Here is a 110,703-nt window from a genome sequence, read left to right as displayed (position 1 = left end):
CCTCCACGCCGTGCCGCTCGGCCACGAGCTGGTGCTTGACGAGCGAGCACTCGATGACCTGAAAACCCGGCGCCTCGCCATCGGGCGACAGGCGCACGTCCTCTGGGCGGATCGCGACATGCGCGGTGCCGACGGGCGCGCGCCCGTCGAACCACTCTGCGGGCAGAACGTTGATGGCCGGCGAACCCAGGCGCTGTGCCACCGGCAGCGTGTGCGGATCACCGTAGACCTCCAGGGGCGTCCCCACCTGCTGCAGCACGCCGCCCTCGAGGATGCCGATGCGATCAGCCATGGTGGTGGCTTCCACGTGGTCGTGCGTCACGTAGATCACGGTCGCGCCGGTGCTGCGCTGCAGGCGGCGCAATTCCACGCGCAGTTCCTCTCGCAGCTGCGCGTCGAGGGAAGACAGCGGCTCGTCCATCAGGAAGACCCGGGGACGCCGCACCAGCGCGCGGCCGATCGCCACGCGCTGCATCTCGCCGCCGGAGAGTTCCGTGGCGCGCCGCGCGAGCTTGCCCTCGATGTGCAACATCGCGGCCACTTCCTCCACGCGGCGCTTCACCTCGGCCGGCTCGCTGCGCCGCAGCGGCGAGCGCAAGGGGAAGGCCAGGTTGTCGAACACCGAAAGGTGCGGATAGAGCGAGTACTGCTGAAACACGAAGGCGCAGTCACGGCTCGCCGGCAGGCTGTCGGTGATGTCACGCCCGTCCATGCGGATGCGGCCCGCATCCGGCCGCTCCAGCCCGGCGATGAGCCGCAGCGTGGTGGTCTTGCCCGCACCACTCGGCCCGAGCAGCACCACGAACTCCCCGTCAGCGACGCTGACGCTCAGGTCCACGACCGCCTTGACGTCGCCGAACGACCGGCTGATGCCGGCAAGTTCAATGCTGGCCATGGCGTTTCGCCTCCAGGTGCAGGCGCGTCGTCGCGCTGGGGAGCAGTTGTTCGCTGGCGGCGTCGAAGAGCACCAGCCGGTCGGTATGGAAGCCGATGACAACGCGGTCGCCGGGAACGGGGCGCTGTGCCTTGTCGATCACCGCCTTCAGCACGCCGGCCGCGGTCGCAAGGTCGGCGACCCAGTGCGATCCGAAGTACTCCACGTGCCGCACCTCGGCCGGCATCCCGCCGCCCTCCACTCCGACGCTGACGTGCTCCGGCCGCACGCCGAGCACGGCGGTGGCCGAGTCGGCCTCGATGCGCGGCACGTCCACCATGGCGCCTGCCAGCGACACCGACGCATCGCCCGCGCGCACCGCGCCCGCAATGGGCACGAAGTTCATCGGCGGCCGGCCGATGAAGCGCGCCACGAACATGCAGCTCGGAAAGTTGTAGATGGCGCCGGGCTCGTCGGCCTGCAGGATGTCGCCCTGGTTCATCACGACGATGTGATCGGCCAGCGCCATCGCCTCGTTCTGGTCGTGCGTGACGAAGACGGTGGTGGTCTTCAGGCGCTCGTGCAGCTTGCGCAATTCCACGCACATCAGCTCGCGGAATTCGGCATCGAGCGTGCCAAGCGGCTCGTCCATCAGGAAGGCCTGCGGCTGTCGCACGATAGCGCGGCCGAGCGCAACGCGCTGCCGGTCGCCGCCCGAGAGCCCGCCGACGCGCGAGCCGAGTAAATGCTCGATGCGCAGGATCGACGCAGCGTCCGCCACGCGCCGGTCGATCTCGGCGCGCTTCAATCCCTCGTTGCGCAACGGAAACTCCAGGTTGCCGCGCACGCCGAGGTGCGGGTAGAGAGCGAAAAGCTGGAACACCATCGCGATGTCGCGCTCGCGAGGGCGCAGGTAGGTCACGTCCTGGCCCGCAAGCGTGATCGAGCCCGAGGTCGGGAATTCGAGGCCCGCCAGCATGCGCAGCGTGGTCGTCTTGCCGCAGCCCGAGGGGCCGAGCAGCACGACGAACTTGCCGTCTTCCAGCGTCAGCGTCGAATCGCGTACAGCGACGAAATCGCTGAAGCGCTTGTGCAGTTTCTCGATGCGGATCTCGGCCATGCTGTTCTCTCAGGGCAGCTTGCCCGCGACGGTATAGCCCGCCACGCCCGCGAGCAGCACCGCGAATGAGTAGCTGTAGATATCCAATGACCAAGGTTGCATCAGCATGACCAGGCCGAGTCCGATGAGCACCATGCTGGCCGGCTCCCAGCGGGAGCGGCGCAGCCAGCTTCTTGTCGACGCTTTCATTTGCGAATCGCTCCGAAGGTGATGCCGCGCAGCAGGTGCTTGCGCAGCAGGATGGTGAATACCAGCACCGGCAGCAGGAACAGCGTGGTGCCCGCCGCCATCGCCGGCCAGTCGAGCCCACCCTCGCCGATGATGGTCGGGATGAAAGGCGGAGAGGTTTGGGCCGTGCCGCTGGTGAGCAGCAGCGCGAAGGCGTATTCGTTCCACGCGAAGATCAGGCAGAAGATGGCGGTCGTCGCGATGCCCGTGGCCGCCTGCGGCAGCACCACCTTGATGAAGGCCTGGAAGCGCGTGTAGCCGTCGACCATCGCGGCCTCTTCGTACTCGCGCGGAATTTCGTCCATGAAGCCCTTGAGCAGCCACACCGCGAGCGAGAGATTCACCACCGTGTAGAGCAGGATCAGGCCGAGGTGCGTGTCGGAGAACCCGACCGCGCGGTACATCAGGTAGATCGGTATCGCCACCGCGATGGGCGGCATCATCCGCGTCGAGAGGATGAAGAACAGCAGGTCGTCCTTGCCCGGCACCCTGAAGCGCGAGAAGGCATAGGCTGCCAGCGTGCCCAGCACGACCGAGAGCAGGGTCGAGCCGAAGCCGATCAGCACCGAGTTGAGGTAGCGGTCCGAGAAGCGCGACGGACCGGCGAGGATCATCTGCTGCTCGCGCACCAGCCCTTCGTACCACGTGGCGGGCGGCGGCAGAGCCGCAAGCTCCTGCGAACTGACGCGCGAGCGCGTGGTGAAGAGGTTGACGTATCCGATCAGGGAAGGCTGCGTGATGACCCGGGGCGGATAGGCGATCGAATCCTGCGGCGTGCGGAAGCTGGTCATGAGGATCCACACCAGCGGGATCAGGGAGATCAGCGCATAGGCGACTACGACAAAGCCCGCAAAGGTCTTCGCGCGCGACGTCGGATCGAGCGGCGAGTGAACGGTACTTTTCATCTCTGCTTCACCCGGTCGAGGAATCGCACCGTCACGAGCGAGAGCCCGTAAATCGACACGAAGAGGATGATCGCCAGCGCCGAGCTGTAGCCCGTGCGCCACTTCTCGAAGGCCTCGCGCTTGAGCTTGATCGACGCCAGTTCGGTGACCGAGCCCGGCCCGCCGTTGGTGAGCTGGTCCACGAGGTCGAACATCTTGAAGTTCTCGATCACGCGGAACAGCACCGCCAGGACGATGAAGGGCATCACCATCGGCAGCGTGATGCGCCAGAACTTGGTCCATTCGCTCGCGCGGTCGATCTCGGCCGCCTCGTAGAGATAAGGCGGGATCGAGCGCAGGCCGGCCAGCAGCAACAGCATCACGTAGGGCGTCCACATCCAGGTGTCGACCAGCACGATGGCCCAGGGCGAGAGCGTCGTGTCGCCCAGCATCGTGAAGCTCCCCGCCAGCCCCAGGGGCGCGCGGAAGAAGTTGACGATGTAGTTGAAGATGCCGTACTGCGGCTCGAAGAAGTATTTCCAGAAGGTGCCGACCACGGCCGGCGCCAGCATCATCGGCAGCAGGATCGCGGTGCTCCAGAAGCTGTGCGTGCGAAAGCGCCTGTTGAGCATCAGCGCCAGGCCGAAGCCCAGCAGCAGCTGCAGCGTGATCGAGCAGGTGAGGAAGTGCGCAGTGGCGCGCATGTTCTCCCAGATCGATTCGTCGTTGAGCACCCGCGAGTAGTTGCTGATGCCGACCCATAGCACGTCCGCGCCCGGCCGGTTGGCGCGGAAGTTGGTGAACGACAGCCAGATCGTCCAGATCAGCGGAAAGATGTTGAACGCCAGCAGCAGCAGGATCGTCGGGCCGACGAAGAGCCATGCCAGCGCGCGGTCGGAGAGGCCCTGGCCGGGGAGCCGGCGGCTCTTGCTCTCCGCACCGCGTATCACGGTATTGTCAATGTGGACGAAGGCCATGAGACGGCGCCGAGTGTCAAGGCTTGATCTTTCCGTCTTCCTTGAACACCTCGGTCCAGTCCTTGAGCAGGCCGTCGAGTGCTTCCTGCGGCGTGCCCTTGCCTGCGACCACATAGTCATGCGTCCGCTTCTGCATCGCGAGCAGCAGTTGCGCGTAGGTCGGCTCCTGCCAGAAGTCCTTGACGATCTTCATCGAGTCGAGGAACACCGGCGCGTACGAAGTGCTCTTGTCGAATCCAGGCTTGGAGAGCACCGCGTTGTGGCACGAGAAGCCGCCCGCATCCCACCACTTCTGCTGAACCGCAGGCTGCGCGAACCACTTGATGTAGTCGAGCGCCAGGTCCTTCTTGTCCGAGTACTTCACGACCGAGATGCCCTGCCCGCCCAACTGCGCCGCGGCGATCTTGGCCTTGGGCATGGTGAAGAAGCCGGTCTTGTCGCCGCCCACGTTCGGGTCCTTCGCGATGCCGGGGAAGAAGGCGATGAAGTTCATCTGCATCGCGACCTGGCCCGACTTGTAGGAATCGAGGTCCTCGGTCATGTAGGCGTTGGAATGCCCGGGTGGCGTGCAGCAGTCGAAGAGTTCCTTGTAGAACTTGAGTCCGGCCACGGCCTCCGGTCCATTGATGTAGCCCTTCATGTCATACGGCTTCTTGGGGTTGTCGTACTGCATGCCGTAGGCGTACATGGTGTTCGTCACGCCCATGGTGATGCCTTCGGACCCGCGCTCGGTGTAAATGGCGGCGCCGTAGACCTTCTTGCCGTCGATGGTGCGGTTCTGGAAGAACTGGCCGATCTGCTTCAGTTCGTCCCAGGTGGTCGGCGGCGCAAGCTCGCGGTTGTACTTGGCCTTGAACTCGGCCTGCAGCTCCGGCTTGGCAAACCAGTCCTTGCGGTACGTGAAGGCCACCGCATCGCCCATCGCGGGCAGCGCCCAGTAGTTCTTCGTGCCCTTGGGCCAAGTCGAATAGCCCTCGACGGTGGCCGGCATGAAGTCGCTCATCTTGATCCCGTTCTTGTCGAAGAACTCGTTGAGCTGGATGTAGTGGCCCTCGGTCGCGGCCGAACCGATCCACTGGCTGTCGCCGATCAGCAGGTCGCAGAGCTTGCCCTTGGAGTTGAGCTCGTTGAGCATGCGCTGCGCGAAGTTGGGCCAGGGAACGAACTCGTATTTCATCTGCACGCCGGTCTGGGCGGTGAAGTCCTTCGAGAGCTCGACCAACGCGTTGGCCGGATCCCAGGCCGCCCAGCACAGCGTGAGTTGCTTGGCCTGGGCCTGCGCCGCACCCGAAGCCAGGGCCAGCGCCGCGACGAGCGCAGTGCCGACAGTCGATCGCTTGTTCAACCACTTCATTGCTCATCTCCTGTGTGAGGACAGGCGGCTCGCGCCGCGAAGAGGGATGCGCCATTCGTCGGTCAGGCGCCCTACCGGCCTACGCCCGCTCCGCCCCTCGGCGACAGCGGTTCGGCTTGATGGAAGAATAAAAAGAGCATTAAATAAATCAATCAATGCAAACCCTAGGACATCAACCGTGGGTGATGCGATTCTTCGCCGGTCCGGGATAGCCCGGGGAGGCGATGCGGCAGACTTCGACGACACTGCTGATTGATTTATTGAGGCTATTTTCAGGTTTGGCTACTTCCGTCACCATCACCCAGATCGCCGAGACAGCCGGCGTCAGCACCGCCACCGTCGACCGCGTGCTGAACAACCGCCCCGGCGTCAATCCCGCCACCGTGCAGCGCGTGCGCGAGGCGATGAAAGGCCTGGGCGCCGCCGCGCCGATGCGCGGCAGGCCGCGCTCTACCGACAGCTACCGCTTCGCTTTCGTGCTGCCCTCCGCACGGCGCGGCTTCTTCGACCTCGTGGACCGCGTCATCGCGCAAGCAGCGGGCGACTTCCGCCACCAGCACATCACCGAGGTCACACGCCGCCTGTCCGCCACCGAGCCCACCGCGTTCGCCGACGAGTTGGCGCGCCTGTCGGACATGGACGGCGTCGCACTCCTCGCCCCGGACACACCCGCGGTGAAGCTCGCCGTCAATGAACTCGTGCGCTCCGGCGTGCACGTCGTCACGCTGTTCTCCGATGTCGCGGGCTCCATGCGCGAGACCTTCATCGGCGCCGACAACCGCGCCGCCGGCCGCACCGCCGGCCTGCTGCTGGGACGCGAGGCGCCCGCCGGCCAGGGCCATTGCGCGCTGCTTTCGCCTGCCACGCGCTATGCGGCCGAGATCGACCGCGGCATCGGCTTCGCACAGGTGCTGGAGGAGCGCTTCGCGGGCGCGAAGCTGCTGCGCGTGGACGACATGCCTGAATCGGAAGACGAGGCCTACCGGCGCGCGCGCGAGGCGCTCGATCCGCAAGCGACGGGTGGCCGCCTCACGGCGGTCTATAACGTCGGCCCCGGCAGCCACGGCGTGCACCGCGCGCTGGCCGAACACGGCTACGACGCCTCGCTCGGCATGGTGGCCCATGACCTTCTGGATGTGCACCGCTCGATGCTGATCTCCGGCGCGCTGAGCTTCGTGCTGCACCAGGACGTGCACTACGCGGTCACCACCGCCGCGCGCGTGCTGCGCGCCCTGTGCGAAGGCGTGCGCGGGGCACTGGCGGTCAGCAACCCGCGGGTCGACATCCTGACTGCGGAAAACCTCGCATGACAGCCGCGTCCCACGGCCTCACGATGCCCTTCCCTGACCGAGCTTCCTTCGAGGACACACCACGATGAAGAAATTCATCAACTACGTCGACGATGCCATCGTCGAAAGCCTGTCGGGCCTGGCTTCGGCGCATGCGGATCTGCTGCGCGTCGAGTTCGACCCGACCTTCGTCGCGCGGCGCGTGCCCAAGCGCGACGCGGTCGCCGTCGTGTCCGGCGGTGGCTCGGGCCATGAGCCGCTGCACACGGGCTACGTGGGTCTCGGCATGCTCGACGCGGCCTGCCCGGGGCAAGTGTTCACATCGCCCACGCCCGACCAGTGGCTGGCCGCGGCGCACAGCGTGAACGCCGGACGCGGCGTGCTCTTCATCGTCAAGAACTACGCCGGCGACCGCCTCAACTTCCAGATGGCGAGCGACATGCTGGTCGACCTCGATCACCTGATGGTGGTGGTCGACGACGACGTCGCCATCGAGCATTCGATGCACGCGAGCGGCCGCCGCGGCGTGGCGGGCACGATGATCGTCGAGAAGATGGTGGGCGCCGCGGCCGAGGCCGGCGCAGACCTGTTCGACTGCAAGGCGCTGGGCGACCGCATCAACGGCGGCACGGCATCGATGGGCGTGGCGTTCAACAGCTGCATCGTGCCGGCATCGGGCGTGGCGACCTTCGAGATCGGCGAGCAGGAAATGGAGCTGGGCGTGGGCATCCACGGCGAGCCGGGCCGGCAGCGCATGCCTTTCGCGCCGGCGGCGGGCATCGTCGACCTGCTGCTCGACCCGATCCTCAAAGACCTGTCGCTCGCGCGAGGCCGCGAGGTGCTGCTGCTGGTCAACGGACTCGGCGGCACGCCCCTGATGGAGCTTTATCTTCTGCACCACCACGCGCGCCAGCGGCTCGCGGAAGAAGGGCTGGAGGTGGTGCGCACGCTGGTCGGCAACTACACGACCTCGCTGGAAATGGCCGGTGCTTCGCTCACGGTGACCGCGCTGGACGACGAAGCCAAGCGCCTGTGGGATGCGCCGGTGCACACCACCGCCTTGCGCTGGTAGGCCCCTGCCAAGGGTTCTCACCTAGAGGACATTCCCCGATGCCTTCTGGTTTGCCCACTGGTAAAACCACGGCATGACAACAAGGCCTCCACAACCCTTGATCACGCGCACGCCCGAATCCGAAGGAACCGGGTTCGCCAAGGTGTTCGCTTTCCTGCGGGACCGGCTTCTCGAAGGAAGCATCCGCTCGGGCGACCGCCTGATTCCCGAGCGCGAACTGGCCCTGCAACTGGGCGTGAGCCGCCCCATCGTGCGCGAGGCGCTGCGGGCGCTGGCGATGCTCGGCGTGGTCGAGATCCGCGAGCGCGTCGGCACGGTGGTGCGCAAGCCCGACGTATCGGTGCTCGGCGACTTCTTCGCCTTCTCGATGGCGCAGCAGGCGGACATCGTCGACGACGTCATGCAGGCGCGCATCGCGATCGAAGTGCAGGCCATCCGCCTGGCGTGCCGGCATGCAACGACGTCCGATCTCGAGCGCATTGCCGCAGCGGTCGACCACATCGAGGCCACCGTCAACGACTCCGACGAGGGCAGCCGCGCCGACTACGAATTCCACACGGCGCTGGTGCGCGCCAGCCGGTCCGAGACGCTGATGCAGCTCTACGCCGCGATGGCGACTTTGCTGATGCGCTCGCATCACGAGCGCCGCGACGTCGTGGGCGGCGATCCCGCCGTGAAGCAGTATCTGGTCGAGGACCACGCCCGCATCTTCCAGGCGCTGGTCTCGCGTGACGAGGACCGCGCCGACCAGGTGCTGCGCAAGCACTTCAGCATCGGCGACGAATACCGCCGCAATGCAGCAGCCGAGCCCGCAACCCGCGGCCGCCCGCCTGCACGCAAGGAACCGGCGTGAGCAACCTGGACTTCGGGGTCGTCCTCGAGCGCTGGCCGCTGTTCGTCGAAGGCGCCTGGCTCACCATTCAACTGGCGCTGGTCGCAACGCTCGCCGGCTTCGCCATCGGCACGCTGTGCGCCGTCGGCCGCAGGGGCCGCAACGCCACGGTGGCGCGCATCTGCGGCGCCTACGTGGAACTGATCCGCAACACGCCGCTGCTGGTGCAGATCTTCCTCGTCTACTTCGGTCTGTCGAGCCTGGGCATGTCGCTGTCCGCGTTCACGGTGGCGGTCATTGCGCTGGCGGTCAATGCCGGCGCCTACGCCACTGAGATCATGCGTGCCGGCTTCGACTCGGTGAACCGCAGCCAGATCGAAGCCGCCGAGTGCCTCGCCCTGTCGCGCATCCAGGTTTATTGGCATGTCGTGCTGCTGCCGGCCATGGAGCGCGTCTACCCGGCACTGACCAGCCAGTTCGTGCTGCTGATGCTCGCCTCCTCCATCTGCTCGCAGATCTCGGTCGAGGAACTCACAGCAGTCGCCAACCACGTGCAGTCCGACACCTACCGGCCGCTGGAGACCTTCGTCATCATCGGCGCGGGCTACATCCTGTTGTCCCTGCTCATGCGGCTCGGCTTCTGGGGCGTGGGCGCGATGCTGTTTCCGCGCCGTCGCAGGCTGGGCACCGCGCTGTGATGACCGCCACCGCCTTCAACGCCAATCACTTCGGGTTCCTGCTGCAGGGCGCGATGTGGACGCTGGTCCTCTCCCTGATCGCCTTCGTCGGCGGCGGCATCTGCGCCTTCATCGTCGCGCTGGCGCGGGTCTCGCCGCACCGGTCGGTGCGCGTCACGATGGGCCTGTGGGTGCAGCTCGTGCAGGGCTCGCCCCTGCTGGTGATCATGTTCCTCGCCTACTTCGGCCTGCCGACCCTGGGCATCAAGGTGTCGGCACTGGCCGCGGCCGGCGCATCGCTGACGATCTACGTGTCGGCCTACCTCGGCGAGATCTGGCGTGCCGCGATCCAGGCGGTGCCGCGTCCGCAGTGGGAAGCCGCCGAGTGCCTCGCCCTGAGCCGGACTCAGCGCATGGTCAAGGTCGTGCTGCCGCAGGCCGTGCGGCTGGCGACGCCGCCCACGGTCGGCTTCATGGTGCAGATCATCAAGAACACCTCGCTCGCCTCGGTGGTGGGCTTCGTCGAGCTCGCCCGCTCGGGGCAGATCATCAACAACTCGATCTTCGAGCCCTTCATCGTGTACCTCGTGATCGCGGCGCTCTACTTCGCGCTGTGCTATCCGCTGTCGGTCTGGAGCCGCCGGCTCGAGCGTCGCGCGGGCTCCGCTTCGGCCGCGCCGACTTCACTGTCTTCCCATGAACCCATCCTCACGCAACCCTGATGGCGCTTCGGCGCCGGTCGTTCGCCTGCACGACGTCCACAAGAGCTTCGGCGCACTCAAGGTGCTCGAAGGCGTCGGCTTCGAGGTCGACCGCGGACAGGTCACGGCCATCATCGGCCGCAGCGGATCGGGCAAGAGCACGGCGCTGCGCTGCATCGACCGGCTCGAACGCATCGACAGCGGCGAGATCGTCGTCTGCGGCCATCGCGTCGACGCTCCGGACATCGACCTCAAGGCGCTGCGGCTCGACGTGGGCATCGTTTTCCAGAGCTACAACCTCTTTCCGCACCTGACGATCGAACAGAACATCACGCTCGCGCCGCGCTCGGCCAAGGGCGTCTCCAAGAGCGAGGCGCGCGCCATCGCGCACGAGGTGCTCGCCAAGGTCGGCCTCGCGGACAAGGCAGCCAGCTATCCCGAGCAGTTGTCTGGCGGCCAGCAGCAGCGCGTCGCGATCGCCCGCTCGCTGGCGATGCAGCCCAAGGTCATGCTGTTCGACGAAGTGACCTCGGCGCTCGACCCCGAACTCACCGGCGAAGTCCTGCGCGTCATCGAGGACCTGGCCGCCGGCGGCATGACCATGGTGATGGTCACGCACGAGATGGCGTTCGCGCGCAAGGTCGCGGACCAGATCCTCTTCATGAACCGAGGCAGGGTCTGGGAGCGCGGCGGCCCGGAGATCCTGTCGTCACCCCAAACCGCCGAACTTCGGCAGTTCGTAGCCAGCGAGCTCTGAAGGCTCGCATTCACCCAAGACCCTGGAGACAAACCGATGAAGACCCACCATTCCCTGATCACGCTGCTCGCCGCCGCGTGCCTGACTTTCGCCAGCGCCGCCCATGCGGACCTGCTCGACGATGTCATGAAGGCCAAGAAGATTCGCATTGCGACCGACTTCTCGATCCCGCCGTCGGGCATGCTCGACAAGGACCTCAAGCCGACCGGCTCGGACGTCGAGACCGCGCAACTGCTGGCCAAGGATTGGGGCCTGGAGTTGGAGTTCGTGCAGACCACCGGCGCCACCCGCATCCCGAACCTGCAGACCGGAAAGGCCGACATCGTCGTCTCGACGCTCTCCGTGACGCCCGAGCGCCAGAAGGTCATCGACTTCTCGAAGCCCTACGCCGCGCTGGTGTCGATGATCGGCGCCCGCAAGGATCTCCCGATCAAGGATTGGGCGGACCTGAAAGGCAAGTCCGTCACCGTGACGCGCGGCACCACGCAGGACACCGAGCTCACCGCCATGGCGAAGGACAAGGACTTCAAGGTCGTGCGCTATGACGACGACGCCACGATGGTCACCGCGGGCGTCAGCGGCCAGGCCGACATCGTCTCCACTTCGGTGACGATCATGAATCAGATCACCGCGAAGAACCCGCAACGCCCGTTCGAGCAGAAGATCGTCCTGCGCAACCTCGACCTCGCCGTCGGCGTGAAGAAAGGCGAGGAGCGCATGGTCGCCAAGCTCAACGAATGGGTGACGGCCAATCTCAAGAACGGCAAGCTCAACGCCATCTACAAGAAGTTCCACGGCAGCGACCTGCCGGCGGCCATGATTCCCTGAACCACCCACTACTGAAGAAAGAATTCCATGCGTCTCGTCATCGGATCGGACCACGCAGGCTGGGCGCTCAAAGGCGCCATCGTCGACCACATCCAGAAGCTCGGCCATGAGGTCGTCGACGTCGGCAGCCATGACGACCAGCCGGTCGACTTCCCGGATGTGGCGCGCGCGGTAGCCGCGAAGATCGTCGCCGGCGAAGTCGAGCGCGGCATCATGGTGTGCGGCACCGGCGTCGGCGCGTCGATCGCGGCCAACAAGATGAAGGGCATCCGCGCCGCCGTCTGCCATGACGTGCACTCGGCCCACCAATCGGTGGAGCACGACGACGTCAATGTCATGTGCATCGGCGCGCAGATCGTCGGCCCCTGGCTGGCGGCGGACCTGATCACCGCCTACCTGCAGGCGCGCTTCGCCATCGAGGACGAAGATTTCCGGCGCCGCGTGGAAAAGCTCCACGCCATGGACGCCGAGGCTTGACCTCGGAAGTGCCCATGCCAGAGATCGTCGTATTCGGCAGCCTCAACATGGACCTCGTGGTCCGTGTGCCGCGCGTGCCGGGCGCGGGCGAGACCCTGCAGGCCCATTCGTTCATGAACAACCCGGGCGGCAAGGGCGCGAACCAGGCCGTGGCCTGCGCGCGCCAGGGAGCCCGGGTGGCGATGGTCGGGCGTGTCGGCGACGACGCGTTCGGGCTTTCGCTGAAGGCATCGCTGGCAGGCGATGGCGTCGAGGTCGAGCACGTCGCGCTGGCGGCAGCTTCGACCGGCGTGGCGCTGATCATGGTCGACGACAGCGCGCAGAACCGCATCGCGTTGATCCCGGGCGCCAATGCCTTCGTAGGTGCTGAAGACATGCAGCGCCTGCAGAGCGATCTGGCAACGGCGCGTCTGCTGCTGTTGCAGCTCGAAGTGCCCATGCAGGCCGTCGTGGATGCGGCCGAGCTTGCGCATTCGCGCGGCTGCACCGTGGTGATGAACCCCGCCCCGGCCGAAGCACTCCCCGATACGCTGTGGAAGCTCGTGGACATCCTCGTGCTGAACGAAACAGAAGCCTCGATGCTGAGCGGCATCGCGGTGCACGACAAGAACGGTGCCGCCCGCGCTGCCGACGCATTGCGCCGCCGAGGCCCGGCGTGCGTGATCCTGACGATGGGCAGCGATGGCGTGATGGCCTGCGACGCAGGTGGCTGTCGTCACTTCGATGCATTGGAGGTGAAGGCCATCGACACCACCGCGGCCGGCGACACCTTCATCGGGGCGCTGTGCGCGGCGCTCGCCAGGGGCGAAGCGATCGATGACGGCATCGCGCTGGGCATCCAGGCCGCAGCCGTGTGCGTCACGCGCGCAGGCGCGCAGGCGTCGATCCCGCGTCGCGAAGACTTGTCGGCGCTGCCGGCAGTGGGGTGTCCCACCGTTGTGACGTTCGACTGAAGCGCATCGGAGGTCTAGACTCTTCCGCCCCGGCTTGCCAAGCCGCAACGAGGGCTACACCATGTCCACCTTCATTTCGCTCGTCAACTTCACCGACCAGGGCATCCGCAACGTGAAGGAGTCGCCCAATCGCGCCGAGGCATTCAAGGGGCTCGCGACCAAGCTGGGCCTGAGCATCAAGAGCATGTACTGGACATCGGGCACCTACGACCTTGTGATCGTGACCGAAGGCTCCGATGAAGCTGCAATGGCCGGGCTGCTCAGCGTCGGCTCGCTCGGCAACGTCCGCTCGCAGACGTTGCGCGCCTACTCCGCCGACGAGATCAAGAAGATCATCGCCCTGATGCCCTGAACTCAGGCCGGCTTGACGGCCGTGTACTCGGAGAAGATGCCGAGCTCGACGTGCCGCTTCACGTCTTCGAAACCGGCCGCGCGCAACGCGCTCATCACCGATTCGGGCGGAATGCAGGCCTCGATCGTGTCCCAGTAGTAGCGCCACAGTTCGGAGGTGTCGTGGCGCCGTGCCACGGCCTTGGCGATCAGCGGCACGACGCTGCGCATGTAGGCCTTGAGCACGACGGTGCCCACGCGTCCGGCCGGCTTGGTGATCTCGAGCACCACGAGGCGCCCGCCCGGGCGCAGCACCCGGTGGAACTCCGCGAAGGCCGCGTGCACATCCGCGATATGCCGCAGCGCATAACCCATGCTCACGAAGTCGCTGCTGGCGTCGGGCCGCGGCAGCGCCTCGGCCCGCCCGCGGACGAGTTCGACGTCGGGCAATGCGACCTCGCCCATCATCCCGGGACTCGGGTCGACGCCAACCAGATGGCCACCAGGCCCGATCAGCGTCAGCGCCTCGCGCGCGACCAATCCGGTGCCGATGCCCACGTCGAGCACTTGCGCGCCTGCCGTGAGCCCCGCACGCTGCAGCGCGGATCGTCGATACCACGGGCCAGACCCCAGCGCGAGCACTCGCTCGATGCGGTTGTAGTCGGGGGCCGTCTCGTCGAAGATCCGGCGCAGGAAGCTCTCATGCTCCGCTTCGTTGCCGTAGTAGTCGGATAGCGGCGTGTGAGGGGCCAGTACCTCGGGTGTGATGGGCGAGCGGGTGTCCTGCATCGCAGCGATTATGACGGGCCTCCCCCGCAATTCAACCAGCAAGCGCCGGCTCCAGCACGAAGTCGAACTTCAGCGTGTGGAAAGGCTTCGCCTGCGCGCTGCCGTCCGGCGCGATGCCATCGCGGTGCGAGACGAAGTCGCCGATCAGCGAATTGCGCACGCCGAACACCGCATCGCTGTCGAGGTACTCGTCGCCATCGCGGAACACGTGCGTGATGAGCGTCTCGTAGCCCGGCGCCTTGATCATGAAGTGGACGTGGGCCGGCCGCCAAGGATGGCGCTTGGTAGCGCGCAGCATCACGCCCACCGGCCCATCGGTCGGGATCGGGTAAGCGACCGGCATCACGCCTCGAAACCACAGCCGGCCCTCGGCATCGGTGCGGAAGACGGCACGGCCCTGCGGGCGATCGAGCCCGGCCCGCTGCACGTCGTAGAAGCCTTCCGCATCGGCCTCCCACACATCCACCTCCGCATCCGCCACGGGCTCGCCGTCACGACCCCGCACTGTCGCGTCGACGAACAGCGGCTCGCCCTTGGCGCCGCCCGAGATGTCGCCGCCGAGCGGGAGCTTCGGCGCGCCCTGCACGTGGAAAGGACCGAACACGGTCGCCTCGGTGGCCTGCGCGCTCTTCGCGTGATTGAGCGCCACCGTCAGCATCGACAGGCCCAGCGTGTCCGACAGCAGGATGAACTCTTGCCGCTTGTCGCTGCACTTCTGCCCCGTCGCGGTCAGGAACTCGATGCCCGCTGCCCATTCGGCCTCGGTCAACTTCACTTCTCGCGCGAAGTCGTGCATGTGGCGAACGAGCGCCGACATGATTTCCTTCAGCCGCGGGTCTTGGCACTGCGCCATGCGCTCGAGGACGGCGGCGGTGATGGTGTGTTCATTGATGTTTCGCATGGGGATGGAACTCCAGGTCGGAAGGATGGGTCGAGGGCGTGGCTCGCTTGAGGCTGGCCGGGGTGCCCGTCACGAGACGCCGTTGCGTCGGGAACAGCGACCAGCCCCAGCGCTGCTGCGCAAACCCCCACAAGCCCTGCTTGAAGAAGATGGTGACCACGATTGCCAGCAAGCCCAGCCCGAGCAAATACCAGGTGCCGTAGTCGCTCAGGAACTTGTTGAGCGCCCAGAAGATGAGCGCCCCCACCAACGGCCCCTCGATCCGGCCGATGCCGCCGATGACCACCATGAAGATCGCGAACGCAGTCCAGTTGACGCTGAACGCCGCATCCGGGCTGATGCGCAGGTTGCCGACGAAGTAGAGCGCACCCGCGAGCCCCGCGCCGAAAGCCGCGACGACGTACACCGCCAGCTTCATGCGGGCGACGGGAATGCCCTGCGATTCGGCCGCCACCTCGTTGTCGCGGATCGCGAGCAGCGCCAGGCCGCGCTTGCTGCGCAGGAACAGGTAGACCAGCGCGATCGCCGCCACCACGCACGCCAGCGCCATCCAGTAGGTGACGCTCTCGCGCGTCGCCTTCTCGATGCCGCGCAATGCCGTCAGCGTGGTGCCCGAGCCGCCGCCCACCGCCGACACGTTGGCGAAGCTGAGTCGGAACACCTCGGCAATCACCCAGGTGCCGATCGCGAAATAGCCGCCCGACAGCCGGAAGGCCACGAAGGACACCGGCACCGCGATCGCACCCGCCGCCAGCGCGCCCAGCGGAATCGCGATGAAGGGATTGATCCCCGCGAAGTTGCCGAGCATCAGCATCACGTAGCCACCGAAGCCGAAGAAGGCCTGCTGCCCGATGCTCACCATGCCGCCATAACCCGCCAGCAGGTTCCACATCATCGCGAAGATGAAGTAGCAGGCGATCTCGACGAACTCGCGCATCCAGCTCGATTCGCCCCAGAAGGGCAGGCTCGCGGCAACGAGCGTGAGGACGACGCCGGCGATGCCCGCTGCACGGCTCGCGGCGGTGGCCCGCTCGATCGCGAAGGGTTGTGACGGCGTCATGGCGGTCAGTCGAGTTGCAGGTTGATGCGCTCGGCCACCTTGGCCCAGCGCTGGCTCTCGGTGCGCAGGCGCTGCGCGGCCTCCTGCGGCGTGTTCGCAAGCAGCTCCAGGTCCAGCGTCGCGAGGCGTTCGCGCACATCGGGCGAGGCCATTGCCTTCGCCACCTCGGACTGCAGCCGTTCGACCACCGCAGGCGGCGTGGAGCGCGGCATCGCCATCATCTCCGCGAAGCCTGCTTCATAGCCCCTGGCACCGGCTTCGGCGGCCGTCGGCACCGAAGGCTGGCTCGCCAGGCGACGCGATCCGGACACCACGATGGGGACCAGCTTGCCGTCCTTGATCAACGGACCCACCACGGGCGACGCGAGGAATCCGCAGGGCACGGCGCCACCGAGCACATCCTGCATCGCCGGGCTCGGGCCGCGATAGGCGACGTGCTGCATGGTGGCGCCAGTCGTAGCGAGCAGCAGCTCCATCGCCATGTGGCCTGGCACGCCCGGACCGCCCGAGGCGTAGCTCATCGGCGTCTTCTTCGCGGCCGCCAGCAGCTCTGGCAAGGTCTTGACGCCGACTGAGGGGTGGCACACCAACTCCTGGCTGAAGCCGGCGAGTTGCGTGACGGGCACGAAGTCCTCCATCGGCTTGAAGCCCATCTTCTTGTACAGGAACGGATTGATGGTGAGCATGGTGTCAGGGCCGACCAGCACCGTGTGCGAATCGTTTGCGCGCAGCACTTCCTGCATGCCGATGTTGCCGCCCGCGCCCGGCTTGTTGTCGACCACTACCGGCTGGCCGAGCGCCTTCTGCAGGCCCGGCTGGATGAGGCGCGAGATGATGTCACCCGGCGCGCCGGCTGGAAACGCAACGACCAGCCGCACGGGCTTGGTGGGCCACGCCGCGTCGGCCGCGGCGGCGCCGAGCGGCAGCATCGCGGCCGCGCAGGCCAGCGTCAAGGTTCGGGAAATCAAGCTCATGGAGTCTCCTGGAATGCGTTGTCGTGGCGGCGCTCACCAGGCGCCGATCAGGATGCCGGCTTCGCGCTCGCGCCTGTTCCAGGCCTCGATCGCGGCCGGCGCGATGGTGGGAAAACGGCGGCGCGCGCGCAGCCACTCGAACAGGCGCGCGAGCATCTGCTCGCGGACCGCCGCCTGCGCCGGGTCGCGTCCGAGGTCAACCAGCTCCTGCGGATCGGCGTCGAGGTCGAACAGCAGCGGCGGCAGGTCCTCGAAGTACACGAACTTCCAGCGGCGGTCGCGCAGCATCGTCATGTGGCAGCGCTCGACCGGCTGTCCGATCGGCAGACGCACGGCATCGCGGAAGGCGTAGCTGTTCTCGCAAACGACGAAGGGCTTGCCCCCGGCGCCGTCGCGCGCATGAAGCAGCGGCAACAGCGATTCGCCTTCGAGCCATTGCGACGGCCGTTCGATGTCCAGCGCTTCGAGAACCGTCGGGACGATGTCGATGCATTCGACCAGTGCATCGCTGGCAGTGCCGCGCGTCGCGTCGGCCTCGGCCCGCGGATCGGCCACGATCAGCGGCACGCGCACGATCGGCTCGTGGAACAGCTCCTTCTCCCCCAGCCAGTGGTCGCCAAGGTAGTCGCCATGATCACTCGTGAAGACCACCAGCGTCTCGCGATCCAGGCCGCTTTCGCGCATGAACGCGAACAGCCGACCGAGCTGGTCGTCGATCTGCTTGACCAGCCCCATGTAGGTGGGGATCACCGTCGCGCGCACCTCGTCGCGGCTGAAGCTCAGGCTCGCGGTGTCGTGGCGAAAGCCTTCGAGCACCGGATGCGCCTGGTCTCGCTCGGCCTCGCTGCGTACCGCGGGCAACACGTCGCCGGGCCCGTACATCGCGTGATAAGGCGCCGGGACCACGTAGGGCCAATGCGGCTTGATGTAGGAAAGATGGAGGACCCAGGGCGCGTCGCCCGCTTCTCGCATGAAGTCGATGGCGCGGTCCGTCGTGTAGGGCGTCTCGCTGTGCGGCTCGGCAATGGCGGCGGGCTCGGCGGCCCAGCGCATCTGCCAGCCGCTCAGGATCTCGCCGTCCGGGTCGCGGCCGGAATTGGCGAAGTCGTGCCACGGGTTATCCGACACGTAGCCGCGCTCGCGCAGCCAATCGCAATAGGCATTGCCGCTGACCTTGAAGCCCGGCGGCCAGATGCCGTCGTCGCGTGCGTAGGGCTCGAAGCCGCCCTCCATCGCGAGCCGGCCTTCGCCTTGGGTGGTGTCGATGCCGAGGCGGCGCGCACCTTCGAGATCGGGCTCCACGTGCGTCTTGCCCACCAGCGCACATCGCACGCCGTGCGGCCGCAGGTGCTCGCCGAGCGTCTTCTGCCCGACCGACAGCGGCACGAAGTTCCACATCGCCCCGTGGCTGCTCACGTAGCGCCCCGTGTAGGTCGACATGCGCGACGCGCCGCACACCGAGCCCTGCACGTAGGCGCGATCGAAGCGAACGCCGCGCGCTGCCAGGGCATCGATGTTCGGCGTGTGCAGGCGCGGATGCCCGTAGCACGAGAGATAGTCCGCGCGCAGCTGGTCACACATGATGAACAGCACATTGCGCAGTGCGCGTGGATTGGAATCGCTGCTCATGCCTGCCCTCAGCGTGTCTTGGGGAACAGCCCCTGCGGCCGAAGCACCAGCACGAGCAGGAACACCAGATGGCCGACCCAGATGCCCCACCCCGGATCGAAGCGAAAGCCGATCTGCTGCGTGACGCCCAGGATCATCGCGCCGGCCAGCGTGCCCCAGAAGGAACCCATGCCGCCGATGATCACGGCCTCGAATGCGAAGAGCAGCAGCAGCGGCCCGTCCGACGGCGACACCGTGGTGCGCATGCCCTGCAGCGCGCCTGCCACCGCGATCAGCACGAAGGCGATGGCGGTCGCCAGCGCATAGACCCTCTTTGCGTTGAGCCCCATCAATTCGGCGATCTCGCGGTCGTCCGACACCGCGCGAAAGGAGCGGCCGAGCGCCGTGTTCGCGAACAGCCATTGCAGCGCACCGGTCGCCACCAGCGCAATCGCCAGCACGATGAGCGGCAGCACGCCGAGCGACAGCGACTCGCCGATGCGCAGCCCCTGCGTGTTGAGCCCGCCGGTCTCGATGGATCGCGGATCGGCGGAGAACACTTCGAGCAGCAGGTTCTGGATCACGATCGACAGACCGAAGGTGACGACCAGCGAAGGCAGTGGGTCCTTGCCCAGCGTGCCGTTGAGCACATAGCGTTGCAGCGCATAGCCGAAGGCGAAGGCCACCGGCAGCACCGCGAGCGTGATCAGCAGCGGCGCATCGCCGAACAGCGTGGTGCCCGCGATCACCGCGAAGGCGCCGAGGATGATGAAGTCGCCCTGCGCGGTGTTGGTGAGGCGCATGACGCCGAACATCAGCGACTGCCCGAGCGCGAAGAGCGTGTAGAGGCCGCCGAGCAGGATGCCCTGGAGGATGGTTTCAAGCACGTTGTGTGTCCTTCAGAGGCCGAAATAGGCCTGCGAGATCTGCTCGCGCGTGAGGGCGTTCGAGCGCCCCTGCAGCGACACGCGCCCTTCCTGCAGGCAGTAGATGCGTTGCGACACACGTTGCGCCATCGTCACGTCCTGCTCCACGATCACGACCGTCATGCCTTCGCGCGTGATGTCGGGCATCGCGGCATAGATTTCGCGGATCACGATGGGCGCGAGACCCAGTGAGAGTTCGTCGCACAGGAGCACTTCGGGATTGCTCATGAGTGCACGGCCGAGGGCCACCATCTGCTGCTGACCACCCGAGAGCGCCGTGCCGGGGTTGTGGCGCTTTTCCGCGAGGATGGGAAAAAGCCCGTAGAGGCGGTCCAGATTCCACGGCCCCTTGCGGCCGGTGAGGCCGCCGATCTGCAGGTTCTCTTCGACGCTGAGGCTGGGGAACAGCCGCCGCCCTTCCGGCACCATCGCGAGACCGCGCTTCACGATCTCGCCCGGTGGCAGGCCGCCGATCGCCTCGCCCTTGAAATGCACAGCCTCGCGGGGCGCGCGCACCAGACCCGTCAGGCACTTGAGCAGGGTCGACTTGCCCGCGCCGTTCGATCCGATCACTGCGACCAGTTCGCCCTGTGACAGCTCGAAGTCGACGCCGAAGAGCGCCTGCGCGTCGCCGTAAAAGGCCTCGAGGCCGCGGGCGTCCAGCAGCGCGGTCATGCTTCCATCCCCATGTACACGCGCCGCACTTCAGGATCGTTCATCACCGCCCGCGGCTCGCCCTCCGCCAGCTTCTGCCCGAAGTTGATGACGAACAGCCGGTCGGCCAGCGACAGCAGCGCATGGACCACATGCTCGATCCAGATCATGGTCACGCCGCGCGCCTTGATCTCCTGAAGCTCCTCGACCAGTTGTCGCGCCTCAGGCTCCGTCAGTCCGCCCGCGATCTCGTCGAGCAGCAGCAGCTTCGGCCGCGTCGCGAGCGCACGTGCGAGTTCGAGCCGCTTGCGGTCCAGCAACGTCAGGCCGCCGGCCGGCTTGTTCGCATGCGGCATCAGGCCTGTCTGCACCAGCACCTCGTGCGCCGTCTGCCAGGCCTCCTGCTCGCGCTCCTGAGCGCCGAAGCAGGCGGCGGTCACGAGGTTCTCGAACACGCTCATGTTGCCGAAGGGCTGCGGCACCTGGTAGCTGCGGCCGATGCCGGCATGGCAGCGCTGGTGCGGCTTGAGCGTAGTCACATCCCTGCCCTCGTACTCGACACGGCCCGCATCCACGCGCACGTCGCCCGAGATCAGGTTGAACAGCGTGGTCTTGCCCGCGCCGTTCGGCCCGAGGATGCCCAGCGTCTCGCCCTCGGTCACCGCGAGCGTGATGTCGTCGGTGACCTTGAGCGCGCCGTAGGACTTGCTGACGGCGTGCAATGAGAGCAGTGGCATGGCGCTTACGCGGGCATCGGCCGGAGCTTGCCGCCAACCGGAATGTTGGTCGCGGCCTCGTTGCTCACGATCGTCAGTTCGTGCTTGTACTTCGTTCCCTTCCCCCATTGGCCGAGCACCAGCGGCGTCTTGCTGACGTTCTTGAACGGCCCCTGCCCACCCCACTTCACCGGGCCGACCACGGTCGCGAGCGAGGTCGCGGCCACCGCATCGCGGACGTCGGAGGCCTTCACCGACTTGGAACGCGACAGCGCATCGGCCGCCACCTCGAACAAGGCGTGCGCGAAGCCGATCGGCTGCGTCCATTGCTTCTTCGCACCCGCCTCGTAGGCCTCGGCCAGCGACTTGGCACTCTGCTTCGTCAGGCTGGAGGTGAAGGGATGCGACGGGCTCCACCACACCTCGGTCGACAGCCCGTCGCCCAGGTCACCCAGTGCGTCGATCGCGCCAGGGAACAGCAACGCCTTGCCGAGCGTGATGATCTTCGGCCGGAAGCCCTGCTGCCGCGCCTGCGTGAGAAAGGTCTTGGCGTCGGGTGGGATCACCACGCCCGTGACGATCTCCACGCCATCCTTCTTGAAGGCCGCGATCTGTGCGCTGAAGTCCTGAGTGCCATTCTGGAAGCGGCCCGGATCGACGAGGGTGAAGCCCATCTGCGAAAGCGGCTTCGGAAAGCCGAGTTCCTTGTCGCCCCACGCGTTGCCGTCACCGTCGTTGGGGAAGAGTCCGCCGACCTTCTTGTTGGTCGGTATGGATTTCCAGCCGTTCGTGAAGTTGGCGATGACATCTTCCAGGCCCCAGAACAGGTGGTACGTCCAATTGAAGCCCTTCGCCGGATCGCCCTTACGGCCGAAGAACCATGGCTGCCATGGCACTACGCTGGAGACGCAGGGCACTTCGTTGAGTTCGCAGGCATCGCTCACCGGGTTGGCGGTCTCGGGCGTGCCGGCGGTGAGCACGAGAGCGACCTTGTCCTTGAGGATCAGGTCGTTGGCGACCTCGCCCGCGCGGTTGGGATTGGACTGGCTATCCTTCAGCACGATCTGCACGTCGTACTTCTTGCCGCCGACGCTGATGCCGTCCTTGAAGGCGGTCTTCATCTGGTCGATGACCCACTTGTCCGCCTCACCGAAGGGCGCGAGCGGTCCGGTCTGCGGTGACACGTAGCCGATCTTGAGCGTGTCTGCCGCGAAGGCCAGGGGTGTGGCGCCAGTGGCTGCCAGTGCGGCCGCGGCCTGGGTGAACTGTCTGCGATTCATTGTCATGGTTGTCTCCTTCGTTCTTTCTCTTCCTGCACAAATTCGGATGTGGCTTCAGCGCGGGGGATCGCCGTCGAAAGCCCGCTGGAGCAGCGCTCGGATGGCGTCGCGCTCGGCGGGACCGAAGGGCCGCGGATTCCAGTAGGGGTTGTTCACGGCAAGGTCGGCCGCGCGGTCGAGGTCTTCCGCGCGCATGCCGATGTCTTTGAGCGCAACGGGCGCACCGTTGTCGCGGGCGAGCGCATAGAGCCCTGCGGCCGCAGATTCCGTACCGAGCGATTGGGCAATACGGTCCATCGCCCGCGGTGCCGCTTCGGCGTTGAAGGCGATCGCATGCGGCAGCACCACCGTATGCACTTCCGCATGCGGCAGGTTGAAGCTGCCGCCCAATGTGTGGCACAGCTTGTGATGCAAGGCCATGCCCACGCTGCCGAGCACGCTGCCGCAGAGCCACGCGCCGTAGAGCGCATCGGCCCGCGCCTCGATGTCGTCGGGTTGCAGCCGGATCAACGGCAGCGCCCGAGCGATCGCCGCGATGCCTTCGCGCGCCATCAGATCCATCACCGGATTGCTGTCCTGCGCATAGAGGCCTTCCGCCGCGTGGGCGATCGCGTTGATGCCGCTGGTCACGCTGAGTCCCACTGGAAGTGTTCGGGACAGCTCGGGGTCGTAGATCACCGTGCGCGGCAGTACGCGCGGGTCCTTGCCTGTCTTCTTGAGTCCGGCCTCGGTGAGGCCGTAGATCGGCGTCATCTCGCTGCCGGCATAGGTGGTCGGTATCGCGAGGATCGGCAGACCGGAATCGAGCGCGATGGCCTTGCCCAGGCCGGTGGTCGAGCCGCCGCCGATGGCCACGGCGCAGTCGGCGTCGAGCTTGCGTGCGACTTCGCGTGCCTCGCGCGCGGTCTCGATCGGCACGTGCATCACCGCGCGATCGAAGATGCCCGCCGCTTGCGCGCCGAGCATGTCGGCGACACGCTCGGCCTGGCCACGCTGCTCGGGTGTGGACAGCACCAGCGCGCGCCGCGCACCCAGCGCGTCGATCTCGCGCGCGAGGTGCCGGAGAGAGCCGGCGCCGAAGACGACACGTTGGGGGTGGCTGGTGTAGATGAAGTCGCGCATGGTGGTCAACGTACGAAGTGAGGTGGGATCTGGGCGTCGATGTTGACCCAGACGCTTTTCACCTGCGTGTACTCGCGCATCGCGTCGAAACCCATCTCGCGGCCGTAGCCGCTCTGGCCGACGCCGCCGAAGGGCGAGCCGGGATTCACGCGCTTGTAGCTGTTGATCCAGACCATGCCGGCGTGCAGGTCGCGCGCAACGCGGTGGGCGCGCTGCAGATTGCTGGTCCACAGGCCGCTGCCGAGGCCGTAGTCGGTGCCGTTGGCGATTTCCATGGCCTCTTCGTCGGTCTTGAAGGTGAGCACGGTGACGAAAGGGCCGAACACTTCTTCCTGCGCCACGCGGTCGCGGTAGGACTTCGCGCGCACCACGGTGGGCTCGACATAACAGCCGCGCGCGAGGTCGCCGCCTGGCGACTTGCCGCCGGCGAGCACTTCCCCGCCCTCGCCTTTCGCCACATCGACATAGGCCAGCACGCGCTCGCGGTGTTGCGCGCTCGTGAGCGGGCCCATCTCGGTTGCATCGTCGAGCGGGTTGCCGAGCCGGATCGACTGCGCGAGCGGAATGAACTTGTCGAGGAAGGCGTCGGCGATCTTCTCGTGCAGCATCAGCCGCGAGCCGGCGATGCAGGCTTGCCCCTGGTTGTGGAAGATGGCCCAAGCGCTGCCGTTGACCGCGGCCGGCAGGAAGGCATCCTCGAACACGATGTTCGGACCCTTGCCGCCGAGTTCGAGCTGCACCTTCTTGAGATTGCCCGCGCTCGCCTGCACGACTTTCCGACCGGTCGCGGTGCTGCCGGTGAAGGCGATCTTCGCGATCTCGGGATGCTCCGCGATGTACTGGCCCACGACGTGGCCCAGCCCCGGCACCATGTTGACCACGCCGTCGGGCATGCCGGCCTCGGCCATCAGCTCGACGATCTTGAGCGAGCTGAGCGGCGTGATCTCGGCCGGCTTCATCACGATGCAGTTGCCGGCCGCGAGCGCCGGCGCCATTTTCCAGCTCGTGAACATGAGCGGGAAGTTCCACGGCACCACCTGCCCGACGATGCCGACCGGCTCACGCAGCGTGTAGTTGAGAAAGCCCGCTTCGACTGGAATGGTCTCGCCCTGGAACTTGTCGGCCATGCCGCCGAAATAGCGGAAGCACGCCGCCGTGCGAGGCACGTCGAGCTTGCGCGAATCGCGCACTGGGTGCCCCGTGTCCAGCGATTCGAGGCGCGCGAGTTCTTCGGTGTTGGCTTCGATGAGGTCTGCCAGCTTGAGCAGGATGCGCCCACGGTCGGCCGCCGCCATGCGGCTCCACGCCGGAAAGGCGCGCTTGGCCGCGGCCACGGCCTTGTCGACATCGGCCTTGCCCGCGAGCGCGACGTCGGCGATCGTCGAGTTGTCGTGCGGATTCAGCGTCGCGAGCGTCTCGCCCGATTCGGCATCGACGAAGCGTCCGTCGATGAAGAGCTGGCGCCGGATCGGCGTCTTCAGGCCGGCGGCCTGCTGGATGTCTGCGAGGTTCATGGGAGATTCTCTAAAGCAGTCACTGCAATTTCAGGAACACCGCGGAACCGACTCCGCCGGGCCGCAGGTGGTGCCCCCTGCAAGGGGGTTGGCGAAGCGACACGAAGTGCGCGAAACCTGGGGGTGTGTCATTTTTCAAGCCAGGGGTAGCGGGCGGTGTCCTTGCCCGCGTAGTCGGGGTCGAGATAGATGAAGCAGCGTTGAATGAGCCAGTCGCGGACCTCGAATACATCGCACCACCGGCCCGCACCCCATTCCGGAACGCCGGCGCGCCAGGGGCCGTCGGCGTGTTCGCCATAGCTCGTTCCTTCGCATGCGAAGAGATCGGTGCCCGAGAAGATCCAGTTGAAGCCCGCGTAGTCGTGCCTGATGGACTTGCCCCGGCTGCCGACTTCACCGAACAGCTTGCCGATCTGTTCCTTGCCGGTGGCCAGGCCCCATTTGGGGAAGTACACCTGCGCGTCGTCCGCGAACAGGTCCAGGATCGAGCCGCCGGTGGACGTGACGCCACCGTTGTCATAGGCCTTGAGGTATTCGAGCGCCACCGACTTGCGTTGCTCGTCGGTCATGGATTGACGGGTGAGGGCCATGATGTGTCTCCTTCTTCGCTGGGTCCGATACGGACGGGTTGTCGACGGCACGATGCCGCGCCGGCGCGGAACCGGCCGCGGCCTGCCCTGGTTTTGTCTCCTCGCGAGGAGCGCGGCGCGCAGATGGCCACGCTCTTTGGATACGTCCTAGAACTCGACCGGAATTTCAGGGCTTTCGCCCTTCTGGATCTCGTAGACAAGGCTCGGCGAGCCGTTCTCCCAGACCAGCAGCATCGAGCGCTTGGGGCTGTAGCCCTGATGGCGGCAGTAGGCGGGCATGGCGGCCATGTCGCCGGCCTTCATGATCACGCGCGCCATCGGCTTGCCGGTGTTCTTGTCGCCACAGTCCCAGTGGATCTCGTCGGTCATCTGGAAGAACCACTCGACGCGGTCGTTGCCGTGGATGATCGGCAGGATGTGCTCTTCCGTCGTCGGACACATGTAGCTGTGCTTGACGACCGAGGTGAAGCTCGGGTTCCACGTGACCTGCGAGCGGCTCAGGAAGCCGAAGAGATTGAAGGCGTGCACCTCGTTCTCGAAGCCGGGTTCGGGATACAGCTCGGGCTGGCCCTGCGGCACATCGGCGAAGGCGCGGTTGACGGGCGCGCCGCGCTCGTCACTGCGCAGGTCGAGGTCGCCCTTCAGGCCGACGCAGCGTTTGGCAAGTTCGCGCGCCCGGGTGATCTTGGCCGTGTTGTTGCCCTTCTTGCGGCCGTAGGGCGAACCGGTTTCCTGCGGTGCCGAGAACGGATCGAAGCTCTCGTTGGTCCAGTCGTCGAGCATGGCCTCGAAGGTCGCACGGATCTGCGCGGTCGGGAAGTTCTCGAGCAGGTCGATGCCGGCTTCCTTCATCGTGCCGTTGAAGCTGCCCGCATAGAGGTCGACCGACTGGTAGTGGTTGACCGTGCCGACCACGTCGTCGAAGTTGACCCATCCATAGAAGAAGCCCCAGGCCACGTCGCGCATCAGTGCGCGCAGGTAGTTGCCGATGTCCAACGTGTGGCTCATCGGCCGGCCGTCGCGGGTCTTCCAGGTGATGTGCGCGAAATACTCGTCGCGGCGGAAGCCGAAGCTGCCGAGCGAGAAGTCCTTGTAGCCGAGCGTGGCGTCGGGCTGCGACGCGATGACCTTGGCAAGTTCAGCGGGTGCGTTCATGGTGGTGCTCCTCGTGGCTCAATGCGTCTGGCAGATGTCTGCCCACTTCTCGACGGACAGGTCGCCCTTGCAGGTCTGCAGGACGATGACGCCCGGGGCGCCGGCGGTGCGGAACTGGTACGCAGTGTTCTTCGGCAGCAGCCCCTGATGGCCGCGCGTGAGCTTCATCCAGCCCATCTTGGTGCCCTTGGGCTCGCCCTTCACGAGCACGGCGCCGTTCTTCTCTTCGTCGGAGACGGTCTGGCTGGCGTCCAGCTTGACGAGATGCACTTCGACATCGCCGTCCATTACCAGTGCGAACTCGTCATGCGCGCTGGTGTACCAGGGCGAGGTGCCTTCGGCGCGCAGCGTCTCCAGCACGTAGATCTGGTTCTGGCCGAAGACGACCTTCTCGTAGGGCTTGCTCTTGCTCGCGATGTCGAAACAGTTCGAGAACGCGTAGTGGCGCACGTCATCGGCAATGGGCTCGACGTGGCCCTTCTCGTAGTGCTTCAGGGACCCGAAGCGGGTCTGGTAGGCGGCAGTCATGGTGTGTCTCCTCGGGTGCCAAACAATGCAGCGTCGTGCTGCGGTGAGTGGACTGTAGGAAACCGAGGGCGCCTTCGGTAGGCATCGAAACCGGGCCGCATTGTTCGCGGAATCCGGTCAATCGACAGGGTTTACCCGGTGTCCTCCGAGGGCCCGCGCCGCCGGTCCGGCCCCTGTCAATGCCCGCCGGAGAGCACCACCGCCGCCAGAGACACCGAAACCAGCATCCCGCACACGGAACCGATGAACCAGCGCACGGTGGTGCGGTAGGTGGCCTCGTCGTCGTCCGCGACGAGCAGCGCGCGGTAGAGCGTGTAGATCTCCGCGACGATCGGAATCAGCAGCGCAACGAGCGCGATCACCGAGCGCGAGGTCCACTCGCCGGGCGCCTCGAAGGCCCAGTACCGCACGAAGGAAAGCGAGAAGCCGATGATCACCGTGATGGCGGTGATCATGCCCTCGCGATAGCCCGGCGGCAGCGGAGCGCGCGAACGGTGCGCCTGTGACGGGATGCTGGCGCTTTCAGGCGATGTCTGTGAATCGCTCATGGGGCGGGAGCGCCGATCGCCCGGCGCAGGGGGATGGGATGAGCGCGATGGTAGCGCCGTACGCCGGATCCGCGTTCATGCGTCCGCGATCAGCGCTTCCGGCAGAAGCCCGCGATCGATCATGGCCGCATCCCACGGCGGCACGCGCGTGAATGCCGCGGTGAGGTGCTCGATGAAGAGCCTGAGCTTGAAGGCATTGCGCGATGTTTCCGCATAGACCGCGCTCAACGAGAACGAAGACAGCTGGTGCTCCGGCAGCACGACCTGCAAGTCCCCGCGCAGGATCGAATCGCCCGCGACCAGCGTCGGCAGGCAGACGATGCCGGCATGCTCCATCGCGTATTCGCGCAGCAGGTGGACGCTGTTGGTGAGCAGGGCGGCGCTCATGTACATCGTCACCTGCTCGTCCGCGTGATGAAAGGTCCAGCGGTCGCGCGTCGGGTAGCCCGAATAGAGGCCGAGCGTGTGCTTGTGCAAATCACGCGGGCTTTCCGGCGTTCCGCGCGTGCGCAAGTATTCGGGCGTCGCGCAGAACACGCGGCGCACCGGAAAGAGCGAGCGCGACACCAGCTCCGTCGACGCTGCCGGGAAGATCTGCAGCGCGCAATCGACGCCGGCCTTGACCGGATCCACCACCGTATCGCTCACGATCAGTTCGAGATGGATGTCCGGGAAGTTGACCTGGAACGCGCGCAGCAAGGTCGCGAAGTGGCCGAGCACGAAGCCGGTCAATGCATGGATGCGCAGCGTGCCCGTCGGCCCGGCCCGTGCGTCACGCATCTGGTCCATGATGTCGTTGGCCCGCCCGACCAGTTCCGTGCAGTCGCGCAGGAAGGCCTGCCCCACGTCGCTGAGCCGCACCACGCGCGTGCTGCGATGGAAGAGCGGCGCGCCGACGTGGTCTTCGAGCTGCTTCACGCGGCTGGTGACCACCGACTTGGCCACGCGCATCTGCCGCGCGGCTTCCGCGAAGCTCTGGGTTTGCGCGACGCGAACGAATGTCTCTATGTTTTCGAGGCGGTCCATGGCTTGGCAATGTAAGGCGGCCCGTCCGATCCGCACTGAGGGTCGGTGCTAACCTCGGCGCATGTTCAATCCCTCCCAAGAGGAAGTGCGTCGTTTCTTCTGCGACGTCTTCGCCAAGAGCCGCCGCGGCGAGCCGATGGAAGCGCTCGAAGTCATCGCCAGCCGCTGGATCGACGAGCACCCCGAATACCACGCCGACCTGTCGGACGCCGACGCGGCGGTGGCGCGTGTCTACGACGGCAAGGATGGGCGCGAGAACCCCTTCCTGCACCTGTCGATGCATCTGTCGATCAGCGAGCAATGCTCCATCGACCAGCCGCGCGGCATTCGCCAGGCGGTCGAACTGCTGGCCGCGCGCCGCGACTCGCTGCTCGACGCGCACCACGAGGCGATGGAATGCCTCGGCCAGATGATGTGGGAGAGCCAGCGCGCAGGCCGCCCGCCCGATGGCGACGCCTACGTGGCATGCGTTCAGCGGCGCGCCACGCGCGACTGATCCGCGCCGGCTTCGCGCAGCAGGGCAATCAGCGTCTGCCGCGCGGCCGACGGCTCGGCATCGCTGCGCAGCAGCAGGCCCACGGGTTCCTCGGTGCCCGCCGTGTCGATCGCGAGTCGCACAAGGTGGCCCGACGCGAGGTCGTCCCACGCGGCGCCGATCGGCGTGAACCAGATGGCGTCCGAGCGGACCAGCAGCGCGCGGGCGACGGACAGGTCCAGCGTCTGCGTGACGTGCGCGGGCAGCCGCAAACCCAGTCCGGAGAGGAAGCTCTCGGTGTGATGGCGCGGGATCGTGCCTTCGCCGTAGACCACGAGCGGATGGCGCAGCACGTCCTGCACCGATGGCGAGCCGCCGGCCAGCGGATGACCCGGCCGGGCGACGATGGCGAGCGGCTCCGTATAGAGAAGTTCGAAGGTGAGCCCGGTCATCAACTGCGGATCGCTCATGCGGCCTGCGACCAGGTCCAGATCACCGGCGCGCAAGGCATCGAGCAGGGGCGCGTTGGCGCCGGTCTGCACCTGCACCTGCAAGGTCGGCAGCCGCTCGCGCAGTGCGGCCAGCGCAGGTGGCAGCAAGGAAGGCGCGACGCTGGGCAGCGCACCGATGCGAAGCCGCTGGGGCCGCGCACCCGAGGACGGCATCACTGCCTCGGCGCTGGCGTCCAACGCCTCCAGCACGCGCAAGGCATGCGCCAGCAGATGCTCGCCCGCCGCGGTGAAGCCCTGGATACCGCGCCGTCCGGCGCTGCCGCGCTCCACCAACCGCGCGCCCGCCAGTCCCTCCAGTTCGGCGAGGGTCTTGGAAACGGCCGGCTGGCTTAGTGCCAGCCGCTCGGCGGCGCGCGCCAGATGGCGCTCCTGCGCGACCGCGACGAGGCAGCGCAAATGCCGCAACTGAACGCCGCGGACAAAGGCTTCGGAACTGGCCGCCATTGAATTACTGCTGGTTATGAAAAATCGTCAATCCGTCAATTTACATCAGCATTACGCATGAATACAGTTCCGGCACCCTCACGATCCCGGAGACAAGTCGAATGCCTTCTTCCACCCCCAAGAGCTGCGCGCTGCCCCAGCTTTCGCCGCGCGACTGGCCCAGCCATCCCTCGTACATCTATTCCGGCTACCGTTCGACGGCCAAGCGCGGTCCGACGCAGCCGCTGATCCCGCTCAAAGCTTCGCTGGGTGAACTGCGCCAGCCGGTCTACGGCCACAGCAGCATCGGCGAGCTTGACCATGACCTCACGCGCAACGCGCGCCGCAACGGCGAGCCGCTCGGCGAACGCATGATCCTGACCGGCCAGGTGCTCGACGAGCGCCGCCGCCCGGTGCGCAATACGCTGGTCGAACTGTGGCAGGCCAATGCGGCCGGCCGCTACGTGCACAAGGTCGACCAGCACGATGCGCCGCTGGACCCCAACTTCCTGGGCGCCGGCCGCTGCCTGACCGACAACGAAGGCCGCTACCGCTTCCTGACCATCAAGCCGGGCGCCTACCCATGGGGCAACCACCCCAACGCATGGCGTCCGCAGCACATCCATCTCTCGCTGTTCGGCGAGCACTTCGGCAGCCGGCTGGTCACGCAGATGTACTTCCCGGGCGACCCGCTCCTGCAGTACGACCCGATGGTCACCGGCACCCCCGAGAAGACGCGCAACCGCCTGATCTCGGACTTCAGTCTCGACGTCACGGAAGACGGCTACGCCCTAGGCTACGTGTTCGACATCGTGCTGCGCGGCGCCGACGAGACGCCTTTCGAAAACCGCTGAGGAGACACCGAATCATGATGAGCTCACTCGAAACCAACTTCGGCCAGACCCCTTCGCAGACGGTCGGCCCCTACTTTGCCTACGGCCTCACCGCCACGCAGTACGGCTATGACTTCGACCAGCCCTTCGACGCGGTCCTCGCGCTCGACGGCGCACGCGGCGAGCGCATCCGGCTCGAAGGCCGAGTGATCGACGGCGACGGCAATCCGATCAACGACGCGCTGGTCGAGATCAGCCAGCCCGACGGCACCGGCGAGTACCCGCAATCGGTCGACGACGCACGCGCCATCGGCTTTCGCGCCTTCGGCCGCGCGGGCACGGGCACGGATGCACAGAATCGCTTCGTGTTCCACACGGTCAAGCCGGGTGCGGAAGCGGCTGGCGAAGCGCCGCATATCAATGTGATCGTTCTGATGCGCGGCCTGCTGCTGCACACCTTCACGCGCATCTATTTCAGCGACGAGGCCGAAGCCAATGCCAAGGACGCCGTGCTGAACAGCGTGCCGGCCGAACGCCGCGACACATTGATCGCGAAGCGCAGCGAATCCGGCGGCGCGGTGACCTATCGCCTGGACATCCATATGCAAGGCCCTGCGGAGACGGTGTTCTTCGACGTCTGACACACCCTGAGGCACACGTCAGAAACAACAAAGCCCGCTGCAAGCGGGCTTTGTTGTTTGCAAGGCTGAACCTTTACTTGGGGTCGTGAAGGAGCGACTCCGGCACGGTCTTCAACTCACCGGGCAGCGAGCTGATGTAGCTGGCGAGCTCCTTGATTTCGGGGTTGGTGTACTTCTTGGCCTGTCCGCTCATCACAGCGTTCGAGCGGCCGAGCTGGTGCTGGTTCTGGACCTTGTACGACTTGAGCGCGACGTACAGGTAGTCGGCATGCTGGCCCGCGAGCTTCGGGACCGTGCCATCGTTCGGCGTGTTGAAGTTGGCGCCGTGGCACTTGGTGCAGGCGTTGTCCTTGTCGCGTGCGATCAGCGACTGCACTTTTTCGCTCGGGTGACTGGCGACGGTGAGCGGCGGCGCGCCGCCTTCCTTGACGCCGAGCTGGCTGTAGTAGGCGGCGAGGTCGGCGATGTCCTGTTCGCTCAGCGTGTCGGCGATAGCGCGCATCGTCGGGTGCTTGCGTTCGCCGCCCTTGTATTGGGTGAGCGCCGAGACGATGTACGTCGCGCTCTGGCCCGCGATCATCGGGACCTTGTGAATCTCGGGAAAGCTGGCCTGGTAGCCGATGATGCCGTGGCAACCCACGCACATCGCCGTCTTCTTCGCTCCGGCTTCAGCATTGCCCGTGATCTTCTGGGCCTGGGCCGAGACCGTCACGCAAGCGACAGCAAGGGCAAACATCGTGGTCAACAACTTGTTCATTTTGCGCGCACAATCTCGTGGAGAAAACAGATTTCAAATCAACATTTGATTATATGGGGGCTCCTCGCGGCCCCTATCGGCGAGGCAGTCGGAACGCTCAGCAACGCTGATCAATGTTGTGTTCTTTCAACCACCCTGCACTACGCCATCCATGAAATTCAAGGGTTCAGACAACTACGTCGCCACACCGGATCTGATGCTCGCGGTCAACGCAGCCATCACGCTCAAACGACCGCTGCTCGTCAAGGGCGAACCAGGCACCGGCAAGACGATGCTCGCGGAAGAAGTGGCACAGGCACTCAACCTGCCGCTGCTCCAGTGGCACATCAAGTCGACCACCAAGGCCCAGCAGGGCCTGTATGAATATGACGCGGTGAGCCGCCTGCGCGATTCGCAGTTGGGCGACGAGCGCGTGAAGGACATCCACAACTACATCGTCAAGGGCGTGCTGTGGCAGGCCTTCACGTCGGACGAGCCGGTGGCGCTGCTCATCGACGAGATCGATAAGGCTGACATCGAATTTCCAAACGATCTCTTGCGCGAGATCGACCGCATGGAGTTCTACTGCTATGAGACGCGCGAACTGATCCGCGCCAAGCACCGGCCGGTGGTGTTCATCACTTCCAACAACGAGAAGGAGCTGCCTGACGCCTTCCTGCGCCGCTGCTTCTTCCACTACATCAAGTTCCCCGACGCGGAAACGATGAAGAACATCGTGGGGGTGCACTTCCCCGGGCTGAAGCAGGAGTTGCTCACCTCGGCGATGAAGACCTTCTACGACGTGCGCAACCTGCCCGGCCTGAAGAAGAAGCCATCGACCTCCGAACTGCTCGATTGGCTCAAGCTGCTGGTCGCCGAAGATATTCCGCTCGAAGCGCTGCAGAGCAAGGACGACAAGGTCGCCGTGCCGCCGTTGGTGGGTGCGCTGCTCAAGAATGAGCAGGACGTGACCCTGTTCGAAAAGCTCGTCTTCATGCAACGCAACAACCGATGAGCGAAAGCCGCCAGCCCACCCGCCAGTTGATGCTGCTCGGCGTCGCGCAGGCGGTGCTGTTCGTTGTCGGCGCATTGCTGGGCCGGTGGCTCGGGCTTGTGCTCGGCTTCGACGCGCTAGGGCCCGGCGGCTACAGCAACAACGCCATCGCCGGCATCCTGCTGATCGGCCTGGGCGGCGGTGGCGGCGTGCACTTTGCACGCGCCTGGTACACACGTAAATACGGTTCTCCGAGGAGTTGAGGATGGCATTCGTCGAGCCTGTCACGCTCAGTGCGCGCGGCATCTCGCTGGTCCCGCTGACGCTGGATCATGAGGAAGGCCTTCGCGCCGCTGCGGCCGATGGCGAGTTGTGGAAACTCCGCGTGACCTCGGTGCCCGAGCCGAAGGACACGCGCAGCTACATCGAGAGCGCGTTGCAGATGCGCGAGGCCGGCAACCGCTTCGCCTTCGCCGTGACCGACGAGGCCGGCGGCGAGGTGCTCGGCACCACCAGCTTCCACGACATCCTGCCGGCCGTGAAGCGGGTCGAGGTCGGCTACACCTGGTACGCGAAGCGCTGCCAGCGCACGCATGTCAACACCACCTGCAAGCTGCTGATGCTCACGCATGCCTTCGATACGCTGGACTGCCACGTGGTGGGCTGGCGCACCGACAACTTCAACCACGCGTCGCAGCGCGCCATCGAACGCCTGGGCGCCAGGAAAGACGGCGTGATCCGCGGCCATGCGCTGCGCCGCGACGGCACCATCCGCGATACGGTGATGTACAGCCTGCGCTCGGGCGAGTGGCCCGAGGTGCGCGCCCAATTGCTCTACCTGCTGGACAAGCCCCGCACGAACCCTTCGCCCCGGGAGTGATTCGCCATGCTGATCGACTTTTTCTACACCCTGCGCTCCGCGAAGCTTCCGGTATCGGTCAAGGAATACCTGACGCTGCTCGAAGCCCTGCAGGCCGACGTCGTCGGACCCAACTCCGACGGCGCCTTCGGCCTCGACGACTTCTATTACCTGTCGCGCACCGCCCTGGTGAAGGACGAGAAGCACTACGACAAGTTCGACCGCGCCTTTGCCGCGTATTTCAAGGGCGTCGAGATGCTGGCCGACTTCACCAAGGAAGTGCCGCTCGACTGGCTGCGCAAGACGCTGGAACGCGAGTTCACCGCCGAAGAAAAGGCCAAGATCGAGAAGATGGGCTGGGACGAGCTCATGGAAACGCTCAAGAAGCGCTTCGAGGAACAGAAGGAGCGGCACGAGGGCGGCAACAAATGGATCGGCACGGGCGGCACCTCGCCCTTCGGCCATGGCGGCTACAACCCGCAAGGCGTGCGGATCGGCGGCGCCGGCAAGAACAAGAGCGCGGTCAAGGTCTGGGACCAGCGCGCCTACAAGGACTACGACGACAGCCAGGAACTCGGTACGCGCAACATCAAGATCGCGCTGCGGCGGCTGCGCAAGTTCGCACGCGAAGGCCATGAGGAAGAGCTGGACCTGGACGACACCATCCGCTCGACCGCGGCCAACGCAGGCTATCTCGACATCAAGATGGTGCCGGAGCGGCACAACAACGTGAAGGTGCTGCTGCTGATGGACGTGGGCGGCACCATGGACGAGCACATCCAGCGCGTCGAAGAACTGTTCTCGGCCGTCAAGACCGAGTTCAAGCACCTGGAGTTCTATTACTTCCACAACTGCGTCTACGACTTCATGTGGAAGAACAACCGCCGCCGCTACTCCGAGAAGTTCGCGACCTGGGACATCATTCGCAAGTACAACAAGGACTACAAGCTGATCTTCGTGGGCGACGCGACGATGAGTCCTTACGAGATCCTGCAGCCCGGCGGGAGCGTCGAATACAACAACGAGGAAGCCGGCGCCGAATGGATGCAGCGCCTCACGCACGCCTTTCCGAAGTTCGCCTGGATCAATCCCGAGCCGCAGGGCGTCTGGCAGTACCGGCAGAGCATCGCCGTGATGCAACAACTCGTTTCGCACCGCATGTATCCGCTCACTCTCCGGGGACTCGAAGACGCGATGCGGTTGCTTTCCAAGTAGTACAGCACCTCAGCGCCGCCTCCTACATCGGAGGGAGTAGACGGCTTACAAATCGATGTAGAACTTGAAAAATTGTCACACGACGCTTTTTCCCATTACATTTAACACTTAAGGATTCAAAAGAAGTACGTTCCACATGAATCCGGAGGAGGTGTCGCCGTGTCTGCCCTGCTGTCCTTCCCCGTAGAGCCACCGGTTCGTGAACAGCCTGTGCCAGCGGATTCGAGCCGCACGCTCTACAAGACGCCGCCTGACTTCATCAGCATCCGCGGCGTGCACCTGCCCATCGACGAACTGGTCGACGAGGCACTGTTCGTTCCCGAATACCGCCAGCGACTCCGACACCGGCTGCTCGATGCCAAGCCGTTCCCGCATCTGGTTCTCGACGGCATTTTTCACCCGGCCCTGCTGGAACTGGTCGCCGAGGAATTCGACATGCTTCCCGCCTCCGGCTGGGCGGACATCAAGAGCAAGTACGAATGCACCCGGCGCTCGGTCCTCGGGGTGACGCTGGGCCCGGCAACCCAGCTGTACTTCAACATCGTCAATTCGGGCTGGTTCACCGAGTGGCTGTCCTGCGTCACGGACGTGCCCTACCTGCTCCCGGACCCCAAGCTCTTCGGCGGCGGGCTGCATGAGAGCCGCAACGGGGCGACCTTTGCGGTGCATCGCGATTTCAACCGCCACCGCCACCTGGGGCTGAAAAACGAAATGGTGTTCATCACCTACCTGAACAAGGGATGGGATCCAGAGTGGGGCTCGGAGTTGGAACTGTGGGACAAGAAGGTCAATCATTGCGTGACCAGGGTCCAGCCAGAGTTCGGTCGGACCATCCTGATGCCGCACGGTCCCAAGAGTTACCACGGGCATACCAAGCCCCTGCAAACGCCTGATGGGCGCCCTCGCCGCTCGGTGGCGGCGTACTACTACACCAGCCAGCTCGCCGGCAAGCAGCACGGCGACGAGTCTGCGTCGGTGTTCATGCGGCCGGCGCAGGTGGATCGGGTCAAGACCTTCGCCCGCATGATCGTGCCGCCCGTGATCTGGGCCCTGGGCCGAAGAATCACCGGCCGCTGATCCCGCCAGACCACTTGTCGGGGCGGCGGGCCCTGGAGCCGATCCGCATGCTGTCAAAATGCCCGCATGCTTGGGATGGTCCGTCTTCTCACGCCGGCTTGGACGCCGGCGTTGTTATTTGCAGGCGTCCTTCTTTTGCAGGGCTGTAGCCTGCTGCCTTCGAAGGAGGCAGCAGAGACGGACACGGCCGCGAGCCCGGTGGCCGGGGAGGGCCGCGAGTCCAAGGGCGGTGAAGCGTTCACCGTCGACGTGCAAGCCCCCGACTCGGTGCGCGACTTTCTCGTGCGCAACCTCGAAATCCAGCGCTACCGCCAACTCGACGACCTCGGCGCCATCGAGTTGTCGCGGCTGATGGTCGCCGCCGAAGCCAACGCGCGCGAACTGCTCAACACCGTCGGCTACTTCACCCCCACCCTCACGCTCGAACTGCGCGAAACGCCTGGCGCGAAGGCGCCGCGCGAAGTGAAGATCACGGTGGTGCCCGGCGAACTCACGCGCGTGAGCAATGTGCAGATCGACTTCAACGGGCCCATCGCGGAGGACAAGGCGTCCGAGCCGCGACGCGACGCGATTCGCGTCGAATGGCCGATGCGCGCCGGCCAGCCCTTCAACCAGCAGGCGTGGGACGGCGCCAAGGCCGCCGCCCTGCGCAACCTGACGGCCAGGCGATACGCCACCGGCAGCATCCTCACGAGCCGCGCCGAGATCGACGCCGACCGCAGCGAGGCGAAGCTGGGCGTCACGCTCGATTCCGGCCCGGCCTACCGCTTCGGGCCGCTGGTGGTGCAGGGCAATGAGCGCCTCGACGCGGACAGCGTGCGCCGGCTCGCGCGCGTTCCCTCCGGGGCCGACTATGACCGGCAGCAGTTGCTCGATGCGCAGCAGCGCCTGGCGGGCAGCGGCTACTTCGAATCGGTGTTCCTCACGCTCGATACGAACGATACCGATCCCTTGCTTGCGCCCGTGATCGCGCAAGTGCGGGAAGCACCGCTCCAGAAAATCGTGGGCGGCGTGGGCTTCACGACCGACAGCGGCCTGCGGCTGTCGCTGGACCACATTCACAACAGCATGCCGATCCTGGGGTGGCGCGCGGTGTCCGGGCTCTACCTCGACCGGGACAAGCAATCGCTCGGCACCGAGTGGGCAGCCATCCCCGACGACAGCGGCTGGCGGTCGTTCGGGTCGGCGCAGCTCAAGAGCGAGGTCTCGGGCAGCTACAAGGTCGACAGTGGACGCCTGCGCGGCGGCCGCAGCCAGGCCAGCGACCACATCGACCGCAGCTTGTTCCTGCAATACGACTACGCACGCAACCACGGGAGTTTCGATCCGCCGCCCTCGGCCTCGGCGCTGAGCCTCAACTGGGGCTGGACCGGGCGCTACTTCGACAACGCCGCCGCACCGACCCGCGGCCAAGGCATTTCGCTGGAGCTCGGCGCGGGGTACACGCTGACCGGCGAACGCGCGCCCTTCACCCGGACCTATGCGCGCTGGGTCGGGTTCGTTCCCTTCGGCACGGTTGAAAACGCGGACCGCACCGAGGCGCGCCGCGGCCGCATCCAACTGCGCGGCGAACTGGGGGCTGTGGTCGCGAGCGACACAGCGCAGATTCCCGCCACGCTGGGCTTTCTCACGGGCGGCGACACCACGGTGCGTGGCTACGCCTACCGGTCCATCGGTGAAGTCAGGCCGGACCGCACCGTGGTCGCCGGCCGCTACCTCGGCGTTGCCAGCGTCGAATGGCAACGCCCCTTCGTCTACGACGGAAAGCTGACCGACTGGGAAAGCGCCGTCTTCGTCGACGCAGGTGCGGTGGCCGACCATCCCCGCGACATGCAGACCCAGGTGGGCGTCGGCGTCGGCGCGCGCTGGCGCAGCCCCATCGGCCCGGTCCAGATCGACGTGGCCTACGGCATCCAGGTGAGCCAGTTCAGGCTGCACTTCCGACTAGGCTTCACTTTTTGAAACCGATGGCGACCGAAACCTCCACCGAGCTCACGCCAGCGCCGCCGGCGCGCCGATCGTTCGGCCGCCGCGTGTTGCGGATGTTCGCCTGGGGCGTGACGGGGCTGGTGGTCCTGGTGCTGGCGCTCGCTGCAGGCGCATGGTGGTGGCTGGGCACGAACGAATCGCTGGCCTTCGCCCTCGCACGCACCGCGCGCTACCTGCCCGCCAACCAGACGCTGGAGAGCCGTGACGTCACCGGCTCGTTGCGCGCGGGCGGGCGCATCGGCTGGCTGCGATGGGAAAGCGAGAGCCTCGCGGTCGAGGTGACTGACGTTCGCATCGGCTGGCAACTTGCGCCATTGCTGCGACGCCGGGTTCAACTCGGCGAGGTCCACGCGGGCCAGGTGCTGATCGAACAACGCGGCGAGCGCGAGGACAAGCCGGTCGAGCCGCTGCAGCAGATCGTGCTGCCGGTGGAGATCGAAATCCCGTTCCGCATCGACGACCTGCGCTGGGCCGGACCACCGGCCCTGCAGGCGACGATGCTCGCCGGCAGTTACCGCTATGCCGACTCGCACCATTTGCTCGACATCGAGGGGGTGGACATCGCCGACGGCCACTACGGCGCGAAGCTCAAGCTGCAGGGACCGGCGCCGATGGAGATCGAAGCGTCGATGAACGGGCGCGTGCGCGCATCGCTCGCCAAGGACCGCAGCATCGACGTGCGGGCCGAAGCCAGCGTGAAGGGCAACCTCGCCGGCGCCGACGCGCGCATCGCCGTGGACGCACACCTGCAGCCCGTCGAGGAAAGCGCGGAGCCGCCCATGCGCGCGCAACTGCAGGCGAACATCGCGCCCTGGCAACCGCAGCCCGTGATCGACGCCAAGGCCGAACTCGAAAACGTCGACCTGGCCCGCCTCTGGCCCGAAGCGCCCGCCACCCAGCTCACCGGCGAGATCGAGGCCGGCCCCGACACCACGGTCGGCACTCAGGGCTGGAAGGCCAGCGCCGACATTCGCAACGCGCTGCCCGGCCCGTGGGACACCGGCAAGTTGCCGATCGAGCAAGTCGAGGCGCGCACCACTTTCGACGGCACGAACTGGACGCTGCCAGCCGCCACGGTGCATCTGGGCGGCGGGCGCATCGAGGCCGAAGGCAACTGGAGCCCCGCTCCCGCCCCCTGGCAGGCGCGCGTCACCGTGCGCAGCGTGCAGCTCGGCGCGCTGCACACGCAGCTCGCCGGCGCGCCGGTAACCGGCACCGTGAAGGCCGACCAGCAAGGCGAAGCGCTGCGCTTCGATGTCGCGCTACGGGCCGAGGGCGGCGCGGGCAGCCGGGATTCGCACGGCCTGCGACTCGAACGCGCGCAGGCGCAAGGCCAATGGAAGGACAAGGTGCTCGACCTGCGCACCCTGCGCATCGAAGCGCAGCGAGCCAGCCTCGATGGACGCCTGCAAGTGCTCGTCGACGAGCAGGCCGGCAACGGCAACCTGAACCTCGTCGTGCCGGGCGGCACGGTGCAGATCCAGGGGCGGATCGCGCCCGCCACCGGCAACGGGCAGATCCGGGCCCAGGTCGACGATGCCGGCGCGATGCAGGCGTGGATCGAGGCACTGCCTGAACTGAGCAACCCCTTTGGTGGCGCCACTGTGCATGGCAACGCCCGCCTCGACGCCGCATGGCAGGGTGGATGGCAGGCCATGCAGCGCCGCTTCCAGAACGCGAATGAACCGCCCGCGCGCGGCGCCGCCGAACCGACGCTCCAGGCGACTTTGACTGTGCCCAAGCTGGACCTGCGGCTTGCGCCGCCCACCGCGGCGGAAAGCCCGACCGCCATCACCTTCAACGGCGTGCGCGCGGAACTGTCGGGTAGCCTGGCCCAGGCCACCCTGGCGCTGAAGGGTGAAGCCACGAGCGGCACGCGGAAGATCACGCTCGACACCCGAGGCAGCGGCGGTATCGAACGCGAGAACCAGTGGCGCGCAGCGCTCGCCAGCCTGCATTTGCAGGCTCATGACAGCACGCGCCCCGGCCCATGGACCGTGGAACTGAGCCGCGCCGTCAGCGCGACGATCCGCAACGTCCCGGGCACCAATCCGCGGCTCGAGGTCGAAGCCTCCGCCGCAGCCGCCACGCTGCGCGGCCCCTTGCCGGGCACGGTGCAGATCGACTGGGAGCCGTTGCGCTTCGGCCGAAGCGGCACGGCGCCCAACCTCGCGTTCCGCGTCCAATCCAAGGGCCGGATGCAGGGGCTGCCCATGGCATGGGCCGAAGCCTTCGGCGAAGGCAACGCACTCGCCCAGGTCGGCTTCAGCGGCGACCTGGTGTTCGACGGCGACTGGGACATCGACGCCGGCGACACCCTGCGCGCCCGCGCCCGGGTCACTCGCAAGAGCGGGGACCTTCGCGTGCAGGCCGGCGAGGCCGCGCTGGTCACGCGCATTACCAGCCGCGGCACCGGTACTCCGAGCGAAATCACCATGGACGCGGCCGGCCCCGGCGCCAGCACGCCCGCCGGCTTGCGCCAGGCCGAGCTGACGGTCGACGCCGAAGGCGACACGGTGCGCGGCCATCTCGCGTGGGACAGCGAGCGCGCCGGCGAGATCCGCATCGAGGCCAGCACACGCGTGCTGCAACGCCAGGGCGGCTGGCAATGGGCACCCGATGCGCCACTGGCAGGCCGCGTCACCGCCCGCATGCCCAACCTGGGCGTCTGGTCAATGCTCGCGCCGCCCGGCTGGCGGGTGGCCGGCACGCTGCAGACCGATGCCACGCTGTCGGGCAGCCGTACCGAGCCGCGCTGGGGCGGCACGCTGAACGCCGACCAGCTCGCGGTGCGCGCGCTGGTCGAGGGCCTGGACCTTCGCGATGGAAGCCTGCGCGCCAGGCTCGAAGGCAACCGCGTCGAGATCAACGAATTCACCCTCAAGGGCGGCGTCGGCAGCCAGACCCGCATTCCGGGCCAGAGCGGCAACCTGAGTACCGCCGCCAGCGAGGCATCGCGAGACGGCGGCACCCTCTCGGCGCGCGGCGATCTCTCCTGGGGCTCTGCGCCCGCCCCTGGCGCCGGCACCGGCATCCGCATGTCCCTGCAGGCCCAGCTGCGCGCTCTGCGCGTGCTGGTACGGGCCGATCGCCAGGTCACGCTCTCGGGCGACGTTCAGGCGCGACTCGAAAGCGGCCAGTTCACCGTGCGCGGCGACCTCAGGACCGATCGCGCCGTCATCATCCTGCCCGAGCAGACCGCGCCCAGCCTCGGCAGCGACGTGGTGGTGCGTTCGGCCGCCATCGACCGCCAAGCCGCAGAGGAGGCCGAACGTCGGGCCGCAGCCAATCAGGCCGAAGTGGCCAAGGCCCAGACCGCGAAGCCGCCCGACATCGCCGTCAACTTCGACCTCGGCAACGACTTCGCCGTGCAGGGACGCGGCGTCACGACGCGGCTCGAGGGCAAGCTCGACATCCGCAGCACCGCACTGAATGCCCCGCCGCGCATCACCGGGGAAGTGCGTACCGTCAGTGGCCAGTTCCGCGCCTACGGGCAGCAGCTCACCATCGAAACCGGCGTTGCGCGCTTCAACGGCCCGTTCGACAACCCGCAGCTCGACGTCCTGGCGATCCGCCCCAACATCAGCCAGCGGGCCGGCGTCGCCATCACCGGCACCGCGCAATCGCCGCGCGTACGGCTGTATTCGTCGCCGCAACTCTCCGACCAGGAAACGCTCTCATGGCTCATGCTGGGCCGCGCATCGGCCACCAGCGGCGGCGAATCGGTGATCCTGCAGCAGGCCGCGCTGGCGCTGCTCGGAGGGCTCGGCAGCGGCGGCACCGGCGGCGGGCTTGCGAGCCGCTTCGGACTCGACGAGATCGGCTTCAGGGGCCCGGGAGGCAGCGGCGAAGTGCGCGACTCCGCCGTGACCGTCGGCAAGCGCGTCGCGAGGGATTTCTACATCACCTATGAGCGCAGCCTGGCGGGCACCTTGGGCACGCTGTTCATCTTCTACGACCTGACCCGCCGCCTCACCCTCCGCGCCCAGGCGGGCCAGCCCAGCGGCGTCGACCTGATCTACACGATGCACTTCAACTGAACTGGTAAAGTTGCGGCCGCTCTCGTCCTCGTAGTTCAATGGATAGAACGGGGTCCTCCTAAGACTCAGATACAGGTTCGATTCCTGTCGAGGGCACCACGGAGCAGCAAGCACGGGCGTTTCGCAGGCTTCAACAAAGCCGCTTCGCACGTCGCGTCCGTCACCGCGCAGCCCTTGAGCGCACCGACCCATGCATCGCTACCGACTGAGTGCAAGATGCGAGCCTTGCACAAAGCCATGGAGACACGACGATGCACACGAATTCCGAAGATTCACTGGCCGGCACCCGCCTCACGCGGCGTCGGCTCTTCCAGACCGGAGGCTCGCTGGGGCTTGGCGGCCTCCTCCCATCGCTGGCATCGGCCCAGGCCACCTGGCCGACCAAGTCCGTGCGTTTCGTGGTCCCCTTCGCACCCGGCGGAAGCTCGGAAATCGTCGCACGCTCCACCGCCGCGGAGCTTTCCAACACGCTCGGCCAGAGTGTCTTCGTCGACAACAAGCCCGGCGCAGCGGGCAACATCGCGATGGCGGAAGTCGCGCGCAGCGAGGATCAGCACACCATCATCCTCGGGCACATCGGCACGCTGGCGGTCAATCCGTTCATCTTCGACAAGCTGCCGTACGACCCCAACAAGGACTTCAAGCCGGTCAGCCTGCTGGCAAAGGTGCCCAGCCTGTATGTGGTGCATCCCGACGTGCCGGCCAGGAATCTCACCGAGTTCATCGCCTACGCCAAGTCCAAGCCCGGCAAGCTGAGCTACGGCTCCGCGGGCAACGGCAGTGCCGGTCATCTCGCTTTCGAATACCTGAAGATGACCTCGGGCATCTTCATGCTGCATGTGCCGTACCGCGGCACGGGCCCGATGCTGACCGACTTGCTGTCCGGCCGGCTGGACGCTTCGGCGATCGGTGCGGCGGCCATCATTCCCTTCATCAAGTCCGGCAAGGTGCGCTGCATCGCGACTGGTTCCGCCAAGCGCCTGCCGCAGTTGCCCGATGTCCCCACGGTGGCGGAGCAGGGCTTCCCCGGCTTCGAGATGACGCAGTGGTACGGGATGCTCGCCCCGGCGAGCATGGCGCCTGCCAACGTGGCGAAGCTGTCCGCCGAAACCATGAAGGCCGTCCGGTCGCCAGCGGCGACGGAGCGGCTTCGCGGTGACGCCGCCGAAGCCGTCGGCGGCACACCGGAGCAGTTTGCGCAGTTCATCGCATCGGAACAGGCGCGCTGGAAAAAAGTGATCTCGCGGGCCAACATCAAGCCGGACTGAAGGCGTCGTCGGTCCGGGAAGCCCCTGAGCTTTCCTCCGGCCGCCCGGACTGTGCCATGCCATAAAATCATCGCCACATGCCCCGCTGGCTCGCCGCCTCTTTCATCGCTTTCGTACTGTCTTGCTTCGGTTTCGCGGCCGTTGCCCACGGTTCGACGCATTCGCGCGATCACGGCGGCGCCAGCCTGACACAGGTGCAGCTTGACCTGTCTGCCAGCGTCGACGCGCCGGTGGATGACACCGAGGACGCATCCGCGCTCCAGGACGAAGCCAACTCGGGCTGCACCGAGGCCGCAACGGGCGGAGTTCAGGCCTTTCTCGCCGTGTTCGCCTCGGAGCCAGTGCCGCAACCGGCCATGAGCGCCACGCCTTCGCCTTTCCTCGCGCAGCCCAAGCGGCCACCGCGCGATCGCGCCTTCATCCTCTAAGGCTCGCCGCCTCGAGAGCCCTCCGGCTCCCCGTCTCTCGATGCGAGCGCTCTGCATCGGCGCGTCCGCGCGCCCCCGATGCGCCCCCTGTCCCTATTGAAAGAATCACCGATGCGTCTAACCACCAAGGGTCGCTTCGCCGTCACTGCCATGATCGACGTGGCACTCCGAGGCCGCATGGGCCCGGTCAACCTCTCTTCCATCAGCCAACGCCAGAGGATTTCGCTGTCGCATCTGGAGCAGCTCTTCGCCAAGCTGCGGCGCCACGAACTGGTCGAATCGACGCGAGGACCGGGCGGCGGCTACTCGCTCGGCCGCAAGGCGGCCGAGATCACCGTGGCGCAGATCATCCTGGCCATCGACGGCGATATCGATCAGGAGTCGAGGCCGCTGAACGAAGTCCCGGGCGCGGTGAAGCGCTGCACCACGGACGAGTTGTGGGCCGCCGTCAATCGCCGGGCGATCGAATTTCTGGATTCGGTCACGCTGCAGAGCCTGGTCGACGAGCAGATCGCTCGCGGCGTGCTGATCGAGCGCGAACGCCCGCTGCGCGCGCCCGTCGTCCCTGCGGCCACACGGCCGCCGCTCCGGGTCAACGCGCCGAATTCCGTCTTCGCGCTGGGAGCGATGCTGGTCAAGCGCTCCTGAGGCGTCAGGGTCTCCGGCCTGCCGGGGCGCGTATCGTGTGGACTTGAACATCCGCACACGCCCCCGCATGACCGCCTCCAACTCCCCGGCGCCGCACGACTTCGCGGTTCTCATCGGCCGCTTCCAGCCCTTCCACAACGGGCACCTGTCACTTCTGAGGCTGGCACTCGATGCGGCGCCTCACGTGGTGGTGGTGATCGGATCAGCCTTCCAGGCGCTTTCGCCCAAGCACCCGTTCAGTTGGCAGGAGCGCGCCGAGATGATCCGCCACGCAGTGCCCGAGGAGGAGCGCGCGCGCCTGCGCTTCGTCCCGGTCCGTGACTATTTCGACGAGACGCGGTGGGTCAACGCCGTACGGCGCGAGGTCGCGCAAGTGTTGACCGGTGGCGGTGCGGGGCCTCCACCCTCGATCGCACTGGTCGGCCATTTCCGGGACGCCACCCGCGAGTACCTCCGAGCCTTTCCGGACTGGACTTTGCTTGCCGCCGACGGCGTGCCGGTGCGGCGCGCAAGCGCGATGCGCGATGCGCTCTTCGCCGCGCCCGACGCGGCGTTGACGTCGCTCGCTGGCGAATGGCCGGCCGGCACGATCGACTTCCTCCGCGCATGGAGCACGCAGCCCCATTTCCAGGCGCTCGCACAGGAGGCCGAGTTGCTCAGGCAGTACGAGGCGTCATGGGCCGCGGCGCCCTATCCGCCCGTGCTGGTCACGGTCGATTGCGTCGTGAAGTGCCAGGATCAGGTGTTGCTGATCGAGCGTGGACAGGCGCCGGGCAAGGGCCTCTTCGCAGTCCCCGGTGGTTTCCTGGAACAGCGCGAAACGACATTGCAGGCTGCCCTTCGCGAATTGGAGGAGGAAACGCACCTCGCGTTGTCGCCCGATGTCCTGCGCGCCTGCCTGAAGGCCGCGGACGTGTTCGATCAACCCGACCGGAGTGCGCGCGGACGCACCATCACGCACGGCCATTTCTTCGATCTGGGCGAGCGCCAACTCCCTGCCCTGCGTGCGGATGACGATGCCGCCGCGGCCGAATGGACGGCCATTTCCGACCTGTGCGCGCGCGAGGATCGCTTCCTGGACGACCATTTCCAGATGCTCGACCACTATCTGGGACTGCTCCAGCGCTGAGACAGCCTGTAGGCAAGGGACCACGCCGTCCCATTGTCTTTTCCGGCATCGGGCGCCTCGGCGCTTGACTAAGGTGAGTTCACACACACCAACCGGAGACCTTCATGAAAAGCATCATCCTTTGGCTCTGCGGCGTTCCGCTCGTGGTGATCATCGGCCTGAAGGTCTTTGGCGTCCTTTGATTACTGGGTAACGATTCCTCCTCCCGGCGCTACCCGGCGCCGTTATACAGCGCCTCTCGGGGCGCTGTTTTTTTGCGGCGGCGTCATTGCCCGCAGGTATTTGCCCCCGGCAGGGGGTAGGCGAAGCGACACGAAGTGGGCGAAGCCTGGGGGCGAGCTCTACTTCAATTCGCGGCGCAGGTCCTGGACGTCGGCGTGCAGGCTCTTTGCCCAGGCGCGTCGATCGCGTCCGTGCGAAGACTGGGGCTCGCCGAAGCGCACGATCGCCAGCAGCGGGGGTGCCTTCAGCGTGTTCCACACCGAGGTCAAGAGGCTGTCGTCGCCGATGTAACGCGGCGCGTAACTGGTTTCTCCGGTGGCCGCATCGGCGAAGCGCAGCGCGGCCGGCTGGACGGGCGCACCGGACGAGATGGCCGCCTGAAGCAAATTGGCATGGAAAGGAAGCAGCCCGTGGCCATCGCTGGTCGTGCCTTCCGGGAAGACCGCGATCACGTCGCCTTCGCGCAAAGCTTCAGTCATGTGATGCACCACGCGCACCGCGTCGCGCCGCCGTTCGCGCTCGATGTAGAGGGAGCCGGCACCGGTCGACAAGGTGCCGATCACCGGCCAGTGCCGCACCACCGACTTGGACACGAAACGCACGTGCCGCGCCGCATGAATCGTGAGGATGTCCAGCCACGACAGGTGGTTGCACACCAGCAGCACCGGTCCTCGGTCGGGCGGCGTGCCCTGCACCGTCAGGCTGATCCCCATCAGGTTGAGCATCCGCTCGGACCACTGTTGCACGCGCTGTTCTCGCTCCGCTGGCGACAGGTGCGGGAACTGCGTGCGGATGATCCACCAGCCCGCAAACACGTTCGCGAGCGCGCGCAAGAGCTTGAGGCTCGCGGACAAGGCGTGCATGCTGTTTGCGCTAGCCGTGGACGATGCGTCCGCCCACCAGCGTGAAGCGGGCACGGCCGTGCATGGCGTAGCCACCGAAGGGCGTGTGCTTGCCCTGGCTCCTGAGCGCTTCGGGCTGCACCTGCCATTCAAGTGCAGGATCGACGACGCAGAGGTCCGCCGCGCCGCCCTTCATCAGGCGGCCCACCCCTTGGGCGCCGACCAGCTTGGCGGGCCCGGAACTCACCACTTCGATGGCGCGCGCCAGGCCCGCACCGCTCTGCTCGCCCCACAGCAATGCGAGCGGCAGCAGGAGTTCGAGGCCGGTCGCGCCAGGCTCGCTCTCGGCAAAGGGCAGCGTCTTGGCATCGGCCTCCACCGGCGTGTGGTCAGACACCAGCGCATCGATGGTGCCGTCGGCCAGGCCGGCCGACAGCGCATCGCGATCGCGCTGCTGGCGCAGCGGCGGATTCAGGCGCGCACGGCTGTCGAAATAGCCGATGTCCGTGTCCACGAGATGCAAAGAGTTGATGCTGACGTCGCAGGTCAGCGGCAAGCCCTCGGCCTTGGCCGCACGCACTTGCGCCACGCCGCCCGCGCTCGACAGGCGGCACAGGTGCACGCGCGCGCCGGTGCTGCGCATGAGTTCGATGATGGTGAAGATCGCGATCGTCTCGGCCGCGGCCGGCACGCCCGCAAGCCCCAGCCGTGTGGCGAGCGGACCGCTGGCTGCGACGCCCTTGCCCAGGTCGCGGTCCTGCGGGCGCAGCCACACGGTGTAGCCGAAGGTACTGGCGTACTGCAGTGCGCGCTGCAGCACCTGCGTGTTGCCCAGCGGAATGTCGGCTTGGCCGAAACCGATGCAGCCGGCCTCGGTAAGTTCGGCCATCTCGGTCAGCACCTCGCCCGCGAGGCTGCGCGTGAGCGCGCCGAGCGGGAAGAGCCGCGCGCGCCGCATCTTCTCGGCGCGGAACTTGAGCATCTCGACCAAGCCGGGCTCGTCGAGCACCGGGTCGGTATCCGGCGGGCAGACCAGGCTGGTCACGCCGCCGGCGACGGCCGCGCCCATTTCGCTTTCGAGCATGCCCTCATGCTCATAGCCGGGCTCGCGCAGTCTGGCGGCAAGGTCGACCAGTCCGGGCACGACGAGGCAGCCCTGCGCGTCGAGCGTGCGCTCCGCGCGAAATTCGCTGGAGACGTCGCCGATGGCGAAGACCTTGCCGTCGGCGATCGCCACGTCGGCTTTCCGGTCCAGGCCGGATGCGGGGTCGACGACGCGACCGTTGGTGATCAGGATGTTGCTCATGCTTCGTTACCCGCGACGATGCTCATGACCGCCATTCGCACGGCGATGCCGAAAGTGACCTGCGGCAAGATCACACTCTGCCGGCCGTCGACCACGGCAGAGTCGATTTCCACGCCGCGGTTGATCGGCCCGGGATGCATCACGATGGCATCGGACTTGGCCAGCTGCAGCTTCTCGGGCGTGAGGCCGAAGGTCTTGAAGAATTCTTGCGACGACGGGAGCAGCGCGCCGCTCATGCGCTCGTTCTGCAGGCGCAGCATGATGATGACGTCGCAGTCCTTGATGCCCTCCTCCAGCGTGTGGCACACCCGCACGCCCATCTGCGCCATGTCTGTGGGCACCAGCGTCTTGGGGCCGACCACGCGCACCTCGGCGCAACCGAGCGTGGTGAGGGCATGGATGTCGGAGCGCGCCACGCGCGAATGCAGCACATCACCGACGATCGCGACCGTGAGATTCGCGAAGTCCTTCTTGTAGTGACGGATCGTGTACATGTCGAGCAGACCCTGCGTCGGGTGCGCGTGGCGGCCGTCGCCGGCATTCACCACGTGCACGTGCGGCGCCACGTGCTGCGCGATCAGGTAGGGCGCGCCCGATTCGCTGTGGCGAACCACGAACAGGTCGGCGGCCATCGCGCTCAGGTTGGCGATGGTGTCGAGCAGCGATTCGCCCTTGGTCGCCGACGAGCGCGCGATGTCGAGGTTGATCACGTCCGCCGACAGCCGCTTGGCCGCGATCTCGAAGGTGGTGCGCGTGCGCGTCGAGTTCTCGAAGAACAGATTGAACACGCTCTTGCCGCGCAGCAGCGGCACCTTCTTCACCTCGCGGTCGCTCACGCTGGTGAAGTTCGCGGCGGTGTCGAGGATGTGGGTGACGATGTCCTTCGGCAAGCCCTCGATCGAGAGCAGGTGGATCAGCTCGCCGTGCTTGTTGAGCTGGGGGTTTCGTTTGTAGAGCATCAGGTGTTTTCCTCTACCTTGAAGCTGAAGGCGCCCTTGTCGCTGCGTGCGAGCGCGAGCAATTGGGTTGCCGGCAGTTCGAGGCGCTGGGCCGAGAAATCCGCGGCCACCGGCAGTTCCCGGCCGCCTCGGTCGATCAGCACCGCCAGGCGCACGCAGGCAGGCCGGCCGAAATCGAACAGCTCGTTGAGCACCGCGCGGATCGTGCGGCCCGTGTAGAGCACGTCGTCGAGGAGAAGCACGTCGGCGCCGTTGACGTCGAAAGGCAGCGTCGTCTGCGCGCTGGCGGCCAGCCCGCGCCGTGCGAAGTCGTCTCGGTGCATGGCCGAGGAAATGATGCCTGGCGCACCGGCCAGGCCCAGGTCCTTCTGCAGGCGCTCGACCAGCCATGCGCCGCCGGAGGTGATGCCGACCAGGCGCGTGTCCTGGCGCATCAGGGATTTCACGCCGCGGAGCAACTCGACGTAGAGCGCTTCGGCGTCAGGGATGGAGTTCACGGAAGGCTCCTCAGGAACTGTTCAAGAATGATGCAGGCCGACGCGGCGTCGGCATCGCGCGCGCCCAAGGCGAGCGCCTCGGTCGTGCTGTAGCGTTCGTCGACCTCGTACACGGGCAGCTTGAAGCGGCCGTGCAGTTGCCGGGCAAAGCGTTGAGCGGCGCGGGTGTTGTCGTGTGGCGCGCCGTCGGGGTGATAGGGCACGCCGACGACCAGCGCATCGGGCTGCCAATCGCGGATACGGGCCTCCACTTGCGCGAAACGCGCATCGCCTTCGGCCTTGATGGTGGCTTGCGGCGTCGCTGTTCTGAGCAAACGATTGCCGCTCGCGACGCCGGTGCGCTTCTGGCCGAAGTCGAAGGCCAGGAAGCTTTGAAAATGGGAGGGAACGGAAACCGGAGGGGTAGCGTCGGGCATCGCCGTAACGCTCATGCGCGCCCCCACGCTTGGCACTTCGTGTCCACGCTGCCCCCCAAGGGGGTGCGAGCTTGCTTGGGGCGGCCCGGCGCTGCGCTCATGCGTGCCCCGCGTCCGGCGACAGGGTCCACGCCTCCAGCCCCAGCAGCGACAGCGCCTTGTCGTAGCGCTGTTCGATCGGCGTGTCGAAGATCACCGCGGGATCGGCGCCGACCGTGAGCCAGCTGTTCTCGGCCAGTTCGGACTCGAGTTGGCCCTCGCCCCAGGCCGCGTAGCCCAGCGAAACCAGCACCTTGCGCGGACCGGCCCCGGTGGCGAGCGCTTCAAGCACGTCCTTGGAGGTCGTCATTTCGAGGCCGCCAGGGATCGTCATGGTCGATGCGTAGACCGACTCGTTGGGCTTGTCCGCCTGGGCGAAAACCGGCTCATGCAGGACGAAGCCGCGCTCGGTCTGCACCGGGCCGCCCTGGAACACGGGAGCCTTGCCGAGTTCGGGGCTGGAGAGGTGCAGTTCGATCTTCTCGAACAGCACCTTGAGATTGATGTCGCTGGGTTTGTTGATGACGAGGCCGAGCGCGCCGCGCTCGCTGTGCTCGCAGAGGTAGACCACGCTGCGGCTGAAGGCCTTGTCTTCCAGACCCGGCATCGCAATCAGAAAATGATGCGTAAGGTTCATCGGGGCAGAATCGGAGGCCATGCCGCCGATTTTACTGGCCGTCGACAAAACATATCCCAAGGGGTTGATGTGGTTTCGCCGCGATCTGCGAGTGGACGACAACGCGGCGCTCTACCAGGCCCTGCGCGCGTGCCGGCAGGTGGTGTGCGTGTTCGTTTTCGATCGCGCGATCCTCGATTCGCTCCCCCGCGTGGACCGGCGCGTCGAGTTCATCCGGGAATCGCTGGTCGAGTTGGACGCCGAACTGCGGTCGCTGGGTGGGGGCCTGATCATTCGCCATGCCGTCGCCGAGGACGAGATCGGTCAGCTCGCACGCACGCTGGACGTGCAGGCCGTTTTCGCCAACCGCGACGACGAGCCCGACGCGCTGGCGCGCGACGCCAAGGTCCTCGGCGCACTGGCAAACGGCGGCGTGGCTTTCCACACCTACAAGGACCATTCCGTCTTCGAGCGCGACGAGGTCCTGACCCAGGCAGGACAGCCCTACACCGTCTTCACGCCCTACAAGCGCGCCTGGCTTTCCAAGGTCGACACCTTCTACCTGAAACCCTACCCGGTGCGCAGCTATGCCGATGCGCTGGCGCCGGTGCCGGAGAAGTTCAAGGGCCCGGTGCCGCCGCTTGCCGAGATTGGCTTCGAGAAAAGCAACCTCGACCAACTGGAGATCCCCACCGGCAGCCAGGGCGGCGCCGCGCTCTTCGACGACTTCTTCCAGCGCATCGACCGCTATCACCAGACGCGCGACTTTCCGTCCGTGCGCGGGCCGAGCTACCTCGGCGTGCACCTGCGCTTCGGCACCGTCTCGATTCGCCAGCTCGCAGGCATCGCGCACCAGCTGACGCTGCAGGGCGATCCGGGTGCGGGGACTTGGCTCAGCGAACTGATCTGGCGCGATTTCTATTTCCAGATCCTCGCGCATCATCCGTACGTGGCAGCGGGCGGCGAGTCGCGTAGCTTCAGGCCCGAGTACGACAAGATCCAGTGGCACCACGGCAAACACGCGGACATGCTTTTCGAAGCCTGGTGCAAGGGCCGCACCGGTTATCCGCTCGTCGACGCGGCCATGGCCCAGATCAACCAGACCGGCTACATGCACAACCGCCTGCGGATGGTGGTCGCGAGCTTTCTCTGCAAGGACCTGGGGATCGACTGGCGGCGCGGCGAGCGCTACTTTGCCGGGCATCTCAACGACTTCGAGCTGTCCTCGAACAACGGGGGCTGGCAGTGGGCGAGTTCCAGCGGTTGCGACGCACAGCCGTATTTCCGGATCTTCAACCCGGTGACGCAAAGCGAGCGCTTCGACCCCGAAGGCAAGTTCATCCGCCGCTACCTGCCCCAACTCGCCAAGCTATCCAATGCGGACATCCATGCGCCATGGACAGCCAAGCCGCTGGAACTCGTGGCCGCAGGCGTGAAGCTGGGAGAGACCTACCCCAAGCCCATCGTCGACCATGCCGAGGCGCGCGACCGCACGCTGCAGCGCTACGCGGTCGTTAAGAGATAGCCGCAGCCGGCGCCGCGCCGCCCTTCGTGAGCAGCCGCGAAACCGGCTCCGCCGGGCCGCCGGCTGCGCCCCCTGCAAGGGGGTGGGCGGCTACACGAAGTGAGCAAGCCTGGGGGTGTGCTCCAAGCACAAGCCTGGGGGCGTGCTTAAGCAACCAGCGCCACAGGCACTTCGACGCCCGTGTAGCTGCGCACCAACCGCAGCAGTTCCTCTTCCGAATACGGCTTGCCGAGGTAGTGATTCACGCCCAGCGCGCGCGCATGGTCGTGGTGCTTCTCGGCGATGCGCGAGGTGATCATGATGATCGGCAGGTCGGCCAGCGACTCGTCCGCGCGGATGTTGCGGGCAAGGTCGAATCCATCCATGCGGGGCATCTCGATGTCCGACAGCACGACGGCCGGCCGCTCCTGCTGGAGCCGCTCGAGCGCCTGCAGGCCGTCGGCCGCCAGCGCGACGCGGTAGCCTTCGCGCTGCAGCAGACGCTGCGTGACGCGCCGCACCGTGATCGAGTCGTCCACCACCAGCACCAGCGGAACCTGCGGCACCGCTTGCGGCGCCTGCCGGGTCGGCTCTGCGCCGCCGATGTCCTTCGTCGCGGCCTGGCGGCTGCGAGTTGCCTGAAGCTCGCGCGCCTTCTCGCCATGCACCGCGGCCAGCGCCACCGGGTTGTAGATGAGCGCCACCGCGCCGGAGGCCAGCACCGAGATGGCGGCCATGCCGGGCAGGTGGGAGAGCTGCGGCCCGAGGTTCTTGACCACGACTTCCTGGTTGCCCAGGACTTCATCCACGTGCAGCGCGACGCGCTGTGCGGCGCTTCGCACGATGACGATCGTGTTGGCCTTGCCCGGCGCGCGTTCGCTGCCTGCGGTGGACTGGAGCAACGCCCCCGCCCAGTAGAACGGGACCTGCTCGCCGCCGAAGGCGTAGCGCTGGTTGAGGTAGGCCGATTCAAGATCGGAAGCCCCGGCACGCAAGACCAGTTCGACCAGGCTGGAAGGCACGCCGATCGACACGGCCCCTGCACGCAGCATGACCACGTGCGTCACGGCGGTCGTCAGCGGCAGCACCAGCTTGAAGACGGTGCCTTGGCCAGGCTGGCTGTTCGTTTCGATCCGGCCGCCGAGCGCCGCGACTTCCGCGCGCACCACGTCCATGCCGATGCCGCGGCCGGCCAGTTCGGAGACCTGCTCCGCCGTGGAGAAGCCGGGCTGGAAGATCAGTTCAGCAGCTTCGGCGGGGCTGAGTTGCTTGCCTTCGGGGATCAAGCCGAGCGCCACAGCCCGCGAGGCGATGCGCTCGAAGTTCAATCCGGCGCCGTCGTCACGGAAGCTGACAGAGACGTCGTTGCCTTCGTGGTGCAGTTCAATGGCTATCAGGCCGCTCGAATCCTTGCCGGCTTTCTCGCGCACCGCCGCGTCCTCGATGCCATGCGCCACGCAGTTGCGCAGCAGGTGCTCGAAGGCTGGCGTCATGCGGTCCAGCACGCCACGGTCCATTTCGATCGACCCGCCGGTGATATCCAGGCGCACCTGCTTGCCGGTGTCTTTCGAGGCCTGCCGCACGACGCGGTAGAGGCGTTCGGAAATGCCCTCGAACTCGACCATGCGCGTGCGCAGCAAACCGCGCTGCAATTCGCGGGTCTGGCGGGCCTGGGCGCTCAGGTCGTCTTCCGTCGCCTGCACCGTCTTCTGGAGCGTGCGCTGCACGGTCGCCACGTCGTTGACCGACTCGGCCATCATGCGGGTGAGTTCCTGCACGCGCGTGAAACGGTCGAACTCGAGCGGATCGAAGCCTTGCTGCGAATCCTTCGCCTGTGCAAGGCGCGACTGCATCTGGCTTTCGGCCTGGACTTCGATGTCGCGCAATTGCTGGCGCAAGCGATCCAGGTTGCCGGTCAGGTCGCCGAGCGAACTGCGCAACTGGCCCAGTTCGGCTTCGAGCCGCGAGCGCGTGATGATCACCTCGCCGGCCTGCGCGACCAGGCGATCGAGCAGGTGGGTGCGGATGCGCACGGCCTGGTTCGAAATGGCGCGCAGCGGTGTGAGGGCCGACGGCGAAGGCAAGGCGACCGCGCTGCGTTCCACGACGGGTTCGTCGGCGGGGGCGGCTTCTGCCTTCTCGCTCGCAGGGGTTTCGACGGGCGTGGGCAGTTCGACCGGCTTGGGCGCGGACGTTGCGGCGGTTGCACGCTGCACCAGTTCGGTCTGGACCGCGTCATCGGCAGCGCGCAGCGCATCGAAGGTGGCCTGCAGTGCGTCGAAGCGCGTGAGCAGTTGTTCGATCGACTTCCGGTCGGCGCCCTCGGAGCCGAGCGATTCGATGTCGGACTCCATGCGGTGCGCGCGCTCGCCGAGGCGCATCGCACCGGCCAGCCGCGCACTGCCCTTCAGCGTGTGCAGCGTGCGCAAGGTGGAGGAGCGCGGACCCGTGTTCTCCGGATGCTGCGACCACTCTCGCAGCGCGGCGCCCAGTTGAGGCAGCAGTTCGGCGGCCTCTTCCTCGAAGATCGGGAACAGGTCGACGTCGACCGCGTCGGTCACGTCGACCGCGTCCTCGGAGTCGTCGAGCGCCACGTCGGCCATCGCGTCGCGCGGCACATGGAAGGTCACCAGCCGGCCTTCGACGGGCTCGACGGGCAATTGAGAGGCAGCGACTTCTCGCAGCGCCTGGAGTGTTTCCTCGGCGGGCTCGCGCAGGAAGCCGGCGGCGAACTGATGCAGCAGGCGCCGCAATTCCTCGGCCGCCACGACGAGCACGACGCCCTGCTCCGGCGTTCCGCGGCCCTGCATCTGGAGATGCTGCAGCGCAGCCTCGAACAGGCGCGCCATGTTCGACAGGCTCTGGAAGCCGACAGTCGCCGAGCTGCCGGCCAGCGAATGGGCCAGGCCGATCATCGAGTCGGGAACGCGCTCATGCGATTCGAGCGCCCATTCGCCGATTTCGGTGGCGAGCTGCCTCGACCACTCGTCGGCTTCGTTCAGATAGACGTTGTAGAGCGCGATGCCGATCCGCAGCGGGCCGATCACCTTGACTTGCTCTTCGGCACTCGGTGCCGCCGCCGCCCGTTCGGCTTCGGCTTCGGTCGATGCCACTGCAGCCGGCGCTTCATTCGCTTCAGCGACCGGTTCGACGGTCGCTTCGACCGGCACTTCCGCCACCACTTCCGGTGCGGGTGCGAGTGCTTGAGCTTCCGGCTCGACGGCGGGCACGGGTGCGGCAACGGCTTCCGGTTCGGCCGAAGCTTCCGGCGCCAGCGTCAGTTCGAACGCGAGTTCTTCCGCAGGTTGCGCAACCTCGGCCACCTCGGGTGCGGGCACCTCGAACATGGCTTCGATCTCGGCATCGGTAGCGGTTGCCGGCGTCGGTTCCGGTTCGCGCTCCGGCTGCACGGCACGCGCGGCGAACGCGGGCTCGAGCGAGGTATGCACCGTCTCCAGGAAATCGACGTCCTCGAGTTCATCCATGACCTGCGGATCTGCAGGCGGGGCCGCGGGCTTGGCGTCGAAATCGAGGAAGTCGGTCGACGCAAAGCCATCGTCGCTTCCAGGTTCTTCCTCGCGCCGAGCCTCCGGCTCGGCTTCCTGGTGCGCGGCGGGCCGGTCGAAACCCAGCCAGACGGTCGTTTCCTCGACCTGCGATGCAGCGGGCTTCTCGTCCTCGGCCGGCTCTTCGAATGCAACGGGCTCGGATTCCAGATCCAGGTCGGGAAGGTCCGGCATCTCCGGAAGCGGCAACGGCGCGGCGGGCGCCGGCGACGCTTCGACCGCCGATTCTGCTGCGATGTGACGGGCGGCGGCCACCAGGGTGTCGGCATCGGCGACGGGGGCCGGAGCCGGCGCGAGCGGTTCGCCGGTGCGCAAGGCCTCGGCGATCGCGCGGAACGGGGCCGATTGCCAGCTATGCGGCTCGCTGGCGGCGATGGCTTCGACCCACTTCGCGAAGTCTTGCAGCGCCGTGCGCGTGCCTGTGAGCAATTCGGGCGTGGCGGGGCGCTGATCGGCGAGCCAGGTATTCAGCACCTGCTCGAACGACCAGGCGGCTTCGCCGAAGTCCATGAGCCCGACCATGCGGGAACTGCCCTTGAGCGTGTGGAAGGCGCGGCGCAGCACGGTCAGTTCGCCGCTGTCGTCCGGCCGCGAACCGAGCGCAGACACAGCGGCGAGGCCGTTGTGGAGCACTTCGCGAGCTTCGTCCAGGAAGATGTTCTGGAGGTCGTCTTCCTCGAGTTCCGTCACCTCGGTGTCGGGCAAACCTTCCAGCGGCGCCGGGCCGGTGATCTTCGCGGTCCAGCTCGCAGTTGCACGGCTGAATTCCTCGATCGGCGACGGCGGTGTCTTGCGCGTGCCAGGCCCCGCCAGCGCGGCAAGCTTGGCCGCGATCTGCGCATCGACTTCCTCGACGCTCAGCACCGTGTCGGTAACGGCGACAGGCCCGGAAGCCGACGCGAACGACACCGGCGCGACCGCCTCGGGCAAGCTGGCGTCGCTGGCCTGGCGGCCCATGAGAGGCTTGAGTTCGCCGAGTTCGGCATCGAACACGAACAACCGCTTGGCCAGCGCAGGCTGGTAGCTGAGCATGTCGATCAGGAAGCCCAGCGCACCCAGGTTGTTGCCGAGCGAATCGAAGGCCTGGATTTCGTCGGCGGGAGATTCTTCGGCCAGCAGCTGGTCGACGTTCTCGCGCATGCGCTGCACGGTCTGGGCCGCCTGGTCCAGTCCGAGCACGGAGAACACGCCGCGCATTTGCAGCAGTTGGCTCGGCACGGTGCGCAGCAAGCCCTTTTCGGTGGGCCGGCGGAAGAACTGGTCCAGCGACTTTTCGAGTTCGCTGAGGTGGCTGCGCAGTTCGCCGACCACGGTGCCCATCGTCTGGCGATCGCTCACGCGGCGGTAGAGCTCCTCCATCCACGGCTCGAGCGGCTCCGATCGGCCGCCTTCGCGTGCGCGCTCAATCCGGCCGGCGAGTTGCACAGTACGGGCTGTCAGCTGACGATCATGCGGATCGAGGTCTTCGAAAGCCGCTTCCAGATAGAGAACTGAGGTCGCGACTTCCATCGCGAGTTCGGTCGCCGGCGGCTGGCCGGAGCGCAGCGACGCGTCGACCGCGTTGTTCAGCGCCTGCACCATGGGCGTGCTCGGCGGATGCAGCTTCTGCAACGATTCGCCAAGCTGCGCGAAGGTATCGGCCACCTGCCGCGTACGGTTCACGTCGCCGCCCGAGAGCGCCGACCACATTTCCTTGGCGGCCTCGATGCGCTTGCGCGCCTGTGCGAGCACCACTGGGTCGAAGCGGCCGAATTGCTCGATCGTGTAGTCGACAGTCTGCTCGTTCGCGACGCCCCAGGCGACGCGAACCGCGCGCAGCGTGGCGGCCTCGTCGCGCGAGCCGGGGACAGCCTGCGCGCAGAAGAACAGGAGATCCTGGCCCAGACGGTCGGATACGGTGTTGTCGCCGCGCGCAAGTGTGGCGTATTGCAGCAGCACACGCGAAGCGGCGCGCTTCACATGCGAGTCGGTCGGGATCAGCGCCAGCGCCAAGGCCTCGAAGAAGCCGGCCGCGAGCGTCCAGAAACTGGCGACCCGCGGAACCGACGCGCCACGGCCGAGCCCCAGACACAGTGCCTGCAGACGGCGAGCGGCGTGGTCATCGCCGCTCTTGACGACCTTGAGCACTTCGCGGTCGAGCTTCGAGCGGACGGCGGGGTCATATACCAGCGCGGTCTGGGTAGGCGCGGGTTTGATCTCGACCCAGCGCCAAGTCATGCTCCACAGGTCGGCGGGGTGGACCCGTTCATTGCCGACCAGTTCAAGCACCTCGCGGTACTGCGGGAAGAGCGCGACCGACGAGACCGTCTTGCCCACGATCAACGCATTCAGGAAGTCAGCGACGGCAAAACCCGCTCGGTCGATCTTCTGGACTGCGGAGTCGGTGCAGCGCAGCGGCTCCGTGACGAAGCTCTGGACTGCGAACTCCATGGCGCCGAGCACCAGTGCAGGTGCCGTATGGCCCACCATCTGAAGGGCGCCCACGGCCTGATGCAGTTGCTGTCGCGCGAGGCGCAGCGGCTGGGTATCGATCTCGGAGCCCGGTGCAGCGGCGGCCGCGTCGCGGGCAAAGCGCCGCAACGTCTTGCCCACACCGTCGAGCGATTTCTGGATTTCTCCGAGCACCCAGGCCAGCGGCCCAAGATCCTCGGTCGCCGGCGCGTTGCCGGCGGTATGGGCGGTGGCAGGGCTTTGGGTCGACACGTTGGGCGCTCGGCGTTCAGGCAATCTTGAAACGAGACACGGACTGACGCAGCTCCTCGGCCATGTGCGAAAGCTCGCGGACCTGCTGCGCGGTGGTACGCGTACCTTCGCCGGTCTGCTCGGTCACGGCAAAAATGTGCTGGATGTTGGCGGCCACGACGTTGGCCGAATCGGCTTCGCGGGAGGCGGATTGCGAAATCTGCTCGATCAGCTCCGCGAGGCGGCGCGACACGCGGTCGATCTCGGAGAGCGCGGTACCGGCGTTGTCGGAGAGCTTGGCCCCTTCCACCACACCCTGCGTAGAGCGCTCCATGGCGCCGACCGCATCCTGCGTGTCGGTCTGAATGGCCTTCACGAGTGCCGAGATCTGGCGCGTGGCGTCTGCGGAACGCTCGGCCAGTCGCTGCACTTCTTCCGCCACCACCGAGAAGCCGCGACCGGCTTCACCGGCGGATGCCGCCTGGATGGCGGCGTTGAGCGCCAGCACGTTGGTCTGTTCGGTAATGTCCGAGATCAGTTCGGTGATTTCGCCGATCTCCTGCGAGGACTCGCCCAGGCGCTTGATCCGCTTGGAGGTTTCCTGGATCTGGTCGCGAATGGAGTTCATGCCGCCGATCGCGTTCTGCACCGCCTGCAGGCCCGACGAAGCGGCTTGCAGCGACTGGCGCGCCACCGTGGCCGATTCCTGCGCTTGCGAGGACACGCCGTTGATTCGCTCCGCCATCGTCAGCACCGACTGGCCGGTTTCGCGAATTTCGCGCAGCTGCTCGGTGGATGCGGCGAGCAGTTCGGTCGAGGTGCTTTCGACCTGCGACGTCGTCTGCGCCACGCGGGTTGCCGTGTTCTGCACGTTGCCCACCAGCAGGCGCAGTTCTTCCACCGTGTAGTTGACCGAGTCGGCGATGGCGCCGGTGATGTCCTCGGTCACGGTGGCTTCCTGCGTCAGGTCGCCTTCAGCGACGGTTTGCAGTTCGTTCATCAGGCGCAAGATCGCGGCCTGGTTGGCGGCGTTGACGCGGCTGGCGTCCTCGGACACACGCTCGGCCTCGACGCGGTCGCGCTCGGCTGCCGCGGCACGTTCGCGGCCTTCGCGCACCTGCACGAAACCGATCGCGCCGGCGAGTGCCAGGGCGGCGAGCGACAGCACGAACAGCATCACCACCGTGCCGGCACCCAGCCCGGTGCGTGCGGAGAGTTTTTCCTGCAGGTCGCCGAGAGAGGTGCGCAGCGGTTCGCTGTCGGCCAGGATGGCGGCTTGCGCTTCGCGCGCGGCGACCAGGCCCTGGAGGTTGCCCAGGATGGCGCCGGCTTGTGTGCGCGTCTGTTCGTAGGTCTTCAGGATGGCATCGAGTTGCTGGCGCGTCTGGGCGTCCCGTGTGCCGGGCAGGCGTTGCTGGGCGCTGCCGTCGAGCAGGCCGCGCGTGACTTCCTGGAAGGTGTTCAGGTCCTTGCCGAGCAGGAACACCGCGTCGGGGCTCACGCCTTCGACGGTGAGGAACTCGTTGGCCGACTTGCCAATGCGCTGCGTCAGCATCACCAGTTGACCCGCGGCGGAAATCTCGGGCAGAGTGGCGTTCTGCTGCATCTTGAGCGAGGCCACGGTCTCGGTCATTTCGAGCAGGTCCGAAGACTGGCGATTGATGTCGCGCAGCGCGTTGCCGACCTGCGTCAGGATCTGCTGCTGGGCCAGCACGGCCTTGGCACTCTTGTCGGCACGCTCGACCAGCGGGGTGATCTTGCCGAGCTCCATGTCGTACTGGGTGCCCACGCGCTCCAGCTTGAGCGCGTCGTCGCCGTTCGAGAGACCTTGCACGCGGCGCGTCAGGTCGTCCGAGCTGTCCTTGACCTCGGCGAATGCCGCGACGTTGCCGACCAGCGCCTGCGACACCGACTTGGCGAGCCGTTGCGACTGCATGAGCGACTGACCGGTGGCAGCCACCTGTTGCGCCAGCCGTTCGGCGCGCAGGATGGCGGAGCCGGCGACCAGCAGCAGCAAGAGCACCACGCCCGCCAAGGCCATCGCGAGGATCCGCTGCTGGCGCGCGGGATTCGAGCGCTGCGAGCGTCTTGTGCGGGAGCCGCGCGACGAACCCGGCGCGGTGCTGGAAGCCTCGGCCTGGACGGCTTGCTCCGGATCCTGACCCGCAGCGGCCGCGTCGCCTGCATCGGTATCGGCCGACAGGCCGGTTGGCTCGGGAGCGGCATCCCTACGTATGAGCACGGTCTTCTCCTCGGGAGTCTGCAAGGTATCGATATTTTCCAGCGTGAGTGCGGCGGCGCTATCGGCGCTCACTGACACGCTGTTGCCGCTCACGGGCAGGAGTTTCTTGAACTTGTCGGCGATCGAGCTCACGGTCGGTCCTTCAGGTTGTGTGCAAAGCGGCCCACTCAGGCGCCGATGCTCAAAAATTGGGGTTGCTGCGAAAGCGCCTGCAGGTTGATCTCCTGCCAGCGCCCTCCTGCCGCATCGGTGTAGGCGTGTCCGAACCACGCCGGAGCATCGCTGGCCGGGGCCTGCGATGCAACGAAGGCGTCCACGCCGCGCAAGCCGACCAGCCGGTCGATCAGCAATGCGCAGTTGACTTCGAGCAATTCGTTGAGCGCCACCAGCCGGGACTGCGCACGCGCCGTCTCGCTCACCGCGGGTGGCGTTGCGGCGCCGGAGGCGAAGGTCGAGAGCTGCACGACGCCGTACAGCCCGCCGCGCAGATTGGCCACGCCGAGAAACCAGGGCTCGGTGTAAGGCACGGGCTGCGGGGGCATCCAAGGAAAGATTTCGCCCGCGTGCCCGAGCGGGAACAGGTAGTTCGCGTCGCCCGCCTCGACGGCAAGCCACGATGCGGAAACGCCCGAGGTGCGCGCCGCCTGGAGGCGACTGGCGAGCCGGGACTGGAAAGCGCGGAGAGCGTCGCGGTTGGCCATGGATGGAGGACTTGCGAGATCAGGCCAGCGCGCTGATCTTTGCCATCAGCTCGGCCGCGTTGACGGGCTTGACGATGTAGTCGCGGGCACCTTGCCGCATGCCCCAGACGCGATCGGTTTCCTGGTTCTTGCTCGTGCACAGAATGATCGGCACCGCCGCGTACTGCGGATGGCGGGCGATGGCGCGCGTGAGCTGGAAGCCGTTCTGGCCGGGCATCACGACGTCCATCAGGATGAGATCGGGCTGCTCTTCCTCGAGACGACGCATTGCGTCGTCGGCGTTCTCGGCGGTCTTCACCGAGAAGCCGTTCTTCTGGAGGAGATCGGTCAGGAAGACCAGTTCGGTCTTCGAGTCGTCGACCACGAGCACTTTGCGAATAGCCATTTACTGCGCTTCCTGAACGATGCCGAACTGCTGCACGGCATGGAGCAGTTGGTCTTTGGTGAAAGGTTTGGTGAGGTAATCCTGCGAGCCGACCATACGGCCGCGCGCCTTGTCGAACACGCCGTCCTTCGACGAGAGCATCACGACAGGCACATTGGAAAAATGAGAGTTGCGCTTGATGATCGCGCAGGTCTGATAGCCGTCGAGGCGAGGCATCAGGATGTCGCAGAAAATCAGATGCGGCTTGTGGTCGTTGACCTTGGACAGCGCATCGAAGCCGTCCTCGGCCAGCAGGACTTCATGACCGCCCTGCTTGAGGAAGATCTCGGCGCTGCGCCGAATGGTGTTGCTGTCGTCGATGACGAGCACCTTGTAACCGGATCCATTCGCGCTCATTTCGCACCGCTCCTCTTGTGACACCTTGACGACCGCTGCGCCCCCTTCAGGAGCGCAGGAAGCGCGGCCCTATGCCATGCTTCAGATCTCAACCATTTCGAAGTCTTCCTTGCGCGCACCGCACTCGGGGCAGGTCCAGTTCATCGGAACATCAGCCCATGCCGTACCGGCAGCAATACCATCTTCCGGCACGCCGACCGATTCGTCATAGATCCACCCACAAATCAGGCACATCCAGGTTTTCGTATTCATCGCAGCTTAAAGTCCCTGTTCATCAAATGCAACGATCGTATCCAAACGTATCTCAAAGTCCGTGAGAATCGTCTCAGATATGCCACCATCTGGTGAGCCCTGATTGGCCATGAACACTTCTTTACTACCAACAGAGCACGATCACAAAGTGAGCGATCTTAACGACCCCTCGAACGACGAAGACACTGCAGAAGGCGATTTGAACCCACCCTGCGTGCTGGTCTTCAATGCCAGCGACCCGAGCGGCGCCGGCGGATTGGGCGGCGACGCGCTGGCCATGGCCTCGGTCGGGGCCCACATGCTGGCTGTCGTGACCGGCGCCTACGCGCGGGACACCGCGGAAATCTTCGATCACTTCGCGTTCGACGAGGAAGCCGTCGCCGAGCAGGCGCGCTCGATTCTCGAAGACGTCGAGGTTCAGCTCATCAAGATCGGCTTCGTGGGCTCTCCGGAAGTCTTGAGCACCGTGGCCGAGACCACGACCGACTACTCTGAGGTTCCCGTCGTCGCGTACATGCCCAACCTCTCGTGGTGGGAAGACAGCCAGATCGAGGCCTACCACGACGCGTTTCGCGAACTCGTGCTGCCGCAGACGACCGTGCTGGTCGGCAACCACAGTACGCTGTGGCGCTGGCTGCTGCCCGACTGGAGCGGCGAGCGCCCTCCCACCGCACGCGACATCGCGAAGGCCGCGGGTGAGTTCGGCGTGCCGTACACGCTGGTCACCGGGCTCGTGCTGCCCGACCAGTTCATCGACAACGTGCTGGCATCGCCGCAGTCGGTGCTCGCGAGCGAGAAGTACGAACGGCTCGACGCGGTGTTCGCGGGCGCTGGCGACACGCTGTCCGCCGCGCTGGCCGCGTTACTCGCCAGCGGCACCGATCTCGTCGCCGCCACCAGCGAGGCGCTGAGCTACATGGACCGCTGCCTGGATGCAGGCTTCCGCCCCGGCATGGGCCATGTCCTGCCCGATCGCCTGTTCTGGGCGCAGCCGGAAGACGAAGAGGACGAGGACAATGGCGACCCTGCATCTCCGACCGACTTTGCCTTGCCGCCGCACGACACGAGGCATTAGGCTCGCCCCCAGGCTGCGCGCACTGCGTGTCGCTTCGCCTACCCCCTGACCGGGGGCGGGCCGGCCGCTACGGGCGGCCGGGCCCGGCGGCCCTCCCGACTTGAATACCGACCACTCCTCGATGCAATGATCAACATGGACCAGAACGACACCCTCTTCGAACGCGCACGCGCAGTAATTCCCGGGGGTGTCAATTCGCCCGTTCGCGCCTTCAAGGCTGTCGGGGGCACGCCGCGCTTCGTCAAGCGCGCGCAGGGGGCCTACTTCTGGGATGCGGCGGACAAGCGATACATCGACTACATCGGCTCGTGGGGGCCGATGATTCTGGGCCACGGGCATCCCGCAGTGGTCGAAGCGGTGCAGCGTGCAGTGACCGAAGGCTTTTCGTTTGGCGCCCCCACGGAGCGCGAGATCGAGCTTGCCGAGGCCATCCTCGCGCTGGTGCCGTCGATGGAGATGGTGCGGCTGGTGAGTTCCGGCACGGAAGCTGCGATGAGCGCACTGCGCCTCGCGCGTGGCGCGACCGGACGCAAGTACATCATCAAGTTCGAAGGCTGCTATCACGGGCATGCCGACGCGCTGCTGGTCAAGGCGGGCTCGGGCCTCGCGACCTTCGGCAATCCGACGTCGGCCGGCGTGCCGCCGGAAGTCGTGCAGCACACGCTGGTTCTCGAATACAACAACCTGACGCAACTCGAAGAAGCGTTCGCGCTGCATGGGCACGAGATTGCCTGCCTGATGATCGAAGCGATCGCGGGCAACATGAATTTCGTGCGTGCGAGCGCCGCCTTCGCCAAGCGCTGCCGCGAGCTTTGCACTCAGCATGGTGCGCTGCTGGTGTTCGACGAGGTCATGACCGGATTCCGTGTCGGCCTGCGCGGCGCGCAGGGCGTGCTGGGCATCACGCCGGACCTCACGGTGCTTGGCAAGGTGATCGGTGGCGGCATGCCGCTCGCAGCCTTCGGCGGACCGCGCGCGATCATGGAACAACTCGCGCCGCAAGGGCCGGTCTACCAGGCAGGAACGCTGTCGGGCAATCCGGTCGCGACTGCCTGCGGCCTCGCGACCCTGAAGGAGATCGCAAAGCCCGGCTTCTACGAAGCTCTGTCGAAAAAGACGCTTTCTCTCGCAGATGGACTGAAAGCCGCGGCAGTGGCCGAAGGCGTCCCCTTCAGTTCCGACAGCGAAGGCGGCATGTTCGGCTTCTTCCTGCTCGACGCGCTGCCGCAGAACTATCCGGCCGTGATGAAGAGCGACGGCGCGAAGTTCAACAGCCTGTTTCACGGCCTGCTGGACCGCGGCGTCTACATCGCGCCGGCGCTGTATGAAGCGGGCTTCGTGAGCGCAGCCCACAGCGAGGAAGACGTCGCAGCCACGATCGAAGCTGCCCGCCAGATCTTCAAGACGCTCTAGCGCCAATGAAGCTGCCGTCGCTCCTCCTGGCAAGCGCGAGCCTGCTCCTGCCTGCCTTGGCCTCGGCGCAGGTCGACGTCAGCCAGGTCTGGATCAATCCCGGTTTCTATTCGCTGCACTTCGATCGGAACAAGGGGCTGGAAGACTTCAATCCAGGCATCGGCATCGAGTGGCCGATCGACAAGACCTTCGCGCTCACGGCCGGCGCCTTTCGCAACAGCGATCGCGACCGCTCGCACTACGTCGGCCTCTACGTCATGCCCTTCGAGTTCCACGGCGTGAAGCTCGGCGCCGTGGTGGGGGGCTTCGACGGCTACCAGAGGAGCAACAACGGCGGCTGGTTCCCTGCCCTGATCCCGACCGCGGCGATCGAAGGAAAGCACTGGGGACTGAACATTGCGATCGTCCCCACCATCAAGAACCGCCTCTACGGCGCCATCAGCTTTCAGCTGAAGTACCGGTTCTCCGATGGCAGCTAGCTCAATGTCTGAAGTGACGGACGCCTGAAAGCACCATCACCACGCCACGTTCGTCGGCAGCGTCGATCACTTCCTGGTCGCGCATCGAGCCACCCGGCTGGATCACCGACGTGGCGCCGGCATCGACCACCACGTCCAGCCCATCTCGGAACGGGAAGAACGCGTCGCTCGCGACTGCCGTGCCCGACAGCGACAAGCCCGCGTGCTGCGCCTTGATACTCGCGATGCGCGCCGAATCGAGCCGGCTCATCTGGCCAGCCCCGACACCCATCGTCATGCCGTCCGCACAGAACACGATCGCGTTGCTCTTGACGAACTTCGCGACCTTCCACGCGAACAGGAGATCCTGCAGCTGCTGCGGCGTCGGCTGCTTCTTGCTGACGATCTTGAGTTCGTCGATCGAAAGCTCGCGGTTGTCGGCCGTCTGCATGAGCAGGCCCGATCCGATGCGCTTGACGTCCATCGCATTGCGGCCGTTGTCCCAGTCGGTCTCGCCGCCGGGCGGCAGCGCGATCTGGAGGATGCGCACGTTGACCTTGCTCTTGAACACTTCGAGCGCTTCGGGCGCATAGCCGGGCGCCATCAGCACTTCGACGAATTGCTTGCTCACCGCTTCAGCCGCAGCGCGGTCCAGCGGACGGTTGAAGGCGATGATGCCGCCGAAGGCCGAGGTCGGATCGGTCTTGAAAGCCTTGCTGTAGGCCTGCAGCGCATCCTTGCCGGTCGCGACACCGCAAGGATTGGCATGCTTCACGATCACGCAGGCCGCCGTGTCGAAGCTCTTCACGCATTCCCAGGCCGCGTCCGCGTCGGCGATGTTGTTGTAGCTGAGTTCCTTGCCCTGGAGCTGCGTCGCCGTCACCAGCGATCCGGGCGCGGGGTACAGGTCGCGATAGAACGCGGCCTGCTGGTGCGGGTTCTCGCCATAACGCAAGTCCTGCAGCTTGACGAAGCGGCCGTTGCTTTGCGCCGGGAACAGAGCATGCGTGCCGTCTTCCTGGATGCGGGAGAGGTAGTCGCTGATCGCGCCGTCGTATTGGCTGATGCGGTTGAACGCAGCGACCGAGAAGGCGAACTTGGTCTTGTCGCTGAGCTTGCCGTCGGCCTTGAGTTCGGCGAGTGCCTGCGGGTATTGCGCAGCATCGGTCAGCACGCCGACGTCCTTCCAGTTCTTTGCTGCGCTGCGGACCATGGCCGGGCCGCCGATGTCGATGTTCTCGATGGCGTCTTCCAGCGTGCAGCCGGGCTTGGCGACCGTGGCTTCGAAGGGATAGAGGTTCACGACCAGCAGGTCGATGGTGTCGATGCCGTGCTCCTTCAGCGCCGCCATGTGGGCCGGCAGGTCACGGCGCGCCAGCAGGCCGCCGTGCACCTTGGGGTGCAGCGTCTTGACACGACCGTCGAGCATCTCGGGGAAGCTGGTGAGTTCGGCCACTTCGGTCACGGGCAGGCCGGCGTCGGCCAGGAGCTTGGCGGTGCCGCCCGTGGACAGCAGCTTGATGCCCAGCGCATGCAGGGCCTGTGCGAATTCGAGGATGCCGGTCTTGTCGGAAACGGAGATCAGTGCGTTCATCAGGAGTTACTTCAGCAGTTTGTGTTCGACCAGCTTCTTGCGCAGCGTGTTGCGGTTCAGGCCGAGCCATTGCGCGGCCTTGGATTGATTGCCCTCGGCGCGCGTCATCACGACGTCGAGCAGCGGTTTCTCGACGACGCGCACGAGCATGTCGTACATGCCGTCGGGCTCGGTACCGCGGAGGTCGCGGAAATAACTGTCCAGGCTGCTGCGTACGCAGTCTTCGATGTGTTTCTTGCTCATGGCCTTCTCTTCTTCTCCTCTTGTTCTGCTCTTTCTACGCCAGGGCGTCGGCGGCATGTTCGTCGGATGGCTCGACCGCATCCGAGGCGTGCGGAATGCGGTCCATCCGCGTCGCCAGCGTGTCGAAGAATCCGGCCACCGCTCGCAGTTGCTCATCGCAGTCCTCAATGGCGTTCATGGCGCCACGGAACGCTTCGCCGCCGGGCAACGCGCGCACGTACCAGCCGATGTGCTTGCGCGCCGTGCGCACGCCGCTGTAGTCGCCGTAAAGGGCGTAGTGCTCTCGCAGATGGTCGAGCATCAGGCGCCGCACCTCGACCACCAGGGGCGGGGCCAGATGCGTGCCTGTGGCGAGGAAGTGCGCGATCTCGCGAAAGATCCATGGCCTCCCCTGCGCGGCGCGGCCCACCATGACCGCGTCAGCGCCAGTGAGTGCCAGCACATCGCGTGCTTTCTCGGGTGAAGTGATGTCGCCGTTGGCAACAACCGGAATTCGCACCGCAGCCTTCACGGCGGCGATGGTGTCGTACTCGGCAAAGCCCTTGTAGCCCTGCTCGCGCGTGCGGCCGTGGACGGTGAGCATCTGCACACCAGCCTGCTCGAAGCGCCGCGCCAGGGTGACGGCGTTGCGATGGTCCTCGCTCCAGCCCGTGCGCATCTTGAGCGTCACCGGCACCTGGTGCGGCGCGGCAGCCGTCACCACCGCCTCGACGATCTCGAGCGCCAGCGGCTCGTCGCGCATCAACGCCGATCCGGCCCACTTGTTGCAGACCTTCTTGGCGGGGCAACCCATGTTGATGTCGATGATCTGCGCGCCGCGCTCGATGTTGTATTGCGCGGCCTCGGACATCATGTCCGCGTCGGTTCCTGCGATCTGCACCGAAATGGGGCCGGGCTCGCCGTCGTGATTGGCGCGCCGCGAAGTCTTGAGCGTGCCCCACAGCTCCTTGCGCGAAGTGACCATCTCGCTGACCGCATACCCCGCGCCGAGTTCGCGACAGAGCATGCGGAAGGGCCGGTCCGTGACGCCAGCCATGGGCGCGACGAACAGGCGATTTTCCAGCGCTATGTTGCCGATTTGCAGGGTCATGGAGAGAAAGGGGGCGAGCGCTGGGCTGCTGAAAAATGAGGCACGATTGTAGCGGCGCCACGATGTGTCGGCTGAAACGATTTGCACTCGGCCCACAAGAGAAAGGCAGGTTCGCGACACCCGAGGGCCGTACTTGCACCTACACGCCAGGGGGCAGTTGCCTTTCTATACTCCAGCGCACATGCAAGCCTGGCTCGACTCACTTCTCGCGCTGCTCGCGCTGCCGCAATACGGGCTGAGCACGGTATTCATCGCCGCTTTCGTGTCGGCAACTCTTTTGCCGGTCGGCTCCGAGCCGGTGCTGTTCGGACTGCTCAAGCTCAACCCCGAGATGTTCTGGCCGGCCATCTTCGTGGCCACATTCGGCAACACCTTGGGTGGCGCCGTCGACTGGTGGATGGGCTACGGCGCGCACAAGGTGGCCGACAAGTATTCGCACTCCAAGCATCATCTGCGTGTGCTGACCTGGCTCGAAAAGCTGGGGCCCAAAGCCTGCCTGTTGGCTTGGCTGCCTGTCGTCGGCGATCCGCTCTGTGCAGTCGCCGGATGGCTGAAACTTCCGTTCTGGCCCTGCCTGTTCTACATGGCGATCGGCAAATTCGCGCGCTACGTGACGATGACGGTCGCGCTTCTCTATATATGGCCCAACAACTAGGATCGGCTCATTTCAACAGGCCGTACGGCCCGCCACGCTCCAGTGCACGCTGATAGGCCGGCCGCGCATGGATGCGCTGGAGATACGCCATCAAGCGGGGCCGCGAAGCATCGAGCCCGCCGCGCGTCGCAGCGGCTTCCACCGGAAAACTCATCTGAATGTCCGCGCCGGTGAACGCCTCGCCCGCAAACCATTCGCTCTTGCCGAGTTCGCCTTCCATGAAGTCGAGGTGGCTCGTGATGTTCGGCGTGACGAACCCGGCCTTGGCCTTGGCCGCGATGGACCGTGCGATCGGCTTGGCGAAGAACGGCATCTTCGACTTCTCGATCCGGTCGAACACCAGTTTCATCAAGAGCGGCGGCATGGCCGAGCCTTCGGCATAGTGAATCCAGTAGCGGTAGCGCAAGGCTTCGGACGATCCTGCAGCGGGTGCGAGACGGCCGTTGCCATAGCGCTCGATCACCGTCTCCAGGATCGCGCCCGATTCAGCGAGCGTGAGCCCGTCGTCGGTCGTCACCACCGGCGACTTTCCCAACGGATGCACTGCACGCAAGGTGGGCGGCGCCAGCATCGTCTTCGGATCGCGCTGGTAATGGACGATCTCGTAGGGAATCTCGAGTTCTTCGAGCAGCCACAACACGCGTTGCGAGCGCGAGTTGTTCAGGTGGTGGACGGTGATCATGAATGCCCGGGCGCTCGGTGGCTCAGGAACTGAACAGGAAGTTCATCACATCGCCATCCTTGACGACGTATTCCTTGCCTTCCGCGCGCATCTTGCCGGCATCCTTGGCGCCCTGCTCGCCCTTGTACGTGATGAAGTCGTTGAAGGCGATGGTCTGGGCACGGATGTAGCCCTTCTCGAAATCGGTGTGGATCACGCCGGCAGCCTGCGGGCCGGTGTCACCGATGTGGATGGTCCAGGCGCGCACTTCCTTGACGCCGGCCGTGAAGTAGGTCTGCAGGCCAAGCAGGGTGTAGGCCGCACGGATCAGGCGGTTCAGGCCCGGCTCTTCCTGGCCGATCTCGGCCAGGAACATCTTCCGGTCTTCATCGTCCATGTCGGCCAGTTCGGCTTCGATCTTGGCGCAGATGGCGACGACGGGCGCGTTCTGCGCCGCAGCGTATTCGCGCAGACGATCGAGGAAAGGGTTGTTCTCGAAACCATCTTCGGCGACGTTGCCGACAAACATCGCCGGCTTGGCGGTGATCAGCGAGAACTGCTTGATCAGCGGCTTGTCTTCCTTGCTGAACTCGATGGCGCGCACCGGCTTGTTCTCGTTCAGCGCGGCTTGGCACTTCTCAAGCAGGGCCACCAGCTTGATCGCTTCCTTGTCGCCCGAACGGGCCGTCTTGGTGTGGCGGTGCAAAGCCTTCTCGACCGTCGACAAGTCGGCCAGACAGAGCTCGGTCTGGATCACTTCGATGTCGGAAATCGGGTCAACCTTGCCGGCCACGTGGATGACGTTGTCGTCCTCGAAGCAGCGCACGACGTTCACGATCGCGTCCGTCTCGCGGATGTGCGCGAGGAATTGGTTGCCCAATCCTTCGCCCTGACTGGCACCGGCCACCAGGCCGGCGATGTCGACGAACTCGACGATGGCCGGCACCACGCGCTCCGGTTTCACGATCTCGGCCAGCGCCGCCAGGCGCGCGTCAGGCACCTCGACCACGCCGACGTTCGGCTCGATGGTGCAGAAGGGATAGTTCTCGGCCGCGATGCCTGCCTTGGTCAACGCGTTGAAGAGGGTGGACTTGCCGACGTTGGGCAGGCCGACGATGCCGCACTGGAGGCTCATGGCGGGTGCTTTCAGAAATCTTGGGGGGAACCGGTGATTTTAGGCGCCCGGCCTTTCGCGCCCTGATTCCGGGGCTACTGCGTCATTCGAAGCGCAGGTTGGCGCCCACGGGTTGCCCCACCCTGAGCGCATGTTCGACGCCCTTCAGCACGATCGCGTTCATCCCGAAGGTGATGGCGCCGTCGACGCGCGGATCGGACCGGTACGTCCGCAGCATGTCGCCGACCTCGGGGCTGCTCGTGCCGGTCGCCGGGTCGATGTCGGGGATAGGGCAGCGAACGCAGGGCTTGACCGGTCGCAGGCTGACCTCGCCTTCGGCGGTCGTGATGTGCAGCGTGTCGACGCGATCCTCGTCATGCGCCTCGATGCCGGCGAGCACCACGTTGGGCCTGAAGCGCTCGATTCCGACGGCCCCATGGCCGGCCGCCACCAGTCTGGCATTGAGCTCGGCCAGTGAACCTTCGCTGGCCACCAACAGCGGATACCCGTCGGCAAACTGGTTCGGCGCTTCGACGCCGCCGGTCCACTTCAGGCTCGACAGGCGCTGCTGCTCGGGGTCGAAGCGCACCAGCCGGAGTTGGCGTGGCTGTCCGGGCTCCGAAAGGAAGTCGCTGAACCACTGCGCCGCAATGTCGCCCATGTCATAGGCGGCCACCTCGTCCTTCCAGACGCGCACGCGCACCGGCTCCTCGACGCGATCGAAGGCGATGTGCAGCGCCAGCATGCCCGGCGCACGCAGGATCATCTCGGAATGCTTGAGCAGCGGCCGGATCAGCGCCATACGGGGCAGTTCGCGCTGGGTGACGAATTCGCCAGCGCTGTCGACCACCATCCAGGCGCGGTCGAATTCCAGGCCGGTTTCGATCAGCAAGGTCTCGTTCACCTCGACGCCGGCGCAGGATTTGATCGGGTAGACGAACAGGCGCGCGATCGTCGCCTCGAGGTCGAAAACGGGAGCATTCACGGATCGGTTCCTTTTCAAGAACCGCGATTGTCCAGCACGCCGCCGATGGCGAATGCTCCTCCTACAATGCCGCGATGGCTCTTCCCCCCGAGGTTTGCATTCGCGGCGCCGGCATCGTCGGACGCACGCTGGCGCTGCTGCTGGCGCGCGAGCGCGTGCGCGTGGCGCTGGTAGCGCCCGCCAGCGCGTCGAACGGGCAGGACGTCCGGGCCTATGCGCTCAATGCCGCCTCCAGGACGCTGCTCGAATCCCTGCGCGCCTGGCCTGATGCCGCGCACGCGACTCCGGTGCGCGAAATGCTGGTGCACGGCGACGAAGGCGGCCGGGTGCAGTTCAACGCCGCGCGGCAGAAGGTCGAGGCCCTGGCCTGGATCGTCGACGTGCCGGCCCTCGAACAACGATTGAGCGACGCCGTGCGTTTCCAGCCTCGCATCGAAGTCGTGACCGCCCCCGTTCCGGCACCGCTGACCGTGGTCTGCGAAGGCCGCATGAGTGCCACCCGCGAAGCGCTGGGCGTGAGCTACGAAGTCACCCGCTACCCGCAGCATGCAATCGCCGCGCGGGTCGAAGCCGAGACGCCGCACGACGGCACGGCCCGCCAGTGGTTCAACGACAAGGGCGAAGTGCTGGCGCTGTTGCCACTCGGCGACGTCCATCGTCCCGCGGACGCACCTGCCGAGCTCGACCGCCCAATGGCACTCGTGTGGTCAGTCGACCAACTTCGCGCACCCGCCCTCCTCGCGCAAAGCGCCGAAGAATTCAATACCTCGCTGACCGAGGCGACCCACCATGCGTTCGGCGCCCTCAAGCTGACCAGCGAGCGCGCCGCGTGGCCGCTGCAGCGTGCCATCGCCAACCGCTGGACGGGCCATTTCGCAGACGGCTCCGCCTGGGCCCTGGCGGGTGACGCGGCGCACACCGTGCATCCGCTCGCCGGCCAAGGCCTGAATCTCGGCCTGGCCGACGCCGCGGCCCTGGCCGACGTGATCAAGTCGCGCGACTACTGGCGCAGCGTCGGCGATGCGCGCCTGCTGCGACGCTACGAACGGGCGCGCCGCACCGACGTGCTGTCGATGAGCCTGGCCACCGACGGTCTGCAACAACTCTTCGCACACAGCGCCGACCCCCTGCCGGCGCTGCGCAACTGGGGCATGCGCGGCTTCGACCGCACGCGGCTCGTCAAGAACTGGATCGCCCGGCAGGCGATGGGCTTGCAATGAATCCCGGGAATATCACCATGAAGAAACTTACCCGCCCCCTTTTTGCCGCGCTGGCCGCTCTCACGCTGGGCTACGCCCTGAACGCGACCGCCGGCGAAGCCGAGATCCGAAAGAACCTCGCCGCTCGCATCCCGCAGTTCGCGAAGATCGACGAGATCACCAAGTCGCCGATGCCGGGCATCTATGAAGTGCGCATCAACGGCTTCGAGATCTTCTACACCGACGAACAGGGCAACTACCTGCTGCAAGGCAACCTGATCGACGTGAAGGAGCGCAAGAACCTCACCGAAGAGCGGGTCGAGAAGCTCAGCGAGGTCGCCTTCAACAAGCTGCCCGTCAAGGACGCATTCAAGATCGTGCGCGGAAACGGAAAGCGTCAGCTGGCCGTATTCGCCGACCCGAACTGCGGCTACTGCAAGCAGTTCGAGCGCGACATGACGAAGGTCGACAACGTCACCATTCATCTCTTCCTGTACCCGGTGCTTGGCCCAGATTCGGTCGCCAAGGCGCGCAATATCTGGTGCGCCAAGGACAAGACCAAGGCCTGGAACGACTGGATGCAGCGCGGCGTCACGCCGGACGCCAGCGAGTGCGATACCACCGCGCTCACCCGCAATCGCGAGTTCGGCCAGAGGTACAACATCACCGGCACGCCCACGCTGATCTTCAGCGACGGTTCGCGCGCTCCGGGAGCACTGCCGGCGGCGCAGGTCGAAAAACAACTCGCCGCTCGCAGTTGATGGCCGCGCCGGCCATTCACTACCGCGTCGAGTGCGCGGATCGCAAGGCACATCTCTTCGCCGTCACTCTGACCATCGACCAGCCGGTCGCGCTGCAGCGCGTGGCGCTGCCGGTGTGGATTCCGGGCAGCTACCTGGTCCGCGAATTTTCGAAGAACCTGCAGGACCTGCGCGCGACGCAGGGCCGGCGCAAGCTGGCGGCGGAGCAACTCGACAAGCGCAGCTGGCAGATCGAATGCACGCCGGGCAAGCCGCTGGTGCTGCGCTACGAAGTCTGCGCGTACGACAACTCGGTGCGGACCGCCTGGCTGGACGCCGATCGGGGCTTCTTCAACGGCACCAGCCTGTGCCTCCAGGTCGAAGGCCAGCTCGATGCGCCGCACGCGCTCGAGGTGCTCGCGCCGCCGACATCGGCGGATGGCACCCGCTGGTCATGTGCAACAGCGCTGAAGCCGACGAAGGTCGACCGCCACGGATTCGGCAGCTACATCGCCAGCGGCTATGACGAACTGGTCGACAGCCCTGTCGAGATGGGCGCCTTCTGGAGCGCGGAGTTCGAGGCCTGCGGGGTTCCGCACCGCTTCGTGATCGCGGGCGCGCCAGCGTCCTTCGACGGCGAACGCCTGATCGCCGACACCCGCGCCATCTGCGAAGAGCAGATGCGCTTCTGGCATGGCGAAAAGGTCGGCAAGCGCAGCGGCCCCAAGCCGCCGCACGACCGCTATGTGTTCATGCTCAATGCCGTGGACGATGGCTACGGCGGGCTGGAGCATCGTCATTCGACCGTGCTCATCTGTACGCGCCGCGACCTGCCGCAGATCGGCGCCAGAAAGCAGACGGATGGCTACGTCACGCTGCTCGGCCTGATCAGCCACGAGTATTTCCACACCTGGAACGTGAAGCGGTTGCGGCCCGCCGAGTTCGCTCGCTACGACTACGCGCAGGAGAACTACACGCAGTTGCTCTGGCTGTTCGAAGGCTTTACCAGCTACTACGACGACCTCCTGCTGCGGCGGGCCGGCCGCATCGACGATGCGACCTACCTCAAGCTCGTCAACAAGACCGTCAACCAGGTGCAGCAGACGCCGGGCCGCTTCGTGCAATCGGTGGCCGAAGCCAGCTTCGACGCCTGGATCAAGTATTACCGCCAGGATGAGCAGACACCGAACACCACGGTGAGCTACTACACGAAAGGCGCGCTTGTCGCGATGTGCTTCGATCTCACCCTGCGCGCAGAAAGTCAGGGTTCGCTCGACGACGTCATGCGGCTGCTCTGGAAGAAGAGCGAAGGCGGCCCCATCACCGAGGCGGACTTCGCCGCCGCACTGGAGGCCATCGCCGGACGTTCTTTCGCGAAGGAAATCACCAGCTGGGTTCATTCGACCGATGAACTGCCCCTGTCCGACCTGCTGCGCGCGCACGGCGTCGCTGCACTCGACGATCCGGCGCAGCGCGCACAGGAACTCGGCCTTCGCGTGGCCGAGACCGGCGGCAGCGTGCAGGTCAAGGTGGTACTGCGCGGTGGCGCGGCCGAACAGGCAGGCTTCTCGGCGAACGACGAATGGATCGGCATCGAGCTGCCTGCGGCGAAGGGCCGGCCGGTCCAGGGCTGGCGGCTCGCGCGGCTGGACGATCTCGCGCTCTACCTGGGACCGCTGAAGAAAGCCACCGCGCTGGTCGCGCGAGACCGCCGCCTGATGCGCCTGCCGCTGACACTGCCCGCCGGGGTGACGACATGGCGCCTCTTCGCGCAGGACCCGGCGAAACTCGCGAAATGGCTGACTCGGCCGTAGCCACGCCGGCCGACGGATTGTTCGTATCAAGGAGACACGCATGAGCTACGAAAACATCGAAGTCCGCGTCGAGGCCGAGAAGGTCGGCATCGTCACGCTCAACCGGCCCAAGGCGCTGAACGCGCTGAACGATGCGCTGATGACCGACCTGGGCCACGCCCTGAAGGCTTTCGACGCCGACCCGGCCATCGGCTGCATCATCGTCACCGGCAGCGAGCGCGCGTTCGCAGCAGGCGCCGACATCGCGGCGATGGCCAAGTACAGCTTTCTCGACGCCTACAAGGGTGACTTCATCACGCGCAACTGGGAAACCATCCGCCAGATCCGCAAACCGGTGATCGCGGCCGTGAGCGGCTTCGCGCTGGGCGGCGGTTGCGAGCTCGCGATGATGTGCGACTTCATCATCGCGGCGGACAACGCCAAGTTCGGTCAGCCCGAGATCAAGATCGGCGTGATCCCCGGTGCCGGCGGCACGCAGCGTCTGCCTCGCGCGGTGGGCAAGTCCAAGGCGATGGACATGGTCCTGACCGCCCGCATGATGGATGCCACCGAGGCCGAGCGCGCCGGTCTGGTCAGCCGCGTCGTGCCTTACGACAAGCTGGCCGACGAAGCGCTGGGCGCCGCGCTCGTGATCGCGAACTTCTCGCAGATCGCGGTGATGGCGGCCAAGGAATCCGTCAACCGCGCCTTCGAAAGCGGCCTGTCGGACGGCGTGATGTTCGAGCGCCGGCTGTTCCACGCGCTGTTTGCCACGGCGGACCAGAAGGAAGGCATGGACGCCTTCCTGAACAAGCGCGCCGCGGACTTCAAGCACCAGTGAGGCGGCGCCCACGGGCGCTAGGGATTTTGTGGCGGAGCTGCAGCGGCCGGTACGGGGTTCGCCAACGGCGCCTGCACCGCATCCCGCAGCGCATCCCGCAGCGCCGCGAGCGCCGGTGCCGACGGCACCCCGGTAGCGGACGGCGTCTTTCCTTCACGCCAGCGCACCTGGGCCGGCGCGACTTCGAACACCGCCAGCACTTCGCGATCGCGCTCCAGCGTGATCCGGTATTCGGGCGTGCCGGACAGCGGCTGCGCCCTGACGGCAGAGATCGCGGCCGAACCCAGCAACGCATTCAGGTCACGCGCTTCGGCGCGTTGGAGGGTGCGGGTTTCTCCACCGCGACGTGTGATCGTGATGCGGCTCCATTGGGAAAGTGCCGCGAAGGTCGGAGGGTCGGTGGCCTCCGTGCGCACGGAGGGCGGGGGCGCAGCGCGTGCGACGCTGGGTGCGCCGCCTGCAGGCGCGGCGGGTGCCGATGGCCGGGCCGCGGTGTCGGAACGTAGCGCCAGCGACGCATCGTCCCCCATGCTCGAGCGAGCGCTTGGTGACTCTTGCGGCGTCAAACGCGGCGAGACACTCGCCGAAGGCGTGGCCGGCACGACAGGCTGCGCAGATTTCGCCGCGTCCGCGCTTTCGCGTCTCGACGGTGGCGGCGGCGCGATGGCCTGAGGCGGCTTCTGCGCCTTCGCCGATGGCGGGGGGGATGGTGCGACGGAGGTGACCGGAGGCTTCGGCTCCGGCGCAGGTGGGGCCTGTGGCTCCGACGACGCAAAAGGCATGGTTGATGCCGACGAGGCCGGTGACGAATCCCGAGGCAGGCCGGACTCGGGCAGGCTCGGCCGCTGCGACGTGCTCGCGCCTCCTGCTTGTGGCGTCGTCGCGGGAACTTGCGGCGAATCGGGCTGCGGCGCGACCACCGGCTCGCCCTGCCAGAGCAGCGCCACCAGCGTCGCAATCACCAACGTCACCAACGCTGCTGCCCACGGCATGCGCGAGCGCTTGCCGCCCGCCGGGCCGATGCGCCACCATGGCCGCGCCGCCAGTTCCAGCTCCGCTTCCGCCTCATCCGGATCAGCCGCGCCAACGGCATCGCTCGCCCTTTTCAGGATCGCCTTGCGAATTCGCCAGTCAGGCGCCGTGTTCTGGTCCGGAGCGTATTCCAGTGCCTGCCACAAGCGCGCATCGCGCAGGTCGTCCTCGCTGTCCTCCGATGGACCGATGCCTTGTTCCAGAATCGACAAGTACCGCTCCATGCAGCTTCGCAGCTTCTTCAAGCCTGGGCGCAATCGCTTGCGAACGGTTTCGGCGCCGACGTCGAGCGTGCCGGTCAGCGTCTCGACGGTGAAGCCGTCCTCGTGGTGGAGCAGGAACGCTGCGCGCTGTTCGTTCGGCAATTCGTCGAGGCAGGCCAGCAGCCGGCGGCCAGCGGCGCGCCAGAAGGCGAGTTCCTCCTCCGATGGGTGCGCGGGGTCGTTGGCCGCGCCGCCGTCGTCACTGAGCAATCCACGGCTGAAGAGTTGCGCGGCCTCGAGGCCATCGCCGTCTTCATCGTGCGCGTAGAACGCGACCTCGCGCCCACTCAACCGCAGCCTGTCCATGGCGAGGTTGTGCGCGATGGTGAAGGCCCAGATCCGCCAAGGAGAGCTCTGCGGCGTAAAGCTGTCGCGACCGGTGCTCACCCGCATCCAGATTTCCTGGAACACCTCGTCGACTTCGCCCGAGAAGCGGACTCCGAGCAGGCGCCGCACGAAGCGATAGAGCGCGCATTCATTGCGAGCATAGAGCGCGTCGAAGGCGGAAGCCTCCCCGCCGGCGTAGGCGAGCATCAACTCGTCGTCCGGCGAGGTGCCGTCGAAACTGGGGATTGCGGTGGGCGCGGGCATCGAGCGATTTTGACCTCACGCTCCCCGGCTTGCACCGCCGTCCGGACCGCGTGACGTGCATTCCGTCGGGACGACGGAGCACCCTGCAGTTCAAGAAACTTCGACGGGCAGCTGAAAGTGGCCTGGAGCCTTGCTATAATCTCGGGCTCGGCTCTTTAGCTCAGTCGGTTAGAGCGATGGAATCATAATCCACAGGTCCGCGGTTCGAGTCCGTGAAGAGCCACCAAACAAGAAAAGCCTGCTATCACTTCGATAGCAGGCTTTTTTGCTTTGGGACCTTCAGTGCCGGCTAGTCCTTGGGACGCCGCCAGGCACTAAGGAACTCTGCCGGCTTGTCTTGCGGCTGCCACGTGACCACGACCGGGGATGACGAGGCCGAGGGCGCCGCCGATGCGGCGCCGGTGCCGGTAATGATCGAAGCCTCCCTGCTGCTTCCATCGCAGCCGAGAAGGCATGCCGCCATTGCCGTCAGGCCCGCCGCCACGTACCAGGGTGATTTCTCCACAGCTTCTCCTCGGTTGTCCCGCTTTCCCACGACCCTGCGGGGCGTCCGGACGCGCGAGTGTAACCGAGTTGTAACTCTAAAGTTCTACCTTCGAGGATGCTCTGAAGAATGCGAGGCAGTTCCACGATCGCCTCGTTGCGAATTCCGCGCGTCGCGGCCCGATAGCGCTCCAGGTGCAAGGTCAGTTCGTCGACCGCCTTCGCGACCTTCGCAAAGCTTGCGCAGACCAGCCCCACACCTTGTTCGCGCACCCATAGGGCGTTGTAGCGCTCTTGCGGCAGGGTCCAGCGATTGCGAACGACGATCACTGGCAAGTGCATCTGCACCGCCTCGCTGAGGCTGCCGGGTCCGGGCTTGCCGATGAAGAAATCGGCCAGTTGCATGTAGCGGGCGATGTCGGGCGTGAACTCCAGCACCAGCCTCGGCGCTCGCGACGGCAGCGCGCGCAGGACGTGAGCCAGCTTGGCGTTGTGGCCGCAAGCGAGGATGAGTTGCGTGTCGGGCAGTCGCTTCGCGATGCCGAGCATGGCCTTGGAGCCCTGCCCGCCGAACAGCACGATGCCGGTCGGGCGATCGGGGTCGAGGCCCGTCGAAATTCGCGATGCGGCACGATCGATCGGCTTCGCGTCATGGAATGCGGAGCGGATGAGCATGCCGGAACTCGCATGGATGCGATCGTCCGAATAGCCGGCCTCGCGCGCCTGCTGCACTGCCCTGGGGCTCCCGCAGACGAAGTGCTGGTCCAGGCCTTTCTCGATCCAGAAGTTCGGCGGGTGATCCGCCAGGTCGGTCAGCACGGTCACGAAGGGAACGCCGGGCAATGTCGAAGCCAGCGCTTCGCACAACGCGCGGTTGAAATTGGGGATCAGCGACACGACCATGTCGGGCTCGGTCGCGAGCCAATGTTGCTGCAATTGCCGCAGCAACGTCGAATGCCCCCAGCGGAGCATTCCCTGCAGGAGCTTGAGTTCCTGCGCCAGGCCGAGCGTCCAGCCACGCGCCAGGCGCTTGTTGTAGACGTCTTCCGGATCCATGCCCGTCAACTTGCGGAAGCTGTCCTTCGGGTCCAGCACTTCGCGCAGGTTGACCAGCCGCACCGCCCACGGAAGACCCGCACGATGGATGGCCGCCTCGAGCGCCAGTGCGGAGGCGCGATGGCCGCCGCCGGCGTTGAAGTAGACGAGATCGACGGTCCGGTCCGAGGGGCGCTGGGAAAGCAGCGCAGCGCGCGTCATGCGTGCGCCGGCTCGCGCCGCGGAGCCGCGCGCCCGGCGCGAGCCTCGACGGGCATGTGCTCTGCCCAGTGCAGGATCTCCAGCGAGCCGTCGGCATGCTCCGCCAGTGCGGTGAGGCTCTCGACCCAGTCGCCGTCGTTGGCGTAGAGGATGCCGTCGATGTCGCGCAACTCCGCGTGGTGAATGTGGCCGCACACAACGCCGTGCACGCCCCGCCTGCGGGCTTCGCGCGCCACCGCGTTCTCGAAGTCGCCCACGTAGTTGACCGCGCGCTTGACCTTCAGCTTCAGGTACTTCGACAGCGACCAGTACGGCAGCCCGATCCGCGCACGCAGGGAGTTGAGATGCCGGTTCAGCTTGAGCGTGAATTCATAGAGCGAGTCGCCGAGATGCGCCAGCCATTTCGCGCACTGGATGACGCCGTCGAACAGGTCGCCATGCATCACCCAGAGCTTGCGACCGTCTGCGGTTTCGTGGATCCATTCCTCCGCGACGTCGATGCCGCCGAAGTTGTGGTGCAGGTATTTGCGCGCGAACTCGTCGTGATTGCCCGGAATGAAGATCACGCGGGTGCCCTTGCGCGCCTTGCGCAGCAGCTTCTGGATCACGTCGTTGTGTGCCTGCGGCCAGTACCAGTGACGTCGCAGTTGCCAGCCGTCGATGATGTCGCCGACGAGGAACAGCGTCTCGCAGTCGTTGTGCTTCAGGAAATCGAGCAGCGCCCGTGCCTGGCAGCCGGGCGTGCCCAGGTGCAGGTCGGAGATCCAGAGCGTGCGGTATTTCTGCGGGGGATACAGGGCATCCCCGTCTTCCGGCTCGGGAAGCTGGGGGGCGGAATCGCGCCATGCGCGAAGAAAGGCGTCGTCGCGTTGCATGGACGGACACGATCGCTTCCACCCGTGACGCGGCTATGGCACAGGTGTGACCTGTCGATGACAACGGCGGGTCTCTTCGGGCAAACCATGACAAGCCGGCGACGAAGTCGCGCCGCGTGCACCGGAAAATCCGACGCATGCGACCCGGCCAAATCATCGTTCTCGCGACCCCTGTCTTCTTTCTGCTGATCGGGGTCGAATTCTTCGTGGGTCGCCTGCGCGCCCGTCGCGGGACCGGCCAGGACACCTACCGCTTGCCCGACACACTCAACAGCATTGGCCTGGGCATGCTGAGCCAGATCAGCGCGGCGATCACCGGGCTCTTGCGCATCGGCATCTACACGGCGATCTGGTCGGCCTTTGCCCTCTTCCGCAACGATGACTTCTGGATGCAGTGGTACGGCTGGGTGCTGGCACTCGTTTTCTACGACTTCTGCTACTACTGGCTGCATCGCTTCGGTCACGAAAGCGCGGTGCTGTGGGCCGCGCATGTGGTGCATCACCAGAGCCAGCACTACAACCTGTCCACCGCGCTGCGCCAGACCTCCAGCGGCGTGCTGCTCGGCTGGATCTTCTATCTGCCGATGGCGCTGGCGGGTGTGCCGCCCCTGGTTTTCGGCGCGGTCGCGCTGATCGATTTGCTCTACCAGTTCTGGGTGCACACCGAGCAGGTCGGCAAGCTGGGCTGGTTCGATCGCTGGTTCTGCTCGCCATCGAATCACCGTGTGCACCACGCCGTGAACGACCGCTATATCGACCGCAACTACGGCGGCGTGCTGATCGTGTGGGACCGCCTCTTCGGCAGCTTCAAGGAAGAAGACGAGCCCTGCGTCTACGGCACGCGCAGTCCGTTGCAGAGCTGGGATCCGGTCTGGGCCAATGCCGAGGTCTATTGGTCGCTCGCACGCGACACGTGGCGCACCCGGCGCTGGAGCGACAAGCTGCGCATCTGGGTCAAGCCGCCGGGCTGGCGGCCGGCTGACGTGGCGGCGGCGGATCCGAAGCCGCCATTCGACATCAGCCAGGTGCGTCGCTACGAACCGCGGGCTTCGCACGGCGCGCAGGTCTTTGCGGCAATGCAGTTCGTCGCGCTGCTGGGCGGCGCCACCGCCTTCCTCTGGTATTCCGACACGCTACCCTTTACCTCCTCGCTGGTGTGGCTCGTCGCGCTGACGGCCGGCCTGTGGGCGACCGGAGCGGTGCTGCAGGGCCGCCTGTCGGTGATCGAAGTCCTCTTCATCGATGCAGCGGCGTTGGCCACCGCCAGCGGCGCCCTGGGCATCGCCGGCCTCCATTTCGTCTTCAAGCCGCTCGCGCTAGTGATCCTCATCGCCTTTGCGCTGGTGCGCGCCCGCTCAACGAACATGCCGGGCCGCTTCGCCCTCCTGCTGACGGCCGGTCTCGTGGCATCGCTGGCCGGTGACGTTCTTCTGATGTGGCCGCAATTCTTCGTGCCGGGTCTCGTCTGCTTTCTGCTGGCGCACGTGGCGTATATCGCACTCTTTTCCTCAGGAGTCGGCCTGTTTCCACTGCGGCGCGCGCTCGCCGCCACGCTGGCCATCGGCGTGCCGATGTACGCCTTCCTGTTGTGGGGCGGCTTGCCCTCCGGCCTGCGGGTGCCCGTGGGCATCTATGTCGTGGTGATTGCCTGCATGGCAGCCCAGGCGCTCGGGCGTGCGGCGGTTTTCAGCGATGCATCGGCTCGGCGGGTCGCCGCAGGGGCGTGCCTCTTCATGCTGAGCGACGCCTTGCTGGCGACCAATCGCTTCGTCTCGCCGTTGCCGGTGGCTGCGTTGTGGGTGCTGGCCAGCTACTACGCCGCGCAGTGGCTCATCGCCGCGAACGTGCGTTCACGATCGATCTGAGCAGGCCGCATCAGCCGAACATGTCCCCGTCACGCTGCGGCGCCGCAACGCCCAGATGCCGATACGCAGCGAGCGTCGCGATTCGGCCGCGCGGCGTGCGCTGCAGGTAGCCCTGCTGGATGAGGTAGGGCTCGATCACGTCTTCGATCGTGCCGGATTCCTCGCCGATGCTGGCGGCGATGTTGTCCAGCCCGACCGGCCCGCCGTCGAAACGATGGATGACTGCTTCGAGCAATTTGCGGTCCATCAGGTCGAAGCCTTGGGGATCGACGTCGAGCATCGCCAGCGCCTTGTGCGCCACGTCGACCGTGATGCGGCCATTGCCCTTGACCTGCGCGTAGTCACGCACGCGGCGCAGCAGCCGATTGGCAATGCGGGGGGTGCCGCGCGAACGGCGCGCGATCTCCAGGCCGCCTTCGTCGTCCATCGGCACGGCCAGGAGACCGGCGCTGCGTCGCACGATGCGCGCCAGTTCCTCGGCCGTGTAGAACTCCAGCCGCGCGACGATGCCGAAGCGGTCGCGCAATGGATTCGTCAGCATGCCAGCGCGCGTGGTCGCGCCGACCAGCGTGAAGGGCTGCAGGTCGAGCTTGATGCTGCGCGCTGCCGGACCCTCGCCGATCATGATGTCGATCTGGTAGTCCTCCAGCGCTGGATAGAGGATTTCCTCGACCACGGGAGAGAGGCGGTGGATCTCGTCGATGAAGAGCACGTCGTTGCGCTCGAGGTTGGTGAGCAGCGCCGCGAGGTCCTTGGGCTTCTCCAGCACCGGGCCGGAAGTCTGGCGCAGGTTCACACCGAGTTCGGCCGCGATGATGTGCGAGAGCGTGGTCTTGCCCAGGCCCGGCGGGCCGAACAGCAGCACATGGTCGAGCGCCTCTGCGCGATGGCGCGCCGCGCCGATGAAGATCTCGAGTTGCTCGCGCACCTTGGCCTGGCCGACGTACTCGTCGAGCAGCTTGGGCCGCAACGCGCGCTCGATGGCTTCTTCGTTGGGCGAGGCGGGCGCGGCGGACACCACGCGTTGCGGGGCCGGGGCGAAATCGTCGGTCTGGATGGTCATGGGGCAATGGGCTGAGGGCGCAGTTTAGAGCCTGTTGGCGCCGGCCCTGCGGCAGAATGCGCCACCGGGAAGGGGCCAAATCACCTCATGAATGACAACGATCGCGCGCTGTGCGCCACCACTGCCGGCCTGCTGCGTGCCAGCGGCGCGCTGGCGCTTTGGGGGCTCGCGCTCGCCTTCATCGCCGCGCTGGTGCTGGCTCTCACGGGGCGATCGCTGCCTTCGTCGGCCTGGTTCATCTACGCGATGGTCGGGCTGATCGGACTGCCCGAACGCTATCTGACACTTCGCCTTGCGCTCGTCGCTTCGTTGTTCGAAGGGCTCGTGCAAGGTGCGATCGCCTCGCCGTCCGCCCTGGACAACAGCCTGGAAAAACTCGGCCTGCGCCGCAGTTCCGACGGACCGCGCCCACTGGCCGATCGCGTGCTGGAGGCTCGCAAGCTGATGCAGCGGCACGGCATCGTCGTGGTCGTGCAGACCGTCCTGTTCGCGATGGCGCTCGCGATGCAGGACTGGCGCTGAGCCGCCTACTTGGCCAGCGCCCGCAGCGCCAGCTTGATCCCCTCGCCCACCGCGATGTCCTTCGGCAATGCCTTGAGCGCTGCGGCGGCTTCCTTGTCGCTGTAGCCGAGCGCGACCAGCGCCTGAAGGATGTCGGCCTGCGCGTCGCTCGCCGCGTGTGCAGGCAGCGCGATTTCCGCACCGAGCTTGCCCTTGAGTTCAAGCAGCAGCCGCTCGGCCGTCTTCTTGCCGATGCCGGGAATCTTCACGAGGCGCCCGGCCTCCTGCAGCGTGATGGCCTGCGCGAGTTCGTCCACGCTCATGCCGCTGAGCACGCCCAGCGCCGTGCGCGGCCCGACGCCGGAAATCTTGATCAGTTGGCGAAAGGCCGCGCGTTCGGCGGCAGTGCCGAAGCCATAGAGAATCTGCGCGTCCTCGCGCACCACGAAGTGCGTGAGCAGCGAAACCCGCTCCCCAGCGCCCGGCAGGTTGTAGAAAGTGCTCATGGGCACATCGACCTCGTAGCCGACGCCGTTGCAGTCCACCACCACCTGCGGCGGATTGCGTTCGGCCAGGATGCCGGTGAGTTTGCCTATCATGGGTGCCCTTCTCGCTTTTGAAAATGAAATCCGCGTGATTCTGCGACACACCTTCGCCCCGCCCAACAACACGCGCCTGGGACACCTCTGCGGCCCGCTCGACGCGAACCTGCGGCGGATCGAGGAAGCACTCAACGTCAAGATCGCGCACCGTCACGAGCAGTTCAAGATCGACGGGCCCAAGGTCAACGCGCAGCGCGCGATGGAAGTCCTGCAGGCGCTCTATGAGATCGCCCAACGGCCGATCGATGCTGCGGTCGTCCAACTGACCCTTGCGGGCGACGGATCGATGACGGAGGCCGAAGATGGCGCCGTCATGCTGGCAACGCGGCGCGCCGACCTGCGCGCACGCACGCCCAATCAGAGCGTGTACCTGCACAACATCGCGAACCACGACATCACGCTCGGCATCGGCCCCGCCGGCACGGGCAAGACCTATCTCGCCGTGGCGTGTGCGGTCGACGCCCTCGAACGCAGCGCCGTGCAGCGCATCGTGCTGACCCGGCCCGCGGTGGAAGCCGGGGAACGCCTCGGCTTCCTGCCCGGCGACTTGACGCAGAAGGTCGACCCCTATCTGCGGCCCCTGTACGACGCGCTCTACGACCTGATGGGCTTCGACCGCGTGCAGAAGGCCTTCGAGCGCAATGCGCTGGAGATCGCGCCGTTGGCCTTCATGCGCGGCCGCACGCTCAACAATGCCTTCGTGATCCTGGACGAGGCTCAGAACACCACGCCGGAGCAAATGAAGATGTTCCTCACGCGCATCGGCTTCGGCGCCAAGGCGGTGGTCACCGGCGACGTGAGCCAGATCGACCTGCCGAAGGCGCAATTGAGCGGGCTCATCGACGCGGAGCGGGTGCTCAAGCGCGTGAACGGCATCGCGATCACGCACTTCACGAGCGCCGACGTCGTTCGGCATCCGCTGGTAGCCCGCATCGTCGACGCCTACGACAATGCGCGCAAGCGCGGCGCGGCACGCTGACATGGCGCTGGCTGCACTGTCTCTGTCCCTGCAGTTCGCGCGCTTCAAGGGGGTGGAGCGCCATCGGGCGGCACTCCCCCGTCATAGCGTCGTGCGCTGGATCCGTCATGCGCTGGATGCGGACGGCGAACTCACAGTGCGCGTCGTCGATGCAGAAGAAGGTCAGCAACTCAACCGCGAATTCCGCGGCAAGGACTACGCGACCAACGTGCTGACCTTCGACTACGCGCAGGCGCCGGTCGTGATGGCGGACCTGGTGCTTTGCGCGCCCGTGGTCGCGAAGGAAGCGAAGGAGCAGCGCAAGACGCTAGCCGCGCACTATGCCCACCTGCTGGTCCACGGCACCCTCCACGCGCAGGGCTGGGACCACGAGACCGGCGAGGAAGACGCTGAAGCCATGGAGGCGCGCGAGATCGAGATCCTCGCGGGGCTCGGCATCCGGAACCCCTACTGAAGTCGCCGGACCTCAGGCCGCCATCTGCAACGGAATGGTCACCGGGCCATCGTTCACGAGATGCACCTGCATGTCGGCCGCGAATTCGCCGGTCGCCACCACGGGATGCGCGGCACGCGCCTGCGCCACGAAGTATTCGTAGAGCCGCCGGCCTTCATCGGGCGGCGCAGCCTGTGTGAAGCTAGGGCGGTTGCCGCCGCTCACGTCAGCCGCGAGCGTGAACTGGCTCACCACCAGGAGGCCGCCGCCGTTGTCCTGGACGCTGCGGTTCATCTTGCCGCCCTCGTCCGAGAAGATCCGCAACTTCAGGATCTTCGCGAGCATGCGATCGGCCAGCGCGTCGGTGTCGCCGCGCTCGGCACACAGCAGCACCAGCAGCCCCGCATCGATCGCGCCGACAGTGCGACCCGCGATATCGACCCTTGCATTGGTCACGCGCTGAAGCAATGCCTTCATGCCATGTATTCCTTCTGCGTCGCGCGTGCTTCCATGCTCAGCGGCAGCAACTGGATGGTCACGCGCAGGCCGGGCACCGCATCCATCAGCGCCTGCTCGAGCGCATCGCGCAAGCCAGCTGCACGCTCGAGCGACCATGTGCCTGGCGCATGCATGTGCAGATCGGCAAAGCGACGCTGGCCGGCACGGCGCGTGACGATGTCGTCGAAACGCAGCTCCGCGCCTTCGGGCACGCTCGCCGCGAAGCGCTTCAGCGTCGTATCCAGCACTGCAAGGGATTCGGGATCGAGCGCTTCGTCCATCAGGCCCTGCGACGAACGCCAGACCAGCTTCACGCCTTCGCGCACGATGTTCAGCGCCACGCCGATGGCAAGCAGCGGGTCGAGCCAGAGCCAGCCGGTCAACCCGGCCGCCACGATGCCGATCACGACTGCGGCGGACGTCCAGACGTCGGTCAGCAGATGACGCGCATCCGCCTCCAGCGCGATGGAACGATGGACGCGAGCGGCGCGAAACAGCACGAAGGCGAGCGCACCGTTGAAGCCCGAACTGAGGATGGACAGGGCCAGGCCCCACCCGAGCTGCTCGAGCGGCTGTGGCGACAACAGCCGCGCGACGGCCACCCACAAGATGGCAATGGCCGCGCCGATGATGAGGATCCCCTCGAAACCCGAAGAGAAGTATTCGGCCTTGTGATGGCCGTAAGGATGGTCTTCATCGGCCGGCCTCGCGGCGACCGTGACCATCGCCAATGCGAAGGTCGCGCTCGCGAGGTTCACGAACGATTCCATGGCGTCCGAGATCAGACCCATGGAATTGGTGATATACCCGGCCGCGCCCTTGAGCACAATGGTGATGATCGCGACTGCGATCGAGACGCGGAGCAACTGCCTGGGGCTCAGTGCGGCGAGATTCAAATCAAGGTCGAAGAGAGAAATGACTTCAAGGAAGGCTGAACAATCGTGGCGAATTATCGTGGCTCGATCAGCGAAACCCCTCTCGCGTACTATTGCCTGACATTCCAGGACTTTCCAGAAGCATTCGTGAAAAAGCGCATTGCCATCACCCTGAGCGGCTTCCTCCTTGCCGCCAACACGTGTGCGTGGGCCCAGACCGCACCGGGCGGCGCGCCGTCGCCCGCGGCCAGCGAAATTCGGGCTGGCACCCTGAAGTCCGTGCGCGGCGACGTTCAACTGCTGAGCGCCGACGGTGCCTCGCGCGGCGCGACGCCCGGCGATGCGGTCGAGCCCATCGACCGCATCGTGACCGGCGCCGACTCCGGCGCGAGCATGGTGCTTCGCGACGGCACTTCGCTGGTCGTGGGTCCATCTTCGAGGCTGGACCTCAAGCAATTCCATTTCGATTCGACCACGCAGGATGGCGGCATGCTGGTATCGCTGCTACGCGGATCAATGCGCATGATCACCGGCCTCATCGGCAAGACCCATCCCGACGCCGTGCGGGTCGAGACGCAGACCGCAGTGATCGGCATTCGAGGCACTGATTTCATCGTGCAGGTGGACGGTCAGCCGTGATGCTTCGTCGTTTCTCGCTTCTGTCCGCCCTGTTCTCGCTCGCGCTGCTCTCGGCATGCTCCACCCCCGGGACGCGTGTCGTGCTGCTGCCCCAGGCCGACGGCAAGCCGTCGGCTGTGATCGTGAGCACCGAAGACGGCGTAGAGACGCTTTCGGAACCGTTCGAGCGCGCGACTGCCGCAGTGGGGAAACGGGGCGCGCCCGTCGTCGACAAGGCCGACCCCGAACGCGTGAAGGCCGACAACAAGGCACTGTTTGATCTGATGCCACCCCCGGCGCAACGATTCACGCTGTATTTCGAGGCGGGAGGCACCGTCCTCACACCGGCGTCGCTGGCCGTGATGAGCGAGGCCCTGGCCGCGGCGCTGGCGCGCAGCGGTGGCGAGATCGTGGTCACCGGGCATACGGACACCGTCGGCGCCGTCAATCGCAACGACGAACTCTCGCGCAGCCGGGCGTTGCTTGTTCGGCAACTCTTCGTGGCGCGCGGCTTTCCGGCGGCACGCGTCGAAGCAGTCGGTCGCGGCGAACGCGACTTGGCCATCCCGACGGCCGATGAGGTCAATGAGCCGAGGAATCGACGGGTGACCATCGAAGTCAGGTGACTGTTGCTCGCCCCCAGGCTGCGCGCACTTCGTGTCGCTTCGCCTACCCCCTGACCGGGGGCAGCACCGGCGGAGCCGGATCCGCGGTGTACCGCGAACGGGCCGGGCTTCGCCGGCCGCGTTCGGTCAGGTCAGCGTGATTCGAGCGAATTTGCGCTTGCCGACCTGAACGACGTAGTTGCCCGCGGGGAGCTTGAGGGCCTTGTCGCTGATCACCGTGGAATCGACGCGGACGCCGCCCCCGTCGATGAGGCGGTTGCCTTCGGAGGTCGAAGGGGCTAGGCCGGCTTGTTTAAGCAGTTGGGCGATGCCGAGAGGGGCACCTGACAAGGCGACTTCCGGGATTTCGTCGGGCACGCCTCCCTTGCTGCGGTTGATGAAGTCCTGCTCGGCGGCTTCGGCTGCAGCGGGACTGTGGAAGCGGGCGGTGATTTCCTTGGCCAAGGCAACTTTGGCGTCCTTCGGGTTGCGGCCAGCGTCGATCTCGGCCTTGAGGGCTGCGATCTCGGCGAGGGACTTGAAGCTCAGGAGGGTGTACCACCGCCACATCAGCGTGTCGGAGATGGACAGCACCTTGGCGAACATGGTGTTCGCGTCCTCGCTGATGCCGATGTAGTTGTTCTTGCTCTTCGACATCTTCTCGACGCCGTCGAGACCTTCCAGGAGCGGCATAGTGAGTATGCACTGCGGCTCCTGACCGTATTCCTGCTGAAGATGGCGACCGACGAGCAGGTTGAACTTCTGGTCGGTGCCGCCGAGTTCGAGGTCGGACTTGAGCGCGACCGAATCGTAGCCCTGCATCAGCGGATACAGGAACTCGTGGACCGAGATCGACTGGCCCGCCTTGAAGCGCTTGCTGAAGTCATCGCGCTCCATCATCCGCGCCACGGTGTACTTGGCCGCCAGCTGGATCATCCCGCGGGCCCCCAGCGGGTCGCTCCATTCGGAGTTGTAACGAATCTCGGTTTTCGAAGGGTCGAGGACCAGGCTGGCTTGGCGGTAGTACGTTTGGGCGTTTGCCTCTATTTGCTCGCGCGTCAACGGTGGCCGGGTGCTGTTGCGGCCCGACGGGTCACCGATCGTGGTGGTGAAGTCGCCGATCAGGAAGATCACGGTGTGCCCGAGATCCTGCAACTGGCGCATCTTGTTGAGCACCACCGTGTGCCCGACATGGATGTCCGGCGCGGTCGGATCCAGACCCAGCTTGATGCGCAGGGGGGTTCCCGTCGCTTCGGATCGTTGGAGCTTGCGCACCCATTCATCCTGTGGGAGCAACTCGTCGGTTCCACGGAGTGAAATTTCGAGGGCTCGTCCTACACCTTCGGACAGACTTGTGGATGTAACAAAACCGGGGTTCATTGGGCTTTTTGGCTGAATTTTGTATGGCCGAAGCTATACTCAGCCGGACTTTTCAAGCGCCGGATTCTAAGCGGCGCTGTGTGCCCGCACCGTCCTGCCGACCGTTCGACACGGCCTTCGCAGCACGGATCTGCAGAACCTGAGTTGGAATTTCTAAGTTTGATCAACGGCATTCTGGCCGCCGAGGAGCTGATTGCTTCGCGCGTGGCCCACACATTTCGGACATACCCGAAGCAGATCACGGCCGCGATCGCTTCCGTGCTGCTGTCCGCAGGTGGCGGTGCCTTTGCAGTCGCCTCGCTCGGCCCCGATGCGGCCGACCTCCCCGTCAGGCAAGTGTTCGAAGCGGTCAAGCCGCTCTCGTTCGCCGAACAGGTCGAAGCGCTCGACACCCACAGCTTCACGCTGTTCCGCAACGAAACCACCCGTTCGAGCGACACCGCCGAGGCGCTGTTGCGGCGTCTGGGCATCGCCGATCCGGCAGCCGCTGGTTTCGTCCGGGCAAATCCCGAAGCGCGCGCCGCCCTGCTCAGCCGCCCCGGCCGCACAGTCACCGCGGAAGCCACGCAGGAAAACACCCTGCAAAAGCTCAGCGCGCGCTGGATTCCCGACGGCGACGGCGGCTTCAAGCGCCTCGTGGTCGAGAAAAAGGGCGACAGCTTCACCGCCCGCACCGAATCCGACGCGCTAACGCCCGGCAGCCGCCTCGCCAGCGGTGTCGTCCGCACCTCGCTTTTCGCGGCAACGGATGACGCAGGCATTCCCGATTCCGTGGCCAGCCAGCTGGCGGACGTCTTCTCCGGCGACGTGGACTTCCGCTCGCTGCGCAAGGGCGACCGCTTTGCCGTCGTCTACGAAACCTTCGACGCGGACGGCCAGTCGCTGCGCAGCGGCCGCGTGCTCTCGGCCGAGTTCGAGAGCAACGGCAAGCTGCACCAGGCGCTGTGGTTCCAGGAGCCCGGCCAGAAAGGTGGTTACTACCGCCCCAACGGTGACAGCCTTCGCCGCGCGTACCTGAGTTCGCCCGTCGAATTCACGCGGGTATCGAGCGGTTTTGCCATGCGCCTGCATCCGATCCTCAACAGCTGGCGCCAGCACCACGGCATCGACTTCGCAGCCCCCACCGGCACGCCCGTCCGCGCCGTTGGCGATGGCACCGTCGAGTTTGCCGGCACGCAAAGCGGCTACGGCAACATCGTGATCGTCAAGCATCGCAACAACCAGGAAACGGCCTACGCGCACCTGAGCCGCATCGACGTCAAGACCGGCCAGAGCATCAGCCAAAGCCAGACCCTGGGCGCCGTCGGTTCTTCCGGCTGGGCCACCGGCCCCCACCTTCACTTCGAATTCCGGGTGAACGGCGAATACCACGATCCCTCGACCATCGCTCAGCAGGAAGGTGGTGTCCCGATCACCGCAGCGGCACGCCCTGCGTTCGAACGCCTTGCCCTCGCGACCCGCACCGAGCTTTCGGCCGCGTTCTCGGTGGTACAAGCCAGCGCGGATTGAGCAACGGGCCCTGGCGGCCCGGGTGACCACCACACGACTCCCCGAACCATGGCTGAACTCTTCATCGGCCTCATGTCGGGCACCTCGCTGGACGGCGTCGACGGAGTGCTCGCCGATTTCTCGGACGGACGCATCGCGGTTCAGGGCTTTGCGGCAGCGCCGTTTTCAGTGAGCCTGCGCGCCGAGTTGATGGCGCTCAATTCGCCCGGCGGCGACAACGAATTGCACCGCGCCGCCTTGGCTGGCAACGGCCTGGCCCGGGTCTATGCGCGCGTGGCGAAGCAGTTGCTGGCCGATGCCGGCATCTCGGGCGATACCGTGACCGCGATCGGCGCGCACGGACAGACGGTGCGCCACCGCCCTGGTGAATTCGACGACGTCGGATACACGCTGCAGATCAACAACCCTTCCCTGCTCGCCGAGCTGACCGGCATTCCCGTGGTGGCGGACTTCCGCAGTCGCGATCTCGCAGCGGGTGGCCAGGGTGCGCCCCTGGTACCCGGCTTCCACCGGGCGCTGTTCGCACGGGACGACCGGGCTGTGGCAGTGCTGAACATCGGCGGCATTTCCAATCTCAGCTTGCTGCCGGCCGGCAGCGGCACGGTGCTGGGCTTCGATTGCGGTCCCGGTAACGCGCTGATCGACCACTGGTGCCAGACGCACATCGGCCAGCCCTTCGACGCGGCCGGCCAATGGGCGGCCAGCGGTCAGGTTCTGCCGGAACTGCTGTCGCGGCTTCTCGGCGATGCGTATTTCGCGAAGGCGCCGCCCAAGAGCACCGGTCGCGACTTGTTCAACCCAAACTGGCTGGCTTCGCACATGGGCACGACGGACGCCAAGCCCGCCGATGTGCAGGCCACCCTGACTGAACTGACTGCCCAGGTCTGTGCGACCCATCTGACCCGCTACGGGCCCGACAGCCAGTTGCTGATCGTGTGTGGCGGCGGCGCACTCAACCTCCATCTCCTGTCGCGCCTGCGCGCATTGCTACCGTCCCTCGAAGTGCTCTCCTCCGCCGAACGCGGCTTGCCGCCGCAGGAGGTCGAGGCCGCTGCATTTGCATGGCTGGCGCGCAGCACCATGCTCGGCCAGGCAGGCAACCTCGCCAGCGTGACCGGCGCGCGCGGTGCGCGCGTTCTCGGCGCCATCTATCCCGCCTGATTGCTCCCGCTCGTTCGGCGCCAACGCCGATCCGCGTCACCCCTGACCCGACACTTCCGGCTGCGCCGGCTGGACCGCGCGCGCCTCCGGCGGCAGGTGCCAGAAGATCAGCGCCGAGGCCAGCGTGATCAACCCCATGCTCGCGAAGGTCGCCTCGAACGCGTGCAGCGTTTCCAGCGGCGTCTCGCTGCCGAAGATCCCCGTGTAGCCCGCGAGAACCGCGCTCGCAGCAGCCACTCCCAGGCTCATGGCGAGCATCTGCACCATCGACAGAAGGCTGTTTCCGGCACTCGCCATGCTGCCGTCCAGATCCTTCAGCGTGATCGTGTTCATGGCCGTGAACTGCAGCGAATTGACTGCGCCGAAAACCAGCAACTGGACGATGTGCAGCGCCACCGGCTGGGAGGGCGTGGTCAAGCCGAAGCTTGCCATCGTCAGTCCCACCAGCGCGGTGTTGACGACCAGCACCCGCCGGTAGCCGTACCGCGTGATCAGCGGCGTGGCGAAGCGCTTCATCGCCATGCCGGCCAGCGCGATCGGCAGCATCATGAGCCCCGCCTTCAGCGGCGAGTAGCTCATCGAGACCTGGAGCAACAACGGGATCAGGAAAGGCATGCAGCCGCTGCCAAGGCGCGAGAACAGATTGCCCAGCAGGCCGATGCTCAGCGTCGGGATGCCGAAAAGAGCGGGCTCGAACAGCGGATAGGGGCGACGCACCGCATGCAGCCAATAGGCCGTGATGCTGGCGAAGCCGAACACCAGCAGTACGAGGACGCCGACCTGGCGCAATCCAAGTCCGGAGACACCGTCGATGGCGAGAGAAATCGACACCATGCCCAAGGCCAGCAACGCATATCCGACCGCGTCGAAACGATGCAGTAGATCCGCGCGCAGGTCCGGCATGACGCGCAAGGTGACGAAGCACCCGATCAGGCCCACCGGCACGTTGATCAGGAAGATCCAGTGCCACGACGCGTACTGCACCAGCCACCCGCCCAGCGTCGGACCCAGCAGCGGCCCGATCAGCCCGGGGATCGCGACGAAGCTCATGGCCGCCAGGAACTCGGCCCGCGGCACCGTGCGAAGCAATGCGAGGCGCCCGACGGGCAGCAGGAGCGCGCCGCCCATCCCCTGGACGACACGCGCCGCGACCAGCTGCCCAATGCCCCGTGACAAGGCACACAGTACCGATCCGAGCACGAACAGCACGATGGCAGCGAAGAAGATCCGCTTCGTGCCGAAGCGATCCGCGATCCAGCCAGACGCGGGAATCAGCATCGCCATGGTGAGCGAATAGGCCACCACCACCGACTGCATGCGCAACGGGCTCTCGCCCAGGCTGGCAGCCATGGCGGGCAGCGCCGTGTTGATGATCGTCGCATCGAGCGTCTGCATGAAGAAGCCGATGGCCACCAGCCACAGGAGGCTCTTGCGCGGTGAACTCGATGAAGTCATGAACTCGGAAGGTGACGGGCAGCAAAAAGCCGCCCGGAGGCGGCTTCTTGAAAGGACGCGGACGAACTCAGCACATCAGGCCGAGAAGCTCGATCCGCAGCCACAGGTGCTGGTGGCGTTGGGGTTCTTGATGACGAACTGGGCGCCTTGCAGATCTTCCTTGTAGTCGATCTCGGCGCCGACCAGGTACTGGTAGCTCATGGCGTCGATCAGCAAGGACACGCCATTCTTGGTCATGGTGGTGTCATCTTCGTTCGTGATTTCGTCGAACGTGAAGCCGTACTGGAAGCCAGAGCAACCGCCACCCTGCACGAATACGCGCAGCTTGAGATCGGGATTGCCTTCTTCGGCGATCAGGTCGGCAACCTTGGCTGCCGCGCTGTCCGTGAAGACGATGGGCTCAGGCATCTGGGTCTGGATGTTTTCTGCAACGGCGCTCATGAAGGGGACTCCTGTGGGGCCGAACGTGCGGCCGATCGATCAATGCTACTTCAAACAACAAAAAACCGCCCGAAGGCGGTTCTTTGACAGTGCAAGCGATAAGCCCAAAGGGCGATCAGCGCTTGGAGAACTGCTTGCGGCGGCGTGCGGAGTGCAGACCGACCTTCTTACGCTCGACTTCACGCGCATCGCGCGTCACGAAGCCGGCCTGGCTCAACACCGGCTTGAGCGTCGCGTCGTAGTCGATCAGGGCACGGGTGATGCCGTGGCGCGTCGCGCCTGCCTGGCCCGATTCGCCGCCACCCGCCACATTGACCATGATGTCGAAGGTTTCGACGTTGTTGGTCAAGAAAAGCGGTTGCTTGGCAATCATGATCGAGGTTTCGCGGCCAAAGAACTCCTGGATGTCCTTGCCGTTGACCGTGATCTTGCCGGTGCCTTTTTTCAGAAACACGCGGGCGACGCTCGATTTGCGACGGCCGGTGCCATTGTTCCATTCACCAATCATTCTCAAGGCTCCTTACAGTTCCAGCACTTTGGGCTGTTGGGCGGTATGCGGGTGCTCTGCGCCACCGTACACCTTGAGTTTCTTGATCATCGCGTAGCCGAGCGGACCCTTGGGCAGCATGCCCTTGACGGCCTTTTCCAGGGCGCGGCCCGGATGCTTGGCTTGCATGTCGCGGAAGTTGGTGGCCGTGATGCCGCCCGGGTAGCCCGAGTGACGGTAGTACACCTTGTCAAGCGGCTTGGCGCCGGTGACACGCAGCTGGGCTGCGTTGATGATGACGATGAAGTCACCGGTATCGACGTGAGGCGTGTAAATGGCCTTGTGTTTGCCGCGCAAACGGAGAGCAACTTCGCTGGCTACTCGTCCGAGGACCTTGTCGGTCGCGTCAATCACAAACCACTCGTGCGTCACGTCAGCGGGCTTGGCGCTGAACGTTTTGGTCATGAGTTTTCTCTTGAAAGAGGGTTTGGCGGGCCCTTTTCCACGGTCGGCTTTCCTCTGTGCCATTTCTGGCGGGAATCTCTTAGGTGGGTTTCATTCCTTCGCCGCGGGGCCACAAAAGCGCTGCGAAGCCCTCGATTATACGAAGAATCGTCCTCAAGAGGCAATTCGGCTCCGTTTCCGGGGGCCGGCGGTTACCATCGGGGTCATGTTCAGCTACCGCCACGCCTTCCACGCCGGCAACCACGCCGACGTGCTCAAGCACACGGTGTTGATTGCCACGCTCGACCACCTGCTCGAAAAAGACGCCGCCCTGACGGTGGTCGACACCCACGCAGGTGCCGGTCTCTACCGGCTCGACGGCGACTACGCCGGCACCAGCGGCGAGGCGGCAGATGGGGTGCTGCGCCTGCTTTCCGATCCCAAGCCCGCCGCGGGCGAAGCGGCCAGCCCCGCCAAGGGATCGGCAAAAAAGACGGCCGAAAAGCCACCCGCGCCTCTTTCCGACGCCCTCTCGCGCTACCTCGAGGTGATCCGCGACTTCAATCCGAAGGGCGGCGCGCGAATCTATCCGGGTTCGCCCTTCATCACTCACCACCTGCTGCGCGATCACGACAAGCTCAAGCTGTTCGAGCTGCACCCGACCGATGCGCGCACGCTCGACGCGAACATCGCGCAACTCGAAGCCGGGCGCCAGATCAGCGTACTGCGCGACGACGGCTTCGGCAGCGCCACCAAGTTCCTGCCGCCGCCGTCACGCCGTGCCCTGGTGCTGTGCGACCCGAGCTACGAGATCAAGAGCGACTACGGCCGCGTGCTGGATTTCGTCGCCGAGGCGCTCAAGCGTTTTGCGACCGGCACCTATGCCGTGTGGTACCCGATCATTCCGCGCCCCGAGGCGCACGACCTGCCGCGCCGCCTCAAGACAATGGCCACGAAAGCCGGCAAGCCGTGGCTGCATGCCACCCTGACAGTCAAGTCCAGCAAGATCACCACCGATGCGACAGGTGCCACGCACCGTCCCGGCCTGCCCGCCAGCGGCATGTTCCTGATCAATCCGCCCTACACGCTCAAGCCGCTGCTGGCGGCCGCCCTGCCGCAAATGGCCGACCTTCTCGGCCAAGACCGCAACGCTGCCTTTTCCCTGGACAGCGGCGGATAAGGGCAACGTCACTTCCGCGTGCGGGGTGCGACCTTGCGCACGGATTTGGCTTGGGGTGCGGGCTCTGCCGGCGCCGCCGGCACGTCGGCCACGCCGACCACCGTACCGCCGCAGCGGTCCGTCTCCTTGTCCACGATATGCAGTGCCACCTGCTTGATCCCGAGCCCCAGGAGGCCGATCGACTCGGCGGCGGCGCGGCTCAGGTCGATGATGCGACCCGACGTGTAGGGGCCGCGGTCGTTGATGCGAACCAGTACTTCCCGCCCGTTCACGAGGCTGCGAACGCATACGCGCGTATTGAACGGCAGCGTCTTGTGGGCGGCAGTGAATTCCGTCATGTCGAAACGCTCGCCGCTTGCGGTCTTGCGTTGATGAAACTGGATGCCGTACCAGGAAGCACCGCCACGCTCGAAGATCTCACGCGGGCCCTCGTCGCCCGGCACGCCGTCGTCTGGCGCCTCGCCTGCGCCGGAGACCGCGAGGTCATAGCGCACGGAGGGCACTTGGGAGCGCGGCGGCGCGCCGGGCGGGACGGCCAGTTGCTTGACCAGGGGGCGCAGCCTGATCTGAGCCATTCCGTCGTCATCGCCCGTCGAGGGCGCCGTGGTACACGCTGTCAGCCATACCGCCGCGACGAGCGCAGGCAAGCTGCCGGCGACACGCCTACCCAAACTCATGCACCCCAGCCGAGCCGCTGCAGCACGCCGAGCGTAGCCACCGACTGGTTCATCGTGTAGAAGTGAAGCGCCGGTGCACCACCGGCACTCAGGCGTTCGCAAAGGTCGGTGACCACATCGAGACCGAACGCCCTGATCGACGCAGTGTCATCGCCAAAGTTCTGCAGCCGCAGGCGAATCCAGCGCGGGATTTCGGCGCCGCAGGCGTCCGAGAAGCGCATCAGCTGGGTCGAGCTGGTGATCGGCATGATGCCCGGCACGATTGGCGTGCCGAGGCCCATGGCGCGCGCCTCGTCGACGAAGCGGAAGTAGGCCTCCGGGCTGAAGAAATACTGCGTGATGGCCGAATCGGCACCGGCATGCACCTTGGCCGCGAAGGCCTGCAGGTCGGCCTCGGGAGATCGGGCTTGCGGATGCACTTCGGGATAGCAGGCCACCTCGATATGGAAATCGCGTCCGGTCTCTTCTCGGATGAAGGCGACGAGATCGCTCGCGTAGAGGAATTCGCCACCAATGCCATAGCCGCTGGGCAAGTCGCCCCGCAACGCGACGAGACGGTCGACGCCCATCGCCTTCAGTTCGGCGAGTTGCTCGCGCACGGTCGCCCTTGTCGCGCCGATGCACGAGAAGTGGCTGGCGGCGGCGACACCTTCCTCCAGGATCTCGCGGACGGTGCCGAAGGTACCGTCGTGCGTCGAGCCGCCCGCGCCGTAGGTCACCGAACAGAACTCGGGGGCCTGCGCATAGAGCTGCTGCCGCACGGCACGCAGCTTGGTTGCGCCTTCTGGCGTCTTGGGCGGAAAGAATTCAAAGCTGAGCGGAAGGCGCACGGCCGGCTCCTGGTTCGCCGTTGGCATGAACGGCATGAATGAAGAACTCGCGGTTGCCATCGCCACCCGCGATCGGGCTGTCGAGCCAGCTCTGCACATGCAGGCCGAGCGCCTCGCAGGCGTCGCGCAGCCGTTGCTCGACGACCTCATACAGCGCGGGGTCACGGACGATGCCACCCTTGCCGACCTGCCCGGGCTGCAACTCGAACTGCGGCTTGACCAGCATCAGCAGGTCGCCGCCCGGCGCCAGCAAAGGCACCAGCGCCGGCAGCACCAACGTTAGCGAGATGAACGAGAGGTCGCCCACGATCAACCCGAAATCCGAATCGTCCGGCGACGGGTCTGCCCAGGCATCGGCACTCAGCGTGCGGGCATTGACGCCTTCGACGGCGGTCACGCGCGCATCGTCGCGCACGCGCGAATGCAACTGCCCGTGGCCCACGTCAACGCCGACCACGTGCCCGGCCCCTTGCTGCAGCAGGCAGTCGGTAAAGCCGCCCGTCGACTGGCCCACGTCGAGGCATCGCCGCCCCCGCGGGTCGACCCCGGTCGCGGCCAGTGCACCTTCGAGCTTGAGCCCGCCGCGCGAGACATAGCGCGCCTCGGCGGCATCGAGCAGTTCGAGCTCGGCCGCCTCCGGCACCTCGTCGCGATTCTTGCTGACCACACGCCAGTTCGCTCCGTCGCGCCATCGCAAGCCGCCGGCAATCAGCCGGACGGCTTGCGAGCGCGACGCAGCGAGGCCGCGTTCGACAAGCAATTGATCGGCGCGCAAAACGCTACGCCCGCGCCATCAGTAGCGGTACGTGTCCGGCTTGTACGGGCCGTTCTTGTCGACGCCGATGTAGGCGGCCTGGGCATCCGTCAGCTCGGTCAGCATGGCGCCGACCTTCTTCAGGTGCAGGCGAGCGACTTTCTCGTCGAGGTGCTTGGGCAACACGTAGACCTTGCCGACCTGGTAGGCGTCGGGTTTGGTGAAGAGCTCGATCTGGGCGATGGTCTGGTTCGCGAACGACGACGACATCACGAAGCTCGGGTGGCCCGTGCCGCAGCCCAGGTTCACGAGGCGGCCCTTGGCCAGCAGGATGATCTTCTTGCCGTCCGGGAAGGTGATGTGGTCGACCTGCGGCTTGATCTCTTCCCACTCGTACTTCTCGATCGAAGCGACGGCGATTTCATTGTCGAAGTGGCCGATGTTGCAGACGATCGCCTGGTCCTTCATCGCGGCCATGTGCTCGTGGCGGATGACGTCACGGTTGCCGGTGGTGGTCACGAAGATGTCGGCCTTATCGGCGGCGTATTCCATCGTGACGACCTTGTAGCCTTCCATCGCGGCCTGCAGGGCGTTGATGGGGTCGATCTCGGTGACCCACACCTGGGCGCTCAGCGCGCGCAGCGCCTGGGCCGAACCCTTGCCCACGTCGCCGTAGCCGGCCACGCAGGCGACCTTGCCGGCGATCATCACGTCGGTGGCGCGCTTGATGCCGTCGACCAGCGATTCGCGGCAGCCGTAGAGGTTGTCGAACTTGCTCTTGGTGACCGAATCGTTCACGTTGATGGCGCGGAACAGCAGCGTACCCTTGGCGCTCATCTCGTTCAGGCGGTGAACTCCGGTGGTGGTCTCTTCGGTCACGCCGATGATCTCGGCCGACTTGCGGGTGTACCAGGTCGCGTCGACGGCCAGCTTGGCCTTGATCGCGGCGTAGAGGATGCGCTCTTCATCGCTGGTCGGGTTGGCGAGCACGCTCTGGTCCTTCTCGGCACGCTGGCCCAGGTGCATCAGGAGCGTGGCGTCGCCGCCGTCGTCCAGGATCATGTTCGGGCCTTCGCCGGCCGAGCCCTTCGCGCCGAAATCGAAGATGCGATGGGTGTAGTCCCAGTAGTCTTCCAGCGACTCGCCCTTGATCGCGAACACCGGCGTGCCGGCGGCAGCGATGGCGGCTGCGGCATGGTCCTGCGTCGAGAAGATGTTGCACGAGGCCCAGCGCACGGTGGCGCCCAGCGCTTGCAGGGTTTCGATCAGCACGGCGGTCTGGATCGTCATGTGCAGCGAGCCGGTGATGCGCGCGCCCTTGAGCGGCTGGCTCTTGGCGAATTCCTCGCGGATCGCCATCAGGCCGGGCATTTCGGTTTCGGCGATGCGGATTTCCTTGCGGCCCCAGGCGGCGAGGGTCAGGTCGGCGATGGCCTGGTCGGCGGTGGAAACGGGGGATTTGAGAACAGCGCTCATGTTGGCTCCAAAGCAAGTTTGAAAGATGCCACTGCGTTCGGGGAAAGGACTCACCGCGAGAACAGCGGGTGAGCGTGGTTGCGATGGTGGTCCGAGCCTCACGCCTGTCGGCGCTGCAACGCTCCTCGGAACGGGGCATTTTAGCGCGTGCGGCGGAGCCGTCGCCAGCAGCATTGTTTCGATCGGCCTAGACTGCAACGCCCACCCCAGACCCAACCACCACGGCGTTACAACATGTTCAAAGCCAGAGTCCTTGCCACATCGTTCGTGATCGCTTCGGCGGTACTGCCGATGGCGGTCCCGGCGCAGACCCCGGCCGCTCCGGCCGCCGCCCAGAACGTGCGTGTGCGCGGTGTCATCGTGCACGTCGATGCGAAATCGCTGACCGTCAAGGACCGCAGCGGGGAAGTCGTGACCATGGTGCGCCCCGCCGACATGCGCGTCATCGAGGTGCTCCCGGTGACTGCGGCGGCCATCAAGCCCAACAGCTTCGTCGGCGCAGGCTCGATGCCGCAGCCCGACGGCACGCAGCGCGCGGTCGAAGTCCTGGTGTTTCCCGAATCCATGCGAGGCACCGGCGAAGGTTTTCGACCCTGGGACTACATGCCCAACGGCACGATGACCAACGCCACCGTCTCCAAACTGTCGGCGGCGCCGGCCGCGGTGCCGGGCGGCCAGAAGCTGGTGCTGAAGTACAAGGACGGCGAAAAGACCGTGATCGTTCCGCGCGGCACGCCGATCGTCACTTTCAAGCCCGGCAAGGACGACCAGTCGGCGCTGGTGGTCCCGGGCGCGAAGGTCGTCGTTACCGCGCAGATGAAAGACGGCCAGCCCACCGCTTCGAGCCTCCTGGTGGGCCGCAACGGATTCACCCCGCCCATGTGAGCACGAGGGTCGCCCTGGACGACCCAAGAGGGGCCAAAACGGTAAAATCGTGGGCTTTGCCTCCAGCAGCCCGCGCCCGTGAGCGCGCACCGCGTTCACCCCCATGACATTCGCCTCCGAAACCCGCCGCCGCCGCACCTTCGCGATCATTTCCCACCCTGACGCCGGTAAAACCACGCTGACGGAAAAACTGCTGCTGTTCTCAGGTGCGATCCAGATCGCCGGTTCGGTCAAGGCGCGCAAGGCCTCTCGCCATGCGACTTCCGACTGGATGGAAATCGAAAAGCAGCGCGGCATCTCGGTCGCCTCGTCGGTGATGCAGATGGCCTACCGCGACCACGTCATCAACCTGCTCGACACGCCCGGCCACAAGGACTTCTCTGAAGACACCTACCGCGTGCTCACCGCGGTCGATTCGGCGCTCATGGTGATCGACGCCGCCAACGGTGTCGAAGCGCAGACGCGCCGCCTGATCGAGGTCTGCCGCCAGCGCGACACGCCGATCATCACCTTCGTCAACAAAATGGACCGCGAAGTGCGCGAGCCGCTCGAACTGCTCGACGAGATCGAGCGCGAGCTGGGCATGCCCTGCGTGCCGATGACCTGGCCCGTGGGCCAGGGCAAGTCCTTCGGCGGCATCGTGAACCTGCGCACCCAGGCGATGACGGTGTTCGAGTCGGGCAGCGAGCGTCTGCCGCAGGACTTCGAAGCCATCCCGCTTACCGACCGCGAGACGCTGCAGAAGCGCTTCGGCCGCGAATTCGATACCGCGATGGAGAGCATGGAACTTGCCACGGGCGCATCCCCCACGTGGGACCGCGAGGCATTCCTCGCCGGCAAGCAGACGCCGGTCTTCTTCGGTTCCGGGGTCAACAACTTCGGCGTGATGGAAGTGCTCGACGCGCTGGTCGACCTGGCGCCCCAACCACAGCCGCGCGTCAGCACCACGCTGGTCAACCGGCAGCCGGTGGTCAAGGAGATCCAGCCCGAGGACAAGGACTTCGCCGGCGTGGTGTTCAAGGTACAGGCCAACATGGACGCCAACCACCGCGACCGAATCGCCTTCGTGCGCATGGCCTCCGGCCGCTACACGCCAGGCATGAAGCTCAAGGTGCAGCGCACCGCCAAGGAGTTGCGTCCGACCAGCGTCGTGACCTTCATGAGCCAGCGGCGCGAAGCGGTCGAGGAGGCCTACGCGGGCGACATCGTCGGCTTCACGACGCACGGCGGCGTGCAGTTGGGCGACACCATCACCGACGGCGCGTCGCTGCAGTTCACCGGCCTGCCCTTCTTCGCGCCGGAACTGTTCATGACGGTGATCCTGAAGAACCCATTGCGCACCAAGCAACTGCAGCAAGGCCTCGCACAGCTTGGAGAGGAAGGCGCGATCCAGGTGTTCCGGCCCGAGGTCGGCGGGCCGATGCTCCTCGGCGCGGTCGGCCAACTGCAGTTCGAAGTCGTGCAGCATCGTCTGAAGACCGAGTACGACGCCGACGTCCGGCTCGAAGGCTGCCAGTACACCGGCGCGCGCTGGATCACCGCTGACACGCCGGCCGAACTGCGCGCCTTCACGGACGCCTACCCCGCCCGCATGGCGCGCGATGCGGCCGAGACCCTGGCCTACCTGTGCACCTCGCCCTACGACGTGCGGCTGGCGCAGGAACGCTTCCCGAAGATTCATTTCCATCCGCTGCGCGAGCATGCGGGTCTGGCACTTCACCCGGCAGGCTGATGCTGCCGCTGACGCGATGGCCGCTCGAGGCGCGCCGTGAACTGGTCGGCGTCTTTACCGATATCGACGACACGCTCACGACGGACGGCGCCATCACGCCTGATGCATTGAAGGCGCTGGGCGACATCAAGGCGACCGGCCTCCACAGTGTCGCGATCACCGGCCGCCCCGTGGGCTGGAGCGTGCCTTTCGCCAGCGTGTGGCCTCTCGATGCGATCGTCGCCGAGAACGGCGCGGTCGCGCTCGTTCCCTCCGCGACGGGTCGGCTCGAAAAGCGCTACCAGCAGGACGCAGCGACGCGAGCGCGCAACTTCGCGCGCATGCAGCGGGTGTTGGACCGCGTCGAGCGCGAAATCCCTGGCGCGCGACGCGCCACCGACTCGGCAGGCCGCGAGTGCGATATCGCGATCGACCACAGCGAGTTCACGCTCTTGGACGACGTGCAGATCGCCGCGGTCGTCGCGCTCATGAGGAGCGAGGGCATGCACGCCACCGTCAGCAGCATCCACGTCAACGGCTGGTACGGCGATCACAACAAGCTCGCCGGCGCCCGTTGGATCGTCGGTGAACTCTGGGGCCGACAGCTGGACGACGAGATGCCGCGCTGGGCCTACGTAGGCGATTCGACCAACGACGCCTTGATGTTCGAGCATTTCGAACACAGCATCGGCGTGGCGAATGTCCGCCGATTCGAGTTCGCGCTGTCGCATCTGCCGCGCTATGTCGCGCAGGCCGAGCGCGGCGCCGGATTTGCGGAAGTCGCGGCCGCGGTGCTCGACGCCCGCGCCGACATCAACGCACGCTGAACGAGACCGGCTTGGCTCGCGCAGTGACGGCCCCGGGGGCCGTATTGCTCACCAGATCGAGGCGCGCGCTGTAGTCGCCCTTCGGGGGGTTGAGCCACAGCTCGGTCTGCCCGCCATCGAGTTCGATGATCTCGGGCTTCTGGCCCGCACGTTCCAGGATGAGACGGAAGTGCCCGGTGTCCGGAACCTTGGGCCCCGCGTGCGACAAGTTGTAGCCGCTGGCATGCAACTGCACCCGCAACGGCAACTGCACTGTCGTGCGATCCACGGGGTTGAGGACCTCGATGCGCGGCGGGCCCAGCACGCTGGCTGGCGAGATGCCCTTGTTCTGCTTGCTGACCGTGAACTTGAGCGGCTTGCTGTAGACGAAGTACGGGATGTGCCCCTGGTCGGCCAGCACCAGGCGCATGGTGTAGGTACCCGGCGGCAGGTCGACCACGGTTTCCATCTGGCCCTTGCCGAAGTGGATGTAGTGCTCGGTGAAGGGCAGCGGCTTCGAGAAATCGAGCGGCAGCGGCTGGTCGATCAGCAGGTGGTGGTGGCCGGCCTTGCCCGCCGTCTTGCCCGCCGGGACGATTCCGCGCAACGAGAGCCCGAAGCGCGCGACGAACGGCGATTCGAGCGTCATGCCATCCTTCAGGTTGGTGAAATAGGCGTCCGGCGACCAGCTGGGCGGCGGCACCACCCATGGATGCGAGACGAGTTCAGCGCCCTCCACGCCCTGAGGCACTTGCGCGAAAGCCCCATGCCCCAGCAGAAAGATTCCTGCAACGGCCAACCTCCATCCCGCCCACATTCCGTGACGTACACCAAATCTCATGTCCACTCCTCCAAATGTCAGGGGATTGTGTCATCACACTTTGGTGCTACATCACAATTTCGGCCGGCGCGCAGCCCGCACCACGATCAGTAGTGTGGCGGCAACTCGTCGCGCAGATTGCGCGGGCCGCCGGTGCTTGCGTCCGGGCTCTGCTGGCGCAGTTGAATGACCTGAAGAACGAGGCTGTCGATCTGCTGCTGTTGCCTGTAGATAGTCATGTTCAGCTGGTCCAGCAGGTCTTCGGTGAAGCTGGCCTTGATTTCCAGATCGTTCAGGCGGCCTTCGACGTCGTGCGGATTTTCCATCCCGCTATTGGACAGGAATCCCGCACCGGGAGTGAGAATGCCGCGCATGGACTTCACGATCCGCACCCTGCGCCGCGACGAGATGCCCTGGGTCATCGACCTAGCGGCACACGAAGGTTGGAACCCGGGACTGCACGATGCCGAGTGCTTCCATGCGGCCGACCCCGACGGCTTTCTGGTCGCTGAGCGCAAGGGCGAGCCGCTGGGCTGCATCAGCGCCGTTTCGTATGCGGGGCGCTTCGGCTTCGTCGGGCTCTACATCGTCGCGCCGGCGTTGCGCGGAGAAGGCATCGGCATCACCCTCTGGCGCGAAGGCATGGCCCGCTTGTCGGGTCATGTCATCGGGCTCGACGGCGTACCCGCCCAACAGGACAACTACCGCCGCAGCGGCTTCGAGTTGGCCTGGAACAACGTCCGCTACGCCGGGGTAGCGCAGGGCTCGGAGATGGCTTCGGCCCGTGAGATCGTTCCGCTCGGCGCGATCGACTTTGCCTCGCTGTGCGCCGACGACCTCCGCGTGTTTCCCGCGCCGCGAGACGCCTTCCTGCGCAGCTGGACCACGATGCCCGATGCGACAGGCCTCGCATGGCGGCGCCAGGGACGACTGGAAGGATGGGGATTGATCCGCCGATGCCGCGAAGGCCACAAGATCGGTCCTCTCGTGGCGGAAGACCTCCCGGTCGCCCAAGCCCTCTACGCCGCCCTGAGCGCCAGCGTACCTGCGGGCGACTCCATCTACCTCGACGTTCCGCAGTCCAATCCAGACGCCATGGCGCTAGCGAAAAAGATGGGCATGCGCGCCGTCTTCGAAACCGCGCGCATGTACCACGGCACCCCGCCCGATTGCGAGTTGAACCGCATCTACGGCATCACCACATTCGAGCTGGGCTGAAAGGCGCCAAAGGAAAAGCCCCGCAAGCGGGGTCTTTTCAATTCCAGAGGTGCCGCAGATCCGGCTCCGCCGGTCTGCAGTCACCGCCCCCGGTCGGGGGAAGGCGAAGCGACACGAAGTGCGCGCAGGCTGGGGGCGAGCTCAGTGCGCCAGGATCTTGTTGAGAAAGTCCTTCGTGCGCGCCTGCCGGTTCTCCGGATGGCTGAAGAACTCCTCCTTCGAGCAATCCTCGAGGATGCGTCCACCCACGTCGATGAAGATCACGCGGTTCGCCACCTTGCGCGCAAAGCCCATTTCGTGGGTGACCACCATCATGGTCATGCCTTCCTTGGCCAGCGCCACCATCACGTCGAGCACTTCGCCCACCATCTCGGGGTCCAGCGCGGAAGTGGGTTCGTCGAACAGCATCACCATCGGGTCCATGCTCAGCGCGCGGGCGATCGCCACGCGCTGCTGCTGACCACCGGAGAGTTGGCCCGGAAACTTGTCCTTGTGCGCCATCAGGCCCACGCGGTCGAGCATCTTGAGGCCACGCGTCTTGGCCTCGTCCGCGCTTCGGCCCAGCACCTTGATCTGCGCGATCGTCAGGTTCTCCGTCACCGACAGATGCGGGAAGAGTTCGAAGTGCTGGAACACCATGCCCACCTTCGAGCGCAGCTTCGGCAGGTTGGTCTTGGGGTCGTGCAGCGGAACGCCATTGACCGTGATCTCGCCCTTCTGGAAAGGCTCGAGCGCGTTCACCGTCTTGATCAGCGTGGACTTGCCGGATCCCGAAGGACCGCACACCACCACCACGTCCCCCTTGGAGATGCTGACGGAGCAGTCGTTGAGAACCTGCACCGGGCCATACCACTTGGAAACGTTCTTGATTTCAATCATTTTGTCGGACATCTTTTTTCTCCTTCAGCGGATGATGGCGATCTTCTTGTGCAGCCGCTTCACGAGGTACGAGAGCGAATAGCACAGCACGAAATAGACCACCGCAGCGAGCAGGTAGGCCTCTTCGGGCCGCCCGAAGTTCTTGCCGGCCGTGTCGAAGCCCTTGAACAGGTCGTACGCGCCGATCGCATAGACCAGCGAAGTGTCCTGGAACAGGATGATGGTCTGGGTCAGCAGCACCGGAAGCATGTTGCGAAACGCCTGCGGCAGGATCACGAGCTTCATGTTCTGGCCATAGGTCATCCCCACCGCCTGACCGGCATACACCTGGCCACGAGGGATCGACTGGATGCCCGCGCGCATGATCTCGCTGAAGTACGCCGCCTCGAAGGCGACGAAGGTGATGATGGCCGAGTACTCGGGTCCGATCGGGCGGCCGATCATCGTGGGCACCAGCAGGAAGAACCACAGGATCACCATCACCAGCGGAATGCTGCGCATGCCGTTGACGTAGATGGCCGCAGGCATGTCGAGCCACTTCTTGCCAGACAGCCGCATCAGCGCGAGCAACGTGCCGAAGAAGATGCCGCCCAGGGTGGCAACCACCGTCAGGAACACGCTGAAGTAGAGGCCCTTGAGCAGGAATCCGCTGATGACGGGCCAGCTGAAGAAGGTCAGATCGAGATTCATGTCAGTGCCCTCCGGTTCCGCCAGCGACCACGAAGCCTGGCACGCGGACCCTCTTCTCGACCCAGGCCATGATGCGGTTGATGATCATCGCCGAGATCACGTAGAGCACGGTCACGGCCATGTACATCTCGGTCACGCGGGAAGTCTCTTCGCCGGCCTGCATGGCGAACTGAATCATTTCCGGAATCGACACCGCGAATGCGACCGACGAGTTCTTGAAGATGTTCATCGATTCGCTGGTGAGCGGCGGAATGATGATCCGGTAGGCCATCGGCAGGATCACGTAGCGGTAGTACTGGAAAGTGGTGAAGCCCACCGCCATGCCCGCGTAGCGCTGGCCCTTGGGCAGAGCCTGGATGCCGGAGCGAAGCTGCTCGGCAATCCGTGCCGAGGTAAAGAAGCCGAGCGCGAACACCACGAGGATGAAGGGCGGCAGGCCCGCCATGACCGGGAATATCTTCGGCACGACGTGGTACCAGAGGAAGATCTGAACCAGGAGCGGGATGTTGCGGAACAACTCGACCCAGGCATTGCCGAAGCGCACCAGCCAAGGGCTGTCGGGCAGGGTGCGGATCACGCCGACCAGCGAGCCCAGCACCAGCGCCACGACCAGCGAGCACAGGGACACCGACACCGTCCAGCCCCAGGCAGAAACCAGCCACTGCCAGTAGGTGGGTATCTTGCCTCCCGGATCTTCCAGGAAGATTTGCCAATCCCATTTTCCCATTTCAACTCCTCGATCATTGTTGGAGGCAACTCGCAAAACAAACGCCCGCCGAAAGAGGCGGGCGTTCGTTCACGCGTCAGCCCACGCGACTTACTTCTTGGCGTAGTCTTCCATCGGCTTGTCGTTGGGGTTGGCCCACGCCGCCTTTGTGGCCTCGGACAGCGGGAGGCCGACCTTGGTGTTGGTCGGCGGGATCGGCTGAATGAACCACTTGTCGTACAGCTTGGCCAGCGAACCATCCTTGATCTGGTTCTTGATGCTGTCGTCGACCGCCTTCTTGAAAGCCGGGTCGTCCTTGCGCAGCATGCAGGCGATCGGTTCGACCGACAGAGCCTCGCCGACGATCTTGAAGTCGGCCGGAGCCTTCGACTTGGCGATGTTGCCCGCCAGGATCTGGCCATCCATCACGAAGGCGTCGGCACGGCCCGATTCGAGCAGCAGGAAGCTGTCGGCGTGGTCCTTGCCCATGACTTCCTTGAAATCGATGCCCTGTGCGCGCTCGTTCTTGCGCAGGGTCTGCACCGACGTCGTGCCGGTCGTGGTGGCCACGCTCTTGCCGTTGAGGTCCTTGATCGAGTTGATCCCGGAATTGGCCTTGACCGCGATGCGCACTTCCTCGACGTAGGTGGTGACGGCGAAGGCGACGTCCTTCTGGCGGGTGGCGTTATTGGTGGTCGAGCCGCACTCGAGGTCCACGGTGCCGTTCTGCACCAGCGGAACACGGTTCTGCGAGGTCACCAACTGGCGCTTGATTTCCAGCTTGGGCAAACCGAGTTGCTTCTGGATGTCGGCCAGGATGCGTTCCGACATTTCGGTGTGGAAGCCAACGTACTTGCCGTCGCCGATGGTGTAGGCCAGTGCGCCAGAGGAGTCACGCACGCCCATCGTGACGCTGCCGCTGGACTTGATCTTGGCCAGAGTGTCATTGGCCTGAGCAAAGGCGCCTCCCGCGGCGAGCGCCATCACGGCCAGGGCCAACATTTGCTTCTTCATATGGAAAACTCCTGTGACTTTGAGATACACGAAATTCTAGACGCCCGCATTTTGCGCCATACCCGGGCCAACCCGGTGCGCCACGCACCATCGAACAGCGAGTCGACGGTCAGCGGCACTGCGCAGGCGCACCACTTTGCAAGTGGCCGCGGGTGCGTTCTCACAAAGCACCCTTTGTGCCTGAATGAAACACGAGGTCACCCTGCCGGCTGAGTTCCCACGAGATAGGCCCAGAGGGCTTCCACGGAGCCCTTGGCTCGCGGAGATGGCGCATCGGTCTTGCCAGGGCGCGCGCCAGCCCTGGCGGGGACCGAGGGTCGCTCGCGGTACGCGCGAATCTCCATCGTCGCCTCGAGGCGGTCGATCTCTGGCGGCAATGCACTCACCAGCGTGCGGGCCCGGATTTCCTTGCGCACCGCGCTTTGCGGCAGGAAGGCGATGCCGTGGCCTTCGAGTGCCATCACCTTGAGCCCTTCGGCCATGTCGGTTTCATAGACGCGATCGAGGTGGATGGCAGTGCCCGATTCCTTGAGCAACTGGTCGACCACGCGCCCGAGGTAGGCGCCGGGCGCATAGCCGAGATAGGGCAGCGGCTGACCGGCACGGCCCGGCAGCAGGAAGCGCGGCGCGCCTTCGGCGTCGGGCTTGACCCACGGCGCCACCACCTCCTTGCCGAGGCTCACCATCTCGTAGCGGTTGGCGTCCAGCGGCAGAGGTTGAGAGGGATGGTGGTATGCGATCAGCAGATCGCAGCTGCCCTCGACCAGGCGCAGCACGGCGTCATGCACGTTGAGCGCGATGAGCCGGCTCTTCAGCGGACCGAAGTGCTCTCGCAGGCCCGTGACCCAGGCCGGGAAGAAAGTGAAGGCCAGCGTGTGCGGGATGGCGACCTCGATCACATCCTGCGCCGCCGCCGAGTGACCGCGCAGCATGGCGCGCGTGCTCTGCAGCGCCTGCAGCATCTCGATCGCCTGGCCGTACAAGGTCTGGCCTGCCGGCGTGAGCCGTGTCGGGTAGGAACTGCGATCGACCAGGTCCGTGCCGGCCCATCCTTCGAGCGCCTGGATGCGGCGAGAAAACGCGGGCTGAGTCACGTGTCGCAACTGGGCCGAGCGGCTGAAGCTGCGCGTCTCCGCAAGGCTG

111 protein-coding genes, 2 tRNA genes and 1 riboswitch (2 of these 114 running past the window's edge) are annotated in these 110,703 nt (G+C 66.0%); of the genes, 48 read left to right on the top strand and 65 right to left on the bottom strand.

Going from position 1 to position 110,703, the window contains the following annotated elements; translation table 11 throughout:
• The 6 genes in view from QTI24_RS14135 to QTI24_RS14110 are tightly spaced (at most 16 nt apart) and all read right to left on the bottom strand, a layout consistent with a single transcriptional unit that may run on beyond the window.
• Positions 1-895, bottom strand: partial view of an ABC transporter ATP-binding protein gene (locus tag QTI24_RS14135; protein WP_286601232.1) — the 5' portion only. It extends 119 nt beyond the left edge of the window; 895 of the gene's 1,014 nt are visible here — the first part of the coding sequence; the start codon lies at positions 893-895; its stop codon lies off the left edge, out of view.
• Complete coding sequence (locus tag QTI24_RS14130; protein ID WP_286601230.1) at positions 882-1,994, bottom strand: ABC transporter ATP-binding protein; 1,113 nt, start codon at positions 1,992-1,994, stop codon at positions 882-884. The genes QTI24_RS14135 and QTI24_RS14130 overlap by 14 nt, the downstream gene beginning before the upstream one ends.
• A 9-nt stretch (positions 1,995-2,003) precedes the next feature.
• Positions 2,004-2,183: a hypothetical protein gene (locus QTI24_RS14125; RefSeq protein ID WP_286601229.1), complete on the bottom strand. Its 180-nt coding sequence runs from the start codon at positions 2,181-2,183 to the stop codon at positions 2,004-2,006.
• Positions 2,180-3,127 carry a carbohydrate ABC transporter permease gene (locus QTI24_RS14120; RefSeq protein ID WP_286601228.1) on the bottom strand — a complete coding sequence of 316 codons (948 nt, stop codon included), beginning with the start codon at positions 3,125-3,127 and terminating at the stop codon, positions 2,180-2,182. The genes QTI24_RS14125 and QTI24_RS14120 overlap by 4 nt, the downstream gene beginning before the upstream one ends.
• Positions 3,124-4,083 carry a carbohydrate ABC transporter permease gene (locus tag QTI24_RS14115; RefSeq protein WP_286601227.1) on the bottom strand — a complete coding sequence of 320 codons (960 nt, stop codon included), beginning with the start codon at positions 4,081-4,083 and terminating at the stop codon, positions 3,124-3,126. Before QTI24_RS14115 ends, QTI24_RS14120 begins: the two co-directional genes overlap by 4 nt.
• A 16-nt stretch (positions 4,084-4,099) precedes the next feature.
• On the bottom strand, positions 4,100-5,437 hold the full coding sequence (locus QTI24_RS14110) for an ABC transporter substrate-binding protein (RefSeq protein ID WP_286601226.1): 1,338 nt from the start codon (positions 5,435-5,437) through the stop codon (positions 4,100-4,102).
• Between the two features lie 278 nt (positions 5,438-5,715).
• On the opposite strand from QTI24_RS14110, the gene QTI24_RS14105 reads away from it, so the two are divergent.
• From QTI24_RS14105 to QTI24_RS14060, 10 genes are all read left to right on the top strand, one after another.
• Positions 5,716-6,747 (top strand): LacI family DNA-binding transcriptional regulator, encoded by a 1,032-nt coding sequence (locus QTI24_RS14105; RefSeq protein WP_286601225.1) that lies wholly within the window; start codon positions 5,716-5,718, stop codon positions 6,745-6,747.
• A gap of 64 nt (positions 6,748-6,811) precedes the next feature.
• Positions 6,812-7,798 (top strand): dihydroxyacetone kinase subunit DhaK, encoded by a 987-nt coding sequence (dhaK, locus tag QTI24_RS14100; protein ID WP_286601224.1) that lies wholly within the window; start codon positions 6,812-6,814, stop codon positions 7,796-7,798.
• Between the two features lie 73 nt (positions 7,799-7,871).
• Positions 7,872-8,651, top strand: a complete 780-nt coding sequence (locus tag QTI24_RS14095; protein ID WP_286601223.1) for a FadR/GntR family transcriptional regulator — start codon at positions 7,872-7,874, stop codon at positions 8,649-8,651.
• Positions 8,648-9,328 (top strand): amino acid ABC transporter permease, encoded by a 681-nt coding sequence (locus tag QTI24_RS14090; protein ID WP_286601222.1) that lies wholly within the window; start codon positions 8,648-8,650, stop codon positions 9,326-9,328. Before QTI24_RS14095 ends, QTI24_RS14090 begins: the two co-directional genes overlap by 4 nt.
• Entirely contained in the window at positions 9,328-10,029 is a 702-nt protein-coding gene (locus tag QTI24_RS14085) for an amino acid ABC transporter permease (RefSeq protein WP_286601221.1), read from the top strand. The genes QTI24_RS14090 and QTI24_RS14085 overlap by 1 nt, the downstream gene beginning before the upstream one ends.
• A complete protein-coding gene (locus QTI24_RS14080; protein WP_286601220.1) occupies positions 10,004-10,765 on the top strand; it encodes an amino acid ABC transporter ATP-binding protein in 762 nt (253 codons plus the stop codon). The genes QTI24_RS14085 and QTI24_RS14080 overlap by 26 nt, the downstream gene beginning before the upstream one ends.
• 36 nt (positions 10,766-10,801) lie before the next feature.
• Positions 10,802-11,593: a transporter substrate-binding domain-containing protein gene (locus tag QTI24_RS14075; RefSeq protein WP_286601218.1), complete on the top strand. Its 792-nt coding sequence runs from the start codon at positions 10,802-10,804 to the stop codon at positions 11,591-11,593.
• 27 nt (positions 11,594-11,620) lie between these two features.
• Positions 11,621-12,070 (top strand): ribose 5-phosphate isomerase B, encoded by a 450-nt coding sequence (rpiB, locus tag QTI24_RS14070; RefSeq protein WP_286601217.1) that lies wholly within the window; start codon positions 11,621-11,623, stop codon positions 12,068-12,070.
• A gap of 14 nt (positions 12,071-12,084) precedes the next feature.
• Positions 12,085-13,023: a ribokinase gene (gene rbsK, locus QTI24_RS14065; RefSeq protein ID WP_286601216.1), complete on the top strand. Its 939-nt coding sequence runs from the start codon at positions 12,085-12,087 to the stop codon at positions 13,021-13,023.
• Positions 13,024-13,084: 61 nt separating this feature from the next.
• Positions 13,085-13,375: a GYD domain-containing protein gene (locus QTI24_RS14060; RefSeq protein WP_286601215.1), complete on the top strand. Its 291-nt coding sequence runs from the start codon at positions 13,085-13,087 to the stop codon at positions 13,373-13,375.
• Between the two features lie 2 nt (positions 13,376-13,377).
• Here the strand turns inward: QTI24_RS14060 and QTI24_RS14055 are convergent, their stop codons facing one another.
• The 16 genes from QTI24_RS14055 to QTI24_RS13980 form a co-directional block, all read right to left on the bottom strand.
• Complete coding sequence (locus tag QTI24_RS14055) at positions 13,378-14,142, bottom strand: class I SAM-dependent methyltransferase (RefSeq protein WP_286601214.1); 765 nt, start codon at positions 14,140-14,142, stop codon at positions 13,378-13,380.
• A 31-nt stretch (positions 14,143-14,173) separates the two neighbouring features.
• The gene (locus QTI24_RS14050; protein WP_286601213.1) at positions 14,174-15,043 is read right to left on the bottom strand and encodes an intradiol ring-cleavage dioxygenase; all 870 of its coding nucleotides are present in this window, start codon (positions 15,041-15,043) and stop codon (positions 14,174-14,176) included.
• Positions 15,027-16,103 (bottom strand): branched-chain amino acid ABC transporter permease, encoded by a 1,077-nt coding sequence (locus tag QTI24_RS14045; RefSeq protein ID WP_286601212.1) that lies wholly within the window; start codon positions 16,101-16,103, stop codon positions 15,027-15,029. Before QTI24_RS14045 ends, QTI24_RS14050 begins: the two co-directional genes overlap by 17 nt.
• Positions 16,104-16,108: 5 nt before the next feature.
• Entirely contained in the window at positions 16,109-17,077 is a 969-nt protein-coding gene (locus tag QTI24_RS14040) for a Bug family tripartite tricarboxylate transporter substrate binding protein (RefSeq protein ID WP_286601211.1), read from the bottom strand.
• A gap of 33 nt (positions 17,078-17,110) precedes the next feature.
• A complete protein-coding gene (locus QTI24_RS14035; RefSeq protein ID WP_286601209.1) occupies positions 17,111-18,706 on the bottom strand; it encodes an alkaline phosphatase family protein in 1,596 nt (531 codons plus the stop codon).
• A gap of 8 nt (positions 18,707-18,714) precedes the next feature.
• A complete protein-coding gene (locus QTI24_RS14030) occupies positions 18,715-19,572 on the bottom strand; it encodes a branched-chain amino acid ABC transporter permease (protein WP_286601208.1) in 858 nt (285 codons plus the stop codon).
• A 12-nt stretch (positions 19,573-19,584) separates the two neighbouring features.
• Entirely contained in the window at positions 19,585-20,286 is a 702-nt protein-coding gene (locus QTI24_RS14025; protein ID WP_286601207.1) for an ABC transporter ATP-binding protein, read from the bottom strand.
• The gene (locus QTI24_RS14020) at positions 20,283-21,002 is read right to left on the bottom strand and encodes an ABC transporter ATP-binding protein (RefSeq protein WP_286601206.1); all 720 of its coding nucleotides are present in this window, start codon (positions 21,000-21,002) and stop codon (positions 20,283-20,285) included. Before QTI24_RS14020 ends, QTI24_RS14025 begins: the two co-directional genes overlap by 4 nt.
• Positions 21,003-21,007: 5 nt before the next feature.
• Positions 21,008-22,267 carry an ABC transporter substrate-binding protein gene (locus QTI24_RS14015; RefSeq protein ID WP_286601205.1) on the bottom strand — a complete coding sequence of 420 codons (1,260 nt, stop codon included), beginning with the start codon at positions 22,265-22,267 and terminating at the stop codon, positions 21,008-21,010.
• A gap of 48 nt (positions 22,268-22,315) precedes the next feature.
• Positions 22,316-23,383 (bottom strand): maleylacetate reductase, encoded by a 1,068-nt coding sequence (locus QTI24_RS14010; RefSeq protein WP_286601203.1) that lies wholly within the window; start codon positions 23,381-23,383, stop codon positions 22,316-22,318.
• A 5-nt stretch (positions 23,384-23,388) separates the two neighbouring features.
• On the bottom strand, positions 23,389-24,852 hold the full coding sequence (locus tag QTI24_RS14005) for an aldehyde dehydrogenase family protein (protein WP_286601406.1): 1,464 nt from the start codon (positions 24,850-24,852) through the stop codon (positions 23,389-23,391).
• 173 nt (positions 24,853-25,025) lie between these two features.
• The gene (locus QTI24_RS14000; protein ID WP_286601202.1) at positions 25,026-25,487 is read right to left on the bottom strand and encodes a nuclear transport factor 2 family protein; all 462 of its coding nucleotides are present in this window, start codon (positions 25,485-25,487) and stop codon (positions 25,026-25,028) included.
• Between the two features lie 147 nt (positions 25,488-25,634).
• The gene (locus QTI24_RS13995; protein WP_286601200.1) at positions 25,635-26,642 is read right to left on the bottom strand and encodes a hydroxyquinol 1,2-dioxygenase; all 1,008 of its coding nucleotides are present in this window, start codon (positions 26,640-26,642) and stop codon (positions 25,635-25,637) included.
• Positions 26,643-26,660: 18 nt separating this feature from the next.
• Positions 26,661-27,170, bottom strand: coding sequence for a cupin domain-containing protein (locus tag QTI24_RS13990; RefSeq protein WP_286601199.1), 510 nt, complete (start codon positions 27,168-27,170; stop codon positions 26,661-26,663).
• A 176-nt stretch (positions 27,171-27,346) separates the two neighbouring features.
• Positions 27,347-27,718 carry a hypothetical protein gene (locus tag QTI24_RS13985; protein WP_286601197.1) on the bottom strand — a complete coding sequence of 124 codons (372 nt, stop codon included), beginning with the start codon at positions 27,716-27,718 and terminating at the stop codon, positions 27,347-27,349.
• Positions 27,719-27,793: 75 nt separating this feature from the next.
• On the bottom strand, positions 27,794-28,744 hold the full coding sequence (locus tag QTI24_RS13980; protein WP_286601196.1) for a LysR family transcriptional regulator: 951 nt from the start codon (positions 28,742-28,744) through the stop codon (positions 27,794-27,796).
• 61 nt (positions 28,745-28,805) lie between these two features.
• Here QTI24_RS13980 and QTI24_RS13975 point away from each other — a divergent pair, with 61 nt between their 5' ends.
• A complete protein-coding gene (locus QTI24_RS13975; protein WP_028249464.1) occupies positions 28,806-29,240 on the top strand; it encodes a DUF1841 family protein in 435 nt (144 codons plus the stop codon).
• Here the strand turns inward: QTI24_RS13975 and QTI24_RS13970 are convergent.
• A complete protein-coding gene (locus QTI24_RS13970; protein ID WP_286601194.1) occupies positions 29,216-30,175 on the bottom strand; it encodes a LysR substrate-binding domain-containing protein in 960 nt (319 codons plus the stop codon). The two genes, QTI24_RS13975 and QTI24_RS13970, sit on opposite strands and share 25 nt — an antisense overlap.
• A gap of 101 nt (positions 30,176-30,276) precedes the next feature.
• Between QTI24_RS13970 and pcaH the strand changes: the two genes are divergently transcribed.
• Together pcaH and pcaG are read left to right on the top strand one after the other, a co-directional pair.
• Entirely contained in the window at positions 30,277-31,008 is a 732-nt protein-coding gene (pcaH, locus tag QTI24_RS13965) for a protocatechuate 3,4-dioxygenase subunit beta (protein WP_286601193.1), read from the top strand.
• Positions 31,009-31,022: 14 nt separating this feature from the next.
• A complete protein-coding gene (pcaG, locus tag QTI24_RS13960) occupies positions 31,023-31,628 on the top strand; it encodes a protocatechuate 3,4-dioxygenase subunit alpha (RefSeq protein WP_503011255.1) in 606 nt (201 codons plus the stop codon).
• A gap of 73 nt (positions 31,629-31,701) precedes the next feature.
• On the opposite strand, the gene QTI24_RS13955 is transcribed toward pcaG, so the two are convergent.
• Entirely contained in the window at positions 31,702-32,385 is a 684-nt protein-coding gene (locus QTI24_RS13955) for a c-type cytochrome (RefSeq protein WP_286601192.1), read from the bottom strand.
• 151 nt (positions 32,386-32,536) lie between these two features.
• Here QTI24_RS13955 and QTI24_RS13950 point away from each other — a divergent pair, with 151 nt between their 5' ends.
• The 12 genes from QTI24_RS13950 (at position 32,537) to QTI24_RS13895 (ending at position 46,011) form a co-directional block, all read left to right on the top strand.
• Positions 32,537-33,379, top strand: a complete 843-nt coding sequence (locus QTI24_RS13950; protein WP_286601191.1) for an AAA family ATPase — start codon at positions 32,537-32,539, stop codon at positions 33,377-33,379.
• On the top strand, positions 33,376-33,621 hold the full coding sequence (locus QTI24_RS13945) for a hypothetical protein (RefSeq protein ID WP_286601190.1): 246 nt from the start codon (positions 33,376-33,378) through the stop codon (positions 33,619-33,621). Before QTI24_RS13950 ends, QTI24_RS13945 begins: the two co-directional genes overlap by 4 nt.
• Positions 33,622-33,623: 2 nt before the next feature.
• The gene (locus QTI24_RS13940) at positions 33,624-34,238 is read left to right on the top strand and encodes a GNAT family N-acetyltransferase (protein ID WP_286601189.1); all 615 of its coding nucleotides are present in this window, start codon (positions 33,624-33,626) and stop codon (positions 34,236-34,238) included.
• A 6-nt stretch (positions 34,239-34,244) separates the two neighbouring features.
• Positions 34,245-35,432: a vWA domain-containing protein gene (locus QTI24_RS13935; protein ID WP_286601188.1), complete on the top strand. Its 1,188-nt coding sequence runs from the start codon at positions 34,245-34,247 to the stop codon at positions 35,430-35,432.
• A gap of 159 nt (positions 35,433-35,591) precedes the next feature.
• Positions 35,592-36,509, top strand: coding sequence for a 2OG-Fe(II) oxygenase (locus QTI24_RS13930; protein WP_286601187.1), 918 nt, complete (start codon positions 35,592-35,594; stop codon positions 36,507-36,509).
• 66 nt (positions 36,510-36,575) lie between these two features.
• Positions 36,576-38,471 carry an autotransporter assembly complex protein TamA gene (locus tag QTI24_RS13925; RefSeq protein ID WP_286601186.1) on the top strand — a complete coding sequence of 632 codons (1,896 nt, stop codon included), beginning with the start codon at positions 36,576-36,578 and terminating at the stop codon, positions 38,469-38,471.
• 5 nt (positions 38,472-38,476) lie between these two features.
• Complete coding sequence (locus QTI24_RS13920) at positions 38,477-42,538, top strand: translocation/assembly module TamB domain-containing protein (RefSeq protein WP_286601184.1); 4,062 nt, start codon at positions 38,477-38,479, stop codon at positions 42,536-42,538.
• A gap of 24 nt (positions 42,539-42,562) precedes the next feature.
• A tRNA-Arg gene (locus QTI24_RS13915) sits at positions 42,563-42,637 on the top strand.
• Between the two features lie 152 nt (positions 42,638-42,789).
• A complete protein-coding gene (locus QTI24_RS13910; protein ID WP_286601183.1) occupies positions 42,790-43,806 on the top strand; it encodes a Bug family tripartite tricarboxylate transporter substrate binding protein in 1,017 nt (338 codons plus the stop codon).
• Between the two features lie 77 nt (positions 43,807-43,883).
• The gene (locus tag QTI24_RS13905; protein ID WP_286601182.1) at positions 43,884-44,234 is read left to right on the top strand and encodes a hypothetical protein; all 351 of its coding nucleotides are present in this window, start codon (positions 43,884-43,886) and stop codon (positions 44,232-44,234) included.
• A 111-nt stretch (positions 44,235-44,345) separates the two neighbouring features.
• Positions 44,346-44,882: an Rrf2 family transcriptional regulator gene (locus tag QTI24_RS13900; RefSeq protein WP_286601181.1), complete on the top strand. Its 537-nt coding sequence runs from the start codon at positions 44,346-44,348 to the stop codon at positions 44,880-44,882.
• A gap of 67 nt (positions 44,883-44,949) precedes the next feature.
• Complete coding sequence (locus QTI24_RS13895; protein ID WP_286601180.1) at positions 44,950-46,011, top strand: NUDIX domain-containing protein; 1,062 nt, start codon at positions 44,950-44,952, stop codon at positions 46,009-46,011.
• Between the two features lie 341 nt (positions 46,012-46,352).
• On the opposite strand, the gene QTI24_RS13890 is transcribed toward QTI24_RS13895, so the two are convergent.
• The 6 genes from QTI24_RS13890 to QTI24_RS13865 all read right to left on the bottom strand — a co-directional run bounded on the left by QTI24_RS13890 (position 46,353) and on the right by QTI24_RS13865 (position 50,950).
• Positions 46,353-47,096 carry a lysophospholipid acyltransferase family protein gene (locus QTI24_RS13890; RefSeq protein WP_286601179.1) on the bottom strand — a complete coding sequence of 248 codons (744 nt, stop codon included), beginning with the start codon at positions 47,094-47,096 and terminating at the stop codon, positions 46,353-46,355.
• Positions 47,097-47,106: 10 nt separating this feature from the next.
• The gene (locus QTI24_RS13885) at positions 47,107-48,381 is read right to left on the bottom strand and encodes a dihydroorotase (protein WP_286601177.1); all 1,275 of its coding nucleotides are present in this window, start codon (positions 48,379-48,381) and stop codon (positions 47,107-47,109) included.
• Positions 48,378-49,340: an aspartate carbamoyltransferase catalytic subunit gene (locus QTI24_RS13880; protein WP_286567879.1), complete on the bottom strand. Its 963-nt coding sequence runs from the start codon at positions 49,338-49,340 to the stop codon at positions 48,378-48,380. Before QTI24_RS13880 ends, QTI24_RS13885 begins: the two co-directional genes overlap by 4 nt.
• Positions 49,340-49,837, bottom strand: a complete 498-nt coding sequence (gene pyrR / locus QTI24_RS13875) for a bifunctional pyr operon transcriptional regulator/uracil phosphoribosyltransferase PyrR (RefSeq protein WP_286601175.1) — start codon at positions 49,835-49,837, stop codon at positions 49,340-49,342. The genes QTI24_RS13880 and pyrR overlap by 1 nt, the downstream gene beginning before the upstream one ends.
• Positions 49,834-50,253 (bottom strand): Holliday junction resolvase RuvX, encoded by a 420-nt coding sequence (gene ruvX, locus QTI24_RS13870; RefSeq protein WP_286601173.1) that lies wholly within the window; start codon positions 50,251-50,253, stop codon positions 49,834-49,836. Before ruvX ends, pyrR begins: the two co-directional genes overlap by 4 nt.
• 97 nt (positions 50,254-50,350) lie before the next feature.
• Complete coding sequence (locus tag QTI24_RS13865) at positions 50,351-50,950, bottom strand: YqgE/AlgH family protein (protein ID WP_286567882.1); 600 nt, start codon at positions 50,948-50,950, stop codon at positions 50,351-50,353.
• Between QTI24_RS13865 and QTI24_RS13860 the strand changes: the two genes are divergently transcribed.
• Complete coding sequence (locus QTI24_RS13860; protein WP_286601172.1) at positions 50,949-52,433, top strand: cryptochrome/photolyase family protein; 1,485 nt, start codon at positions 50,949-50,951, stop codon at positions 52,431-52,433. The two genes, QTI24_RS13865 and QTI24_RS13860, sit on opposite strands and share 2 nt — an antisense overlap.
• 146 nt (positions 52,434-52,579) lie before the next feature.
• On the opposite strand, the gene QTI24_RS13855 is transcribed toward QTI24_RS13860, so the two are convergent.
• The 6 genes from QTI24_RS13855 to QTI24_RS13830 form a co-directional block, all read right to left on the bottom strand.
• Complete coding sequence (locus tag QTI24_RS13855; RefSeq protein WP_286601171.1) at positions 52,580-58,681, bottom strand: hybrid sensor histidine kinase/response regulator; 6,102 nt, start codon at positions 58,679-58,681, stop codon at positions 52,580-52,582.
• A gap of 16 nt (positions 58,682-58,697) precedes the next feature.
• Positions 58,698-61,034 (bottom strand): methyl-accepting chemotaxis protein, encoded by a 2,337-nt coding sequence (locus QTI24_RS13850; protein WP_286601170.1) that lies wholly within the window; start codon positions 61,032-61,034, stop codon positions 58,698-58,700.
• A gap of 35 nt (positions 61,035-61,069) precedes the next feature.
• A complete protein-coding gene (locus QTI24_RS13845) occupies positions 61,070-61,603 on the bottom strand; it encodes a chemotaxis protein CheW (protein WP_286601169.1) in 534 nt (177 codons plus the stop codon).
• A 19-nt stretch (positions 61,604-61,622) separates the two neighbouring features.
• Positions 61,623-61,988, bottom strand: coding sequence for a response regulator transcription factor (locus tag QTI24_RS13840; RefSeq protein ID WP_286601167.1), 366 nt, complete (start codon positions 61,986-61,988; stop codon positions 61,623-61,625).
• Positions 61,989-62,384 (bottom strand): response regulator, encoded by a 396-nt coding sequence (locus QTI24_RS13835; RefSeq protein WP_286567888.1) that lies wholly within the window; start codon positions 62,382-62,384, stop codon positions 61,989-61,991.
• 81 nt (positions 62,385-62,465) lie between these two features.
• On the bottom strand, positions 62,466-62,636 hold the full coding sequence (locus QTI24_RS13830) for a rubredoxin (protein ID WP_081781356.1): 171 nt from the start codon (positions 62,634-62,636) through the stop codon (positions 62,466-62,468).
• Positions 62,637-62,745: 109 nt separating this feature from the next.
• On the opposite strand from QTI24_RS13830, the gene thiD reads away from it, so the two are divergent.
• The 3 genes from thiD (at position 62,746) to QTI24_RS13815 (ending at position 65,603) form a co-directional block, all read left to right on the top strand.
• Positions 62,746-63,711 (top strand): bifunctional hydroxymethylpyrimidine kinase/phosphomethylpyrimidine kinase, encoded by a 966-nt coding sequence (gene thiD / locus QTI24_RS13825; RefSeq protein ID WP_286601165.1) that lies wholly within the window; start codon positions 62,746-62,748, stop codon positions 63,709-63,711.
• 126 nt (positions 63,712-63,837) lie between these two features.
• Positions 63,838-65,124 (top strand): glutamate-1-semialdehyde 2,1-aminomutase, encoded by a 1,287-nt coding sequence (gene hemL / locus QTI24_RS13820; RefSeq protein ID WP_286601164.1) that lies wholly within the window; start codon positions 63,838-63,840, stop codon positions 65,122-65,124.
• A gap of 5 nt (positions 65,125-65,129) precedes the next feature.
• Positions 65,130-65,603 carry a hypothetical protein gene (locus QTI24_RS13815; protein WP_286601162.1) on the top strand — a complete coding sequence of 158 codons (474 nt, stop codon included), beginning with the start codon at positions 65,130-65,132 and terminating at the stop codon, positions 65,601-65,603.
• A 1-nt stretch (position 65,604) separates the two neighbouring features.
• On the opposite strand, the gene purH is transcribed toward QTI24_RS13815, so the two are convergent.
• Genes purH through dusB form a run of 3 tightly spaced genes read right to left on the bottom strand, consistent with a single transcriptional unit; the run spans position 65,605 to position 68,509 of the window.
• Complete coding sequence (gene purH, locus QTI24_RS13810; RefSeq protein ID WP_286601161.1) at positions 65,605-67,176, bottom strand: bifunctional phosphoribosylaminoimidazolecarboxamide formyltransferase/IMP cyclohydrolase; 1,572 nt, start codon at positions 67,174-67,176, stop codon at positions 65,605-65,607.
• Between the two features lie 6 nt (positions 67,177-67,182).
• Positions 67,183-67,419, bottom strand: coding sequence for a Fis family transcriptional regulator (locus QTI24_RS13805; protein WP_068683508.1), 237 nt, complete (start codon positions 67,417-67,419; stop codon positions 67,183-67,185).
• 34 nt (positions 67,420-67,453) lie between these two features.
• Positions 67,454-68,509, bottom strand: coding sequence for a tRNA dihydrouridine synthase DusB (gene dusB / locus QTI24_RS13800; protein ID WP_286601159.1), 1,056 nt, complete (start codon positions 68,507-68,509; stop codon positions 67,454-67,456).
• 181 nt (positions 68,510-68,690) lie between these two features.
• On the opposite strand from dusB, the gene QTI24_RS13795 reads away from it, so the two are divergent.
• The gene (locus QTI24_RS13795; RefSeq protein WP_286601158.1) at positions 68,691-69,164 is read left to right on the top strand and encodes a YqaA family protein; all 474 of its coding nucleotides are present in this window, start codon (positions 68,691-68,693) and stop codon (positions 69,162-69,164) included.
• Between the two features lie 7 nt (positions 69,165-69,171).
• Here QTI24_RS13795 and QTI24_RS13790 read toward each other — a convergent pair whose 3' ends face one another.
• From QTI24_RS13790 to QTI24_RS13780, 3 genes are all read right to left on the bottom strand, one after another.
• Positions 69,172-69,846, bottom strand: coding sequence for a glutathione S-transferase (locus QTI24_RS13790; protein WP_286601157.1), 675 nt, complete (start codon positions 69,844-69,846; stop codon positions 69,172-69,174).
• Positions 69,847-69,868: 22 nt separating this feature from the next.
• On the bottom strand, positions 69,869-70,960 hold the full coding sequence (gene ychF / locus QTI24_RS13785) for a redox-regulated ATPase YchF (RefSeq protein ID WP_286601156.1): 1,092 nt from the start codon (positions 70,958-70,960) through the stop codon (positions 69,869-69,871).
• Positions 70,961-71,042: 82 nt separating this feature from the next.
• Entirely contained in the window at positions 71,043-71,924 is an 882-nt protein-coding gene (locus QTI24_RS13780) for an MOSC domain-containing protein (protein WP_286601155.1), read from the bottom strand.
• A 74-nt stretch (positions 71,925-71,998) separates the two neighbouring features.
• Here QTI24_RS13780 and QTI24_RS13775 point away from each other — a divergent pair, with 74 nt between their 5' ends.
• The 4 genes from QTI24_RS13775 to QTI24_RS13760 are packed head-to-tail and all read left to right on the top strand — an operon-like array spanning position 71,999 to position 76,497.
• Positions 71,999-73,144 carry an FAD-dependent monooxygenase gene (locus QTI24_RS13775; protein ID WP_286601154.1) on the top strand — a complete coding sequence of 382 codons (1,146 nt, stop codon included), beginning with the start codon at positions 71,999-72,001 and terminating at the stop codon, positions 73,142-73,144.
• Positions 73,145-73,161: 17 nt separating this feature from the next.
• On the top strand, positions 73,162-73,884 hold the full coding sequence (locus QTI24_RS13770; RefSeq protein ID WP_286601153.1) for a DsbC family protein: 723 nt from the start codon (positions 73,162-73,164) through the stop codon (positions 73,882-73,884).
• Complete coding sequence (locus tag QTI24_RS13765; RefSeq protein ID WP_286601152.1) at positions 73,884-75,677, top strand: M61 family metallopeptidase; 1,794 nt, start codon at positions 73,884-73,886, stop codon at positions 75,675-75,677. Before QTI24_RS13770 ends, QTI24_RS13765 begins: the two co-directional genes overlap by 1 nt.
• 40 nt (positions 75,678-75,717) lie before the next feature.
• Entirely contained in the window at positions 75,718-76,497 is a 780-nt protein-coding gene (locus QTI24_RS13760) for an enoyl-CoA hydratase (RefSeq protein WP_286601151.1), read from the top strand.
• A gap of 17 nt (positions 76,498-76,514) precedes the next feature.
• Here QTI24_RS13760 and QTI24_RS13755 read toward each other — a convergent pair whose 3' ends face one another.
• A complete protein-coding gene (locus tag QTI24_RS13755; RefSeq protein ID WP_286601150.1) occupies positions 76,515-78,383 on the bottom strand; it encodes a sigma-70 family RNA polymerase sigma factor in 1,869 nt (622 codons plus the stop codon).
• A gap of 149 nt (positions 78,384-78,532) precedes the next feature.
• Here QTI24_RS13755 and QTI24_RS13750 point away from each other — a divergent pair.
• Positions 78,533-78,609, top strand: a tRNA-Met gene (locus QTI24_RS13750).
• Positions 78,610-78,851: 242 nt separating this feature from the next.
• On the opposite strand, the gene QTI24_RS13745 is transcribed toward QTI24_RS13750, so the two are convergent.
• Positions 78,852-80,123: a glycosyltransferase gene (locus tag QTI24_RS13745; RefSeq protein ID WP_286601148.1), complete on the bottom strand. Its 1,272-nt coding sequence runs from the start codon at positions 80,121-80,123 to the stop codon at positions 78,852-78,854.
• Positions 80,120-80,998, bottom strand: coding sequence for a UDP-2,3-diacylglucosamine diphosphatase (locus tag QTI24_RS13740; RefSeq protein ID WP_286601147.1), 879 nt, complete (start codon positions 80,996-80,998; stop codon positions 80,120-80,122). The genes QTI24_RS13745 and QTI24_RS13740 overlap by 4 nt, the downstream gene beginning before the upstream one ends.
• A 137-nt stretch (positions 80,999-81,135) precedes the next feature.
• Between QTI24_RS13740 and QTI24_RS13735 the strand changes: the two genes are divergently transcribed.
• Positions 81,136-82,863, top strand: coding sequence for a lysoplasmalogenase family protein (locus tag QTI24_RS13735; protein ID WP_286601146.1), 1,728 nt, complete (start codon positions 81,136-81,138; stop codon positions 82,861-82,863).
• A gap of 10 nt (positions 82,864-82,873) precedes the next feature.
• Here the strand turns inward: QTI24_RS13735 and ruvB are convergent, their stop codons facing one another.
• Positions 82,874-83,926 (bottom strand): Holliday junction branch migration DNA helicase RuvB, encoded by a 1,053-nt coding sequence (gene ruvB / locus QTI24_RS13730; RefSeq protein WP_286601145.1) that lies wholly within the window; start codon positions 83,924-83,926, stop codon positions 82,874-82,876.
• A gap of 87 nt (positions 83,927-84,013) precedes the next feature.
• Between ruvB and QTI24_RS13725 the strand changes: the two genes are divergently transcribed.
• Positions 84,014-84,448 (top strand): hypothetical protein, encoded by a 435-nt coding sequence (locus QTI24_RS13725; RefSeq protein WP_286601143.1) that lies wholly within the window; start codon positions 84,014-84,016, stop codon positions 84,446-84,448.
• A gap of 5 nt (positions 84,449-84,453) precedes the next feature.
• Here the strand turns inward: QTI24_RS13725 and ruvA are convergent, their stop codons facing one another.
• A complete protein-coding gene (gene ruvA, locus QTI24_RS13720; RefSeq protein ID WP_286601141.1) occupies positions 84,454-85,026 on the bottom strand; it encodes a Holliday junction branch migration protein RuvA in 573 nt (190 codons plus the stop codon).
• Between the two features lie 34 nt (positions 85,027-85,060).
• Here ruvA and QTI24_RS13715 point away from each other — a divergent pair, with 34 nt between their 5' ends.
• Both QTI24_RS13715 and ybeY read left to right on the top strand, forming a co-directional pair.
• Entirely contained in the window at positions 85,061-86,008 is a 948-nt protein-coding gene (locus tag QTI24_RS13715) for a PhoH family protein (protein WP_286601139.1), read from the top strand.
• Between the two features lies 1 nt (position 86,009).
• The gene (gene ybeY, locus QTI24_RS13710) at positions 86,010-86,462 is read left to right on the top strand and encodes an rRNA maturation RNase YbeY (protein ID WP_286601138.1); all 453 of its coding nucleotides are present in this window, start codon (positions 86,010-86,012) and stop codon (positions 86,460-86,462) included.
• A 12-nt stretch (positions 86,463-86,474) separates the two neighbouring features.
• Here ybeY and dtd read toward each other — a convergent pair whose 3' ends face one another.
• Both dtd and QTI24_RS13700 read right to left on the bottom strand, forming a co-directional pair.
• Positions 86,475-86,918 carry a D-aminoacyl-tRNA deacylase gene (gene dtd / locus QTI24_RS13705; protein ID WP_286601137.1) on the bottom strand — a complete coding sequence of 148 codons (444 nt, stop codon included), beginning with the start codon at positions 86,916-86,918 and terminating at the stop codon, positions 86,475-86,477.
• A complete protein-coding gene (locus QTI24_RS13700; RefSeq protein WP_286601404.1) occupies positions 86,915-87,835 on the bottom strand; it encodes a cation diffusion facilitator family transporter in 921 nt (306 codons plus the stop codon). The genes dtd and QTI24_RS13700 overlap by 4 nt, the downstream gene beginning before the upstream one ends.
• A 258-nt stretch (positions 87,836-88,093) precedes the next feature.
• Here QTI24_RS13700 and QTI24_RS13695 point away from each other — a divergent pair, with 258 nt between their 5' ends.
• On the top strand, positions 88,094-88,453 hold the full coding sequence (locus tag QTI24_RS13695; RefSeq protein ID WP_286601135.1) for a FecR family protein: 360 nt from the start codon (positions 88,094-88,096) through the stop codon (positions 88,451-88,453).
• Positions 88,453-89,058: an OmpA family protein gene (locus QTI24_RS13690; protein WP_286601402.1), complete on the top strand. Its 606-nt coding sequence runs from the start codon at positions 88,453-88,455 to the stop codon at positions 89,056-89,058. The genes QTI24_RS13695 and QTI24_RS13690 overlap by 1 nt, the downstream gene beginning before the upstream one ends.
• 126 nt (positions 89,059-89,184) lie before the next feature.
• On the opposite strand, the gene tyrS is transcribed toward QTI24_RS13690, so the two are convergent.
• Positions 89,185-90,417, bottom strand: a complete 1,233-nt coding sequence (gene tyrS / locus QTI24_RS13685; protein ID WP_286601133.1) for a tyrosine--tRNA ligase — start codon at positions 90,415-90,417, stop codon at positions 89,185-89,187.
• 159 nt (positions 90,418-90,576) lie between these two features.
• Here tyrS and QTI24_RS13680 point away from each other — a divergent pair, with 159 nt between their 5' ends.
• The gene (locus QTI24_RS13680) at positions 90,577-91,926 is read left to right on the top strand and encodes a M23 family metallopeptidase (protein ID WP_286601132.1); all 1,350 of its coding nucleotides are present in this window, start codon (positions 90,577-90,579) and stop codon (positions 91,924-91,926) included.
• A 48-nt stretch (positions 91,927-91,974) separates the two neighbouring features.
• Entirely contained in the window at positions 91,975-93,087 is a 1,113-nt protein-coding gene (locus tag QTI24_RS13675) for an anhydro-N-acetylmuramic acid kinase (RefSeq protein WP_286601131.1), read from the top strand.
• Between the two features lie 36 nt (positions 93,088-93,123).
• On the opposite strand, the gene mdtD is transcribed toward QTI24_RS13675, so the two are convergent.
• The 4 genes from mdtD to rplM form a co-directional block, all read right to left on the bottom strand.
• Complete coding sequence (gene mdtD / locus QTI24_RS13670; protein ID WP_286601129.1) at positions 93,124-94,542, bottom strand: multidrug transporter subunit MdtD; 1,419 nt, start codon at positions 94,540-94,542, stop codon at positions 93,124-93,126.
• Between the two features lie 75 nt (positions 94,543-94,617).
• On the bottom strand, positions 94,618-94,983 hold the full coding sequence (gene erpA / locus QTI24_RS13665; protein WP_007827949.1) for an iron-sulfur cluster insertion protein ErpA: 366 nt from the start codon (positions 94,981-94,983) through the stop codon (positions 94,618-94,620).
• Positions 94,984-95,098: 115 nt separating this feature from the next.
• Entirely contained in the window at positions 95,099-95,491 is a 393-nt protein-coding gene (rpsI, locus tag QTI24_RS13660; protein WP_286601128.1) for a 30S ribosomal protein S9, read from the bottom strand.
• A 12-nt stretch (positions 95,492-95,503) separates the two neighbouring features.
• Entirely contained in the window at positions 95,504-95,935 is a 432-nt protein-coding gene (rplM, locus tag QTI24_RS13655; protein WP_028249522.1) for a 50S ribosomal protein L13, read from the bottom strand.
• 205 nt (positions 95,936-96,140) lie between these two features.
• On the opposite strand from rplM, the gene QTI24_RS13650 reads away from it, so the two are divergent.
• A complete protein-coding gene (locus tag QTI24_RS13650; protein ID WP_286601126.1) occupies positions 96,141-97,094 on the top strand; it encodes a 23S rRNA (adenine(2030)-N(6))-methyltransferase RlmJ in 954 nt (317 codons plus the stop codon).
• Between the two features lie 8 nt (positions 97,095-97,102).
• On the opposite strand, the gene QTI24_RS13645 is transcribed toward QTI24_RS13650, so the two are convergent.
• From QTI24_RS13645 to ahcY, 4 genes are all read right to left on the bottom strand, one after another.
• Positions 97,103-97,669, bottom strand: coding sequence for a septal ring lytic transglycosylase RlpA family protein (locus QTI24_RS13645; RefSeq protein ID WP_286601125.1), 567 nt, complete (start codon positions 97,667-97,669; stop codon positions 97,103-97,105).
• A 98-nt stretch (positions 97,670-97,767) separates the two neighbouring features.
• A complete protein-coding gene (gene metF / locus QTI24_RS13640; RefSeq protein WP_286601123.1) occupies positions 97,768-98,601 on the bottom strand; it encodes a methylenetetrahydrofolate reductase [NAD(P)H] in 834 nt (277 codons plus the stop codon).
• A complete protein-coding gene (locus tag QTI24_RS13635) occupies positions 98,579-99,376 on the bottom strand; it encodes a TlyA family RNA methyltransferase (RefSeq protein ID WP_286601122.1) in 798 nt (265 codons plus the stop codon). Before QTI24_RS13635 ends, metF begins: the two co-directional genes overlap by 23 nt.
• A gap of 18 nt (positions 99,377-99,394) precedes the next feature.
• Positions 99,395-100,831: an adenosylhomocysteinase gene (gene ahcY, locus QTI24_RS13630; protein ID WP_286601119.1), complete on the bottom strand. Its 1,437-nt coding sequence runs from the start codon at positions 100,829-100,831 to the stop codon at positions 99,395-99,397.
• A gap of 63 nt (positions 100,832-100,894) precedes the next feature.
• Positions 100,895-100,964: riboswitch (S-adenosyl-L-homocysteine riboswitch) on the bottom strand.
• Positions 100,965-101,065: 101 nt separating this feature from the next.
• Here ahcY and QTI24_RS13625 point away from each other — a divergent pair.
• The 3 genes from QTI24_RS13625 (at position 101,066) to QTI24_RS13615 (ending at position 104,254) form a co-directional block, all read left to right on the top strand.
• On the top strand, positions 101,066-101,716 hold the full coding sequence (locus QTI24_RS13625) for a hypothetical protein (protein ID WP_286601118.1): 651 nt from the start codon (positions 101,066-101,068) through the stop codon (positions 101,714-101,716).
• Between the two features lie 103 nt (positions 101,717-101,819).
• Complete coding sequence (locus QTI24_RS13620; protein ID WP_286601117.1) at positions 101,820-103,448, top strand: peptide chain release factor 3; 1,629 nt, start codon at positions 101,820-101,822, stop codon at positions 103,446-103,448.
• Positions 103,448-104,254 (top strand): HAD-IIB family hydrolase, encoded by an 807-nt coding sequence (locus tag QTI24_RS13615; RefSeq protein ID WP_286601116.1) that lies wholly within the window; start codon positions 103,448-103,450, stop codon positions 104,252-104,254. Before QTI24_RS13620 ends, QTI24_RS13615 begins: the two co-directional genes overlap by 1 nt.
• Here QTI24_RS13615 and QTI24_RS13610 read toward each other — a convergent pair.
• Positions 104,241-105,074, bottom strand: a complete 834-nt coding sequence (locus QTI24_RS13610) for a DUF4399 domain-containing protein (protein WP_286601115.1) — start codon at positions 105,072-105,074, stop codon at positions 104,241-104,243. The genes QTI24_RS13615 and QTI24_RS13610 overlap by 14 nt on opposite strands.
• Before the next feature lie 86 nt (positions 105,075-105,160).
• Positions 105,161-105,379: a SlyX family protein gene (locus QTI24_RS13605; protein WP_286601400.1), complete on the bottom strand. Its 219-nt coding sequence runs from the start codon at positions 105,377-105,379 to the stop codon at positions 105,161-105,163.
• 46 nt (positions 105,380-105,425) lie between these two features.
• Between QTI24_RS13605 and QTI24_RS13600 the strand changes: the two genes are divergently transcribed.
• Positions 105,426-106,271 (top strand): GNAT family N-acetyltransferase, encoded by an 846-nt coding sequence (locus QTI24_RS13600; protein ID WP_286601113.1) that lies wholly within the window; start codon positions 105,426-105,428, stop codon positions 106,269-106,271.
• Between the two features lie 141 nt (positions 106,272-106,412).
• Here QTI24_RS13600 and QTI24_RS13595 read toward each other — a convergent pair whose 3' ends face one another.
• From QTI24_RS13595 to QTI24_RS13575, 5 genes are all read right to left on the bottom strand, one after another.
• On the bottom strand, positions 106,413-107,150 hold the full coding sequence (locus tag QTI24_RS13595; RefSeq protein WP_286601399.1) for an amino acid ABC transporter ATP-binding protein: 738 nt from the start codon (positions 107,148-107,150) through the stop codon (positions 106,413-106,415).
• A 24-nt stretch (positions 107,151-107,174) separates the two neighbouring features.
• Positions 107,175-107,840, bottom strand: coding sequence for an amino acid ABC transporter permease (locus QTI24_RS13590; RefSeq protein WP_286601111.1), 666 nt, complete (start codon positions 107,838-107,840; stop codon positions 107,175-107,177).
• Position 107,841: 1 nt separating this feature from the next.
• Positions 107,842-108,567 carry an amino acid ABC transporter permease gene (locus QTI24_RS13585; protein WP_286601109.1) on the bottom strand — a complete coding sequence of 242 codons (726 nt, stop codon included), beginning with the start codon at positions 108,565-108,567 and terminating at the stop codon, positions 107,842-107,844.
• 90 nt (positions 108,568-108,657) lie between these two features.
• The gene (locus tag QTI24_RS13580) at positions 108,658-109,560 is read right to left on the bottom strand and encodes a transporter substrate-binding domain-containing protein (protein ID WP_286601106.1); all 903 of its coding nucleotides are present in this window, start codon (positions 109,558-109,560) and stop codon (positions 108,658-108,660) included.
• Positions 109,561-109,757: 197 nt separating this feature from the next.
• A protein-coding gene (locus QTI24_RS13575; protein WP_286601104.1) for a LysR substrate-binding domain-containing protein crosses the window boundary here: on the bottom strand, positions 109,758-110,703 show its 3' portion. It continues 29 nt past the right edge of the window; the window shows 946 of its 975 coding nt (coding positions 30-975); the start codon falls outside the window, past its right edge; it ends in the stop codon at positions 109,758-109,760.

This window comes from Variovorax sp. J22P240, assembly GCF_030316855.1.
Taxonomy (GTDB): domain Bacteria; phylum Pseudomonadota; class Gammaproteobacteria; order Burkholderiales; family Burkholderiaceae_C; genus Variovorax.
The sequence above is the reverse complement of the archived record's forward strand: the minus strand, read 5'-3'. Positions and strand labels throughout refer to the sequence as shown.

Excerpts from the sequence above, each read along its gene's own strand:
- QTI24_RS14130 (WP_286601230.1), bottom strand. The coding sequence starts at position 1,994 with ATGGCCGAGATCCGCATCGAGAAACTGCACAAGCGCTTCAGCGATTTC.
- QTI24_RS14125 (WP_286601229.1), bottom strand. The coding sequence starts at position 2,183 with ATGAAAGCGTCGACAAGAAGCTGGCTGCGCCGCTCCCGCTGGGAGCCG.
- QTI24_RS14120 (WP_286601228.1), bottom strand. The coding sequence starts at position 3,127 with ATGAAAAGTACCGTTCACTCGCCGCTCGATCCGACGTCGCGCGCGAAG.
- QTI24_RS14115 (WP_286601227.1), bottom strand. The coding sequence starts at position 4,083 with ATGGCCTTCGTCCACATTGACAATACCGTGATACGCGGTGCGGAGAGC.
- QTI24_RS14110 (WP_286601226.1), bottom strand. The coding sequence starts at position 5,437 with ATGAAGTGGTTGAACAAGCGATCGACTGTCGGCACTGCGCTCGTCGCG.
- dhaK (WP_286601224.1), top strand. The coding sequence starts at position 6,812 with ATGAAGAAATTCATCAACTACGTCGACGATGCCATCGTCGAAAGCCTG.
- QTI24_RS14095 (WP_286601223.1), top strand. The coding sequence starts at position 7,872 with ATGACAACAAGGCCTCCACAACCCTTGATCACGCGCACGCCCGAATCC.
- QTI24_RS14085 (WP_286601221.1), top strand. The coding sequence starts at position 9,328 with ATGACCGCCACCGCCTTCAACGCCAATCACTTCGGGTTCCTGCTGCAG.
- QTI24_RS14080 (WP_286601220.1), top strand. The coding sequence starts at position 10,004 with ATGAACCCATCCTCACGCAACCCTGATGGCGCTTCGGCGCCGGTCGTT.
- QTI24_RS14075 (WP_286601218.1), top strand. The coding sequence starts at position 10,802 with ATGAAGACCCACCATTCCCTGATCACGCTGCTCGCCGCCGCGTGCCTG.
- rpiB (WP_286601217.1), top strand. The coding sequence starts at position 11,621 with ATGCGTCTCGTCATCGGATCGGACCACGCAGGCTGGGCGCTCAAAGGC.
- rbsK (WP_286601216.1), top strand. The coding sequence starts at position 12,085 with ATGCCAGAGATCGTCGTATTCGGCAGCCTCAACATGGACCTCGTGGTC.
- QTI24_RS14060 (WP_286601215.1), top strand. The coding sequence starts at position 13,085 with ATGTCCACCTTCATTTCGCTCGTCAACTTCACCGACCAGGGCATCCGC.
- QTI24_RS14055 (WP_286601214.1), bottom strand. The coding sequence starts at position 14,142 with ATGCAGGACACCCGCTCGCCCATCACACCCGAGGTACTGGCCCCTCAC.
- QTI24_RS14050 (WP_286601213.1), bottom strand. The coding sequence starts at position 15,043 with ATGCGAAACATCAATGAACACACCATCACCGCCGCCGTCCTCGAGCGC.
- QTI24_RS14045 (WP_286601212.1), bottom strand. The coding sequence starts at position 16,103 with ATGACGCCGTCACAACCCTTCGCGATCGAGCGGGCCACCGCCGCGAGC.
- QTI24_RS14040 (WP_286601211.1), bottom strand. The coding sequence starts at position 17,077 with ATGAGCTTGATTTCCCGAACCTTGACGCTGGCCTGCGCGGCCGCGATG.
- QTI24_RS14035 (WP_286601209.1), bottom strand. The coding sequence starts at position 18,706 with ATGAGCAGCGATTCCAATCCACGCGCACTGCGCAATGTGCTGTTCATC.
- QTI24_RS14025 (WP_286601207.1), bottom strand. The coding sequence starts at position 20,286 with ATGACCGCGCTGCTGGACGCCCGCGGCCTCGAGGCCTTTTACGGCGAC.
- QTI24_RS14020 (WP_286601206.1), bottom strand. The coding sequence starts at position 21,002 with ATGCCACTGCTCTCATTGCACGCCGTCAGCAAGTCCTACGGCGCGCTC.
- QTI24_RS14015 (WP_286601205.1), bottom strand. The coding sequence starts at position 22,267 with ATGACAATGAATCGCAGACAGTTCACCCAGGCCGCGGCCGCACTGGCA.
- QTI24_RS14010 (WP_286601203.1), bottom strand. The coding sequence starts at position 23,383 with ATGCGCGACTTCATCTACACCAGCCACCCCCAACGTGTCGTCTTCGGC.
- QTI24_RS14000 (WP_286601202.1), bottom strand. The coding sequence starts at position 25,487 with ATGGCCCTCACCCGTCAATCCATGACCGACGAGCAACGCAAGTCGGTG.
- QTI24_RS13995 (WP_286601200.1), bottom strand. The coding sequence starts at position 26,642 with ATGAACGCACCCGCTGAACTTGCCAAGGTCATCGCGTCGCAGCCCGAC.
- QTI24_RS13990 (WP_286601199.1), bottom strand. The coding sequence starts at position 27,170 with ATGACTGCCGCCTACCAGACCCGCTTCGGGTCCCTGAAGCACTACGAG.
- QTI24_RS13985 (WP_286601197.1), bottom strand. The coding sequence starts at position 27,718 with ATGAGCGATTCACAGACATCGCCTGAAAGCGCCAGCATCCCGTCACAG.
- QTI24_RS13980 (WP_286601196.1), bottom strand. The coding sequence starts at position 28,744 with ATGGACCGCCTCGAAAACATAGAGACATTCGTTCGCGTCGCGCAAACC.
- QTI24_RS13975 (WP_028249464.1), top strand. The coding sequence starts at position 28,806 with ATGTTCAATCCCTCCCAAGAGGAAGTGCGTCGTTTCTTCTGCGACGTC.
- QTI24_RS13970 (WP_286601194.1), bottom strand. The coding sequence starts at position 30,175 with ATGGCGGCCAGTTCCGAAGCCTTTGTCCGCGGCGTTCAGTTGCGGCAT.
- pcaH (WP_286601193.1), top strand. The coding sequence starts at position 30,277 with ATGCCTTCTTCCACCCCCAAGAGCTGCGCGCTGCCCCAGCTTTCGCCG.
- pcaG (WP_503011255.1), top strand. The coding sequence starts at position 31,023 with ATGATGAGCTCACTCGAAACCAACTTCGGCCAGACCCCTTCGCAGACG.
- QTI24_RS13955 (WP_286601192.1), bottom strand. The coding sequence starts at position 32,385 with ATGAACAAGTTGTTGACCACGATGTTTGCCCTTGCTGTCGCTTGCGTG.
- QTI24_RS13950 (WP_286601191.1), top strand. The coding sequence starts at position 32,537 with ATGAAATTCAAGGGTTCAGACAACTACGTCGCCACACCGGATCTGATG.
- QTI24_RS13945 (WP_286601190.1), top strand. The coding sequence starts at position 33,376 with ATGAGCGAAAGCCGCCAGCCCACCCGCCAGTTGATGCTGCTCGGCGTC.
- QTI24_RS13940 (WP_286601189.1), top strand. The coding sequence starts at position 33,624 with ATGGCATTCGTCGAGCCTGTCACGCTCAGTGCGCGCGGCATCTCGCTG.
- QTI24_RS13935 (WP_286601188.1), top strand. The coding sequence starts at position 34,245 with ATGCTGATCGACTTTTTCTACACCCTGCGCTCCGCGAAGCTTCCGGTA.
- QTI24_RS13925 (WP_286601186.1), top strand. The coding sequence starts at position 36,576 with ATGCTTGGGATGGTCCGTCTTCTCACGCCGGCTTGGACGCCGGCGTTG.
- QTI24_RS13920 (WP_286601184.1), top strand. The coding sequence starts at position 38,477 with ATGGCGACCGAAACCTCCACCGAGCTCACGCCAGCGCCGCCGGCGCGC.
- QTI24_RS13910 (WP_286601183.1), top strand. The coding sequence starts at position 42,790 with ATGCACACGAATTCCGAAGATTCACTGGCCGGCACCCGCCTCACGCGG.
- QTI24_RS13905 (WP_286601182.1), top strand. The coding sequence starts at position 43,884 with ATGCCCCGCTGGCTCGCCGCCTCTTTCATCGCTTTCGTACTGTCTTGC.
- QTI24_RS13900 (WP_286601181.1), top strand. The coding sequence starts at position 44,346 with ATGCGTCTAACCACCAAGGGTCGCTTCGCCGTCACTGCCATGATCGAC.
- QTI24_RS13895 (WP_286601180.1), top strand. The coding sequence starts at position 44,950 with ATGACCGCCTCCAACTCCCCGGCGCCGCACGACTTCGCGGTTCTCATC.
- QTI24_RS13890 (WP_286601179.1), bottom strand. The coding sequence starts at position 47,096 with ATGCACGCCTTGTCCGCGAGCCTCAAGCTCTTGCGCGCGCTCGCGAAC.
- QTI24_RS13885 (WP_286601177.1), bottom strand. The coding sequence starts at position 48,381 with ATGAGCAACATCCTGATCACCAACGGTCGCGTCGTCGACCCCGCATCC.
- QTI24_RS13880 (WP_286567879.1), bottom strand. The coding sequence starts at position 49,340 with ATGCTCTACAAACGAAACCCCCAGCTCAACAAGCACGGCGAGCTGATC.
- ruvX (WP_286601173.1), bottom strand. The coding sequence starts at position 50,253 with ATGCCCGACGCTACCCCTCCGGTTTCCGTTCCCTCCCATTTTCAAAGC.
- QTI24_RS13860 (WP_286601172.1), top strand. The coding sequence starts at position 50,949 with ATGCCGCCGATTTTACTGGCCGTCGACAAAACATATCCCAAGGGGTTG.
- QTI24_RS13865 (WP_286567882.1), bottom strand. The coding sequence starts at position 50,950 with ATGGCCTCCGATTCTGCCCCGATGAACCTTACGCATCATTTTCTGATT.
- QTI24_RS13845 (WP_286601169.1), bottom strand. The coding sequence starts at position 61,603 with ATGGCCAACCGCGACGCTCTCCGCGCTTTCCAGTCCCGGCTCGCCAGT.
- QTI24_RS13840 (WP_286601167.1), bottom strand. The coding sequence starts at position 61,988 with ATGGCTATTCGCAAAGTGCTCGTGGTCGACGACTCGAAGACCGAACTG.
- QTI24_RS13835 (WP_286567888.1), bottom strand. The coding sequence starts at position 62,384 with ATGAGCGCGAATGGATCCGGTTACAAGGTGCTCGTCATCGACGACAGC.
- QTI24_RS13830 (WP_081781356.1), bottom strand. The coding sequence starts at position 62,636 with ATGAATACGAAAACCTGGATGTGCCTGATTTGTGGGTGGATCTATGAC.
- thiD (WP_286601165.1), top strand. The coding sequence starts at position 62,746 with ATGAACACTTCTTTACTACCAACAGAGCACGATCACAAAGTGAGCGAT.
- hemL (WP_286601164.1), top strand. The coding sequence starts at position 63,838 with ATGATCAACATGGACCAGAACGACACCCTCTTCGAACGCGCACGCGCA.
- QTI24_RS13815 (WP_286601162.1), top strand. The coding sequence starts at position 65,130 with ATGAAGCTGCCGTCGCTCCTCCTGGCAAGCGCGAGCCTGCTCCTGCCT.
- purH (WP_286601161.1), bottom strand. The coding sequence starts at position 67,176 with ATGAACGCACTGATCTCCGTTTCCGACAAGACCGGCATCCTCGAATTC.
- QTI24_RS13805 (WP_068683508.1), bottom strand. The coding sequence starts at position 67,419 with ATGAGCAAGAAACACATCGAAGACTGCGTACGCAGCAGCCTGGACAGT.
- dusB (WP_286601159.1), bottom strand. The coding sequence starts at position 68,509 with ATGACCCTGCAAATCGGCAACATAGCGCTGGAAAATCGCCTGTTCGTC.
- QTI24_RS13795 (WP_286601158.1), top strand. The coding sequence starts at position 68,691 with ATGCAAGCCTGGCTCGACTCACTTCTCGCGCTGCTCGCGCTGCCGCAA.
- QTI24_RS13790 (WP_286601157.1), bottom strand. The coding sequence starts at position 69,846 with ATGATCACCGTCCACCACCTGAACAACTCGCGCTCGCAACGCGTGTTG.
- ychF (WP_286601156.1), bottom strand. The coding sequence starts at position 70,960 with ATGAGCCTCCAGTGCGGCATCGTCGGCCTGCCCAACGTCGGCAAGTCC.
- QTI24_RS13775 (WP_286601154.1), top strand. The coding sequence starts at position 71,999 with ATGGCTCTTCCCCCCGAGGTTTGCATTCGCGGCGCCGGCATCGTCGGA.
- QTI24_RS13770 (WP_286601153.1), top strand. The coding sequence starts at position 73,162 with ATGAAGAAACTTACCCGCCCCCTTTTTGCCGCGCTGGCCGCTCTCACG.
- QTI24_RS13765 (WP_286601152.1), top strand. The coding sequence starts at position 73,884 with ATGGCCGCGCCGGCCATTCACTACCGCGTCGAGTGCGCGGATCGCAAG.
- QTI24_RS13760 (WP_286601151.1), top strand. The coding sequence starts at position 75,718 with ATGAGCTACGAAAACATCGAAGTCCGCGTCGAGGCCGAGAAGGTCGGC.
- QTI24_RS13755 (WP_286601150.1), bottom strand. The coding sequence starts at position 78,383 with ATGCCCGCGCCCACCGCAATCCCCAGTTTCGACGGCACCTCGCCGGAC.
- QTI24_RS13745 (WP_286601148.1), bottom strand. The coding sequence starts at position 80,123 with ATGACGCGCGCTGCGCTGCTTTCCCAGCGCCCCTCGGACCGGACCGTC.
- QTI24_RS13740 (WP_286601147.1), bottom strand. The coding sequence starts at position 80,998 with ATGCAACGCGACGACGCCTTTCTTCGCGCATGGCGCGATTCCGCCCCC.
- QTI24_RS13735 (WP_286601146.1), top strand. The coding sequence starts at position 81,136 with ATGCGACCCGGCCAAATCATCGTTCTCGCGACCCCTGTCTTCTTTCTG.
- ruvB (WP_286601145.1), bottom strand. The coding sequence starts at position 83,926 with ATGACCATCCAGACCGACGATTTCGCCCCGGCCCCGCAACGCGTGGTG.
- QTI24_RS13725 (WP_286601143.1), top strand. The coding sequence starts at position 84,014 with ATGAATGACAACGATCGCGCGCTGTGCGCCACCACTGCCGGCCTGCTG.
- ruvA (WP_286601141.1), bottom strand. The coding sequence starts at position 85,026 with ATGATAGGCAAACTCACCGGCATCCTGGCCGAACGCAATCCGCCGCAG.
- ybeY (WP_286601138.1), top strand. The coding sequence starts at position 86,010 with ATGGCGCTGGCTGCACTGTCTCTGTCCCTGCAGTTCGCGCGCTTCAAG.
- dtd (WP_286601137.1), bottom strand. The coding sequence starts at position 86,918 with ATGAAGGCATTGCTTCAGCGCGTGACCAATGCAAGGGTCGATATCGCG.
- QTI24_RS13690 (WP_286601402.1), top strand. The coding sequence starts at position 88,453 with ATGCTTCGTCGTTTCTCGCTTCTGTCCGCCCTGTTCTCGCTCGCGCTG.
- tyrS (WP_286601133.1), bottom strand. The coding sequence starts at position 90,417 with ATGAACCCCGGTTTTGTTACATCCACAAGTCTGTCCGAAGGTGTAGGA.
- QTI24_RS13675 (WP_286601131.1), top strand. The coding sequence starts at position 91,975 with ATGGCTGAACTCTTCATCGGCCTCATGTCGGGCACCTCGCTGGACGGC.
- mdtD (WP_286601129.1), bottom strand. The coding sequence starts at position 94,542 with ATGACTTCATCGAGTTCACCGCGCAAGAGCCTCCTGTGGCTGGTGGCC.
- erpA (WP_007827949.1), bottom strand. The coding sequence starts at position 94,983 with ATGAGCGCCGTTGCAGAAAACATCCAGACCCAGATGCCTGAGCCCATC.
- rpsI (WP_286601128.1), bottom strand. The coding sequence starts at position 95,491 with ATGATTGGTGAATGGAACAATGGCACCGGCCGTCGCAAATCGAGCGTC.
- rplM (WP_028249522.1), bottom strand. The coding sequence starts at position 95,935 with ATGACCAAAACGTTCAGCGCCAAGCCCGCTGACGTGACGCACGAGTGG.
- QTI24_RS13650 (WP_286601126.1), top strand. The coding sequence starts at position 96,141 with ATGTTCAGCTACCGCCACGCCTTCCACGCCGGCAACCACGCCGACGTG.
- QTI24_RS13645 (WP_286601125.1), bottom strand. The coding sequence starts at position 97,669 with ATGGCTCAGATCAGGCTGCGCCCCCTGGTCAAGCAACTGGCCGTCCCG.
- ahcY (WP_286601119.1), bottom strand. The coding sequence starts at position 100,831 with ATGAGCGCTGTTCTCAAATCCCCCGTTTCCACCGCCGACCAGGCCATC.
- QTI24_RS13625 (WP_286601118.1), top strand. The coding sequence starts at position 101,066 with ATGTTCAAAGCCAGAGTCCTTGCCACATCGTTCGTGATCGCTTCGGCG.
- QTI24_RS13620 (WP_286601117.1), top strand. The coding sequence starts at position 101,820 with ATGACATTCGCCTCCGAAACCCGCCGCCGCCGCACCTTCGCGATCATT.
- QTI24_RS13615 (WP_286601116.1), top strand. The coding sequence starts at position 103,448 with ATGCTGCCGCTGACGCGATGGCCGCTCGAGGCGCGCCGTGAACTGGTC.
- QTI24_RS13610 (WP_286601115.1), bottom strand. The coding sequence starts at position 105,074 with ATGAGATTTGGTGTACGTCACGGAATGTGGGCGGGATGGAGGTTGGCC.
- QTI24_RS13605 (WP_286601400.1), bottom strand. The coding sequence starts at position 105,379 with ATGGAAAATCCGCACGACGTCGAAGGCCGCCTGAACGATCTGGAAATC.
- QTI24_RS13600 (WP_286601113.1), top strand. The coding sequence starts at position 105,426 with ATGGACTTCACGATCCGCACCCTGCGCCGCGACGAGATGCCCTGGGTC.
- QTI24_RS13595 (WP_286601399.1), bottom strand. The coding sequence starts at position 107,150 with ATGATTGAAATCAAGAACGTTTCCAAGTGGTATGGCCCGGTGCAGGTT.
- QTI24_RS13590 (WP_286601111.1), bottom strand. The coding sequence starts at position 107,840 with ATGAATCTCGATCTGACCTTCTTCAGCTGGCCCGTCATCAGCGGATTC.
- QTI24_RS13585 (WP_286601109.1), bottom strand. The coding sequence starts at position 108,567 with ATGGGAAAATGGGATTGGCAAATCTTCCTGGAAGATCCGGGAGGCAAG.
- QTI24_RS13580 (WP_286601106.1), bottom strand. The coding sequence starts at position 109,560 with ATGAAGAAGCAAATGTTGGCCCTGGCCGTGATGGCGCTCGCCGCGGGA.